This is a genomic window from Spirillospora sp. NPDC029432 (genome assembly GCF_040703975.1).
Taxonomy (GTDB): Bacteria; Actinomycetota; Actinomycetes; order Streptosporangiales; family Streptosporangiaceae; genus Spirillospora.
Genome location: NZ_JBEZWH010000006.1, coordinates 1 through 115,343, shown reverse-complemented (window position 1 = coordinate 115,343; position 115,343 = coordinate 1). Strand labels below are relative to the sequence as shown.

Below are 115,343 nucleotides of genomic sequence, written 5' to 3'. Positions count from 1 at the left end.
CCAGCTGCGCCCAGTCGGCCTGGGACAGCAGCACCAGCAGTCCCGCGAGGACGGCGCCGTGAACGCCGTACCGCACGGCGCGCCGGCCCGGCCGCAGGCGTACCCACACCCTGCGGGGGAGGGCCGGGGCGGTCACCGCGCCTTCCGGTACGGCCCGATCCACCGCTCATGGATGCGGGTGTAGGTCCCGTCGGCCCTCGCCTGGCGGACGGCCGAGTTCACGACGTCGATGAGCGCGCCGCTGCGCCCCTTGCGGAAGGCGAACCCGTAGGTCTCGCCGGTCCGCAGGTCGGCCAGCACGCGGAAACCGGAGTTCTTCGGGTCCTTGAGCCAGTCGGCCACCACCGGGCTGTCCATGATGATCGCGTCCACGTCGCCGATGCGCAGGCCGTTGAGCAGCGCGTCGGCCAGGTCGTAGGACTTGGGGTCGAAACCGCGCCCGGTCAGGTACTCCTCGCCGGTCGTGGAGGCCAGCGAGCCGAGGCGCAGCCCGGCCGCCTTGACCTGGTCGAGAGTGGTCGCCTTGACCGACGGCCCGGCCAGGAGCGTCTGGGTCGCCTCGAAGTACGGCTCGGAGAAGTCGATGTACTTCTTCCGCTCGGCGTTGATGGTCATGCCGCCGGCGCCGACGTCACAGCGGCCGGCGTTGAGCTCCGCGCCCGTCTTGATCGTCTCGAACGGGGTGTCGATCACCTGGACCGCCACACCGAGCCGCTTCGCGGCGAGTTCGAGGATCGCGACGTCGAACCCGACCACCTTGCCGCCCTCCATGTACTCGAAGGGCTTGTAGGGGAGCTGCGCGCAAACGGTCAGCCGGCCCTGCCGCACGATGGGGACGCTGCCGTCCGCCGATCTCGCGCCGCCCGAATTCGCGCCGCACGCGCTCACTGATCCGACCAGTGTTCCGATGATGAGAAGCAGGACTAACCGATACACCGATGACACATCCTTGTCTTCCTGTCATGACTGGCGGCGGTGCCCTAGGAGCATGTAGACATCAACATGGTTATGAAACAGTCCCATCTAGTCAAAGGCGGGCGACACTTCTTGAACGCCGCGAGGGGCCGTTCGCCGACGCGGGACCGCAGGTCCGCGTGGGCGCCGAATACCGTGCTCGCGTTGCTTTTCCTCAATACGCTGGGGAGCTTCTTCGTTCTGCTGAGGCTGTCCACCGAGGTGAGCGAGGCGACCGGGTCGGGCCTGCTGGCGGGCGCGGTCCTGAGCGCCCCCTGGCTGCCCGCGCTCCTCCTGGCGCGGCTCCTCAACCGGGCCTTGGGCGAGCGCGATCCGGCGCGCCTGGTACGGATCGCCGAGGCCACCAGCCTCGGCCTCACCGCGGTGCTCGCCGTGCTGCCGGTCTCGGGAACCGCGCTGGTCGTCGCGGCGGTGTCGGTGGTGTTCGTCCGCGGATTCTGCGAGGCGACGACCCGTTCGGCCACCTCCGTGCTGCTGCGCCAGGCCGTCGCCGAGCGGCGGCTGAACCGCGCGAACACCTTCGCCGAGATCGGCAAGCTCGCCGGCACGAGCACCGGGGCGGCCGTCGCCGGCCCGGCGAGCGCGGCGCTGAGCCTGCACGCCTTCTTCGCCCTCAACGGGCTCACGCTGGCGGCCTCGCTGCTGCTCGCCCTCCTGCTGCCGAAGGCGGGGGCCGGGCCGGGGGCTGACGCGCGGAACCCGGAACGGCGGCAGCGCATCCGGCTGGAGGACCCGGTCCTCCGGCGCCTGTTCACACTGTTCTTGCTGGTGGCTTTCTGGCAGGGTTTCCACACGGTGGCGGTGAACGTCGTCCCGCGCGACCTGCTCGGCGGCGGGACCTCGCTCGTCGGCGTCTTCGTCGCGCTGTCGGCCGTCGCCATCTTCGCCGGCTCCTTCGCGGCGCTGCCGGCCCAGCGGCTCGTCCGGCTGCCGGCCGAGGTCTGGGCGATCGCGCCGATGCTGCCCCTGACCGCCGCGATGGCGATCGGCCGCGTCGGCCCCACGCTGGCCGGATACGTCGTGTTCCTCGTCCTGTTCGAGGTGGCCTACGTGGTCTTCAACAACCGGCTGCTGGCGCGGGCCCGGCCGGAGGAGGTCCCGGTCGTGGTGACGCTGCGGGCCACGCTGCTGCCCGCGGGCGTCATCGCGTCGATCCTGCTCATCGGCCTGCTCTCCGACCTCGCGGGCCCGATCGCCGCCCTCCTGGCGGTCCTCGCGGTCACGGCGCTGGTGACGGCCGCCCCCTGGCTCCGCCGCCGTCGCGTCCGGTGACCGCGGCACCCTGACCCGGCCCGTCCCGGCCGTCGCGCATGGTGACGGCCGGGGCCGCTTTTAATGGTTGAACGCCTTTTCGGTCTGTTGACTCTGAACATCCCGGCTCTTACGATCTCGGATCGTCGGATATCGGCGCCGTGCGATTATCGTGCCGGAGGCCCTCTGAATCGATCGCTTTCCGTCCGTCCGCGAAAGATCGAGACTGGCATCGGCGGGCTGCGCCGATCTGTAGAAGTCGAGCATTTTCTCTGACCACCGATCCGCCCTGAGCGGATCGGTCCCGGTATGCCCAGGACGACCATTAGCCGGTGGAACCGGATCGTCGGTTCGCACCGGTGGCCGTCCTGCGCGACGACGAGAGGGAAAGGAGGTGCACGACATGACGGACCGCCAGTTCCTGGAGACTCGCGAGGACGAGGAGGTCACCAAGTGGTGACGTTCCGCTGACTCCCAACGGTGTCACCCGCGGCCGCAGGGCCGCGGGTGGCACCGCCCTGAAGAACCGGCCCTGAAGAACCCGCCTGACGAGCAGGCCCATCACGCGGAAGGGAAGACGGCACATGGAGCCAGCGAAGGACCTCCACGGCGGTGACATCGGCACCGTGACGGTCGACCGTGACGGCGCCGGCGACGAGGCGTACTGGCACGGCATCGAGCGGATCACGGCGGACCTCGACCGGTCCGCCGGCCTGGACCGGCTCTGCGACCTCTCGCACCGGCACCCGGAGTGGCCGGTACGCGCCGCGTGCGTGCGGATCCTCGGCGACCGGTTCGCCGACCGGCCGGCGGCGCAGGCCGCCATCGCGGCCGCCACGCACGACGAGGTTGACTCGGTCTCCTTCACCGCGATCCGGGTGTGCGGCGAGCGGCGCATCGCGCTCGCGGCGCGCGACCTGATCCGGATCTCCGGCTGGCCGAGCAACTTCACCCGGCCCGGTTACGCCCGCAAGCCGGTCGGCTGCGGGGCGGCCTTGACCAAGCGCGCCCTGGTCGCCATCTTCGGCAGCGAGGACCCCGACGAGCTGCGCGCCCTGGAGAACGAGCACTTCGGCCAGGTCATCCGCAACGCGACCGAGACCAGGCCGCGGGCCTGCGACGACGTCGTCCGCGTGCCGGCCGGGCCGTTCGTCGCGGGAGCGACGGCCGGCGAGATCGGCCCGTTCCAGATCAACGACACCGACAACCCGCTGCGCGCGGCCGACCTGCCCGCCTTCCTCATCGACCGCACGGCCGTGACGAACGAGCGCTACGCGCGGTTCCTGGACGACATCGGCGACAGCACCGCCTTCGACCATCCCGACCAGCCGGAACGTCCCGACCACAGGCCCGCCCACCGGCACGACCCGCGCTTCAACGAGCCCGGCATGCCGGTCGTCGGCATCGACTGGTACGACGCGTGGGCGTTCGCCGAATGGGCCGGCGGCCGCCTGCCCAGCGAGGACGAATGGGAGAAGGCCGCGCGCGGCACCGACGGGCGCGTCTTTCCCTGGGGGAACGACTGGGACGCCTCGCGTGCCAACTACGTCGAGCGCGCCTTCGAGAGTGAGGTCCACGACCTGGCGGACCTCGAACGCCTCCTCGTGACGGTCACGGCGACGGACGTGCCGAAGCGGCCGGTGATGCCGGCCGACAGCCTGCCCGAAGGGGGCAGCCCGTACGGCCTCCTGCACATGGCGGGCAACGTCTGGGAGATGACCCGCACCAACTTCTTCACCCGGGCGGACATGGACCCGTTCTTCAAGCACCGCCGTCCGGTCGAGTTCATGAACCGCAGGGAGGCGTTCTACGTGCTGCGCGGCGGCACCTGGACCTCCCCGCCGGTCTGCCTGACCACCTACTACCGCGGCAAGGACCTGCTGACCGACAAGCACAACGAGATCGGGTTCCGATGCGTCTACCCGGTGGAGAGCTGACGCCATGCGACTGACGACCTTCGGCCACGCCGCGGTGCTGGTGGAGACCGGATCCGAGCGGATCCTGGTCGATCCCTGGCTGACCCGAAGGCTCGACCGCTTCTGGGAGCGCCTGCCGGCCGTGCCGGACGGCCTGCTCGACGTCCTGGACGGCGGGGTCGACCACATCGTGTTCAGCCACCACCACTTCGACCATCACCACTTCCCGAGCCTCCGGATGCTGTCGGAGGACCCCGAGGTGGACTTCGACGAGCCGCCCGCGCGCGCCGCCGAGACCCACTGCGTCTGGCCCCGGCACCCGGGGCGGCCGCGGCCGAGCGTGTCCGGGCTCGGTCATCAGGCGATCGGCTGGACGCTGCGGCGGCTCGGCTTCACCCGCACGAGCGGCGTCCAGCCGGGCGACACCGTCCAGCTCGGCGACACCCTGCTGCGCACGTCCGTCTCCCGGGTGCCCTTCCCCGAGATGACCCTCCTCCTGGAGGGTCCCGACGCCACGGTGATGCTGTGCGGCGACGCGATGCTGCATCCGGACACCGAGGCGTGGTTCTCGGGCCCGGACGCCCCCGGCGTCGACGTCGCGCTCATCCCGGCGCACAGCATCGCGCCACCGGGGGTGCTCACCGAGCGCCGCCCGCTGGGCGGGATCGAGGACGTCCAGGCCCGGGCCCGCGCCAATTTCGACCGCTGGACCGCCACCGTGGACGCCCGGCTGACGATCCCGTCCTCGTTCGGGTGGCGGGTCCGTGCCGAGGACGGCGCGTTCTCCTGGTGCAACGACGCTCTGTTCCCGTTCACGCCCTGGCAGGCGCTGGAGCGGCTGGGGGAGACCGGGCGGGCCGGCGCGCTGTGGGGGCCCGGGCAGACGCTGGAGGTGGCGGGCGGGGAGGCCGAGCTGTCCGGGACCGACCACGACTTCGCCGCCCTGTACGAAGCGGTGACGCTCGACCCGGACGTGAAGATCCCGGCGTTCTCCCCGGAGCACGACCGCGTCGGCGCGCAGCGCGAGCCCACCGCCGAGCTGGTGGGGCGGCTCATGGATCACCTCGTGGGCACCGAGCTGTGGTACCGCGCCGTGGACAACGGCGACGGGCACGTCCTGACCGTCACCGAGGACACCGGCACCCCCCGGCACTTCGCGCTCGACTTCGCCGGCGGCCGCGTCCTGCCGTTCACGGGCGACACGGGCGGCTCGGGGGACATGGGTGACACCGACGACGGTGCGGGCTCCACCAGGATCGCCGGCTCCACGTTGCAGGCGCTCTTCGACGCCGAGCTGCTGTTCGGCAGCTCGTACGGGTTGTGGACGAGCGACGACACGGTGCTGTCGGCCGTCTTCCACGATCCGCGCTGGTACGTCCGGCACGTGAACGCCGAGCTGGCACGGGACGGCCGATGACGGCGGACGTGCGTCACCACGCGGGCCACACCGTCGTCACGATCGAGCACGAGAGCGCCCTGCTCGCCGGCAACCCCCTCGGCGACCCGCACCGCCGCGAGATCCTGGTGCTCGCTCCGCGGGAGCCGGCGGAGCGGCCCCTGCCCGCGGTGTACCTCCTCAGCGGGTTCGGCTCGCGCGGCCGCGGCCTGCTCGGTGACCACGTGCTCGGCGGCGGGCTCGCCGGCGTCATCGGCGGCCTGGCCGGCGCGGGACGGCTGCCGCCCGCCTACGTCGTCCTCCCGGACTGCACGACCCGCTTCGGCGGGTCGCAGTATCTCGACTCGCCGATGTGCGGGCCGTACCAGCGGTACCTGGTCGACGAGGTCGTGGCGGCGGTGGACGAGCGGTTCCCCACCGTGCGGGCGGCCGAAGGCCGCGCGGTGGCGGGCAAGTCGAGCGGCGGCTATGGAGCGATCATGGCCGCGGCGCTCCGCCCCGGGGTGTTCGGGCACGTGATCGCGCACACGCCGGACGCGGGCTTCGAGCACTGCTACCTGTCGCTCCTGCCCCGCGTCCTGGACACGCTGGCGGAGCGCGGCGGGATCGCCGCGCTGACCGGCCCCGGCTACGAGGGGCCGTTCGACGCCGCGTTCATGGTCGCGATGAGCCTGGTCGCCATGGGCGCCTGCTACGCCCCGGAAGGAACGCGCGACCCCGCCGCCGCGTTCGTCTGCGACCCGGACACGGGCCGGTTCCGCGACGAGGTCTGGAGGTCCTGGCTGTCGCACGACCCGGTGCGGGCCGCCGCCGAGCGGGCTCCCGCGCTGCGGGAACTCGGCTGCTTCTTCCTGGACGCGGGCAGCCGGGACGAGTACGGGATGCGCTGGGGAGTGCGGGCCCTCCACTCGGCGCTGACCGCCGCCGGCGTGCCGCACACGTTCGAGGAGCACGCGGGCGGCCATCACGGGATCGAGCACCGCTTCGCGCGATCCCTGTCCGTGCTCGGACGGCACTGGGGTGCGCCATGTGCGGGATAGCGGGCTTCGCCAGCCTCGACGGCCCCCGCGACCGGGACTGGCTCGCCGCGCTCGGCGCGCGGATGACCACCGCACTGCGGCACCGCGGGCCGGACGGCGACGGCGTCCACGTCTCGTCCGACGGCCGGGTCATGCTGGGCGCCACCCGGCTGGCCGTACGCGACCTCAGCGACGCCGGCGCCCAGCCGATGCACAGCCCGGACGGCCAGGTCACCCTCGTCTACAACGGGGAGTTCTACCGCGACCGGAACCCGTCGGGCGCCCCGCCGTGGCCGCTGCGCACCGCCTGCGACACCGAGGAGTTCCTGCGGATCGTGTACGAGCGGTCCGAGGCCGCCCTGCCGGGCCTCGACGGCATGTTCGCGGCGGCATGGCACGACCGGCGCGGCGGACGCCTCGTGCTGGCCCGCGACCACTTCGGCGTGAAGCCGCTGGTGTGGGCACGGGCCGCCGGCGGGCTCCTGTTCGCCTCGGAGACCGGCGCGCTGCTGGCCTCCGGCCTGCTGGACGCCGCGGTGGAGCCGCTCACGTTCCTGTACCGCGCGTACGTGCGGATGGACGCGGTGGACGAGGAGACGTGGATCGACGGCGTCCACGCGCTGGAGCCCGCCCACACCCTCGCCGTCGATCTGCGCGACGGCTCCGTCCGGCGGGAACGGTACTGGGCCCCGGTGGCCGCGGAGGAGCCGGTCGCCCCGGAAGCGCTGCGGACGGCCTTCCGCGACGCGGTGGCGATGCGCCGGCCGTCCGACGTCCCGATGGCGGCCGTGGTCAGCGGCGGGGTCGACTCGTCCGCGGTCTTCGGCGCCCTGCGCCGGCTCGACTGCGACGTGACGCCGTACGTCGTCCGCTACGAGGGCGCCGACCCGCACCAGAACGAGGACGTCCCCTACGCGGTGGAGGTGGCGCGCCGAGGCGGCCGGGAACCGGTCCTGTGCGACATCCGGGTCGACGACGTCGCCGCCCTCGCCGCGCGGATCGCGCCGCACCTGCAACGCCCGTTCCTGCACGGTGCCGAGCTCGCGCTGTTCCGGACGTACGAACGCATCGCCGCGGACGGGCGGACCGTGGTGTTCTCCGGGCACGGCTCCGACGAGCTGTGGGGCTACCAGGAAGGCCGCTACTTCCCGATCGCCGATCCCGCACGCCCGCTCGACACCCACGGCGCGCACTACCTGCGGACCCGCCTGTACCGGGACGAGCGGCCCGGCTGGCACCGCATGCTCGACGCGCTCGGCGCGCAGCTGGGCGTGCCGGAACCGGACATCACCGAGCTGGTGTGGGAGCGCACGCTCGCCCCGTACCGCGAACTGGAGACGCTCGACCCGCACAAGCGGGGCCGGCACCACCTGATGCGCCGCTTCCTCGTCTACGTCAACGAGATGGTCGACGCCTGCTCGTCGGCGTTCTCCCTGGAGGACCGGCCGGCCTTCCAGGACGTCACCCTCGCCGGGATCGCGTTCGGCATGCCGGAGCACCTGAAGAACCGCGAGGGGATCGGAACGGTCAAGCCCTTCCTCAAGCAGGCCGTGCGGGACCTGCTGCCGGAGAGCGTGCTGAACCGGCCGAAGAAGGGCTTCCCGTCGCCGGGCGACCCGGCGTTCCGCGACCGTCTCGCCGGCCTCGTCCGGGAGAGCGGGCTGCCCTACGATCTGCGGCTGGACGGAGCCCTTCTCGACGGGCTGGGCATCGGCGAGCTGATGTTCCTGTTCTCGGCCCGGACCTGGCTCGACGGGCTCCGCGTGAGGCCGGCCGATCCGGCCCCCATCCGAGTCACATCCCACTGAGTCACATCCCACTAAGGAGGTACAGGGCGCGTGTGGAAGCATCGGACCCTCGCCGACGCCGCGGAGCTCCCGGAGACGCCGCCGGCGGTGCCGCCCGAGCAGGCTCAGCCGTGGTGCAACTTCGTACTGTGGACCCCCGGGCGGGTGCCCGCCGGGTGCGAGCTGGAGACGGGCACCCTCCGCAAGGAGGCCCCGCCGGGCCGGGTCGAGGGGCACACCGCGGGCCGCACCCCGTGGAGCGACAACAACCCCGCCGCCTACCGCTTCGAGATCGCCGGATCCGGGCGCCGGCTGCGGGTCAAGCAGTTCCTGTACGACTGGGCCTTCCCCGCGCTCGACCACCCCTGCCTCTGGGAGAGCCGCACCCACGCGGCCCCGATCGACGACCGGCACGTCGTGTGGTTCGGCACGGACTACCTGAAGAACGCCGCCGCGTCGGCCCGGCTGGACCGCACGACGGTGGAGCTGTCGGTGCTGCGGGGAACGTTCTCCGAGGCCGAGATCCTCGACCTCTACAGGGCGATGCGCCCGGCCGAGCCGGCGGTCCTCGCCGACTTCGCCGCGACGCCGTTCGCCGCGCTGAGCTACTGGGCGCGCCGGCCGGAGGCCGCCGCCGTCAACGTCCCGGTGGGGCTGTGGACGTTCCGCCGCCGCCGGTCGCGCGAGTGCCGGTGGGAGAGCGGTGCGGCGGCGGAACGGCTCGTCGCGGGCCTGGGGCTGCCGCTCGCGCTGGGCGGGCTGGACCTGGACGGCGCGGCCCGGTTCACCGACGACCAGGGCCGCGAAGAGGTCGAGGCCGTCTATTCGGGCCGCCCGGAGCGGGGGCGCGAGCTGCGTCTGATCGCCCAGGAGAGCGGCCGGGGCAGCCTGCGGGTCCCCGCCGAACCCGAGGACCAGCCCGGTGAGCGCGACACCGTCCGCGTGGCCGGCGCCGAGGTGCAGCTCGGCTGGATCGACGAGCGGTACGGCCCCTTCCAGGCCGTCTACGCGCACGGCGGTGTCGAGGCGACCCTCCTCGCGAGTACCGCCGTCGGCATGGACCGCGCCTGGTTCCTCGAAGCGCTCGCCGAGGCGATGCCATGACCCCGCGTCCCGGCCTGCTGGACCGGCTCGGAGGCGTGGCCGTACGCGGCCGGATCGAACCGGGGCGGGGGCCGTCGCGGGTGCTGTACGACCCGTCGTACGGCACGCCGATCGCCGAGTTCGCCGAGGCGTCCGCCGAGGAGCTCGACGCGGCCGTCACCGAGGCCGCGCGGGCGTTCCCGGAATGGGCGGGACGCCATCCGCGCGACCGGCAGGACCTCCTGCTCGCGCTCGCGGACGCGGTCGACCGGGCCGCCGGCGAACTCGCGGAGCTGGAGGCGCTGGACGCGGGCAAGCCGCTCGCCCGGGCGCGGGGCGAGATGGCCTTCGCCGTCCGCACCCTGCGCTATTTCGCCGGGGCGCCGATGCGGCCCTCCGGTGCGGTCAACCCGTCGGACGCGGGGACGTTCGCCTACACCGACCGGATCCCGCTCGGGGTCTGCGCGGCGATCGCACCGTCCAACTACCCGCTGCTGCTGTCGGTCTGGAAGATCGCCGCGGCCCTGGCGTACGGCAACACCGCCGTGCTGAAACCGGCCGAGGAGACGCCGCTGACGGCGCTGCGGTTCGCCGAGCTGGCCCACGAGGCGGGCCTGCCGCCGGGCGTCCTGGCCGTCGTCACGGGCGGGCCGGAGACGGGCCGGCGGCTGTGCCGCCATCCCGGCGTCGCCGCGGTCTCGTTCACCGGATCGACGTCCGCGGGCCGCGACGTCGCGGCCCTGTGCGCCGAAGGGATCAAACCGGCGTCGCTGGAGCTCGGCGGGGTGAGCCCGTTCGTGGTGCTCGCCGACGCCGATCTGGACGCCGCCGCGGCGGCCCTGGTCGAGGGGTTCACCGGCAACACCGGCCAGATGTGCGTGGCCGCCGGACGGCTCATCGTCGAGAGCCCGGTGCGCGAGGAGTTCGCCCGGCAGGTGGCCCGCGCCGCGGCGGCCAGGCCGATCGGCCCGGCTCTCGATCCCGCCACCGAACTGGGACCGCTGGTCAGCCTGGAGGCGCGCGACCACTGGACGCGGCAGGTCGACCGGGCCCTGGCCGGCGGGGCGCGGGTCGTCGGACCGCGCGGCGCCGAGCCGTCCGGCGGCGGCTACTTCGTCGCTCCGGTCGTCCTGGACGGGGTGCGCCCGGACATGCCGGTCGCCCGCGAGGAGGTGTTCGGGCCGGTGCTCCCGGTCATCGACGCCCCTTCGGCGGACGAGGCGTTCCGGCTCGCCGCCGACACGCGGTTCGGGCTCGCCGCGTCCCTGTGGACCCGCGACCTGCGTCAGGCGCACCGCGCCGCCCGCACCCTCCGCGCCGGAATGGTGTGGGTCAACACCTTCGGCGACACCGAGGAGCACGTCAGCGTGGGCGGCATCGGCCTGTCCGGCTACGGCAGGGAGCTCGGCGCGCACGCCCAGGAGCAGTACACCGCCACCCGGGCGGTCTTCATGGCGCACGGCTAACACGGTGAGGAGGAGGTGGCGGCGTGGACGTCATCGACCTGCGCAGCGACACCAGGACGACGCCGGACCCCCGGATGCGCGCCGCGATGGCGGGGGCGGAGGTCGGTGACGACAGCTTCGGCGACGATCCGACCGTCGCGGCGCTGGAGGAGCGGGCGGCCGCCCTGCTGGGCACCGAGGCGGCGCTGTTCACCGGCGGAGGGACCATGAGCAACCTGCTCGCGGTCCTCGCCGGCGCCGGCGTCGGCGGCGGGACGGTCGTGGCCGGCGCCCAGTCGCACCTTCTCCATCACGAGAACGACGGAGCGCGGGTGCTGGCCCGCGTGCGGGTCCACGCCGTGCCGGACCCGGACGGCGAACTGGACGAGGACGCCGTCGCCGCCGCGCTGGGGGAGTCGTCCGGCGCGTCCCTGGTCTGGCTCGAGAACACCAGCAACCGGTACGGCGGGAGCGCCCTCGACGAGGCGTCCTTGAGGCGGCAGGCGGCGCCCGCCCGGCGGGCCGGTGCCGCCGTGCACCTCGACGGCGCGCGGCTGGCCAACGCCGCCGTCGCCCTCGGCCGCGAGCCCGCGCGGCTGGCCGCCGTCGCCGACACCGTGTCGTTCTCCCTCTGCAAGGGGCTGGGAGCGCCGGCCGGATCCCTGCTGTGCGGCCCGGCCGAGCTGATCCGGGAGGCGCGCTACTTCCGCCGGATGGTCGGCGGGACGCTGCATCAGGCCGGAGTGCTGGCGGCCGCCGGGCTCGTCGCGCTGGACCGCCTCCCCGACCTGGCCGACGACCACCGGCGGGCCGGTGTGCTGCGGGACGCGCTGGCGGGCGCCGCGTGCGTCGAGGCGCCGGTCATCCGCCGGCCGACGAACATGGCGCTGTTCCGCGTTCCGGGGATGCCCGCCGGGGAGGCGCTCGAACGGCTGGCCGGCGCCGGCGTCCTGGGACTGCCCATCACCGCCGACCTCGTCCGCCTGGTGGTGCACCGCGAGCACTCCGACGGCGATGTCCGCCGGGCCGCGGAGCGGATCGTCTCCGCCTTCTCCTGAGGAGGAACATGAATCCCATCGACGAGCTGCGGACCGCGGGGTACGCCGTCCTGGACGGGCTGGCGGGGGCGGCGGAACTGGACCGGCTCAAGGCGGTCGTCGCCCGGCTGGAGTCGGCGGCCGCCGCGATGACGCGATCCTCCGACGACTTCGTGCTGGAGGCCGAGGGGGTCGGCGGCTGGGTGGCCTGGCAGCAGGGCGCGACCGCGGTGCGCGGCGCGCTGCGCTCGGTCAGCCGGGTCCACGTCCACCGGCCCGAGCTGGTCCGGATCGCCGCGGACATGGGCCTGCCGGGCGAGCACGTGGAGCCCGTGGCGGGCACTCCGGTGGAGTTGATCAACACCTTCCTCTGGGCGAAACCGGCGCGGCTCGGCTCGGAGAAGCCGTGGCACCAGGACATGGCCTTCGCCCCCGAGGGCTTCACCGACCGGCACGCCAACGTCGTCACCGTGTGGGTGGCGATCGATCCCGCGACACGGGAGAACGGCTGCCTGGAGTTCTATCCCGGCTCGCACCTCGGCGGGCTCCTCCCGCACGTCGGCGACGAGGAGCGCACCGGCGGGCGGCCGCGGCTGGAACGGCCGGTCGAGCCGCACATCGACCGGGCCGCGCTCCCCGCCCGCTCCGCACCGGCGCGGGTGCCGCTGGACCCGGGCTCGGCGGTGATGTTCGACGGCCGGATCGTGCACCGGTCGGCCCCCAACCGCGCGCGGGAACCCCGGCGGGCCATCAGCTTCGTCTACGCCCTGCCACGCTGAGGAAGGTTGCCGGGGGCAAGGGCCGGCCGGTGGCCAGGGCTCAGGCGGTGACCAGCGTCTCCAGCGTGCGGACCACTTCGGCGGGCGTCGGGAGCGTGGCGATCTCCTTGGCGAGGGCCTGCGCGCGCCGCGTGTAGCGAGGGGTGGAGAGGATCTCCCGGCAGCCCGCGGCGATCTCCTCGGCCGGCTCCCGATCGGACGCGGACCCATCGCGCTCCTGCCGCGGCGGCACGGTGAGGGCGGCGCCGCAGTCGGCCAGGGACCGCGCGATGAGCCGGGTGTGGGTGTTCGGGGGAATGATCAGCTGCGGGACCCCGGCGGTCATGATGGTCATCGCGGTGGTCGCGCCGCCGTGATTCACCGCCAGGTCGCAGGTGGGCGCCACCACGTCCAGCGGGATCCAGCCGACGCGGACGTCGCCCAGCCCCGCGCCGAGCTCCTCGGCGGCCCCCTTCGGCGCCGTGATCAGCACCTCGGCTCCCGCCAGGGTCAGCCGATCCACCAGATACCGCATGGATTCGCCGGAGAGCATGCGGAAATGGGTCCCCGAGGTGATCAGCACGCGGGGGCGGTCCTTGGGCCGGGCGTACATCCAGGGCTCGAGCCGGCGCTGGGGATTCCTCGGGATGAAGCGCATCGGCCGCACCTCGGGGCCGCCCGGCGGCCGGAGGGACGGCGGGCAGACGTCGATGTACAGGTCGGGTTCCGGCAGCCCCTCCAGCCCCAGGCGGTCGAGCTCGGGCCGCAGCCCCTGCTCGGCGCCCGGGTCGATCTCCGCGGCCGGGATCTGGAAGTACTCGGCGTGCCGCACGAACGGGACCTTCAGGCGGGTGGCGAGGAGCCCCGCCGCGTAGCTCATCGAGCTGCCGACGATCAGATCGGGCCGCCAGTCCTCGGCCAGGTCCAGCAGCGCCTCCAGCGCGGCGGAGGCCATCCTGGCCAGCCCCCGGCCGGTGGTCAGCATCTCCTCCCGGGCGTCCATCGGGCCGCCCGGGGCGTCCTGCGCGTCTCCGGCCGTCATGAAGTGCCTGATCGTCTCGGGCATGATGGAGACCGCGGGTGCCCCGATGGCCTCCACCGCCTCGATCAGCGGCTCGTTGGTGGCCAGGAGGACCTCATGGCCCGCGTTCTGCGCCGCCGTCGTGAGCGGCGCGGTGGCATAGACGGTCACGTGGCTGCCGGTGGTGACGAACAAGACCTTCATGGCGATTCGCATGCTTCCGTTGAGAAGGGCGCCGGGTCCGGAGACGGGCCGGGTATCAAGACGGTGCGGATTCGGCCACTTCCATGATGTAGCGGCCGTATGGGGACTTCGCCTGGCGGCTGCCCAGGCGATAGAAGGCGTCCCGGTCGATGTATCCCAGGCGCCAGGAGATCTCTTCCAGGCAGGCGATCCGCACACCCTGCCTGTGCTGCAGGACCTGCACGTACTGCCCCGCCTCCATGAGGGCGTCGTGCGTCCCCGTGTCCAGCCAGACGAACCCGCGGCCCAGCGGGATCAACGTGGCCTCGCCCCGCTCCAGGTAGACGCGGTTGACGTCGGTGATCTCCAGTTCTCCGCGCTCGGAGGGCTGCAGCCGCCCGGCGATGTCCACCACCGCGTTGTCGTAGAGGTATAGCCCGGTGATCGCCAGATTGGTCCGCGGCCTGGCCGGCTTCTCCTCGATCGCTATGAGCTCGCCCCGCTCGTTCAGCTCGCCCACGCCGTAGCGCTCCGGGTCCCGCACGGGGTGGCCGAAGAGGACGCAGCCCTCGACGTTCCGCGCGGTCCGGTTGAGCAGCGTCCCGAACCCCGCCCCATGGAAGATGTTGTCGCCCAGCACCAGGGCGACGGAGTCGTCCCCGATGTGGTCGGCGGAGACCAGGAACGCGTCCGCGAGGCCCCTGGGCTTGTCCTGCTCCGCGTAACTCAGCGAGAGGCCGAGCCACGAGCCGTCGCCCAGCAGCCCGCGGAACGTCCTCAGGTCGTCCGGCGACGAGATGATCTCGATCTCGGTGATGCCCGCCAGCATCAGGACCGACAGCGGATAGTAGATCATCGGCTTGTCATAGACGGGCAGCAGCTGCTTCGAGATGCCGTTGGTGATGGGATGCAGCCGCGTGCCATGGCCGCCGGCGAGAATGATCCCCTTCACAGGCCCCACTTCCTTGCGGTGTGCGTTCTCCGAGCTCGCTCATCCCGGGCCGGCGCGACCCGGCCGCGTTCAACCGCGCGAAGTCACCGGTCGAACGGCCGGTTCGGACGGCGGTATCGGGCGGCATTCGACGGTGAAGCGGCCGGACGGCCCGGGGCCGGCCGTGGTGATCGTCAGGCCCGCCTTCGCCGCCAGGGCGCGGAACTCGTCGAGACCGCGCGGCTTGCCGCCGGTCAGCACCATCAGGAGCAGCCCGGCCCTGCGGGGCGCGGGCCCGTCGGAGACGCCACCGACCACGACGACGCGGCCGTCCGGCACGGCGGCCTCGGCGCACCGGCCGAGCAGTTCGGCCGCCTCCTCGTCCGGCCAGTCCAGGAGCAGGGACTTGAGCAGGTAGACGTCCGCTCCGGCCGGGAGCGGGTCGAAGAAGCTCTGCCCGCTGACCGCGGCGCGGTCGGCCACTCCCGCGGCCGCGAAGACCTCGCCGGACCGGGCGACCGTGCGCGGGAGGTCCACGAGGGTGCCGCGGACGCCCGGGTGCGCCCGCAGGATCTCGGCCAGCATCCCGCCCGTCCCGCCGCCGACGTCCACGACGTGGCGGACGTCCTCCCAGTCGTCGCCGATGAGGATCGCGGGGTCCGGGACGCCGCGGCCCTGGTCGCCCATCAGCGCGTCGTAACTGGCCGCGTGGTCGGGATCGGCGTCCAGGTCGGCCCAGAACGGGAGCCCGAAGACCTGCTGGTAGGTGGGGCGGCCGGTCCGGACGGCGGCGAGCAGGCCGCTCCAGGCGCCGGCGATCCTGCCGCCGTGGCCGTCGAGGTTCAGCGCGCGGGACAGGCCGGGGTCCAGGAAGCCGCGGGCCGCCTCGTTCAGCGTGAACTCGCCGTCGCCGGACTCCTCGAAAAGACCCTTGTTCACCAGGTGGCGCAGCACCCGGGCCAGCGACTCGCCGTCGCAGTCCGCCTTCCGGGCCAGCTCGTCGATCGTCGTGATCCCCGCCGCCATGTGCCCGGCGACGCCCAGGGTCGCCACCACATGGATGCTCCACGGCGTCGCCAGGTCGCTGAGCGCCTCGAGATCCACCTTGTCCGCCACGTGCCACCTCCAGGATCACGGGGCCTTCGGTGAGGCCCTTCGCATGGGTCGGTCCGAGGCTTCCGAAGTACCGATGTCCACCGCCGGCCGCCGATGTGGCGCCGCATCAGGATATTTATCCCGGCCCATTCCAGGCATCTTTCAAATTGCCTGCGCAACGGGCGGGTTCAAGTGCCGACCCGGAGCAGTTGAACGCGGCCGCCGGCGGACCGCGCACCGCAATCGGAAAGTTGTGCCGCGCTCGGCCGGATGCCACGCTTCATGCTGGCATCCCTGATTCAGGCATGGTCGATCCGGATTCCCCATGGCGAAAGAGGATTGAGATGGCGCACAACTTCCAGGCCAGCCGGCAATGGGAGCGGATCAACCGGTACTGGGTCACCGAAGAAGTGGCCGCCGACCTGACGAACTTCAAATCCGATCGCCGGAACCACAAGATCTCGCTGTGGGATCCGGGGGCCAACGGTGTCAGGTACCTGAAGACGCTGGGCTACACCATGGCGGCGGAACTCGGGCCGGCCGACTGGGCCAGGCTGCGGCGGACGGAGAACCGTGACGTGGGCGATCCCATCGCGGTGCGGTGGAACGGCGAGAGCATCTGCCTGGACTACCTGCAGGCCATCCTGGAGGTGGGGTTCATCGAGCAGGCCGTGGACCTGGAGGGCGCCCGCGTCCTGGAGATCGGGGCCGGGTACGGGCGCACCTGCCACACCCTGCTCTCCAATCACGACGTGGCCTCCTACTGCATCGTCGATCTGAAGACGACCATCCAGCTCAGCCAGAAGTATCTGCGGCACGTCCTGGATGAGGCGCGCTTCGCGAAGATCGATTTCGTGACCGTGGACGAGGTGGAGTCCGTGCTGGACTCCAGGCGCTTCGACCTCTGCGTCAACATCGATTCGTTCGCCGAAATGGCACCGGACACCGCACGCGGCTACCTCTCGCTGATCGATCGGCTGTGCGGCTCCTTCTACGTCAAGAATCCGGTCGGAAAATACTGGGACCGGAGCCTGGACGGGCATCTCGAAGGCGACGAGGCCCTGGAACCGGCGATGGAGACCGGCCTGCTCAGGCAGGTGCTGGACATCCACGACAGCGAGGCCGTGCGGGCGGCCGTTCCCGCCTTCCTCGCGGCCTACCGGCCCGGCGGCGATTGGAACCGCGTCGCCGACGGATGGGCGGCGCCGTGGAGCTTCTACTGGCAGGCCGTCTACAGGAACGCCGCGCGGTCCGAGCGGGGGCCAGCCGGGGGCGTCCGGTGACCGCGTCCGAACGCAGGCCGGTGGTGAGCGTGCTCGGCGCGTCCGGCTACCTCGGGTCCGTCCTCACGGCGCTCCTCGCGAAGGAGCCGGTCCGGCTGCGCGCCGTGGCCCGCCGGCCCAGCCCGGTCCCCGAACGGGCGGCGGCCGAAGTCGAGGTCCGCACCGCGGATCTCACCGACGCCGGGTGCCTCGCCGATGCCGTGGCGGACGCGGACGTCGTCTACCACCTGGGCAAGCACGACGGCGGATGGCGCGACGCCGAACGGAACCCGGACAGCGAGCGGATCAACGTCGGCGTGATGCGCGAGCTCGTGGAGATCCTCCGGCGGCGGCGCCCGGGGGGAGAACCGCCGCTGGTGGTGTTCGCCGCGACGACGTCCCAGGTCGGCCCGCCGCCGGAACACCCCATGGACGGCGGTGAGCCCGACCGTCCCGAGACCGCTTACGACCGGCAGAAGCTGGCCGCCGAGCGGATCCTGAAGGCCGCCACCGGCGAGGGCGTCCTGCGCGGTGTGAGCCTGCGGCTGCCGACGGTCTTCGGCCAGAGCCCGCTGTCCCGCGTGCCCGACCGGGGCGTGGTGTCCACGATGGTCCGCCGGGCGCTGGCCGCCGAGCCGCTGACCATGTGGCACGACGGCACGGTCAAACGCGACCTCGTCTACGTCGAGGACGTGGCCGAGGCGTTCGCGGCGGTGACGCGGCGGCCCGGCGCGCTCGCCGGCCGGCACTGGCTGGTGGGCACCGGCCGCCACGACACGCTGGACGAGGTCTTCCGGACGGTCGCGGAGTCGGTCGCCGCGCACAGCGGGAGGCCGGCGGTTCCGGTGGTCTCCGTGAAGCCGCCCGAGAACGCGCCCGCCATCGACTTCCTGAGCGTGACGATCGACCCCGCACCCTTCCGGCTCGCGTCGGGATGGCGCGCGCGGACGGAGCTTCGGGACGCCGTGGACCGCACCGTGGCCGCCCTCCTCGACGAGGAGGAGACCACAGGAAAGGAGCCCTGTGTACGGACGTGATGTCGCCGAGATTCACGACGACCTCAACAGCAGCCGGGGAAAGGACTACCGGCAGGAGGCCGAGTACCTCACCGAGGTGATCCGCCGCCGCCGTCCGGGGGCGCGTACCCTGCTCGACGTCGGGTGCGGGGCGGGCGGGCATCTCGTGCACTTCACCGAACTCTTCGACGAGGTCGAAGGGCTCGAACTGTCCCGGGACATGCTGGACAAGGCGGCGACGAAGCTGCCCGGCAGGCCCCTGCACCAGGGCGACATGCGGGACTTCGACCTCGGCCGCCGGTTCGACGCCGTCGTCTGCCTCTTCGGTTCGATCGGCCACACCATGGACGAGGACGAGCTGCGCGGAACGCTGGAATGCTTCGCGCGCCATCTCGCCGATGGGGGAGTCGTCGTGGTCGAGCCGTGGTGGTTCCTGGAGAAGTTCATCGACGGGTACGTCGGCGGCGACGTGGTCGAGTCCGGCGGGCGGACCATCGCGCGGATCTCGCACACGGTGCGCTCCGGGGACGTCTCGACCATGAACGTGCACTTCCTGGTCGCCGACGCGGAGACCGGGGTGCGGCACTTCGCGGAGACCTACCGGCACAAGCTGTTCGGCCGCGACCGGTACGAATCCGCCTTCGCCGCCGCGGGCTTCGACGCCGAGTACGTCGAGGACGTCCAGGGCGGCCGCGGGATCTTCGTCGGTGTCATGGGCAAGGAGCGATCGTGACCCTTCGGGTGTGGGACTACCTGGCCGAGTACGAGAAGGAGCAGGCGGACATCCTCGACGCGGTGGAGACGGTGTTCCGCTCCGGCCGGCTCGTGCTGGGGACGAGCGTGCGCGGTTTCGAGGAGGAGTTCGCCGCCTACCACGGTGTCGCGCACTGCGTCGGGGTGGACAACGGCACCAACGCGATCAAGCTCGGCCTGCAGGCCCTGGGCGTCCGCCCCGGCGACGAGGTGATCACCGTGTCGAACACGGCGGCGCCGACGGTCGTCGCGATCGACGCGGTGGGCGCCCGGCCCGTCTTCGTCGACGTGCGCGCGGAGGACTACCTCATCGACACCGCGCAGGTGGAGGCCGCCATCACCGAGCGGACGCGCTGCCTGCTGCCGGTTCACCTGTACGGGCAATGCGCGGACATGCGGCCACTGCGGGAACTCGCCGACAGGCATGGGCTGCTGGTCCTCGAGGACTGCGCCCAGGCGCACGGGGCGCGCCATCACGGCGGGCTCGCGGGCTCGATGGGCGACGCCGCGGCGTTCTCCTTCTACCCCACCAAGGTCCTGGGGGCCTACGGCGACGGCGGTGCCACCATCACGGCGGACGACGAGGTGGCGCGGAACCTGCGGCGGCTGCGGTACTACGGCATGGAGGACCGCTATTACGTGGTCGAGACGCCAGGCCACAACAGCCGCCTGGACGAGGTGCACGCCGAGATCCTGCGCCGCAAGCTGGGCCGGCTCGACGAGTACGTCGCCGCCCGGCGCGCCGTCGCGCAGCGGTACGCGGACGGGCTGGGGGACACCGATCTGGAGCTTCCGCGGATCGCCGAAGGCAACGACCACGTGTACTACGTGTACGTGGTGCGGCACCCCCGGCGCGACGACATCATCGAACGGCTGCGCGGCTACGACATCGAACTCAACATCAGCTACCCCTGGCCGGTGCACACCATGACGGGGTTCGCGCACCTCGGCTACCGGAAGGGCTCGCTTCCGGTCACCGAACGGCTGGCCGGGCAGATCTTCTCCCTGCCCATGTACCCCGCGCTCTCGATCGAGCTCCAGGAAAAGATGATCAGTGCACTCCGGGAAGTCCTCCACACGCTCTGAGTGCCCGAGCCCTAAAGGGAGATCAGGTGAAGGCGGAAAGGCTCGCGGTCGAGGGTGCGCTCGTGTTCACCCCCGAGGTGTTCCCCGACCAGCGCGGACTGTTCGTGTCCCCCTACCAGAAGCACGCTTTCGTCGAGGCGTACGGCGCCCCGTTCCCGCCGGTCGCGCAGACGAACCACAGCAGGTCCCGGCGCGGCGTGGTGCGGGGCGTCCACTACACGGTCACCCCTCCCGGCACGGCGAAGTACGTCTACTGCGCGGCCGGGGAGGCGATCGACATCGTCGTCGACATCCGGGTGGGCTCGCCGACCTTCGGGAAGTGGGACGCCGTCCTGGTGAACCCGCGGGACTTCCGCGCGGTCTACTTCCCGGTCGGGGTCGGCCACGCCTTCATCTCGCTCGCCGACGACACCGTCATGTCCTACATGCTCACCGAGCCCTACGCGGCCGAGTACGAGAAGGGGATATCCGCCTTCGATCCGGCGCTGGAACTGCCGATCCCCACCGACATCGAGCCGATCGTGTCCGAACGGGACAAGGTCGCCCCGCCGCTGGCCGAGGCGGCCGCGGCGGGCCTGCTGCCGGACTACGACCGGTGCCAGGCCGTCGAGAAGCGGCTGAGCGGGTCCCTCGACTGAGATCTGGAGCAGGACGTGCCGGCCCCGCCGCGGCGGCGGCCGGGCCTGCCGCGTGAACGGCCTCGTGCACCCGGACGCCCGGAACCGTCCGTGCCGCGGCCTCGTCACCTGCCTGCACGGTCTTTGTTGAAAGGACGCACACCGCATGCAACCCGTTGTCCGCATGGGAGTCCTGGGGTGCGCGAGCATCGCGCTCCGCCGGGTCCTGCCGGCGATGAAAGAGGCCGAGGGCGTCGAGCTGAGGGCCGTCGCGAGCCGCGACCCGGCCAAGGCGCGCAAGGTCGCCCAGCGATTCGGCTGCGCCACCGCCGACGGCTACGACGACCTGCTCGAACGGCCGGACATCGACGCGGTCTACCTTCCCCTGCCGACCGGCCTGCACGCGCACTGGGCGGGCCGCGCGCTCGCGGCGGGCAAGCACGTGCTCTCCGAAAAGCCCCTCACCTGCGACCACGCCACCGCCCTCGACCTCGTCGACCAGGCCAGGAAGGCCGGCCTGTGGCTGATGGAGAACTACATGTTCCTCCACCACCACCAGCACGGGGTCGTCCGCCGCCTCGTCAGGGACGGCCGGATCGGCGAGCCCCGCGTGTTCACCGCGAGCTTCGGCATCCCCGCGCTGGACCCGGACAACTGGCGGTACAACCCCGAACTGGGCGGCGGCGCCCTGCTGGACGTGGGCGTCTACCCGATCCGCGCCGCCTCCTACTTCCTCGGCGGCGAGCTGGACGTCATCGGCTCGGTGCTGCGCCTGCACCCGGTCCGGGGCGTCGAGGTGGCCGGCCACGCCCTTCTGTCCACCCCTGCGGGCGTCACCGCCGAGCTGTCCTTCGGCTTCGAGCACGCCTACCGGTCCTGCTACTCGCTGTGGGGCGACCACGCCCGGCTCACGCTGGACCGCGCGTTCACCCCGCCTCCCACCCGGCGGCCGCTCATCCGCATCGAGTCCCAGGACGGGACCGAGGACCTGACCCTGCCCGCGGACCACCAGTTCAAGAACATCGCCGAGGCCTTCGCCCGGTCCCTCCTGAAGGACGAGGACTACGCCGCCCACGCCGAAGCGATCACCGATCAGGCCCGGCTGGTGGACCAGGTGCGGGCGAACGCGGTGCGGATCACCGCCTGACTCCCGCGACTGACTCCCGTGACGAAGAGCCGCCTCGGGCGGGCGCCTTCCACGCCCGCCCGAGGCGGCCCGAGAGCCGGTCGCCCGGCTTATGCGGCGGCCAGCCTCTCCAGCTCGCGGACCACTTCGTCGGGCGTCGGGAGCGTGGCGATCTCCTCGGCGAGGGCCCGTGCCCGCTCGGCGTACCGGGGTGTGGAGAGGATCGCCCGGCAGCCCGCGGCGATCACCTCGGCCGGATCCTTGCCGGGCTCTTGCCCCTCGGTCAGCACCGTCAGCGCGGCGCCGTAGCCCGACACGGCCTCCGCGACGGTCCTCGCGTAGCCGTTCTCGGGAGTGATCAGCTGCGGCACTCCGGCGTTCATGAAGGTCATGGCGGTGGCCGCGCCCCCGTGGTGGACCGCCAGATCGCACGTGGGGGCCACCACGTCCAGCGGGAGCCAGCCGATGCGGACGTCGCCGAGCTCCGCGCCGAACTCCTCGGCGGCGCCCTCGGGCGCCGCGATCAGCACTTCGGCGTCCGCCCGGATGAGCTCGTCCAGCAGCGGCCGCATGGAATCGCCGGCGGTGCGGAGCATCGGGATGCGCGATCCCGAGGTGATCAGCACGCGGGGGCGCCCCTCGGGGCGGGTGTACATCCAGGGCTCCAGGCGCCGCTGGCGATTCCTCGGGATCCAGCGCATCGGCCGCGCACCGGGGGTGAGCGGCGGCCGCAGGCACGGCGGGCAGACGTCGACGAACAGATCGGCCCGCGGCGGCGCTTGCAGGCCCAGGCGCTCCAGCTCGGGCTGGAGCCCCTCCTCTGGTCTCAGCGGGACGATGTCCCAGTAGTGGCGCACGTAGAGGGCCTTGCGGTGGGCGGCGAGCAGCCCGGGGACGTGGGACAGGCCGCCGACGACCAGATCGGGCGGCCAGTCCCCGGCCAGATCCAGCAGCGCGGCCAGCCGGGCGGACGGCATCCCCGGATGGGGCGTGGCGACCGCGGGGAGCCCGATGGCCTCCACGGCCTCCAGCAGCGGCTCGTCGACGGTCAGGAGGATCTCGTGACCCGCGTTCCGCGCGGCCGTCGCGAGAGGGGACATGGCGAAGACGGTCGCGGCGCTGCCACCGACGGTGAACAGGAATCTCATGGCGATCGGTGTGCTTCCCGTGAGGAGTGGAGACCTGTCGCTTTCCTGGATCTTCGATAATGCGGCGGGCGGCGTTCGATCGCGAGGCCGCCGTCCGAACGGCCCGCTCGCCGGCCCTAGCGGGTCGCGTTCGCCCGGCCGGCGGGCGCGGGCGCATGGCCCGCCTGGCGGCGGGACCGGTCGGTCACCTCCGCGCCCATGGCGACCACGTCCCGCACGACCTCGCAGACCCGGCGGACGTCCGCCTCGGAGACCGCGGGGCCGGTCGGCAGATTGAGCACCTGCTCCGACAGGCGCTCGGTGCGCGGCAGCGTGACGGGACGCTCGGTGCGGTACGGCTCGACCTGGTGGCAGGCGGGCGAGAAATAGCGCTGGGTGACGACGTTCTCCGCCTTCAGCACCCGCATCAGCAGGTCGCGGTGGATACCGGTGCCGGCCTCGTCGATCCTGACGACCACGTACTGGCAGTTGGGGTCCTCGTCGTCGTCGAAGGGAACGACGGAGACGCCGTCCACCCCGTGCAGCTCGGACCGGTAGCGGGCATGGTTGGCGCGGTTGTGCACCACGGTCCGGCCGAACGCCTCGAGCGAGGTCAGCCCCATCGCCGCGGCGGCCTCGCTCATCTTGGCGTTGGTGCCGAGGCGCACGCTGTGGCCGTCGGCTCCGAAACCGAAGGAGCGCATCGACCGCAGCTGCTGCGCGAGCCCGTCGTCGTCGGTGACGACGGCGCCGCCCTCGAAGCTGTTGACCACCTTCGTCGCGTGGAAGCTGAACACCTCGGCGGCCCCGAAACGGCCGATCCGCCGGCCGCGGTAGCTGCACCCCAGCGCGTGCGCCGCGTCGAAGAGCATGTGCAGGCCGTGCCGGGCCGCCACCTTCTCCAGCTCGTCGATGGGACTGGGCCGTCCCCAGAGGTGGACGCCGACCACCGCGGACGTGCGCGAGGTGATCGCGGCCTCCGCCTCCAGGGGGTCGAGGCATCCGGTCACCGGATCGATGTCGCAGAACACCGGTGTGAGCCCCAGCATGCGGGCGGCGTGCGCGGTGGCCACGTACGTCATCGCGGGCATGATGACCTCGCCGGTCAGATCCTTGGCCAGGTACAGCAACTGCAGAGCCGTGGTCGCGTTGCACGTCGCCACGCAGTTGCGCACACCGGCCACCTCCGCCACGCGCTCCTCGAACTCCCCGACCAGCGGGCCGCCGTTGGTGAGCCATTTGTCGTCCAGCGCCCGGTTGAGCCGTTCGAGGAAACGCGACCGGTCGCCAATGCTCGGCCGTCCTACGAAGAGCGGCCGCAGGAAGGCCGCGGGTCCGCCGAAAAGGGCGAGGTCATCGACTTTCCGCTTCACTCCCGGACCTCCAGGTGAACGTCGTGGGCGCCGTGGACCGGTTCCCACGGGTTCCCTCGGCACAGGACTGTCGCGCGCATTACTCGCACCGCGGTTGAGGGCGGCTGGTGCGGCGGTCTCGGCGGCGTCGCGGCGGAGCCGCGTTCACTGTCCGGCGTTCACCGGCGACTCGTCTTCCAGCGCTTTTCCAGCGGGCCTCCACCGAGGATCTGCCGTGCGCCACGACGCTGAGGCACGAAGATCTCCCTAGTCGGAAACGGGACATGATGAAGGCACTTGCGCCCGCCGGTGGCAGCGGCGGCCGGCCATGAGGATTCTCGTCACCGGCGGTGCCGGATTCGTCGGCTCGCATTACGTGCGCAGCGTCTTGGACGGCTGCTACCCGGGTCACGAGGACACCACGATCACCGTCCTCGACAAGCTCACCTACGCGGGAAGCGTGGCGAACCTCCCGATCGGGGACCGGCGCCTGACCTTCGTCAAGGGCGACATCGGCGACGGCGACCTGCTGTTCGACCTGCTGCCCGGGCACGACGCCGTCGTCCACTTCGCGGCCGAGAGCCATGTGGACCGGTCGCTGCTCAACGCCTCCCCGTTCACCATCACCAACGTGCTCGGCACCCACACGCTCCTGGAGTGCTGCCTGCGGCGAGGCATCGACCGGATCGTGCAGATCTCGACGGACGAGGTCTACGGCTCCATCGCCGCGGGTTCGTGGACGGAGGACCACCCGCTGCTCCCGAACTCCCCCTACGCCGCGTCGAAGGCGTCGGCCGACCTGCTCGCCCGCGCGTACCACCGCTCGCACGGGCTGCCGGTGGTGATCACCCGCTGCTCGAACAACTACGGGCCCTACCAGCACATCGAGAAGGTGATCCCGCGCTTCGTCACCAGCCTGCTGAACGGCCGGCAGGTCCCGCTCTACGGCGACGGCCGCAACGTCCGCGAATGGCTGCACGTGGCCGACCACTGCCGAGGGGTGCACCTGGCCCTGGAGAAGGGGCGCGAGGGCGAGATCTACCACTTCGGCGGTGGCGTCGAGATGACCAACCGGGACCTCACCGCCCTGCTGCTGGAACGATGCGGCGCCGATTGGGGGTCGGTGCGCTTCGTCACCGACCGGAAGGGGCACGACCGCCGCTACTCCCTCGACTACGGCAAGGCCGCCCGTGAGCTCGGCTACTCACCGCGGGTGCCGTTCGAGCAGGGCCTCGCCGGCGTCGTCTCCTGGTACGACCGCAACCGCGACTGGTGGGCCGAGGATTTCGCGCGGTACGGCGCGGAATCCGACCAGGCGCCCGTCCCGGATCCCGTGACCAGATGAGGGAGTGCATCTTCATGTCGGCCTTGAACGCGGGACCGGTCCGGGAGCCGTCGTACGGCTTCCGCCTGGTCTTGAGCGGGTCTCCAGAGCGTGGTCGCAGGCTGGGGCGGAGTACGTGGGAAGAGCGTGCCGTGAACAGGGGAGTGGCGTGGTGACGGGCCGCGAGGTGGTGGTGACGGGGCTGGGCGTGGTCGCGCCGGGCGGCGTGGGGGTGAAGGCGTTCTGGGAGCTGATCTCCTCGGGGCGGACGGCGACCCGGGCGATCACGGCGTTCGACGCCTCGGGGTTCCGGTCCCGGATCGCGGCCGAGGTCGATTTCGATCCGTTCGCGGCGGGGCTGTCGCACCGGGAGGTGCGCCGGCTGGACCGCGCCGCGCAGTTCGCGCTGACCGCCACCCGCGAGGCGCTCACCGACGCCGGCCTGGACGGCGTCCTGGGCGCAGGGCCGGACGGCGGGGACGGAGTCGACGCCGGGCGGGTGGGGGTCAGCCTGGGGACGGCGGTGGGCGCGACCTGTTCGCTGGAGGCGGAGTATCTGGTGCTCAGTGACACCGGCCGCCGCTGGGAGCTGGACCACCACTACGCCGGGCCGCATCTGTTCGACCAGTTCATGCCGGGGTCGATGGCGGCCGAGGTGGCGTGGGAGGCCAACGCCCAGGGCCCGGTCACGGTGGTCTCGGCCGGATGCACCTCGGGCCTGGACGCGGTCGGGCACGCCGCCGAGGTGATCGCCGAGGGCGCCGCGGACGTGATGCTGACCGGCGGCACCGACGCCCCGATCTCCCCGATCACCGTGGCGTGCTTCGACGCGATCAAGGCGACCTCGTCCAGCAACCACGACCCCGCCGGGGCGCTGCGCCCCTTCGACCGCACCCGCAACGGGTTCGTCCTGGGCGAGGGCGCCGCCATCCTCGTCCTGGAATCTCTGGAGCACGCTCGCGCCCGGGGGGCGCCGATCTACGCCCGCATCGCCGGGTACGGCTCCCGCAGCAACGCCTATCACATGACCGGCCTCAAGCCCGACGGCGCCGACATGGCCGCCGCCATCACCGCCGCCCTGGCCGACGCAGGCCTCCCCGCCCACGCCGTCGACTACGTCAACGCCCACGGCACGGCCACCAAGCAGAACGACCGGCACGAGACCGCCGCCCTCAAGCGCGCGCTCGGCGCGCACGCCCACCGGGCCCCCGTCAGCTCCATCAAATCCATGATCGGCCATTCCCTCGGCGCCATCGGCGCCATCGAGACCGCCGCCTGTGCCCTGGCACTGCACCACGGCCTCGTCCCGCCCACGGCCAACCTCCACGAACCCGACCCGGAGCTCGACCTCGACTACGTCCCGCACCAGCCGCGCCACCGCGACCTCGGCACCATCCTCAACATCGGCAGCGGCTTCGGCGGCTTCCAGACCGCGCTCGTCCTCACCCACCCCGGCGCCGCCGCATGACCACGACAGCGATCACCGGGATCGGCGTGGCGACGCCGAACGGCCTCGGGACGGACGAGTTCTGGGCGGCGACGCTGCGCGGCGAATCGGGCATCGGCACCGTCCGGCGCTTCGACGTCAGCGGCTACCCGTCCCGGCTCGGCGGCGAGGTCGACGGGTTCGAACCCGCCGATCACCTGCCCGGCCGGCTCATCCCGCAGACCGACCGGATGACCCAGCTCGCCCTCGCGGCGTCCGACTGGGCGCTCGCCGACGCCCGCCTGGAACCCGGCACCTATGACCCCTCCGAGATGGGGGTCGCGACGGCCGGCGCGTTCGGCGGCTTCGAGTACGGCCAGCGGGAGCTCGACAAGCTCTGGACCGAGGGCCCCGAGCACGTCAGCGTGTACATGTCGTTCGCCTGGTTCTACGCCGTCAACACCGGGCAGATCTCGATCCGGCAGTCCATGCGCGGCCCGGCCGGCGTCGTCGTCGGCGACCAGGCGGGCGGCCTCGACGCGGTGGCCCAGGCGCGGCGCAACATCCGCAAGGGCACCCGGCTCGTGCTGTCCGGGGGCGTCGACAGCTCCTTCTGCCCCTACGGCTGGGTCTCGCGAATGAGCGCCGGAACGCTGAGCACCGGCGACGACCCGCGCACCGCGTACCTTCCCTTCGACGTGCGCGCACGAGGACACGTCCCCGGTGAGGGAGGCGCCATCCTCGTGGTCGAGGACGCCGCGGCCGCCCGAGCCCGCGGCGCGCGCCTCTACGGTGAGATCGCCGGGTACGCGGCGACGTTCGACGCCGCCTCCAGGCACGGCGGCGCCCCGGGCCTCCGCCGCGCCGTCGAGACCGCGCTCGCGGACGCCCGGGTGGCCGCCGCGGACGTCGGCGTCGTCTTCGCCGACGGGTCCGGTACGCCGGACGACGACCGGGTCGAGGCCGAGACCATCGCGGACGTCTTCGGCCGGGGCGCGGTGCCCGTCACGGTCCCCAAGACCATGACCGGACGGATGAGCTCCGGCGGCGCGCCGGCGGATCTGGCCTGCGCCCTGCTGGCGATGCGCGACGGGCTCGTCCCGCCGACCATCAACGTGCGGACGGTCGCGGCCGGTCCCCGGATCGATCTGGTCATCGGCGAGCCGCGGCCATGGCGGCCGGGCCCGGCGCTGGTGATCGCCCGCGGCCGGTACGGGTTCAACTCCGCGATGGTGCTCCGGCCCGTCCCTGCGGAGACGGCGAAGACAGAACGCGACCACTAGGGACCACTAGGAGAAAGGGGCAGTCGTGCAGCTGATCACGTTGCGGGAGCTTGAGGAGATCATGCGCGCGTGCGCCGGGGAGGACGAGTCCGCCCAGCCGCTCGAGCAGGCTCCGGACCGTCCCTTCGACGAGCTCGGATACGACTCGCTCGCGCTGCTGGAGACGCAGAGCAGGATCAGCCGGGACTACGGCGTCGAGATCCCCGAAGAGGACCTCGGCGACGCGCAGACCCCGCGGGAACTGGTCGACCTCGTCAACAGGCGGCTGCAGGCGGCCTGACGGGACACCGCCCGGCGGCACCTGCAACACCCGAAACACTCGGAACATCCGGAGAAGGCCGCGACCATGTACAGGCCCGACATGTCGACCGCCGCACGGCCCGACCGTCCGTGCGAACCGCCGCCCGCCCTGCTGATGCCGGGCCAAGGCGCCCAGTACCCGGGGATGGGCACCGGCCTGTACCGGGACCTGCCCGCGTTCGCGGCGGCGATCGACGACGTGTTCCGGTTCATGGGCGCGGCCGGGGACGAGCTGCGATCCGAATGGCTCGCGCCCCGTCCCCGGCTCCCCATCGATCACGTCCGCCGCTCCCAGCCGCTGCTGTTCGCGATCGACTACGCGCTCGGCAGGCTGCTGACCGACCTGGGGCTGCGGCCGGTGGCCCTGCTCGGGCACAGCATCGGCGAGATGGCCGCCGCCACGCTGTCCGGGATCTTCGACCTCGAGAGCGCCGTCCGGATCGTGCACGACCGGATCGGCCGGCTGGCCGGGGCGCCCGCGGGCGGCATGGCCGCCGTCGCCGCCTCCCGGACGGAGATCGCCCCGTACCTGCGGCCGGGGGTGGACGTCGGGGCGGTCAACGCGCCCCGGCAGACGGTGATCGCGGGCGCGGCCGAGCCGCTGCGCACCACCCTGGACGCGCTGCGGGAGGGCGGCTTCACCTGGGCTCCGGTGCAGTCGCTCACGCCCTTCCACAGCGCCGTCCTGCAGCCCCTGGTCGACGCCTCCCGCCCCCTGCTGGACGGCATGCCCGCGCGGGCGCCGAAGATCGCCATGGTGTCGGGGTACACGGCGGGCCGCCTCACCGACGCCGAGGCGGTGGATCCGGAGTACTGGGCCCGGCATCCGGTGGCTCCGGTGCTGTTCTGGCCGGCCCTGCAAGCGCTGGTGGCGGACGGCCCGCGGCTGCTGATCGAATGCGGCCCCGGACAGGGCCTGACGACCCTGGCCCGGCGCCTCCCGGAGGTCCGCTCCGGCCGCTGCGAGGTCCTGTCGCTGACCGGTCCACCGGCGGCGGGGCCCGACGGGGAGGCCGAGCGATTCGCCGCCGCGGCCGCACGGCTGGGGCTGGCCCTTCCGTGAACGACCGGCCCCGGCGGCCGTTCGAGCAGCCTTAACTCGAGTAGAGGCACCGCTTTCCGAAGCGGTAAACAAGCGCCAGAACTCCTGTGTTCGGCTCCAGTAAGAGAATTTTCCGGCCGTTCTCATCTCGTTCAATCATCGCCGCGCGATGGCCGGAGTCGGCCGTTCGGCATCCCTTCTCGGCAGTGTTGGACGCTGTCGGTGCGCCCTATGCTGACCGAGGTTTTGACCACTACGAGGAGTCGAGAAAAGATGCCAACGCCCAACGGCTGCCGTCTCCCCACCCGGGTCCGCAAGGGTCATAGACAGGCAATTCCTCCCGCCGTGAAGGAGCAGATCAAGGAACTGCATTATTCGCGCGACAACTGGCACGGGTTCTTCTACCTGGCGGTGGACTGGCTCGTCATCGCGGCGATGGCGGCCGTGACGGTATGGTCCGGCTTCAACGTCGTGGTCTACGTGATGGCCGCCGTCGTCATCGCCTCCCGGCAGCGGGCGCTGCGCAGCCTCCTGCACGAGGCCAGTCACTACAAGCTGATGCGGAACCGCGGGCTGAACCTGTGGGCAGGCCGCCTCTTCATCGCCTTCCCGCTGCTGGAGGGCGTCTCCGGTTACCTCTGCGCGCACTGCGAGCACCACAGGCACCTGTGGGACGAGCGCCTGGACCCGAAACGGCGGCACTACTCGGCCATCGGCATCATCAGACCGCGGAATCCCGGCCGGTTCACCCGCAAGCACCTGCTGCGATCGCTGCTGCTGACGCACATGCCCTACAACGTGCTGTCCGCGCTGACGGGCCGGGACGAGGACCGCAAGGAGACGTTCTGGCGGGTGCTGTTCTTGGCGGGCGCCGGAGCGGTCACCGTCGCGACCGGCCTCGTCACCGAGGTGGTCCTGCTGTGGCTGGTGCCCTACCTCACCGTGTACCAGGTGCTGCGGTACTGGAGCGACATCGCCGACCACGCCGGGCTGGAGAGCGACGACCCCTGGCAGGCCACCCGCAGCTGGACGGCCTCCTGGCCGGTGCGGCAGCTGCTGGCGCCCCACAACGCCAACTGGCACCTCGCGCATCACCTCTACCCGATCGTCCCGCAGCACGCGCTGCCCCGGCTGCACCGCATCCTCGGCGGCGTCCCCGAATACCGCGGCGCCCACCAGTGCCAGGGGTTCTTCCTGCCGTCCCGTCCCGGCCGGCCCTCGGTGATCCAGGACGTCCTGCGGCCCGAGGAGAACACCGCCTACCAGAGCGGCGTGCTGCGGAACCGCGGCCGTGGCGCCGTCCTGCGCTCCCTGTTCGCCGGCGGCCGCCCGAAGGTCCCCGACTGCGCGCGCGACTGCCCGCTGGGCACGGTCGCGTCCGGCCACCGTGGCTGAGCGGCCGCTCGTCTCCCTCCTGGCCGGGGGCTGCGCGGCGGCCGGTTCGAGCATCGCCGTCGGGTCGTCGGTCGCGGCGAGCAGCCGGCTGACCGAATACCCCATCGCTTTCGGGCAGGCACTGCGGTACGCGCTGGCGGCCCTGCTGCTGTTGGCGCTGGTCCGCTTCAGGCCGTCCTGGCCGCGACTGCGGCCGGCGCAGTGGCTGCGGCTCGCCGCCCTCGCCGCCGTCGGGCTGGCCGGGTTCAACTTCTTCCTGATCGCGGCGCTCCGCGGGGGTGACGCGGGCACGGTCGGCGCCATCGTCGGGGCCGTGCCCGTGGTGCTCGCCCTCGCCGGCCCGCTGTCGTCGCGGCGGGCCCCGTCCCCGGGCATCGTGGCCGCCGCGGCCGTCGTCGTCGCGGGCGCGGCGATCGTGCACGGCGTCGGCGGATCGATGCCGGCGTCGACCCTGCTCTGGGCGATCCTGGCGATGCTGTGCGAGTGCGGCTTCTCGCTGCTGGCCGTACCGCTGCTGGACGATCTGGAACCGGCGGCGCTGTCGATGTGGGTGTCGGCCGTCGCCGCGGTCGTGCTCTTCGTTCACGGCCTCGCGTTCGGCGGCCCGCCGCCCCTGCCGACCGGTGCCGAGACCGCCGCCATCGGGTATCTGGCGCTCGTGCCCACCGCCGGGGCGTTCGTGCTGTGGTACTCGAGCCTCTCGAAGATCCCGGTGGAGACCGCGGGGCTGTTCGCGGGGCTCATCCCGATCGCCGCGATGCTGACCTCCGTCGCCGTCGGCGCCACGACGGTGACCTTCGTCCGGGCGGGCGGCGCGCTGCTGATCGGCGGGGGAGTGGTCCTGGGCGTGCTCGCCTCCCGGCGCGCCACCGTCCCCCGGGATCCACCGGAGCGGCACACCGCCCCGGTGCCGGAGGCACCGTGACGGGTCCACCCGTGCTCGACCGGACCTATTGGAACGGATGCCACGCTGCGAGAGCACCGTAGCCGCAAAGGAGCAGGCAGGATGTCCGATACCTGTTGGGGGCGGTCATGACCGCCGACCTTGCCCCGCTCGTCCAGGGCCGTCCGCCGCTGGCCAAGGGCGACGGCGACTGGCTCGAACGCGTCGAACTGATCACGCCCGCCATGTGCGGGCACAACTCGCTGTTCATCGGCCAGCTCGGGGACTGGACCTGGGACGCGGTGGGCGCCTCGTGCCGGATCGACCCGTACAGCGCGGTGGACCCGGACGGCAACCCCGTCTACCTGTCCTTCGCCTACTTCCGCGTCAAGGCCGGCAGCGGGCTGTCCGTGGAGCAGCTGACGTTCGGCGACAGGCTGCGGGTCCGCTCAAAGGTCCTGTCCTGCGGCGGCGACTCGGTGCTGACCCTGCACCAGGTGAGCCGGGACGACGGAGCCTCCGCGCGTGGCCCGGTCCCCAGCGTGGACGGCTTCTTCCGCGATGCCACCCCCGGGTGCATCCAGGTGGAGACCTTCAACCGCTGGGTCCAGCGCTCGGTCCACGACACCAACCACGGGCTGCGGCGGGCGACGCCCGTGGGATTCCAGGCCGGGCACCTGGAAATGGTCCCCGACGAGCACACCCCCCGTCGCACCTGGGCGGAGGCCCGGAAGGCGGCCGGTTTCGGGACGGCCGGCGATCCGGAGCCGGAGGCGCGGCTCGCCTTGACCTACCAGGTGAGCGCCAGCCGCGATCTGAACGGTGTCGGGCTGCTGTACTTCGCGTCCTACTTCTCGATCGTCGACTGGGCCGTCCTGGGCATGTGGCGCCACCTGGGCCGTCCGGCCGGCAGTTACCTGCGCCGCCGCGTGCTGGACCGGCAGCTGGGCTTCATCGCGAACGCCAACGCCGACGACACCCTCGATGTCGAGGTGACGTCCCATCGCGACGCCGCCGGCCTTGACGTGGTGGACGTGACCCTGCGGCAACAGGACGGCGGCCTGCTCGCGGTGGCGCGCCAGCGCATCCAGCACGACCCGGACGGCGCGTGACCGGACGACGGCCGTCCCGTCAGGCGGCCCGCAACCGCGTGTTCACGAAGTCGACCAGCCCCTGCGGGGTGTTGATCCGGCCGAAGTCGTCCTCGGAGATCTCCACCCCGTAGTCGCGCTTGATCCTGGTGTGCGTCTCGAGCAAGGCCAGCGAGTCGTAGCCGAGTTCGTCGAACGGCCGTTCCGGAGCCCGCTCGAACGAGAGCCACTCTCCCTCCCAGACGTACTGGCGCATCAGATCCTCGAGTTCCCGCAGTGTGATCGGCTGCACGACGGCCCCTTCTTCCGGCTGCTCGTTGTCCTGATGTGGTGCCGGAGGCGTGTCCTCGGCATGCTCCGCACAAGAACTCCGCCCCAGCCTGCGGCCACACCCTGGAGCCCCACTCGAAACCGAACGGACCGCCCAGCCGCCCTCCCGGTGCCGGATCGTGTAGGGCACGTACCATGGCGTCGTTGCCGGGACCTACGTGAGGCGAGGCGCTGGTGGTGGCCGTTCCGTGGCAGTGGCTCCGTACGAGACTCCGGCCGGGCGACGCCCGCCGCCAGGTCGACGGCCTGGCCGCCGAGCACGTCGAACGCGACGACTCCTCGGCCGCGCTGGCCCTCCTCCGCGACCACGGGATCGCCGAGGCGGCCGCGGCCGCGCAGGTGGCCGACCTGCTCCTCGCCCGGGACCGGGTGGACGACGCGATCGCCGTCCTCCGCGACTGCGCCGAAAAAGCGGACTCGCCCGCGGAACGGACCCTGGCGGCCCGCTCGCTGGCACACCTGCTGGCCGAGCACGGCAGGACCGGCGAGCTGCGGGAACGGGCCGGCGCCGGTGATCCGGACGCGGCCGAGCGCCTGGTCCTGTGGCTGCTCGAACGGGACCGCCGCACCGACCTGCACGCCTACGTGTCGTCCGGCGGCGTCTACGTGTCGGACGCGATCGTCCTCGCCCTGCGCCGCAAGGGCTACCGGAAGCTGGCCGACCTCGCCGTCCGAAAACACCCGGACCAGATCAGCTACGCCTCCGCCGAACCACTGGTCGCGGAGATGGAACGCCAGCGCCGCTACGGAGAGGCGATCCCTCTGCTTCGCGCCTTCGCCGGACGGAACCCCGGCGCGGCGCACCGGCTCGTGGACCTCTGCCGCAAACAGGGCGACGCCGCCGGGGCCGCCGAGGCGTACCGCCTGCAGTCCGGGACCCTGAGCGACTACGACGCGCGCCCCCTGATCGGCCTGTTCCTGGAGAACGGCCGGATGGACGACGCCATGCGCGTTCTCCGGGACCACCCCAACGCGGCCGACTTGTTCACCACGTCCTGCCTGGTCGAGCTGATGGTCGTCCAGGACGGCGCGCTGGACGACGCCCTGTCCATCCTGCGCCGCCGTCCCGAACGGTGGGCGGCGGAGCACCTCGCCGACCTCGAGTCCCGGCCGGACCGCATCGAGATCGTCCGCGCGTCCCCCGACGAGGCCGCCGCCATGGTCGACCGGACCATCGACGCCGGCGGCATCGACAGGGCGCTCGCCCTCCTCCGCGTCCGCGCCGCCGGAGGAGACCCCCGGGCGGCCGAACGGCTGGCGGCACTCCAGCGGGACCGCGCGGACGATCCGAAGCTGCGCTCGATCGACCTGCTGATGAGCACGCTGTACGACCTACGCGTAGGCCGTGACCTCGGCCCCGTGCCGTACTCCATCCAGGAATGGGAACGAGGCCGCGTCCCCGACCCCGAGGGAGACACCGACGCCCGGCTGGCCGCGGCCCTCCGCGACGCCGGCGCCGTACCGAGGATCCCCGGCGGTGAACTGCCGAAGCCCGCGTTCATCAGCGCGTCCCGGGACCGCCTTTACACCGAGCCGCACCGCCGGATCGACGACGATCTGTCGTACGAGGTGCGGGAAACCCCCGGGTACCACTGGGACGTCCGCGACGAGTACGGCATGGGCGCGTACTTCGACGCGTCCGTGAACAGCGGCGGCGAAGTCGAATTCTCCTTCCTCGACGACCGGTACCCGGCGACGCCCGACGGCTGGCGAGCCCTGATGACCGCAGTGAACGACTTCGGCGGCCGCCGCAGGCACATCCACCTCTTCGTCAACTCGTACACCGACTAGTCGCCCATGGGACTGCGTGTTCCCAACCCGTCTGCGCAGGCCAGTCGCGCATCGGAGGCGGGAGGACGACGCCGCCATTCGATCCGGCGCCACAAATGACAGCCGGCCGAACGCTTCCCAACGCGGCCGCGTCCGGCCCGTCAGGGTTCTCCCTGCGCGAGCGGGGCGTCCGATCGAGCGGCTGCGGTCGGCAGGCCGGTTCTCCAGGTTCTTCCGGCGCGGGCACGCGGGGAGGACGCGCCGCCCGAGACCGCCGCCGGTCCGATTGATCGGCGTTCTTGATCAATCAAGCGCGCATACGGATCGCCGAACAGCGCCCGGCCGGGCCCGTCCGGTGCAAGATCTCAGAACGGAAGCGGCGGGTCCTGCCCGCCGCTCATCCGGTTCTGCTTCAGAGGAGATGAGAAGTGCTCACCGAACGCGATGGGCAAGGCAACCGCCCGCGCCGCCGCCTCGGCCGCGCCGCCGCCGGGGCGGCCGCGGTCGCGGCCTCCACGGGCGCGCTGACCTTCGTCGCGCCCGCGACCGCGCACGCCGATTCGATCCACTGGTTCAACAACCAGGCGACCGGCCGCTGCTTCAACTGGCCCAACTCCAACTGCGCCTACCCGGAGAACAACAAGATCAACGTCCATCCGTGGCGGGACGGCACCTACGAGCTGAAGTGGGTGCGCGGCAGCAACTGCTTCGACGACAGCGACGCCTACGGCCTCCGCCTGTTCCCGTGCAACTCCAGCAAGTTCCAGAGCTGGTACCTCCACCGCTGGAACGACGGCACGACGCAGATCAAGAACCAGGCCACGGGCCGGTGCGTGGACGACAGCTTCGCCTACGGCCTGCGCACGTACACCTGCAACTCGACGGAGTTCCAGAGCTGGCACGGCTGGTGATCGCGGCGGCGTGACGAGCGCCCGGCCAGGGGAGCCGGGCACCGCCGCCGAACAGCCGTCTACGGGGGCGGCTCCCGGGCCTCACAGCGGCTCGGGAGCCCGTCGGCGCGGGGCAGGACCGACCGGGGCACTTCCGCTACCGTTGGACATTTCTGGATCTTGGAGATGTCCCGATGACCCCTACGGCGCGCCCGGTGAAGCCGGGATGAACGAGCGGTGGAACACGCCCGAGGCCGTGCGCCAGAACGCCCCCAGCGCGTACCAGCTCCACCTTTTCCTGACGCTGGCCGACGAGCTGCACTTCCGGCGGTCGGCGCAGCGCGTCTTCATGTCCCAGGGGGCGTTCTCCCAGCAGATCAACGCGCTCGAGCGCCGCCTCGGCCTGCGCCTGGTCGACCGCACCACCCGGCGCGTGACGCTCACCCCCGCAGGGATGGCGCTGATCCCGTACGCGCGCGCGGTCGTCGCCTCGACCGACCGCTTCCTCCAGGCCGCCCGGCGGCACCGCGACACCGCCTCCAGGCGGATGGTGATCAGCGCGTTCGAGTCCATCACCGCGATACCGCCCGTAGCGTCCATGATCAAGGAGCTGGGCGACCGGATCGACGGCCTGGACATCCAGATCGTCCGCTCCGGGTTCGCCGGGGGCGTGCACGCGCTGTTCAACGAGGAGGTCGACGCGGCGTTCGTCGCCCTGCCCGTCCCCGAGGGGATCCAGACGATGCCGCTCGCGAGCGGCGAGCGCTGTGCGGTCATGGCCGGCACGGAGCCGCTGGCGGACAGGGACGTCCTCTCGCTGTCCGACCTCTCCGACCGGCCCGTCATCGGGTTCTCGCCGGACGTCCCCAAGGTGTTCCAGGACTACTGGTCGGCCGACCCGCGTCCGGACGGCGCCCCCGTCCGCTACACGTCCCACGGCGTCACGGACTACGAGTCGGCGCTGGCCGCCATCGCGCTGGGCGCGGGCATCCAGCTCGTCCCGACCGTCGCTCGCGAGCTGTACCCGCGCCCGCACGTCTCCTACGTGCCGGTGGACGCCCTCCCACCGTGGACGATCGCGCTCGCGTGGCTCCCCAAGAACCGCGACAGCGAGCCGCTCGCGACCCTCCGCGCCATCGCCCACGCCGCGATCCAGCTCACCCCGTCGGCCCCCTGACGCCGCGGGGGCTCAGGGGCGCGGGCTGCGCTTCCGACTCCTTGGCGAGACGCTTGATGCCGTCATGCGCCGATGACGGCAAGAAGATCGTGGACCGCGAACGCCACAGCATCACCGGCACCCTCGGGCCGCTGCCCGACCGTCCCGGAGACCACGCCGTCGGCGGCACTACCCGGTGGGTGCGAGGTAGCGCTGCAGGCTCGCCGGGTCGCCGGGGACGCCCCATGCTCGGAGCATGGTCTCGATCACTGCGTCGTTCCAGGCGTCCGGAGGCAGGTCGGCGAGCGCCCGGACGGCCTGGCGTTGCCGGTCATCGAGGTCCTCGAAGGGCTCGAGTTCCTCGCCCGACCTGCGTTCCTCCTCGTCATAGGGGGTCCGGATGCCGGTCAGGAACGGAGCCGACGTGTAGATCAGGGAGTCGCCCAGGTCGAGGAGGCCGAAAGCGAATGTCAGCGCCGCCCCGACCATCAGCCGCGTCTGCGTCATCGGGCCGTGGCGCAGCCGGTCCACGGCCCGGTCGAAGACGGCCGGATCGGCTTCGGCGCGCAGCAGGAATCGCGTGGCCGCCTCGGGCGAGCCCGAGGTGACGAGGGCACGGTAGGAGTCCTCGGTGTGGCCCAGGTTCGCCCAGACGGAGGAGACGGTGAGCTGCCCGATCACGGTCTCGTCCACCTCTCCCAGCCCCACGAGCGCGGTGGCCGCCGCGAGCCGGTGCACGCGACGGTCATCGGACAGGAACGCGCGGATGCGCGGTATCGCCGGCCGGTGCCCTAGCGCGCCGAGCGCGGTGATCACGTTGCTGAGCGTGTACGGGTCGGTCTCGGTCTCCAGGCGCGCGCTCAGAGCCGGGATCGAGGCGGCAGCCTCCTCCGGGAACAGGCCCAGCAGCGCGGCGGTCCAGGTGCGCAGGCCGCTGTCGGGAGACTCCAGCAGCGGCCGCAGCGCCGGGACGCCCGCCAGAACGGCGTCGTAGACGGCCAGCTCGGTCTCCAGGTTGCGCAGTTCGACCTCCGGATCCCGGTCCTTGCGCAGCCAGGTGCGGCGTTCGCGCTGGAAGTCGTTCGGCGCCTCCTGCACCCAGGCGTCGAGCCGGCGTTCCCAATCCTCGGGCGACATCGCGCGCCGTTCCCGCAGGTCGGTGCGCCAGGCGGCGATGTCGACACCGTGCGGCAGCATGTGGTCCGGGTAGCCGACGGACAGCATCGTGAGCAGAACGACGATCTCCTTGCGGTCGGGCGTGGCCGGATCCACCGCCAAGGCGACCAGGAAGGGCACCGCCGCGGCGCTGGCCGGATAGCGGGTTCCCTGGTGCCAGATGCAGTTCCACAGGTGGTCGTCGCGAGCCTCCCTGCGTTCGTCGGATGAGGGGGAGCGCAGTGCCCGCAGCGCGGCGGGGATCCCCTCCGCGGAGCCGTAGGCGTGACGGAGGCCCGCCCAGTCGATGTCGTCGAGTCCTTCAACAGGATCCATAAAGCCCGATTCTGTCGGGTAGCAGCGCCACCGTGGGCACCAGACTGAGAACCGCGCTCTGCGCGTTTATCCGTACCCAGCTCTGCCAAGAGACGAGTACGCCGGCACGTGGTGGGCGACGTGCTGGGCTGTAGGGGCCGAGGCTGGCGCATGCCGACGATGAAGGTCCGCCGAGTGCTCCGTGTCGTGACTGGCGTCGCAGCGGTACGCCCACCGAGCGCATGAACCCTGCTCTGGGAGCGAAGTGTGGCGGATGATTCGTGCGACTACGATCGATCGGACCGAGTCCCACGTTCTGGCCCTACACGGTTCATGGCACAGGCACCGACGGCGGCAAGTTCACCGAGGCGCTCAGCTCGGTCGAGGGGATCGTGGAAGTGTTCTGGAAGGTCCTCGCTGCGACCGCCCGCTAACAGCGGGGCAACCACTACTACAACCATCCACCCGTCCCTGAAGGACAGCTGCGACCGAATGAGCCTGATCATCGATTTCGAGCGCGACCCTCAAGGGCACCTGCTGCCCAACGGGGCACCCGTCGACCTGGCCACGACCAGCCCGGGCAATCTGCACGACTCGCTGTTCCGCGGCAGGCTCATCCTCCGTTCGGGCGATGTGGACCTCAGCACCGACGGCAGAAATTTCCTCGCCATGCTCAACGTCGTGACGTATTTCCCGCGCGCCTTCACGGACGCCGTCGTGTCGGGCCGCGGCAGCGTTCCGTTCTTCGACCAGGACGACGTCGTGAGGATCACTGTCGATGGCGACGCCGTCCAGTTGTCCCGCCTGTACAGCGACAGGGTCATCGACACCGGCAGGTCCGAGTTCTTCGCCGCGCTGATGGGCTTCCTCAACAGCAGCCTGACCCGGCTCACCGACTATCCGGAGCTGCTGAACAACTCGTATTTCCTCGACCTCCTCTTCGGAGAGCCGGCCTCCGGATTCACCAGAAGCGTCATACGGCGCGCATGAGCCCAGTTTCAGACGCTGCTGCCCCGATACACGACCAGCAGGCAGCCCCATCAGGGCACCCTCGGCCTTCGCCCTGGGCGTGAGCTGCCTGGGCTTCGGTGACGGTGGCCAAGCCAGGTACCGCACCGCCCCGGCCCGATGCCCTGTGCCGACCTCGGTACGGTCTTCCGCGGCAGCTCGGCCAGCAGGAGCCCACGGCACCGCCGCCGTGGGCCCACCCGCCAGAACCCGCAGGCCACACGGCCCATCAGATCCTCGAACATCATCTGCCACCGGCCAAGGCCTATTCGGCAGCGAAGAGGAGCGCGACACCGCCCAGCAGTTCAACCCAGAAGTAGAACCAGGACGGGTAGAACGCAGACGGTCTTTCGACCGCACGGGCCACCAGACGACCGAACGCCATTCCCAACAGCGCGACCGCAACGGCGGTAACGACCCCGTGCCCGATCTGCTCGACGTCGGCCGCCGCCAGCACCAGCAGGATCGCGATGGCCACGCCGAAACCGCCGTACACGGCGCGGATCTCAGTGCGGCCCTCAGGAGTGTCGGCGACCATCCGGAACGGCTTGATGAGCGCGGCGGGCATCAGCAGGCCGTAGACGCCCATACCCAGGAAGAAGACCGCCGCGGCGGAGATGATGATGACGGACATGGTGGGAGATGATTGCCCCGATGACCCCGCCGCCGCTTTCAGAAACGTGCTGCGGCCGAACGTCGCTGTGGCTGTGGCCCGGTCACGCGCTCTACAACGGACCCGCGCTGGACCTGGACATGCACTCGGGGGCCGTGGCCTGCCTGGCCGTCGGTCTGGACGACCCGTTCACCATCGACATCCCCCACCGTCCGACCCGCACGGCCCGAAGCGCCCTGATCGCGCCTCGGACCAGACACCGGCTCGTCGCACAAGGGCGCATGGTCTTCTGCTACTTCGATCCCTCATCCCCGCGCCGCGGAACCTGCGCCGACCAGATGACCGCCGGAGACGCCGTGCTCGGCCTCAATCACGCTGACGAGCGGCGCCTTCTCCACTTCCGGCCGACACAGAACTGGCTGGACTTGGCCGCCCCACCAGGCCCCATCCGCACCGATCCCCGCATCGATCAGGCCATCGCCACACTCCGGGCGCAGGTGCACCGGATGGTCTCCGCAGAGGAACTGGCGCGCGGTTGCGGCCTGTCCGTGTCCCGCTTCCTGCACCTGTTCGCAGCCCACACCGGCACCAGTTTCCGCCGCTACCGCCTGTGGACCCGAATGCTGCGCGCCGCCCAACTCGTCGCCGAGAACGAAGACCTCACCACCGCCGCCACTGAGGCGGGATTCGCGACCCCCTCACACTTCAGCGACGCCTTCCACCGCATGTTCGGCCTCCAGCCCAGCCGCCTGCTCGCCACCGGCGCCACGATCGTCGTCATCAAGCCCGCGCCCGCACCTGCCACACCAGCGGCAACCTGCACGAAAGAACTAAAGATCCGAAGTGGGAGGCCCCTCCTGTAGCGGGTTCCACTGATGTGTTGACCGGGTTCTGACGCTCTCTTACACTCTCGCCACCGCAGCTCGTCAAGTGCCTCATATTCGCGGGAGCACCAAATGACCGAGCCGAAGAAACGTTCCGAAACACTGAACGGCGTACCGGGCCAGGCCGAGCCCGTACCGCCCCCGGTCGTGGGTGGCGGACCGCCGGCGGGCGGCGGTCCTCCCGCGAGCGGTACGCAGCTGGAAGTCAGCCCGGATCGGCTTCGCCGGCTGGCGGGGCCGGCACAGGAGTTGGCGATCGACGTCCGCGTCGGTGCCGCCAAGGTGAGGCCCGACACCACGGCCGCCGTGGCGGCGCTGCGTGACGGGTGGGCCACCTCCGCGGCACTCGGCCGGCTGGTGAACGACTGGTCGGGCAAGCTGGACGATCTGGCCGGCCGGATCGGCGGCGTCGGCCAGAAGATCGGCCACGCCGCGGCGACGTACCGTGAGGCGGAGGACTACAGTCGCCGGGTCATCGAGGGGAACAGGACGACGATCCGGAGACCCTGACCATGGTGTCCTTCGAGCAACTGCGCGACGTCAGGCTGGGACCGGTCGGTGAGGCGGCCGACGCGTGGCTGCAACTCGCGCGGCGGCTGGAAGCCGTCCGCGACGGCGTCAGGGCCAGGCTGCTCGGGCAGCTGATCGAATGGCGCGGACCGGCCGCGAGCGCCGCGTACGCTGACGTCGCGGTGCTCCACGCCAAGGTGAACGCGGCGTCGATCCACGCGAAGGCGGTGCATCAACGGCTGGGGTACGCGGCCCGGCAGTTCACCAAGGCGCAGCGGCAGCTGCGGGACGCGATCGAGGATGCCCGCGCAGCCCGGCTCGTGGTCGGGCGGGGAGGGGCGCTCGAGTACTCGAAGGCCCTCGTCGAAGCCGACCCGTCCCCGCTGGCGCTGCTGGCCGTCAAGCAGCGTCATATGGACCCGATCGCCGCTCGTTTCCGGACGGCCCTTCAGATCGCGAACGAGGCCGACCGCCAGGTGAGCTCACTCCTGGGCGCACTCGGCGCCGAAGCGATCGAGGATCCCCACCAGTGGCTGCGGCATCCCAACGACGTCCCCGGCCGCCGCCCGTTGTCGGAGATCCTCGCGCGCTACCAGATCAACGATGACCCGAACGGCATGACCAGGTATCCCGACGGACTGCCGGGCCTCCTGTACGACGCCCTCGGCAAGCGCCGCGAGAACCTCACCGACGGGGAGCGCGACATCATCGACGCCCATCCGGCCGAGGCACTGAAGGCCGGAAAGATCAAAGACTTCGTCTGGGCGGAGTCCGAACGGCGCTACGAGGGCCGGGGCGTCTTCGAGGGACACGGCGACGCCTTCCGCCATGCCTACTGGAACGCCGTCATGCACATCGAGATGGGGGAGACCTGGAGCAAGGACTTCACCACCGCGCACGAACGTCAGCCCGGCAACCGGGACGTGCGAGAGGCGATGGACCTCCACAACAACGAGGTCGGCCGGCAGATTGCGCGCGAGCACCCGCACGCGTCCCGCGAGGAACTGGCCGGCCATGTCGAGCAGGCGGTACGGGACGGCCGCCTGGTGGTGATCGACCGCGACGTGCAGTTGCGCTGGAGCGACACCGTCCCTCCCGGGCAGACCGCCCCGGAGCAGGCGGTGTCGGATCCGCGGCGGGCCGCGACGCGGCCCGGGCACGATCCGCGTGATCTGCCGCCGGGGTGATGCGGATGGTACGCGGGATCGTCGCGATGTCAGCCGCGGTGTTCATACTGGTGGCGGCGTGCGGTGGTGGCGGGCTCTTCCATTCGGCCGACGACCGGGCCCTAGAGAAGGCGCTGGTCCGAGCCGGAGGGGAGGGACGCGCGTTGCGGCTGCGCGAGGTCGCCCGGTTCTCGTGGGACGAGGTCTACATCCTGCGGGGCGGGCTCCGGGGGAGCCGGATCAGGGAGATCACCGGGCAGGCGGTCGTGCCTGACGACGAGTGGTATCACAACGAGGACGGGGCGTTGCTGGTGTTCGTCGACGGAGGGAAGGCCGTACGCGCGATGCAGGCGGCGCCGAACCGGCTCGTCGCCGCGGGACCGTCCGAGAACGGCGGCGGGCGAACGCGCTGGGACCGCGACGTCGTCATCGAACCGAACGGCACCATTCGCGACGGCTGAACCCGCAGCAGAAGGACTCACCGCGGAGCCACCAGGCGTACACGTGCGCGGGGAGCAGATCCAGGCCGGATCGGCCTGGCCGACCGTAGGGATCTGGCGCAGGCGGATCGTGATCGCCGAGCTGCTCCAGGCCGTCAGCTCGCTGCGCGCAATCGCCAAGGGGTTTGGCCGTGCTCTCTCCACCATCGCCGCGAGGTGCGCCGCAACCGCGACCCGCGCACCGGCGATCACCGGTCCTTCCACGCCCAGCGGCGCACGGCCGTGGGGCGGGCACGTTCCAAGCAGGGCGAGATCCGATGCGATCCGGAGCTGACGGAATTCATCCAGGACCACCCGGACCGGCGTTGGAGTCCGGAGCGGGGGTGCTTTACGCGGGTGGACGAATTGGTACGGCCTCGCGAGGTACGCCGGGGAACGGGCCGGCGGTGCGCTGGTCAACCGGTACCGGACTGGGCTCGTAGAGCTCATAGCCGTTCCGGAGGAGTATGGGGATCGCCTCTTCCGGGGAGGACGCTCCGGGCCACCAGCTGACCTGCTGCCACGCATTGAACTTCCAGGTGGTGAGACCCTTGCTGAAGTAACTGGTGCCGTAGCGGCGCAGCAGAGTGCGGTCTCGGAGCAGGACCAGCTCCCCGCTGACGAATCCTCGCTCATCCATTTCGAAGACGAATCTCCAATGCCCGACGACATCCTCTGCTCGCGGTACGTCGACTCCTGGGTCGTCGTCGGCCACGTCAGTCCTCCTGTCGCCGGTCTGTCCTCTGTTTCCCATGATCTCCAAGAGCCTGGGAAGCTGCCCAACCTCCCGCGCGGCACAACGCATGCCGCGCGCCAGCCCCTCCAGCGCCGTCTGGCGCTCGTCCCCGGCCGCCAGATGCTCCTTGACGACCGCGAGCATCCCCGGCAGATGCGCCTCGACCTCGGCGGACGCGAGCGTTCGCAGCCACAGCGACCGCGCGGTGTCGAGGCGCACCTGCGCCGTCGTTATACGGGACGCGACGCGGCCCAGCGGTGGGTGTGGAAGCCGATGACGCCGCGAGCCCTGTCCAGTTCGGCGCGCGCAGGCCGGCGGCGTACTTCCTCACCGGCGTCCCGGCCCTCTAGGGGTGTTTGGGATGTGGTCACAGTGCTTGCTGCATGGAGGTGAACTGGAGGAGCCGGTGGCCTGTCAGGCGGCCGTCCCTCCAGCGTTGCGGATCAGCCGCTGGAGCACTTTCAGCGTGGTGACGTAGTCCTTGTCGTCGATGCCTTCGTGGAGGGCGGCACGGACCGCGGGGGCGTTGCGCGCGAGGTCGACGCGGGCCTGTTCGCCCTCCTCGGTGAGCCACAGCCGGTGGTCGGCGTCCCGGGTCAGCCAGCCGCGCTCCAGGAGGACCTCGGCCTCTGCCGCGAGATCGTCCCCGGGGCGGATGTAGGAGGCCATAGCCTCGCGCAGTTCGGGCAGGGTCATCCCCTCGCCGTCGGGGGAGATGTCGTTCGCCGACAGGTTGCGCAGCAGCCAGAACTGGGGCTGGGTGTAGCCCTTTTCGGCTTGCTGGGCCCGGGTGTACGCGATGAGTGCCTCGTAGGCGACACCGGTCCAGTACGCGGCGGGCTGCTTGACAAGTTCGGCGTCGGAGATTTGCTGAGTCGTCATGGGATGTCCCCTCAGGGCGTTTCGGTGTGGAGCCTGCACGTTGTGCAGGTCATACAGGGAACGTACGAGCTCAAGTGCAGTTGAGGGCAAGTAGATGATCTTTCGAAGGTCGTCGGTGCGAAGGCAAGGAGTCCAGTCCCAGGCTCCGAGCGGATACATGTTCATTCGACGGGGTCTGGTGGCGGGCCCGGACGGGTTCGCCCTGGCGGGACGTACCAGACAGATATGGGCCGTGGGAGACCGGCTACACGCGCTTCCGGCGATGGCAGACCGACGGGACCTGGGTGAACGTTGTCAAGAAGTTCCAGGTCAAAGTGGATGCCGTCTGCCACATCGAGTGGGAGGTGTCAGCGGACTCGACCGTCTGCCGGGCCTACCAGCACGCTGCCGGCGCCCGGAAAAGAGGGCTCCCGCAACGGGCCGGATGCGTCCCGACGGGCTGGCGGTTGAGCCGAACGACCACGCCCCTCGGCCGCTCGCGCGGCGGCCTGACCACCGGGATTCGCCTTGCGGTCGACGCCTACCTTCCACGTTCTGGGCGCCGTCATTACCGCCGGACAGCATGGTGACGCACCGGTGTTCACCGAGGTCATGGACCGCATCCGCATACCTCGCATCGGCGGCGGCCGTCCCCGCATCCGACGCACCCATGTCCTCGCCGACCGCGCAGACTCCTCCCGCGCGTTTCGTCCTACCTGCGCGAACGACAGATCCCGCACACCATTCCAGAGGAGCACGACCAGGCAGGACACCGCCTGCGGCGTGGCACGGCCGGCGGTCGCCCGCGCGGGTTCACCGCGAATGTACAAGCGCAGACACAAAGTCGAGTGCCGATTCGGCCTGCTGAAACAAGCTCGCTGTTTGCTGCTATAAAGCCACCGTCCAACTTGCCTTAATACGGAAGTCGCCGTGACCACATTTCAACACGTCCTAGAGGCGACACATGATGCCGCAGCGTATGACGGCGACTCCGCGAAGAAGTCCTCGCCCCCGACCGACCGACCCTTTCTCCTGTCCGGGCTCTCCACCTACCCTGCGTGGCCCGGTATGAGAAACCTCTGATCCGTAAGGCCGACATCACGGACTGCGGCATCCGTCGCAGATATCCGGATTATCCGAAGATCTGCCGCCTTTTCCTTGCGGTTTCCCGTGTGTGTACCCGGGACGACAAGGGGTAAGGGCGCCATCGAGTTTCAGCTCCAAGCCACAGTTGGACGGATTCATGTTCCGGCCTGCCCTCGAAATCCGGACGGGGCGCCACGTTCCAGTGCCAACGTTCCACGGTTCTGAGGGGAGGCCGGGGAGTCGGGCCGCCTGGTGGCCGGCCGCCTCTGAACGATGATGGGAACACCATGGACCGCCGCCCCGGCACGGGACGAACAGGTCGCGAAATCCGCGCTGTCCAACGTCCTCAGCGTCTACGGGAAGGACCGGCGATCCCGCATCTCCGACCCGGCGGACCCGCGCCGGGTCTTGTCCTGGCCCGTCCGCGAGACCCGGGACGACAAGGGCAACGGTGTCGCCTATGAGTACAAGCAGGAAGACGGCGCCGGGGTAAGACGCGACCACGACCCTCCGCGCAACCGCCGGGGCCTCGACGACCCGAGCCGGACGACCAACCGCTACACCCAACACCTTCGCTACGGCAATTGCGTGCCGCTGCTCGATGACGATGGCGGTCGGCCGGCGGTGCTCGCCGACGACGGGCCCGAGGGCGCCGTCCAGATGTCCGTCCAGGAGGTGTCCGAGCCGTCCTTCGACCAGATGTATGACCCGAACGACCAGCTCGGCCGGTACTCGGTATGCAACTGGGAGCTGTTCTTCCACACACCCGGTGACGATCGCGGCCCACCCGAGCAAGGCCGCGCCGCTGGCCGCGATGGAGAAGCGCGACGGCGAGGAACTCGCGCGGCGGCGGCGAAGGCACGAGATCGGCATGGCCCGGCTCGCCCGCGACGTGCGTTGCCTCGCCTGGAAGGCGGCCGAGGCGAACACCGCGGCCCTGCCGCGCGCGCGTGCGGCCACGTTCGCCCCGCTGCCGCCACTTCCAGTTCCTGCTCGGCCGTCCCGAGTCGTCCGAGGCCGACCGGCTGTGCGACGTCGGGACGACCCGGGCGCAGGTGACCGAGGCGAGCTTCCCCGAAGTGCACAAGAAGGTGGCGAGCAGTACGCGATCACCGTTCCGCAGGAGGGCCGGTCGGCGCGTACACCCCGACCTCTACCTCATTGTCCGTTACACGATCCGCTGACGCGCGACCCAAGGAGCGCTGGACCCATGATGAGCACGATTCCCCGCACAGGGAGGCCCTGATGGCGCCCGCCGTGTGGAGCCCGTTCGGGGGCCCGAGTGACGTCCCCGTGCGTTCGATCGCCGGAGTCTCGATCGGCCCGAACATGCTGCACGTCGTCGACGAGCAGGGAACGGTCTGGAGCTGCGAGGTATGGGGGGACCCGCCGGACGGCTTCTTCAACCCCGCTGAGTACTGGACCTCCCAGGGCACGCCCGCCGCCGGCGTCACGGCCGCCGCGGACGTCGGCGTGCTCGACGCGGAAGGCAGCGAGCCGCGGCCCACCTGGGTGTTCGTGATCGGTAGCGACAGGCGCCTGTGGGCGAGGACGGCCGAGGACGTGGGGGGCGCGGCCCACTGGACCTGGGTCGACCATGGAGCCCCGGACGGCAACCCGATCAAGACCGGCGTCGCCCCGATCGCGGTGGACGCCTTCGGAGGCTCGCCGGCCGTGCACGTGCTGGCCGACGACGGGCGCCTCTGGATGCGCTCCATGTCCGGGGACGGCTGGCGCTGGCGTGACCGCGGCGTACCGGAGGGCTGGCCGATCTCCGCGATCGTGGGTGCGGCCGCCCTCCCGACCGATGCGGAACCGCTGCCGATCGCCGCCGTCGCCACCGGCGACGGGCATCTGTGGATCAGCACGCCGGACGGCGATTCCTTCAACTGGAGCGATCTGGGCACACCCGCCCCGGAAGAGAAGGTCGTGGCCGGGATCGGCATCGAGGTCGTGACCGAGCCGACCGCTTCGAGGGCCCTGAACATCGTCGTTCTCGGCTCACCCGGCGGGCAGGTGTGGACGTGCCGCTGGGAGCCCGGGAAACCTCCGTCCTGGAAGGCGCACGGGCGGCCCGCCGACGCGCGGATCCGCAGCGCCGTCGGGACCGCGTCCGATCCGGCGGACGAGGCCGGCTGCCTCATCTCGGTCATCGGAAACGACCATCAGGTCTGGGTGATCGCTTCGGCGTCCCCGGGCGCGGCCTGGTCACGCTGGGACCCGCCGTCCGACGCCACCACGGTCGCCGCGGGCCGGGCCGTCATGCTGGGCCGGCCGTGCGCGGTGGTGCTGGACGCCGCCCGGCGCGTCCACATCGTGACCCCGGCGACGGGGTTCGCGGACGAGGAGGCCCGCTGACGGTGTCCGTCCGGCGGACAGGCTACGGAAGTCCGGCCGAGTTCACCTGGGCGCGGGCGACGGCGCCGCCGCAGTCATCGCCATCGGCACGAGCGGCGGCCAAGTCCACCGGCGCAGGCGCACCGGGACGGGGTGGCCGTTAGAAGCATGTCGGGCCTCGCCCGGCGCTGCGAGCGTGCTCGACACGGCCCTGCTCACGGCGAGCGCAGGCAAGCTCACACCGGTTCTCGTCGGAGACGACCTGCGGGTCTGGCTGCACCGTCCGGCAACGACGCCCACGCCATGGACCGGCCTGGCCGGACCCACCCCGGACCCGCCCCGGATGCGAACCGGCTGCACCTCCTGGACCCCAGCCCACATCGCCGCGAGCACCACCCGCCCACGGCACGGAGTTCAGGCACACCCTCGTGGTCAACAGCGTCACCGGACGGCCGTGGGTATGCCAGGGAATCGAGCCCGCCGCCACCTGACTCCGCACCGCCTCGGACGCCGACCGCGTCGCCCTGGAATTCGCGACAACACCCGCGTCCGTCGCGGCCGGTGCGGCCCGAAGAGCCGGGGAACGAAGGCTCGCCGGACATCGTCAACGTCTTCTGAGGGCGGTTAGTGTTCCCATGGGCCGGGGCGGGCGGTGGAAGCACATGTGGATTGGCTGCGGAGCATGAGACGCCGGAGCGCTGACGCAGAGCTGCGACGCAAGCAGAAGGCGGTGGAGAGACTGCGGGCGCGCGCCGCGTCCGCGCCCGCCCGCCACCGCCCCAAGCTCTCCGCCGCGTTGAACGATCTCGCCCTCGTCCTCACGGCGCAGGGCCGGTCGTCCGAGGCGCTGCCGATCGCTCATGAGGCGCTCGCGATCGAGCGGGAACTGGCGCAGGCCAAGCCCGCCCGGCACCTCCCCGATCTGGCGACCTTGCTGTACAACCTCGGCATCACGCTGATGCATCTGGAGCGCCCGTCCGAGGCGCTGGCCGCCCATCAGGAAGGGTTGGCGATCTGGCGGGAGCTGCCCGAGACCGCCACTGCTCGCCACCGTTCCGAGCTCTCGGACTCGCTGAACGCTCTCGCCAACACCCTGAGGAAGCTGGACCGATCGGTTGAGGCACTGACGCACCGGGAGGAAGCGGTGGCGATCAGGCGGGAACTGGCACGATCGGACCCCGCCCTCTACCGCGCCACCCTGGCGAACGGTTTGTACGACCTCGGCATCACGTACGCCGAACTGGGGCGGCCTGCGGACGCGTTGCCGGTCGAGAGGGAGGCGGAGGCGATCTGGCGAGATCTATTCGAATCCGGCGTGGATCACTCCATCCCCGGGCTCGCCGTCACATGTGCCACGCTCGGCGCCAGGTTCACGGAGCTGGGACGGGCGGCTGAAGGCCTTCCCTTCGCGCAGGACGCGGTGGAGATCTACCGGGGGATGTTCCAGGCGAACCCGGCCTACGGCCCGCATCTGGCCGATTCGCTGTCCGTCCTCGGCGACGCGCTCGAAGGCCTGGGACGCCATGAGGAGGCGCGAACCGCACGAGACGAGGCGAGCCGGTACCCCCAGAACCTCTGAGACGGGTGCCGAGCCAGTGATCCCTCCCCGGGAAGCCACTCCACCCAGGCTTGGATCTCGGCCCGATGGCGGGTGCGTACGGCCGCAAGTAGGCAGCCTCCGGTAACCCGGCCGTGACCAGGAGAACTGGCCGGTGCTCAAGCCGGTCGCCCTGAGTCTCCTTTCGACAGGCCGATCACCGCCGCCCGCCGCGCCCGCCGACCGTATCGACGAGGGGGCCCAAGATCGGTATATTTCGCGTCTTCGCGGAAGATGATCACAGGGGGCAGGGTGTCGTACAAGCGGCCGAGTCGGCGGGAATTCGGCAGGCTGGTGGGGTTGGCGGCGCTGGGGACGGCGTCACCGGGGCTGCTGTCAGGGTGTGCGCCCGCCACGGGTACGGCGGTCAGGGCGGGTGCCGCCGCGCGTACCTGGAAGGTCACCGGTACGGCGGGCAGCGGGCTGGGCGGCTTCGACTCGGCGGTCAAGAAGCTCATGCAGGCCCGCGACATTCCCGGCGGCTCCCTGGCCGTGACCTATAAGGGCAAACTCGTGCTGGCGCGCGGCTACAGCTGGAGCGACGACGCGTCCCTCAGCGTCCAGCCAACATCGCTGTTCCGACTCGCCAGCCTCAGCAAGGCCATCACCGCGACGGCGGTGACGCGGCTCGTTCAGGACGGCAAGCTCAGCCTGTCCGCCCCGGTCACCGACCTGCTCGAGCTGACTCCGCCGGACGGCAAGAGCGCCGACCCCCGCCTGTCGCAGGTCACCGTGCGCCGCCTCTTGCAGCATCTGGGCGGCTGGGACCGCGACGTCTCCGGCGACTTCACCCACCGCGACCGGGACGTCGCCGCGAGCCTGGGCGTCTCGCTGCCGATCAGCCGGGCGGACATGATGCGGTACGGGACGGGCCTGAAACTCGACCACGACCCCGGCACCACCTACGCCTACAGCAACTACGGCTACCTCCTGCTCGGCGAGATCATCGCCAAGGTCTCGGGCACCACCTACGCCGACTACGTGCAGCGCAACGTCTTCGCTCCCGTCGGGATCACGCGCGCCAGGCCCGGAAGGTCGCTGCGCGCCGATGCCGCCGCGGGCGAGGTGCCGTACTTCTCCCAGTACACCGGCAAGTCCGTCTTCGACGCCGCCGGCACTACCGTTCCCGGCCCGTACGGGACGTTCAACGTGGAGAACCGCACCGCGATGGGCGGCTGGCTCGCCTCGGCCGTCGACTACGCCCGCTACAGCACCATCCTGGACGGGACGACCAGCGTGCTGAGCAAGGCATCGGTGGAGAAGGTGTTCGCCAAGCCCGAGACCGGCCTGAACTCCGGCGGTTCCTACTACGGCTTCGGCTGGTTCGTCCGGGACGTCACCGGCGGCCGCAACACCTGGCACGACGGCTCACTGACCGGCAGCAGCACCATCGTGACCCGCCGCTACGACGGCGTGAGCTGGACCCTGCTGTTCGACCAGCGCGACGACCCCTCCGGCCTGACCTACAACTACAGCGACTTCAGCGCACCCCTCCACGATGTCGCCAACGCCATCACCACCTGGCCCACCACCGACCTGTTCGGCAAATACCTTTGATGGCTGCCTGGTCGGCGCGTCTGCTTCAGTCCCCGAAGCGGGCTACGGGCCGACCGGTGACCTGGTTGTTCTTGAGGCGTTCGAGTCCCTCGCCGATCTCGGTGAACCCGATTTTCGGTGTAGGCGGGCACGATCTCCCTGGCGAGGAGAAGGCCGAGGACCTCCTCGATGTCTTCCACTATGCCGCCGAGGGAACCGGTGATGGACTTTCCGAGGATGCTCGGACCGGCCACCGTGGAGGTCGGTGCGCCGAGACCGACGTTGACGACCTTCCCGCCGAACCGCCGTACCGCGTTGAGCGCCTTCCGGGTCGTGTCGATGAGCCAGCGGAACACCGCCGGGCCGAGTTCCTAGATGGGGGTCGTCGGGCCCATGACGCCGGCGTTGTTGCAGATCACGTCGGCCCGGCCGAATCGGTCGATGGTCGCCTGGGCGAGTGCCTCGACGGCGTTGGGGGACGCGGACGTCGGTGGTGACCGCGAGCGTCTCGACCACATGGTCGGCGGCCACCCGGCTCACACTGGCGGTCACCTCCTCGGTGCGCAGGGGTGAGGACCCGCTTCGGGTGACGGACCGCGGGCCGCCGCAGGCGAGCCGGCGGGTGATCCGGGTGAGGGGGCGCCCGACCGACCCAGCGGCGCGGGATGACCGCGAACCGCGCCGCTCAGGCGGCCTGCGCACGATGTGCGGCGTGATGCGCAGGAGCGTGTTCGGCCAGTCGAGCGGCCCTCCGGCGAAGCCGCCGTCCCAGAAGAGGTACCGCACCGCTGTGCGAGGGCGGGTAGCGGCGCGTTCGCAGACCCCGCGTGGAGGGCGGCCTGGACGCGGTCGGGCACGGACGTCCACCGGAGGTCGTGGTGCTCGCCGTGGTGCTCGCCGGCGCGTTCCCGCTCGGTCACCCGGGCCTGATGGCCAGTACGGCGTCGGCGACCGCTCGGAGGGTGGCGACGGGGTCGTCGCCGAGCGGGTAGACGCCGACCTGGTCCGCGCCGGCGTCGAGGTGTGCGATCAGGCCGCGTGCGAGGCCGGGCGGGTCGCCGTAGGCGAGCAGCGCGTCGATGACGCGGTCGCTACCGGTGCCGGAGAGGTCCTCGTCGGTGAAGCCCAGCCGCCGGAGGTTGTTCGCGTAGTTGGTGACCTGCAACGCCTGCCCGGGCGGTGCGGCCCGGGCGACGGCGCGGGCCCGCTCGGCGTCGGGCTCCGGCAGCGCGAAGTGGCCGGGGAGCAGCAGCCTGTCCGCGCCGAGGAGCTCCCTCGCCCGCCGGGTGTGCTCGGGCGTGACCATGCCAGGGATGGCACCCGCGGTGCGTTCGCGGGCCAACCGCAGCATTCTCGGACCGAGGGCGGCCAGCACCACCCGCTCGGCCGGAACACCTGCCAGCGTCAGCCGGTGCACGTAGGACGCCAAGGTGTCGTACGGCGACGCCCACTCGGCGTGCACCTCGCGGTGCCCGATCCCGACGCCGAGGATGAACCGGCCGGGATGCCTGGCGACGATCCGGTGGTAGGAGGCGGCGACGGTCTCGGCGTCGGCGGTCCACACGTTGACCACGCTCGTGCCGACCACCATCCGGGTCGTGGCGTCGAGCAGCTTCTCCGCGAAGGCGAGGTCGGCCGGTGGCGATGCGTCCAGCCACAGCGTGCCGTAGCCGGCCCGCTCCACCTCCACCGCGCTCTCCGGGCTCACTTCGTGCTCGCGCAGATGGGCGCCGAGCAGGCCCAAATCGATGTCCATGATCCGATCCCAGCACCACGCCCCATCGGCGACCAGAACCGGTTCCGACGCGCTCGATAACCTGGCGGCATCGTCGCAGAACAGAGGGGGGCTCGGTGGAACTGCGCGCACTGCACTACTTCGTCGTGGTCGCCGACGAGCTGCACTTCGGGCGGGCCGCCGAGCGGCTGCACATCGCCCAGCCCGCGGTGAGCAGGCGGATCGCCCAACTGGAACGGGAGCTGGGAGTCAGGCTGCTGGACCGTTCACCGCGCCGGGTCCGGCTCACCGCCGCGGGGCACCGGGTGCTCGCCGCGGCGCGTGATGCCCTCGCGGCCGCGGACCGGGTCCGGGCCGCCGCCGGTGAGCCGGCGGGCACCATGCGCATCGGTACGGCCGCCGGGTTCAGCGCTCGCCTGGAGCGCGGGATTGACGCGCTGCGCGAGCACCCCTCGGCGCGCGGTGTCGACGTCGCGCTGGTCGACCTTCCGCTGGCGGCCCGCCTGGACGAGGTACGACGAGGCGAGATCGATCTGGCACTGGCTCGGGGGGTGCGTTCGGCGCCCGGGCTGAGGGTGCTGCCGACGTGGACGGAGCAGCTGTTCGCGGTCGTGTCCGCGCGGCACCCGGCCGCCGGTCACGCGACGATCGACCCGGCCGATCTCGCCGTCGGCGACCTGCGGATCCCGTCACGGGAGCACGCCCTGTTCCTGCCGGAGGCCTTGACGGCCGCGATGCGGAAGGCCGGGGTCGAAGCCCGGGCCGGCCGCCTTGCCGGGACGGTCCAGGACACGCTCGTCGAGGTCGGTGCCAATCCACGCAGCTGGACCGTGCTGCCAGGCGACCAGGTCGCGGAGATCCGCTCCGCCCGGGTGCGGGCGATCCCGTTCGCACCGCAGACCACGATCACCGGCAGCGTCGTCGTACCGGTCGACCTCCCGCACACCTGCGCCGGCGCCCACCAGGCGGCCTTCGGAGACTGACCCGTCCACAGCATGAGCAGGTGCGGCTTGACGCCGCGCAGGAACGGGTCGGTGGCCTTGTTGAACAGCTGGATCGGCGTGATCGACGGTCGGAACGCCTCGTGGCCGAGGAAAAGGCTCGGAGCCATGACTACTTCGTCCAGGGCGGGCCGAGCTCGGCGGCGAAGCCGATGGAGTCAGGGGCATGCAGGGCTGTAGCCAGATGATCAGACACCACGCACCGCAGCCCAGTACGCCACCAGACCCCGCGCTCAACACCGCTGGACCGTCCAGCAGGGGCGTCAACCAAGGCCGCACAAGCGGGGCGCCACAGCGAGTGGACGCGACGCTCTCCAAAGAGAGATGCGAACCGGCAACGCCAGGACGACGCCTGCCAAGTAGCGCTGAAAACCCTCAGCCGTTATCACCAAAGGTCACAGGCCCGGTTGTTACGTCGGGCTTGCTGGTGGGTGGGTTGCGGCGAGGTGGTCGTGGAGTTCGGCGTGGCGGAACTGGTAGTAGGGGCCGACCGTGCGGAGCAGGCCGAGGCGGTGGCAGTCGTCCAGGAAGGGCATCAGCCGGCGTGGCAGGTGACCGGCTCGTGCCAGCTTCCAGGTGGTGAGCTGGTAGGCCCACCAAGCCCGGTGGTTTCCGAATGCGAGCCCGAACGGGAGCCCGAATCCGGACCCGATCCCGAGCATGAGCACGTCGTCGGGGGCGAACTTGGGCCCGAAAAAGTGCCAGGTCGTAAGCGTATACGTGAGCGCGATGGCGACGATGATGGTGCTGAATCGGAGCAGGTTCAGTCTTCTGTCGGTGCGCCAGCTGCTCATCGGTGTTGTGGCGTGCTGGGTCGGTGCTGGTGTCGCCGCCCAAGCCATGATCCCCAGTGCAAGCGTGAGGGGGAACCCGAACAAGAGCGCGAACACGAGCCCTACTCGGAGCCCGGTCGCGAACGCGTTGGCAAGCACGGCTGCCAGGAGCCCGAGCCAATCCGAGAGCCCGGACGCGTACTGGTACGCGAGCTCGGCCGCGAAGCCGGCCGCGAGCCCGAACGCGAATGCCACCGCGGTCCCGACCGGGAGCCTGACCGCGAGGTGGCGGGCGAGGGCGGCCGAGCGTCGGCGGATGCGCAGGTCGGCGTATCCGGGTGAGTCTTGCCCCCATGACGGTGCCGTGAGCCCGACCACGAGGCCGAGCGGGAACCCGAACGAGAGCCCGAGGACCCCGGCGATGAGTGCGTACTCAAGCCCGTACTCAAGCCCGATCGGAAGCCCGAACACGAGCCCGCCCACGAGTCCGGGGACAAGGGTGATGACGAGGGCGAAGACGAGTCGGGTGGTGGGGGTGAAGGCGTTGGTGGTGGCGGCCAGTCGCCACCAGACGAGGTCGCGGGTGCCCTGGCCGCCGTGGGCGGGTTGGGTGGTGAGGTGGTGGGCCAGGTATCCCAGCCAGTGGCGGACCTGGGCGGGGTCGTGGCGGCGGCGGGGGCGGAACGGTTCGGCGGGGGTGTCGGCAGGGGGACGGGTGGTGATCACGGTGGGGATGAGCTGGTCGAGCAGGTGGGCCTGGAGCGCGGCGGGGGTGGGGAAGCGGTCCGGGTCGGTCAGTGGGGTGGGGTCGGTGCCGGGGGCGGTGTAGACGGTGCGGACCAGCCACAGTCCCAGCGGGGTGGAGGTGAGGTCGGCCAGTGCCGTCGCCGGCCGGTGCGCCGGGCCGGGCGGGGTCTGGTCGGCGGGGGGTGTGGCGCGCAGCGCGGTGAGGGTCTGCTGCCAGGCCGGTCCGGGGGAGGGCGGCAGGCAGCGGGTGAGGTGGTCGGCGGCGGCCTCGGGCGTGAGCGGGCGCGGTTCGAGCACGGCGGCGGAGGTGATGACGTCCCCGGCGGTGCTGATGGCGGTGGTGAACTCGGTGGTGCGGCTGGTGAGGATGAGCTGGTCGTCGCCGCCCAGGGAGCGGTTCAGTGCGGTGATGACGGCGGTCTGGGCGGGTGGGGGCAGCTCGTCCAGGCCGTCCAGGACCGGCAGGATGTGCCCGCGCCCGGCCAGGGCCGCTGCCACCTGGGCGCCCAGCTCGGGTGCGCGTAGCGCCGGATAGTCGCCGGTGAGCCGGGCGGCGATCCAGTCTTGCAGGCGGGGGTGGCGGTGGGTGTCCCAGCCGGCCACCGGCAGCAGTACCGGGACCGGTTCGTCGGCGGTGCGGGTGGCCAGCAGGTGCAGCAGCAGTTGGAGCGCCAGCGTGGTCTTGCCGGTGCCCGGTCCGCCCAGGATCACCAGCCGGCGCCGCCGGGTGCGGCGGAACCGGTCGGCCAGCGAGTCGATGTCGGCGCTGGAGGCCGCCCACCACAACCGCACCGGCCCGCCCCCAGGCCCGCCGGGCGGTGCGGCGGACGGGTCGATGTTGATGGCGTGGTCCATCAACTCGGCCGCGTCCGGGGTCCGCCACCGGACCGGGATCGGGTCCGGGTCGTCCAGCGACCGCAGCCGCGCCTCCTGCTTCCACTGCTGGTCCACCAGCTCGGCCAGCACCTGCTTGGCCTGCGCCACGGTGTCCGCCGCCGGTGCGGTGGCGCCGACCCGGCGGGAGCGCTGCCGGGCCCACCGCGCTGTGCCGACCAGGGCCACCGCGGCGGCCAGGAGCGCCCCGGTCAGCTGCGCGCGGTTCGCCGCGTCCTCCAGCCCGGCCTTTCCCTTGCCGATCACCGGGTCGACGGTCACCCAGGCCAGCACCAGCACCCCGGCCACCGCCGCCACTACCGCCAGCCACGGCCGCCATCCTTTGCCCCTGCCCACGATGCCATCCTGACGCCGATGCGCCGCACACCGCTGACAAAGGTCCAGACCTTCCAACAAAGATCCAGACCCCTCCATACCTGCCCGCCCGAATACAACCGGCGGTCGGCCCGAAACGGGAAGGGCGTGGAGGCGCGGCCACCGGTCGCCAGCGCTCAGGCGGCCGACATATAGGGATGCCGGTCAGGCGAGGGCAGGATGCGGCGGCCACCATGACGGCGGGCTAACGGGATCGCGCCGCCTCGGTATGAATAGCCCCTCAACCCACTCCGAATGCGATCAACTACGGCATCGCTCGATACGTGGAGATGAAACGGCGTGTCACAAGATCTGCGACAGAGCCGCTCAACGTCCACAGCTGTCGTTCCGACATGGGATCGGATCTGCTGCCCGTCTTCTTCTCTGCGGGGCCGTTGACGTGAACCTGGGCTAGGAGGTGACCGATTCGCCGGGTTGTCTGTCGTTGCTCTGGTTCGGACGGGCAGGTCGGGCGACGGTCAGGTCGCATCGCCCGTCGGTGCAAGAGCGCCGCAACCGACCCATGGAGATGGTCTGCACCAGCCCGATCGTCCAGCAGGTGGGACACCCGCGTAGCGTCAGCAGGCCGATCGGTACGAGCAGGAGGCTGCCGAGCCCCACCACCGGCAGCAGCGCGAACGAACCGATCAAGGCCCCGAACCCCACCGCGCCGCGTAGCAGATGCCGAGGCAGCGAGGTGCTCGCAAAGCTCGACTTGTCAGTCATCGCCGCCTCCTGGGGACGAGTGGGTTGGGCCCTGCAGCGTGTGGTGAACCGCCGCACGAGCGCGATGCAGCCGCGACTTCATCGCTGCGACGCTGAGGCCGAGCGCGTCGGCGACCATCCGCCCGCTGTAGCCCTGGACGTCTCGCATGATCAGCACGTGGCGCTGGTCGGCCGGCAGAGCGGCGATCGCCGCGGCCACCCGGCCGGCCTCCAAGCGTTGCAGAACCTCGTCCTCGGCCGAGACCGTGCTGAAGTCCGGAATCGGTTCGTGGTGCCGCGTTCTCAGCTTCGCCCGCCGCAAGCACTCGTTGCGGACGATGCGGAACATCCACGACGCCAGCGCACCAGAGGCCCGCAGTGTCCCGATCTTGCGATACAGAATGATCAACGCCTCCTGCGCGGCGTCCTCGGCGTCTTCGGGCGACGCGCACAGCGAGCGGGCGAATCTGCGCACGTGCGGATGCGAGCCGGACACCAACGCGGCGATCGACTCCAGGTCACCGCCCTGCGCGGCTGCGATGAGCCGTTCACCGGGCCAGGTTCCCTCAGCCACGCGAGCGGCCCCGCCGACGTAGCACGGTGAAACTGCACGCGCAGACGAGCACGGCCACGCCGATCAGAGCGGCACCAACGATCATGACAACCTCCCGGTCCTGTCCCGACGCTGTTGTCGGCACACCTAAGAGAGGAGCGAACTCGTTCAAAGGATTCACCCGCCTCCAAGACCGATGAGCTGTGTACGTTGAGCAGTTGCTCCGGCCGTGGCAGCGCGACCCCGTTCACCAGTATGTGCGGCTCTGCAAGAACGACGCGGTGGCTCCGCTCCCGCTCGGCCGATCCCACGGCCTCGGACGGCTACCCGATGGATCACGAGTCATCCCGACGCCCTGCGGTCCGACGACGCAGCGGCGCCCACAAGGAGATCTCGTAAGCCTTGTCTGGAGGCGGACGCCGCCACCTGGCCCGTCCGCGCCTTCGCCACCATGACGCGCGACCTGCGCAGGAACTGCCTCTGTGCCTGGTTCGACGCCGTCCGCCGCAGCGACGTGCCCACCTGGTGTCCAGTACGCCGATGGCCTGTCGCCGACCGAGATGCGGTGACCGCCGGGGCTGTCAGTGCCCTGTCCCGCGGGGGAGGCCGAGGGCCAGAACACAAGAGTCGAGCGGATTAAGAGGGACGGCTACGGGGCGCGCCAACTTCGATCTTCTCCGAAACGGATCCTGGTTCGAGACCGAGGTCCACCATCACAAGATCAGCGACAGAGCCGATGGACGTGCAGAGCCGCCGTTGGAGCGATTGGACGTCGGCTCGCTGCAACCAAGTCCGGTGGGGCGGGGTTTCCAGGTCGTTGCCGGTGAGAGGAGCGGGTGGCGACCATGGGATCTTCGGCGGAAGACCGACAGGCGTCAGGCGATGCGTGGGCGGTCATGGAGAAGTTCTATGCGGCAGAGGCGGCGTACGTGGCCGCAGGCGGGCATGGCAAGGCGAGCTACGAGCAGGCGGCCGCGTGTCTGGATCCGGAAGTGGTGCTGCATCAGGCTCCGGGCCTGCCGTTCACAGGAAGCGGGACGTGGCGGGGACGCGACGGCATGGAGCGGTTCCTGGCCCTGTTCAGTGAGGTCTGGGAATCGATGGAGTTTCTGGAACAGCAGCACTGGGGCGATGCGGACACCGTGGTGGTGCGCAATCGGGTCCGGTTCCGTGCCCGGGCCACTGGCCGCGAGGTGGAGACGTTGATCTTGCAGCTGATCAGCGTTCGGGATGGGCGCATGCTCGAATGCCGTCCCTTCTATTGGGATCCGGCTGCCATAGCCGAAGCCTGTGGCTCGGCGGGTCCGCAATGGGAGAGCGAGGATCCGGCGGTGTGATCAGCCGGCCGCGGCGATCTCGGAGTTGACGGCGGCGGGGCGGTAGCCGGGGCCGTTGATGGCGCTCACTTCGCAGTGGCGCAGCGAGGCGCCACCAGCGGGCCGTCCCCTGCGGGTACTGCGCACAGTGGGCCTGTTCAACCCGGTTTCCCGAGTGAACTCCGAGAGCGTCATACCCCATCCCCGCAAGGCCCGGAACCGGCGTAGCTCAAGCCGGCGCTCGGCCTCAACCACCGTGACCGTCCCCAATACAAGTGATCGACCCCGCTCGGAAGGCTTCGGCGTTGGCTCCTTGGTTGATTCCCTCAACGACTTTCAAGGTCGGAAAAGGGCCTCGGATCTAAGCTCCGAAGCAGAGCCCGCCGCGATCATGCCAAGCCGGTTCCTCTGGTGCTGCCCCGGTGTCGTTCCGTCCACGTCCAGCCCCATTCCTGTACCGGGCGTGTTGCTGAGTGCCGTCTGTAGCGATGCCGCTGAGCCAACGTGAGCAGGCCCTCACCTCCGCCGAGAGGAGGACTACGAGGAATGGAAGATCGAAGCCATCTCGTACAGAGCAGTAGATCCGCACCCGGCTGCAGCTCATCCAGGGTGCTCGCAGGACCAAGCAGTAACAGACCGGCTGCCCCGGCGTACCGCCAGGGCGGTCAACCGCCCATCACGCGGCCAAGGCGACGAACAGCAGGAGGCTGGCGGAACAGGCTCGCGCCTGGTGAGACCCCGCCAGCCTCCATCGCAGATTGACAACCTCAGTGAGGAGTCAACGCGCCATGGTACGCGTGGTTCACAGCCTCCAGGAAGGCCCGTTTCCGATCGGATCGCCGTCGGCGCCGGTCGGCGCGTACTCCGCCAGCTCGGGGCGCGCTCTTGCGCACCTCGTAAATGACCCAGCCGCGCACGCACTTGCCGGGCCGTACAGACTTGCCGAACCCCTCGCCGGGGAACAGCGGCACCGAGAACCAATCGTCCGACCAGGCGCTGACCGGCTCGGCGATGGTCGAGTCTGCGTAGGTCAATGACCACGGCTCCCAGGACACGCCCACCGGTCCCGGACCCGCCTCGATGCAGACGCGCACATCGAGACCGGCGAACACGTACCCGGAGCGGTCCGGCGGGAACCGGCTCGGCAACGGCTGCCGGTACGCGAATGCGGTCGCCGTGACCGGGAACGGATCATTGGACAGGGTGAATGGCTGCTTCAGCCGGAGCGGGCCAGGCGGGCTCGTCGGCGTGCTGGGCGCGGTGGCCGCCGAAGTGGCCGTCGCTGGCGGTGTCGCGGTTGGCCGCGCGCCCCCGGAGGAGCAGGCGCCCGGCAACAACGCTGGCGCCGCGCCGAGCAACACGGCACACCACCGCCAGGCCCAGCGGATGGTCATCGGGGTCACGCTGGCAGCGTGCCGTAGACGCCCTGCTCACAACGGCTGGTAGCCGGTAGCGGCCAACAGGGCAGCCACCCGTGCCGTCAAGCGGTCGCTGTGCCGCGATCACCGGTGCGTGCATTTCGCTGTCGCGCACCGCGCAATGGAGTGATGACGGGATCTCGTAAGCTGCGCGCCTGGCCAGGCGCTTACCGCCCCATCTGGGTCATCGCTGAATACGCCGGGCGCTCGGCTGAGACGTTCCGCACCTGGCCCAAGGACGGCGACCTGCCATCCCTGACCGACGAGCAGACCGGCGAACTCCTCATCGATGTCGTCGCCGCCTTCAAGCTCCATGAGGCGCGCCCGATGCGGCGCCGCCGCGCCGGAAAATGGCTCCGGCGCTTGACAAGATCAGCTCTCTTAACCACTCCGTGCGTGGGCACCCCCTTGCCCGAAAACGATTCGACCGCCGCGCCGGGTCTTCGCATGTCAGGGACCAGCAACGTCCCCGTCCTGCAGCCGGCGTCGCAGCGACACCGCGACGATCAACAGCCCGATACCCGCGAACCCGGCCACGCGCCCCAAGAACCTCGGCTGGGCCCGTGCAGACTCGCATGCCTCTTCGAATCTCTGTGCGGTGGCAGCGATGATCCCGGAGATGTCGTTCCCGACAGAGATGAATTTCGCAGTGGTTCTCGGGCGCAGCGCGGACCCGCAATCCACCTGCATCCCCAGTCCCGCAGATGCGTTCACCGGGTAGAGCCCGATCAGCAACGCCACCAGCAACGCCACTCCGCCGGCCAGCACGATCCATCGTCTGTTCACCCGCAGCATCTAAGCCTGGCACGCTCCCCGCGCAGGTAGCGGCGGCCGGATCAGGCCACTGGAACGGCTCGAGCTGGCCCCGACCGCGTACGAAGCATCCGCTCGAAAGGCCTGCGAAGCCATGACCAGTCCCGCAGGGGCTGCGATCGGCTGTGCTCGTCGCTGCGGGATATGGAGCGGCCAGAGTGGCCTTTGCTTCGGTCGTGCGGGACTTGCGCTCGCACAGGGCGTGCGCGGGTGAGGCCTGCGTGATCGGGGCGGTTCCAGTCAGTGGACGAGCGGCTTCCGCCGGGGTGCGCGGGTCCGGACGATGACAAGCGAAGCGTGGTGGGGACGGATCTGGAGGGCCTATGACGCCTGGTGGGATGGACGAGGTGCGAACGCCTCCGGTACGAGGCTCGCGGTGTTCGCGGACGGCTCCGGAAACCCGAACGTACTGAGCGGCTTCTGCCGTACATGAGCGATTTCCTGGTTCGAGATGGCGGGCCGGTTCGAGTTCGAGCTCGACACAGGACGGCCGATCCACCGCTGGGAGCGTGCGGCCGGGATCAACCTCGTGCGGTCGTGAGGCCGGGCCGACGCCGCGCGGCCGTGGCCCCGAGGCGATTCGTTGCGGGGCGGACACGACCGCGATGCGGCCTTTCGTCGAGCGCGAAACAGGTGAGCCGTGCGCCGGCCGATCGAGGAGGAAACAGTGCAGTTGCCAGCGGATTTCCGGGTCCTGGAGGGATCGCCGGTCCGTATCGCTCTGCCCTACGTCGAGCCGGACTGGAGCTGATCAGATGGGAATCGAGCTGATCCTGGACATGGCCGGAGACGCTCACGGAGAGCGGATCGCGCTGGGCGGGCGCGATGGCGGGCTCTCGTTCGCCGGTCTCTGCCGCGTGGCCGACGGCGGTGCGGCCGTGCTCGGAGCGGCGGGGGCGGGCAGCGTCGTCCACATCGGGCTGAACGGGCCGGTCCTGCCGTCGCTGGTGTTCGCCGCGGCGAAGGCGGGGCTACCGCTGACGCCGATCAACTACCGGCTCTCCGCTCAGCGGATCGCCTCGCTCGTCGGCGAGTTGGACCGCCCGTACGTCGTGGCGGACCGCGCGTTCGCCGGCCAGGTGTCCGCGCACGCGCGGTCCGAGGACTGGATCGGGTCGGCTTCGGCCGCCGAGCCCGCGCCGGCGCCTGGGGCGGCCGATGACGACCCGGCCGTGGTGCTGTTCACCAGCGGTACGACCGCAAGGCCGAAAGGGGTGGTCCTGCGGCACGCGCACCTGCTGAGCTACGTGCTGGAGACCGTGGAGTTCGGTGCCGCGGACGAGGACGACGCCGTCCTGGTGAGCGTGCCGCCGTACCACATCGCGGGCGTCGGTTCCGTGCTGAGCAACCTCTACGCGGGCCGTCGCATGGCCTACCTGCCCGACTTCACCCCGCGCGGCTGGCTCGACCTCGTGCGGGACGACGCGGTGACGCACGCGATGGTGGTGCCGACGATGCTCGCCAGGATCGTGGACGAGCTGGCCGGCGCCGAGGCGGACGTGCCGTCGCTCCGTTCGATCGCGTACGGCGGTGCGCGGATGCCGCCGACGGTGCTCCGGGCCGCCCTGGCCGCGTTCCCCCGCACCGACTTCGTCAACGCCTACGGCCTCACCGAGACCAGTTCGACCATCGCGGTGCTGGGGCCCGAGGACCACCGGGCGGCCCTGGCCGGAGACCCGGTCGCGGTCGAACGGCTCGGCTCGGTCGGCCGGATGGTGCCCGGGGTCGAGTGCGCGGTCCGCGACGGTGACGGCAGGCGGCTGGCGCCCGGCGAGGTCGGCGAGATCTGGGTGCGGGGCGCGCAGGTCTCGGGGGAGTACCGGGGGACGGGCAGCGTCCTCGACGCGGACGGCTGGTTCCCCACCCGCGACCGGGGGCGCCTCGATGGCGACGGCTACCTGTTCGTCCACGGCCGCGCGGACGACACGATCATCCGGGGCGGCGAGAACATCGCTCCGGCGGAGATCGAGGACGTCCTGGCCGAGCATCCGGCCGTGCACCAGGTCGCGGTGCTCGGGATGCCCGACGACGAATGGGGCGAGCGGATCGTCGCCGTCGTCGTGCCGGTGGCCGGCGCCGCACCGGAGCCGGACGACGTCCGCGCGTTCGTGCGCGCCCGCCTGAGGTCGTCACGCACCCCCGACGACGTCGTCTTCCAGGCCGACCTTCCCTACACGCCCACCGGAAAGCTGCTGCGCCGCGAGCTGGCGCGCCGGCTCACCTGAAAGAGAGGCACGAAGATGGCTGACCATCATGCCGCGGAGCTGCTCGGGCTGACCGGCGCGGTCGCGCTGGTGACCGGTGGCGGCGGCGGTATCCCCAAGGCGACGGCGATCGCGCTGGCCAAGGCGGGGGCGGACGTCGCCGTCGTGGACATCGCCGAGGAGTACGCCGCGCGGACCGTCAAGGAGGTCGAGGCGCTCGGGCGCCGGGCGATCGCGCTGGGCGCCGACGTCCGCGTCCCCGAGCAGGTACGCGCGATGGTGGAGGAGACCCGGACCGGGCTCGGCCCGATCACGGTGGCCGTCAACGGCGTCGGCAGCCTCGGCGCGACCACCCCGAAGTCGTTCCTCGACTACGACCTCGCCGAGTGGAACGGCCCCATCGAGCTGAACCTCACCTCCGCGATGCTGTGCATGCAGGCCGAGGCCCTGGCGATGATCCGCGACGGGGTACCGGGAAGGATCGTCAACTTCGGCTCCACCAGCGGGGTGACCGCGGCGCCGTCGGTCTCGCACTACGGCGCCGCGAACGCGGGCGTGCTCCACCTGACCCGCTCGGTGGCACTCGAACTGGCGCCGTACGGCATCCGGGTGAACTGCGTCGTGCCCGGAACGCACGACATCGACCGCGCCGGGCGCGAGACCCCCACCTCCCGCCGTCCCGGGCAGGCCGAGTTCATGCGGAAGGCGGCCGAGGCCACGCCGCAGGGGCGGCTCGGGGGCGCCGAGGAGACCGCGGGCGTCGCGGTGTTCCTCGCCTCCGACCTCTCCTCGTACATGACGGGGCACTCGGTGGTCTCCGACGGAGGGATCACGCACACCACGCGGCGGCCGGCCGTGGGAGCGCTCAAGCCCGCGGCCCTGAGCGACATCGGGAGCCCCTCATGAGCGGCGCGGCCGATCTGGAGATCATCGACTGCCACAACCACATCCTGCGGACCGCCGACCACAGCTGCGACCTCTACAGCAATCTCCTGCGGTTCAGCGCGGCGATGGGGCTGCCCGACAAGCCCGGCTTCTTCGGAACCCCGGACGAGGCCGAGCGCGTCAGGGCCGCGACCGGCATCTCGCACATGAACATCCTGATGTTCACCTGGTCCGGGGTGTACTGGCGGCAGGGCCGCAGCATCCTGCCCGACGACCCGGCCGACCGGGCCCGCGAAGAGGAGGGACTGCGGCGCCGCATCGTCCGGCGCGTCCAGGACAACAACACCTGGGCGCTCGACCAGACCGCCCGCGATCCGCAGCTGAGCTGCTTCGTCGGCGTGGACCCCGTGCTCATGGACGAGGACACGCTGCTGGCCGAGGTGGAGAACGGGATCCGCAGGGGCGCCCTCGGCGTCAAGCACGTGCCGATGAACCACGGCACCGAGGGCGACGACCCGAGGATGTGGCCGGTCTTCGACTACTGCGCCTCCGCCGGAGTGCCGATCCTGACCCAGGCGGCCGGGTTCATGCCCGGCCGTCCCCGCCACTACGCCAAGGCCCTCGGCGACTTCCCGGAGCTCAAGCTGATCTTCGCCCACCTGGGCCACGACCGCACGTTCGGCCAGGGCGCCGACGCCGAGGTGGTCGAGCTGGCGAACACGTTCCCCGGCGTCCACACCGATGTCTCGCTCCGGCTCATCGAGGTGGCCGAAGGCCACGTGAGCCCTGAGGACATGGCCGCGCATCTGCGCGCGATCGGCACCGACCGGATCCTGTTCGGCAGCAACTGGGTGATCAGCGAGTACCTCTGGTTCCGCGCCCGACCCGGCGTGATCCCGGAGACCAGCCACGAGCGGCTGGACGCCGAACTGGAGGTACTGCGGACGCTGCCGCTCACCGACGACGAGCGGGCGGACCTGGCCGCGCGGAACTTCCGCCGCATCACCGGGCTGGGCACGTGACCCGGGAGCGGCCGCACGTCGCGGTCGTCACGGGCGCCAGCCGCGGCATCGGCCGCGCCATCGCGCGCAGGCTCGCCGCCGACGGCATCGCGGTCGCGGCGGTCTCGCGAACGCTGCGGCCCGGCGACGGCGCCCTGACCGGATCGCTCGACGAGACGGTCGCGCGGATCACGGCCGACGGAGGCCGCGCGATGGCCATCGCCTTCGACCTCGGCGCGCCCGCGGCCGACCGGAGCCACATCCTCGACCTCGCCCGGGAGCGCTTCGGTGCCCCCGTGGACATCGTGGTGAACAACGCCGCCGCGGCACGGCACTTCGACCTGCGGTTCCCCGACATGACGAGGGCGGCGTTCCGCGAGGCGGTCGAGACGAACGTGTGGGCCGCCTGGGAACTCGCCGCCGCCGCCGTACCGGGCATGCGGGAACGGGGAGCCGGCTGGATCCTGAACATCTCCTCATCCCAGGCGGGCCCGCGCAAGGGACCGCCGTTCAAGGACAACCCGACCAACGGCGCCACGCTCTACGGCGGTACCAAGGCCTTCATCGACCGGATGACCACCGGCGCGGCCATGGAGCTCTACGACGACCACATCGCCGTGAACGCGCTCGCGCCCGAGTACCAGATCGCCACCGACAACGCGCTCTCGGTCGCCGGTGTCCGGCGCGACAACTCCGAACCCGAGGAGACCCTCGCCGAGGCCGCGCTCGCGTTGTGCACCGGCGATCCGGAGAAGCTCACCGGACGCGTCGCCTACAACCTCTCGCTGCTCGTCGAGCTCGGCCGCCCCGTGCGCACCCTCGACGGCCGCGCGCTCGTCCCCGGCTGGCAACCGGGCGACATCGCCCCTGACCGGCTCCGAACCCCCTACCTCACCCCCTACCTCACAGCGTGAACGGGAGGCCGAGACCATGCCCCTCAAACCGTGGATGAAGCTCATGTCGGTCGACGATCATCTGATCGAGCACCCCAGCGTGTGGACCGACCGGCTGCCCCGCAAATACCTGGAGCGCGGGCCCCGGATCCTCGACGAGCCCTCGTCGACCGGCGGCCCGCCGATCCAGGTGTGGCACTACGAGGGCAAGCGGTTCCCCTCCATCGGCCTCAACGCCGTCGCGGGCAAGCGGCCGGAGGAGTACGGCGTCGAACCCGTCCGCTACGCCGACATGATCCCGGGCTGCTACGACCCCGCGGCCCGCATCGTCGACATGGACCTCGACGGCGTGTACGGGGCGGCCAACTTCCCCTCGTTCCCCCGGTTCGCCGGCGCGCTCTTCACCGCCGAGAGCGAGGACCACGACCTCGCCCTCGCCTGCGTCAAGGCGTACAACGACTTCGTCATCGACGAGTGGTGCGCGGTGGCGCCGCACCGGTTCATCCCGCTGATCATCCTGCCGCTGTGGGACCCGGGGCTGTGCGTGGAGGAGATCCACCGCTGCGCGGCCAAGGGCGCCAAGGGCATCACCTTCCCCGAGAACACCGTCCCGCTGGGGCTCCCCTCGATCTACACCGACCACTGGGACCGGGTCTTCTCGGTCGCGGAGGAGACGAACATGCCGCTGTGCATGCACTTCGGCTCCTCCGGCTCGCCGCCCGCCACCGCGCCCGAGGCGCCGTACGCGGTGACGATCTCCCTGTACGGCACCAACTCGATGTCGGCGACCGCGCACCTGCTGTTCTCGCCGGTGTTCCACCGCCATCCCCGGCTGAAGGTGGCGCTGTCGGAGGGCGGCGTCGGCTGGGTCCCGTACCTGCTGGAGCGCATCGACGGCACCTGGGACCGGCACCGCTGGTACCAGAACGTGGTCAAGGACGTTCGTCCCTCGGACCTGTTCCGCAAGCACATCTACGGCTGCTTCATCGACGACGTCGCGGGCCTGAAGAACCGGCACGACATCGGTATCGGCAACATGACCTGGGAGTGCGACTACCCGCACTCGGACTCCTACTGGCCGCACAGCCGCAGATACGCCGAGAAGGTGTTCGCCGACATCCCCGATGACGAGGTGCACCGGATCGTCGAGCTGAACACGCGCGAGCTGTTCGACTTCCACGAGAGTGGGAAGGCCGGCTGACCGCATGAACGAGAGACGGGCCGGGGCCTCCGACTGGACCGAGCAGGACCTCCTCACCCGCGAGCTCGCGCTCGAACGGCTGGCCGAGGCCGAGGCGGAGACGGTGACCGCGCTGGAGGAACTGCGCGCAAGCCCGGCGGCCGACCCGGGCGCCGTTGAGCTGCTCGAACGGCGCCTGAGCGCTCTGGAGGCGAGCCGAGCGCGCCTGGCCACCTGAGCCGCCGTACCGAAGCGATCCCCGACGAGCTCCGTGAACGGCGTCTCCGCGCGGAGCGTCACCGTGCCGAGCCCGGACACCGCGAGCGGCGGCCGCCCGATGAGGGCGCGGCCTCCGTCCAGTCGGGTGAAGGGGTTCTCCTCGGGAGCGCTATCGCCGACGATTTGACGGACATATTCGAAGGCGAGTTCGGCGGTGTCGCCCTTATCGGCCTTCTCGTTCTATTGCGTGCTCACGGCCGTCCTCTTTGGATTGAAGCGTAGAGCGGTCGCCGTCAGAGTCGCGCGTTCCACTGAGCAGAATGCCGACTTCCTAGGGTGGTGGCCGCCGCCTAGATTCACCTCAAAGCGCGGCCGTCGCATGACGATTATCGGCACGATCGCTGTCATGACCGCGCTTCTTCGGTGCAGACAAGGGGCGGCGCATGAACTCCACTTCCGGCGGGTCCGGCTTTCTTGCCGGAATGCGGGTGCTCGAAGTCTCCACGACCATTGCCGGCGCTTATGCGGGCAAACTCTTCGCTGACGTGGGCGCCGAAGTCCTGCTGTACGAGCCCGAAGGCGGGCACCCGTTGCGGGAACGCGCCCGGCGCGGCGCGGACGCTCCCCTCTTCGCGTTCCTCGCCGCCGGGAAGTCATCGAGCGGGCGTGACTGGACCGAGCTCGCCCGGGACGCGGACCTGGTGATCGTCGAGGCCGGCGACGCGCCCGATGGCGCCCTGCTGGATCGGCTCGCCGAACGGGCGGTCGTCGTGGCGATCACGCCGTGGGGGCTGACCGGCCCGTGGGCGGGGAGCGGGCGGCCGTGGACGGAGTTCACGGTGCAGGCCGAGTCCGGATCGCTGAGCCACCGCGGCGAACCGGCGGGCCACCCGCTGGCCCTGGGCGGCGGCGAGGAGCTGTGGGTGGCGGGCTCGTTCGCCGCGACCGCCGGGCTCGCCGCCCTCGCCGGCGGCTCCGGTGAGATCGCCGACGTGTCCCTGCTCGAAGTGACGACCTACGCCGCGACGATGTTCGCCGATGTCGCGGCGACGCTCCGGGGCGACTCGCGCGACCCGGTGGTGCAGCGGCGCAGGCTCGTCCCGTCGGTCGAGCCCGCCGCGGACGGCTGGGTCGGGTTCAACCTCGCGTCGGCCCAGAACTTCGAGGACTTCGTCGTCCTGATCGAGCGCCCCGACTGGCTGGACGACGAGGAGATGAAGACGTTCGAGGGCCGCTACCGGCGCGCCGAGGAGTTCTCCGCGGCCGTGCGCGCCTGGAGCCGGACCCGCACCGTCGCCGAGATCGTTCAGGCCGCCCGCGACTTCCGCATCCCCTGCGCGCCGGTGCACAGCGCCGCGACGATCGTCGAGGACGAGCACGTCGTCGCGCGCGGCTTCTATGTCGACGACGCGTCCGGGCGCTTCCGGCACCCCGCCGTGCCCTTCCTGTTCGACGGCGTGCGCCCGGCGTCGGCCCGCCCGGCACCCGAACCCCGCGGTACGGCGGGCTTCGCGGCGCCGAGCAGCGGCGGCGCGGGCGACAGCACGGGCGGTGGTACGGGCGCCGGGGACCTGCCGCTGGCCGGGCTGCGTGTGGTCGACTTCGGCAACTGGTGGGTCGGGTCGCTCGCCGGCACGATGCTCGGCTCGCTCGGCGCCGACGTGATCAAGGTCGAGGCCACCCGCAGGGTCGACGGGGCGCGCATGCTCGGCGGCACCCTCACCCGCGATCCGCGGTGGTGGGAGTACAGCTGGGTCTATCTCGGCGCCAACCACAACAAGCGGGCCGTGACGCTGGACCTCACCGACCCCGAGGGGCGGGAGCTCGTCGAGCGCCTGATCGCCGACGCCGACGTGCTGCTGGAGAACTACGCCCCCAGGGTGCTGGACAACGCGGGCCTCGGTTGGGACCGGGTCCGCGAGATCAACCCGCGGGCGGTGATGCTGCGGATGCCCGCGTTCGGGCTGACCGGTCCGCGCAAGGACATGGTCGGGTTCGCGCAGACGGTCGAGCAGTACTCGGGGATGTGCTGGCGCACGGGGTATCCGGACGGCCCGCCGGTGAATCCGAGCGGTCCCGCCGACCCCATGGGCGGCTCCAACGCGATGTTCGCTCTGCTCACCGCCCTCCGGCACCGCGAGCGCACCGGTACGGGTCTGCTCGTGGAGGCGCCGCTGGTGGAGGCGGCGCTGACGATGACCGCCGAACAGGTCGTGGAGTGGACCGCCTGCGGCACGCTGCTCGAACGCGACGGCAACCATGCGCGCGGGCACGCTCCGCAAGGCGTCTACGCCGGTGCCGGAACGGAGCAGTGGCTCGCGGTCTCCGTGGTGACCGATGAGCAGTGGCGCGCGCTGGCCGCCTTCACCGGCATCGAGAGCTGGACGGACGCGGCGCTGGCGAGCCCGGCGGGGCGGTGGGCGCAGCGGTACCGCCTCGACGAGGACCTGCGCGCCTGGGCGGCGGGACGGGACGTGGCTGCGACGGCGGAGGCCCTGCTCGCGGCGGGCGTCCCGGCGGCGCACGTCGTCGACCAGCGGTTCGTGCACGAGCACCCCCAGGTCGCCGCCCGCGGCTACTTCGAAGACGTCGACCACCCCGTCCACGGGCGCGTTCCGATCCCCGTTCTGCCGTTCCGGCTCGGCCGGATCGGTTCCTGGTCCCGGCTCGCGCCGCCGACCGTGGGCCAGCACAACGGCGAGGTACTGGAGAAGGAACTCGGCCTGTCCCGGCAGCGGATCGACGAACTCGCCGAACGGAACGCCGTCGGCGACAGGCCCGCCGGGCTGTGACCCCACCCAACCCGAGGAGAGCCCCATGGCAGACGACATTCCGGCGAGCAGGCTGGCCGGCGGATTCAGCTGGACCGAGTGCCCCCGCTGGCATGACGGCCGCTTCTACTTCTCGGACATGTACAACGCGCGCGTCCTGACCCTTGACGACGCCGGCAAGGCCGAGACGTACCTGGACCTGTCCGGCCGGGACGCCGTCGACGGGCAGCGGATCGTCCTGGTGGGCACCGGGTTCCTGCCGGACGGGCGGATGCTGGTCAACTCGATGTTCGAACGGCTGGTGCTGGTCCACGACGGGACGAGTGCCCGCGTCCACGCCGACCTGAGAGAGCTCGCGGCCGGCCCGATCAACGACATGGTCGTGGACGCGGACGGCCGCGCGTACGTGACCCAGCTCGGCTTCGACCTCTACGCGGGGGAGGAGCCGAAGGAGTCGCCGCTGATCGTCGTCGAGCCGGACGGCACCGCGCGGATCGCCGCGGAGGCGGGCCCGCTGATGTGCGGCAACGGCATCGCGATCTCCGCCGACGGCCGGACGCTGGTGACCGCGGAGGTCTTCGCCGACCGGATCACCGCGTTCGACATCGCCGCGGACGGCACCCTCGGCGGGCGCCGCGTCTTCGCGGAGATCCCGCCGATCCCGGACGGGCTGTGCCTGGACGGCGAGGGCGCGGTCTGGGTCGCCTTCCCCGCCGGCGGCGAGGTGCTCCGCGTACGCGAGGGCGGCGAGGTCCTGGCCAAGGTGACCGCGCCGCAGGCCGAGGCCGGCAGCACCACCGCGTGCGGGCTCGGCGGGGACGACCGCCGCACGCTCTACGTCTGCTGCGGCTTCGAGGTCATGGACTTCGACAAGTCGAGCAAGGAAGGCCAGGGCTCCATCTGGACGGCGCGCGTCCCGGTGTCCGGCGGCGCCGCCCGTCCCTGAACGACCAGACGAGGAGGAGATCCCATGACCCGCTTGGACTTCACCGACCGCGTGGTGATCGTTACCGGAGCCGGCCGCGGCCTCGGCCGGGCGTACGCGGAACTGCTCGCCGCCCGCGGAGCGGCCGTGGTGGTCAACGACCTCGGCGGCGCGGTCGACGGCACGCCCCGGGACGAGGACCCGGCCGCCGAAGCGGTCGCGGCGATCACCGGGGCCGGGGGGCGGGCCGTCGCCTCGACCGCGTCGGTGGCCACGGAGGAGGGCGCGGAGGCCATCGTCGCCACGGCGATTTCGGCTTTCGGCCGCCTCGACGCGGTGGTCAACAACGCCGGCATCTACTCCGTCCGGCCGTGGCTGGAGTTGCCCGCGTCGAAGTACCAGGACTTCCTGGACGTCCACTATCTCGGCAGCGTCCGCGTCAGCCGCGCGGCGTGGCCCCACCTGGTCGCCTCCGGGCAGGGCCGCATCGTCAACACGGTCTCCGCCGCCATGCTCGGTGTCCCGGACATGGTGCACTACGGCTCGGCCAAGGGCGCGGTGTACGGGCTCACCCGCAACCTCGCGGTGGCCGGGCACGCGCACGGGATCAGGGTCAACGCCATCGCGCCCGGCGCGGGCACCCGCATGATGGACGAGGCCAAGGACGCGCTGCCGCCCGGCACCGCCGAGTTCATGAAGGAGCACATGCCGCCGTCGATGGTGGCCCCCGTCGCCGCCTATCTGGCCCATGACGACTGCGCCGTAACCGGCGAGGTCTTCAATGTCGCGGGCGGTGCCGTGTCCAGGCTCGTGGTCGGCAGCACCGCCGGGATCTCCGACCCGGGTCTGACGCCGGAGACCGTGGCCGAGCGGCTCGGCGAGATCCTCGCCGTGGACCGGGTCGAACCCGCCGAGCTGATGCTGCCGACACCGGCGGCCGGCGCGTGAACACCGGAGCCGACTGGACGATCGAGGTCGACCGGTCCGTCTGCATCGGCAACAAGATGTGCGTCTCCGTGGCGCCGGACGCGTTCGAGATGGCCGAGGGCAAGGCGCGGGCGCGCACCGAAAACGTCAGCCCGTCGGAGAGCGTGGCCGACGCCTACGAGTCGTGCCCGGTGTCCGTCATCGTCGTGCGCGACGCGACGGGCGAAGAGATCGAACCCGGAAACTGAAGCCCGAAGGACAGCCATGACCGAGATCGCCGCCCAGTACCCCTTCGCGCCGACGGCCCCTGCACAGGCCGCGGAGAACTACCGCCACGTCATCGCCGACCGGCCGATGACCAAGGTGGACTTCCCGTTCGGCGGAGAGGGCTGGGTCATCCACCGCCACCAGGCGGCCCGGCAGATGCTGGAGAGCTCCAAGTTCGTCCGGGGCCCGTTCGCGCGCGGCGAGCGGGACGTCCCGTTCTTCGTCCCGTTCCCCGACTTCCTTAAGGGCACCCTGCAGTTCGCCGACCCGCCGGACCACACGCGGCTTCGCAGGCTCGTCGCCAAGGCGTTCACCGCCCGCCGGGTCGCCCTGCTGCGCGAGGGTACGCAGCGCATCGCCGACGAGCTGCTCGACGGCATGGCCGAGCACGGCTCGCCGGCCGACCTGGTCGGGCACTTCTCGCTCCCGCTGCCGATCCGGGTGCTGAGCGAGCTGCTCGGCGTGCCCGCCGAGGACCGGGACAGGTTCATCGAGTGGAGCAAGTCCACGCTGGCCACGTCGGGGATGACCCAGGAAGCGATCATCGAGTCGGGCGCCCGGCTCCACGTGTACATGTCCGAGCTGATCGCGGAGCGCCGCGCCGAGCAGCGCGACGACCTGCTCAGCGCCCTCGCGACCGCCCGCGACAAGGACGAATCGCTGACCGACGAGGAGATCCTGCCCATCGCGATGCTGCTGATCATCGGCGGCTTCGACAACACGGCCAACTTCATCAACCTCGGCGTCCTGGCCCTGCTCCGCAACCCGGACCAGAAGGAGGCCCTCCTGGCCGACATCGATGCGGTGGCCCCGACGGCGGTGGAGGAGGTCCTCCGGCACGGCCACTTCGCCGTCGGTGAGAAGGCGGGGGGACTGGGCTCGCTCGTCCCGTACGTGGCCACCGAGGACGTGGAGATCGACGGCACCCTGATCAGGGAGGGCGAATGCGTGGCGCTGGACCCGTCCAGCGTCAACCACGACCCGGCGGTCTTCGAGGACCCGGCGAGCTTCGACGTCGCCCGGGAGCGCAACCCGCACCTGACCCTCAACCACGGTGTCCACCATTGTCTCGGCGCCCCGCTCGCGCGGATGGAGATGCAGGTCGCGCTCGGCTCCCTGTTCCGCCGCTTTCCGACGCTGAAGGCGGCCGGCGAGCCGGAGTACGCGTCCGAGTTCCTCACCGCCGGAATCAACGCCTTCCCGGTCTCCTGGTGAGCCGATGCACTTTCTGGATATCTGATGCCGAAGATCACCACGCTGGACGAGTTCGAGGCCGCCTACAAGGAACGGCTCGGAGAACCGATGCCGCCCCGTCCCTGGCGTACGGTCACCGAGGAATGGCTGTCCCGCTACGCCGACGGGGCCGGCGACTACAACCCGCTCTACCGCGACCGTGCGTACGCCGAAGCCGGGCCCAACCACGATCTCGTCGCGCCGCCGGGGTTCCTCTTCTCCGTCAACTTCGGAGCGAACGCCTCCATCTGGGGACACATCCCCGAGGCCGACGTGTCGATGCGGGATCTCACGATCCTCTACCTGGGCGCCACTGCGGAATGGCACCGGCCGATCTGGCTCGGTGACCGCCTGCGGAGCATCGAGACGCCGTCCGGCATCCGGCGGACCAGGACCCGCCAGACGGGCGAGGCCTTGATCTGCACGGGAACCACCGACTACTGGAACTCGCGCGGCGAACTGGTGGCGACGCTGACCAACGAGATGCTCCGCTTCCCCAACCAGGGCACCGGCGTCGAGTCGTCACTGGCCGAGGACGGCTCGGCGCCGAGGATCGCGCCGGACCCGCTGGTGTGGGAACGCGTCCGCCGCGGAGCCGAGCCCCGCTACTGGGAGTCCGTCGCCGGCGGCGAGCCGATCCCCGAACTGCCCAAGGGCACCTACACCACGACCGAGCTCTACCTGTTCGCGCACGGCGCGCTCAGCACCCGGCGTTCCCGGAAGGTCGACGAGGGCACCATCGACATGGGCGCCGGCGGCCGCGCCGACCCCGAGTACGCGCGCGCCGCAAGGGCGCAGGCCGCCTCGTTCGACTACGGGCCCCAGCGGATCTGCTGGCTCCTCCAGGCGGTGACCGACTGGATGGGCGATCATGGCACGCCGGTGCGGGCGAAGGCCCGGCTCCGGCGCCCCAACCTGGTGGGCGACACCAACACCGTCCGGGGCGCCGTACTGCGCACGTACCGCGAGGGAACAGAGGGAACGCTGGCCGACGTGTCGGTGGAGAACGTCAACCATGCCGGTGCCGTCACGGCCGATGCCGTCGTGACCGTCCGGCTCCCGGGCCAGGGCACCATCACGGCCGATCACCCGCTGTTCGCGCCACCCTCCGAGACCGAGCCCGGCGTCTACAACTGACCGAGGAACCCTTCATGCAACTACGACCAGGTCTGAAGCTGAACAGCGCCGTGTCGGAGGCCCAGGTCGTCGTCGTCCGCGCACCGGCCGGTGACGTCGACCTCCGCTGCGGAGGAGAACCCATGACCGCCGCCGGCGCGTCCGGTCCGCCGCGCGAGACCGCCGGCGGTGAACCGCTGCTGATCGGCAAACGCTACGCCGACGACACCGGAACCCTCGAACTGCTCTGCACGAAGGCGGGCGCCGGCGGCCTCAGCGTCGGGGACCGGCCGCTGGCCGTCAAGGCGGCCAAAGCGCTCCCCGCATCCGACTGACCCGCACCTGGAGGACGACCCTTGAACAAGCTGTGCCGAGAGCTGGGCATCGAGTACCCCATCTTCGCCTTCAGCCATTGCCGGGACGTCGTCGCCGCCGTGTCCCGCGCCGGCGGTATGGGCGTGCTCGGCATCGTGGCGATGTCGCCGGAAGAGATCGACATGGAACTCCGCTGGCTGGAGGCCAACTCCGGTGGACGGCCGTACGGCGTCGACATCGTGGCGCCGGTGCGCACGGCCGACCGCGACGCCGGCCTGAAGGACGCCGAGGGCATGCGCGACCGGCTGGAGGCGATGATCTCCAAGGAGCACCGGGACTACGCCGAGGACCTGATGCGGCGGTACGAGGTCCCGCCGCTGCCGGAGTCGAACGGTCACCAGGACTGGACGACCGCGGGATTCACTGCGGCCGGCGGCGAGGAGCAGATCGATGTCGTGCTGAACCACGACCACGGGTTGCTGGTGAGCGCGCTCGGGCCGCCGCCCGCCTGGCTCGTCGACCGCGCCCACGAGCGCGGCACCAAGGTCGGGGCGCTCGTCGGCAAGCCCCACCAGGCGTCCCGCAACGTCGAGCTGGGCGTGGACGTCGTCATCTGCCAGTCGTACGAGGCGGCGGCGCACACCGGTGAGATCGGCGGGATGGTGCTGATCCCCGACGTCGTGGACGCGGCCGGCGACGTGCCGGTCCTCGCCGCGGGAGGCATCGGCTCCGGCCGGCAGATGGCGGCCGCCATGAGCCTGGGCGCGCAGGGCGTGTGGACGGGTTCGATCTGGCTGACGTGCCGCGAGGCGCCGGCCGAGCCGCACGAGGTCGAACGGCTGCTGGGCATGACGTCCACCGACACCGTCCGTTCGACCTCCCAGACGGGCAAGCCGAACCGGCAGATCCGGACGGCCTGGACCGAGGCGTGGGACGACCCCGCGAGCCCGGGCGCCCTGCCGATGCCGCTGCAGTACATGCTGTACGCCGAGTACACCGCGCGCGCCAAGCGGGCCGGCGTCCAGGAACTCGTGGGCGGGCCGATCGGCCAGGTCGTGAGCCGGATGACGCGGGTCCAGTCCGCCAGGGACATCGTGTTCGGCATGGTCGAGGAGTACCTGGAGACCCTCCAGAGGATGAGCGCACAACTCGACGCCCTCACCGAGGGGTGAAATCCGCCGCCACGGGATGGGCGGGCGCCCGCCTGCCTCTCGACGTCCTTGACGTCATTGGCGTCTCGCGGCGCACCGCCCGGAGAACGGACGGCTTCGCCGGGCGGCTAGGCTACGGCGCCTAGGCTCGATGCGTCGGCACATGCTCCCAGGGGAAGGAAGGTGGTCCTCGTGGCGGGCTCCGGGCGCCGGACGCTGACCGAGCGGCGTGCCGAGGAGCTCCGGTACTCGGTGGCGCTCATCGCGGTCGAGCTGTTCGCGCTGGACGGCGGGACCAGCACCACGGTCGAGGCCATCTGCGAGCGCGCCGGGATCTCCCAGCGGACCTTCTACCGCCATTTCGCGGTCAAGGAGGACGTGGTGGTGCCGCTGTTCGAGCGGTCCGCGGAGTCCATCCTGGAGGCGCTGGAGGACGCGTCGGCCGGTGGTGGGGTGGTCACCGTCCTGGCGGAGATCTTCTACCCCAGGACGATGTTCCGGGACGGTCCTCCCACGCTGTTCCAGCGCAGGTTCCTGTCGGTCATCCGGGACTCTCCCGAGTACCTGCTGCGCTGGCACGCGCTGGACGAGCCGTTGACCGGCCCCATCGCGGACTTCCTCGCGGCCCGGGGGCTGGCCGGCGACGCGCCGTTCGAACGGCGGCTGCGCGCCGGCCTGGTGGTGCACGCCGCGCGGCTGACCTACTACCACTGGATCCGCGCCGACGCGCCGCAAGAGCTGGATGAGCTGCACGAACTGCTCGAACAGGCGATGGCCTCGCTGGTGAGGTCCTGGATGCCGGAGCCCGCGGGTCAGGGGTGACGGGGACGGGGCGGCTGAGCCGGAGGCCCCCCGAGCGGTGCCGCCGGGCGCTGGTCCGGGCGCGGGCGTGATGGCTGCCGCATCCTGGGCCGGGAGGGCTCCGTCGCGGCGCTCCAGATGTCGGCGGCGGCCACGAGCAGCTGGGCGAGCACGTGGTTCGGCTGCATCGTCGACGCCGGTCCCGTGATCGTCAGTGCCGCCGGCGCCTGGGCCGCGGGTCCGATCGCCGCGGCGACCGACACGACACCGACCGTCAGGCCCTGCATGTCGACCGCGGCTCCGTGGTCGCGGACCTTTCGCAGCTCGTGCTCGAGCTGGGCGCTCGTCCGCACACTGTAGGGCGTGCGAGCACCCGACAGCTCCGGCCCGGGCCGTGCCGCCGGGTCCAGCCGGGCGAGCAGAGCCCGCCCCGGCGCCGCGTGGCAGGCGGGCTGGCGATCCCCGACATGCCAGCCCTCCCCGCCGTCCGGCCAGTCTCCGATGCGCTCGATGTGCAGGACGTCCGCGCCGCGCAGCACGCTGAGGTAGACCGAGAGCCCGGTCCGCAGATGCAGGTCCCGCATGATCGGGGCGGCCGCCCGATGGAACCTGTTGTCCCGGACGACGAGGGCACCGAACTCGAACATCCGCAGGCCCAGGGCGTACTCGAAACCGTGCCGCTCGATCCAGCCGAGGTCGACGAGGTGCTGCAGGATCCGGTGCACCGAGGACCGCGGAAGGTTCGCCTTGCGTGCCAGCTGCGCGAGGGTCAGCCGCCCGTGCCCGTCGAAGGCGTCGAGGAGTGACGACACGCGGTCGAGCATGGTCACCGGGCTCTGTTCTGCGGATGCCGTGGTCATGACGCCTCCAGGGCTGCATGAGGGTGGGGCCCCGACGATCGGAATGACATATTGCGCCAAGTTGGCAGATTCTGTCATTGTGACCGTAGTCACTGGCGGCGCGTCTGTAAAGATGCGGGGCGACAACGGCTGAGAACAGGCGAAGCGCCGGCGGCGGACGATCATGGCTCGCCGGCTGAGAGGACAGAGGGATGAAGCGTTTCGCGGACCGGCGGGCCCTGGTGACCGGCGGAGCCTCGGGCATCGGGCAGGCGGTCGTCCTGCGGCTGCTGGACGAAGGCGCCCGCGTCGTGGCGGCCGACATCGCCGAAGAAGGCTTGAGGGACACCCGGGCCCGCGCCGATGACGCGGGAACGGCCGCGCGTCTGACCACCACCGTGTTCGACATCGCCGACGAGAAGTCGGTGAACGCGGAGACCGCCACCGCTCTCGCCGAGCTGGGCGGCCTGGACGTGCTGGTCAACGCCGCGGGAATGCTGCGCGGCGCGCACACCCACGAGTGCTCGCTCGAACTGTGGAACCGCGTGATCGGCGTGAACCTGACCGGCACGTTCCTGGTCACCCGTGCCTGCCTGCCGTCTCTCCTGGAGACGGGCAAGGGCGTCGTCGTGAACTTCAGTTCGACCTCGGCCCAGTTCGCCCATCCGTTCATGGCCGCCTACTCCGCGAGCAAGGGCGGCGTCCAGTCGTTCACGCACTGCCTCGCCCAGGAGTACTCCAAGCAGGGGCTGCGCGCCGTGTCCGTCGTGCCGGGCGGGGTCAGCAGCGGCATCACCGACAACATCGCCGACCTCGTGCCCGCGGACGTCGACTGGAGCCTGTTCGGCAAGCTGACGCCCGCCATCGGCGAGGGCTTCGGCAAGCCTGAGCACATCGCGGGCGTCGTGGCGATGCTGGCCTCCGACGACGGGGCGTTCGTCACCGGAACCGAGATCCGGGTCGACGGCGGAGCCCACCACTGATCCGAGACGCTCCCTGAACGTCGGGACGCGCCAATTCGCCTCCCAGTGATTGGAACGGCCTGTGGGAACGGTGGCGCCGCGGAGGTTAGCGTCCAGACGGTCGTCCGGGAAGCCCCACGGCAGACGACCGGCCGGGCGGTGATCGAATGCCGCGTTCGCACCGTTCTGGCCACGGCGCGGGGACCGGCCGTGTCCGGTCGCGAACGCGGGTGCGGCATGGCGGGCCGGACCGATCCGGGCGCCCTGACGGCGCTCGACGAAACGAGGAGGAACCTTGCCCCGGGTCATCTACGCACGCAGCGTCCACGACGAGGCCGAGATCAACGCATGCCTGGAGGTCCTGCGCGGCGGCCCGTACGGGCTGAAGATCGGCAAGAACGTGGCCGAGATGGAGCGGCGGGTCGCCGACCTGTACGGCAAGCGGCTCGGGCTGATGTGCAACTCCGGCTCCTCGGCCCTCTACCTGGCCCTGGAACTGCTCGACCTCCCCAAGGGGGCCGAGGTCATCACCTCGCCGCTGACCTTCTCCACCGATGTGGCGCCGATCGTGCGGGGCGGCTGGGTCCCGGTGTTCGCCGACGTCGAGCCGGACACCTACAACGTCGACGTGTCGAAGATCGAGGAGCTGGTCACCGACCGGACCCGCGCCCTGCTCATCCCGAACCTCGCCGGCAACGCACCGGACTGGGACGCGATCCGGGAGATCGCCGACCGGCACGGCCTGAAGGTCATCGAGGACTCCTGCGACTGCATCGGCACGACCTTGCGCGGCACCCCCACCGGAAGCCGGACCGACATCACCGTGACCAGCTTCGCGATGGCGCACATCATCACCTGCGCCGGCAACGGCGGCATGGTGTGCCTCGACGACGAGGAGCTGCGCGACAAGGGCCTGATGCTGCGCCGCTGGGGGAGGAGGTCGGAGCCGCATCTGTTCGGTTCGGGCGGTACGGGCCGGGTGTTCCGGGAGGACCTGGACGGCGTCGCGTACGACAACGACTTCATCTTCGACGTGCTGCCGTGGAACTTCGAACCCTCCGAGCTCGGCGCTGCCTTCGGCCTGGAGCAGCTGAAGAAGCTGGACAGGAACTACCGGCGCCGCGCCGAGATCCTGGAGGCGTTCAACGGGGCGTTCGGGGCGTACCCGGCCCTGTTCCGCCTGCCGCGCCGGCTCCCGGAGTTCCGCACCGCCTGGCTGTGCTACCCGGTCACGGTCCGCGCGGACGCCGGTGTCGGGCGCTCCGAACTCCAGGAGTTCCTGGAGGCGGCGGGCATCGACACCCGGACGGTCTGGAGCGGGAACGTCACCCGCCATCCCATGATGCGCGGCGTCGAGTTCCGCGTTCCGGAGGGCGGCCTTCCTTACGCCGACGAGGTGTTCGAGCGCGGGATGTCACTCGGCATGAGCCACGGCATGAGCGACGAGGAACTCGACCACGTCGTCGCCACCGTCCACGAGTTCGGCAAGCGCCACACGCGGCCGGGAAACGGCGGCTGATCGGCGGCTTCGTGCTACCCGTCGTGCCGCGACCGTGTCGATTCGCGGGGTACGACCTCCGCCTCCACGGCAAGCTGCGCGGGGGAGGAGGCCGAGCCCTCCGCCTCTTGGAGGGCGAGTTCGGCGAGGTACCTGCCGAGGTCGGCGGTGTCCACGCGCACGCTCGACAGGGAGGGGACGAACATCCCCGCCAGTGGGCTGTCGTCGTGCCCGATCACCGCGAGGTCACCGGGCACCGACAGGCCGGCGCGGACGGCGGCGCCCGTGACCACCGCGGCGATGTCGTCGTTGTAGGCGACGACTCCGGACACCCCCGCTTCGTGCCAGTGGCGGACGGCCGCGGCGGCCGACCCGTCGTCGCGGCCGATCCGGCGGACGTCCAGCTCGGGAAGCCCCAGCTCTCCGGCACAGGCCTGCGCCGCGCCGAACCGCTCCTGGACCAGTGAGCCGAGGCGCGCGTCGTCCGATGCGCCGAACGCGAGCCGGCGGTGTCCCCGTTCGTGGAGATGCTCCACCTGCAACGCCGACCCGGCTCCGGCCACCGGCGGGCGCCAGAACGGAGAGCCCTGGCCGGCGGCCGGGATGACCTTCGTGACCCCGCAGGCCCGCATCGACGCGAGGTCCTCGGCGCCGAAGGAGGTGAAGCCGACCACCACGTCCGGGCTCAGCGACTCCCATAGGGGGCGAGCCCGCCCGCCGGCGTGCGGGGTGTAGGTGACGAGGGAGTAGCCGCGCCGGTCGAGAGCCAGCGAGGCCTCGTCGAGGCAGCGGCGCATGCTGTACTCGATGGGCCAGTCCGGCAGGACGAGGAGGATGAGCCTGCTCCTGCCGCTCGCCAGCGCCTGAGCCGCGGTGTGCGGGCGATAGCCCAGCCGTACCGCCGCTTCCAGGACGCGCCGGCGGGTGCCCTCGGAGATGGTCTGCCCGGGGGTGTCGTTCAGGACGAATCCGACCGTCGCCCGGGAGACCCCCGCCGCGCCCGCGACGTCCGCCGCCGTGACCCGCTGCTGCCTGGTCGCCTTCGTCACCGAGTGAGCCCCGCCGTTTCCAGATGGTGCTTGCGCGCGCTAGTCGCCTAAAGCTAGCATCGCACCCGGTTTACTAGCGCGCGCTAGCGCGGGTGTCGGACCCGCGACCTGGCCGACACGAGGATCCGTGAGCGGTCGCCCCACCCCAGGAGCGCACATGTACCCCACCCCTCGAAGACGGCTCGGCGCCGGAGCCCTGGCGCTGGTGATCGCCGCCGCGCTGGTACCGGCGTCCGGAACCGCCGCTGCCGTACCGGCCTCGCCGTTCGGAGCCGCGTTCGCGCAGCGGTTCGCCGCGCCCCCCGCCGACGCCAAGCCCAAGATCCGGTACTGGTGGGCCTGCGGCGACATCACCCCCGCCGCGATCGACGCGGAGGTGAGGCAGATCGCCGACCGCGGGTTCGGGGCCGCCGAAATCCAGTGCATGCTGAGCACGAAGCCCAAGGAGGAGGGCTGGGGGAGCCCCGCTCTCAGCGACCGGTTCGAGCGGGCCATCGAGGCGGGCCGCAGGTACGGGGTGCGCATCGACCTCACGGTCGGCCCGTCCTGGCCCCTGGTCGTTCCGGGAGTGACGCCCGACAGCCCGGAGGCGGCCCAGGAGATCGCCTACGGGCGTGCGGTCGTCGAGGGCGGCACCACCTTCGCCGGACCGGTGCCGGCCGCGCCCGAGCCCAAGGCCGGAGTCTCCGAGCAGACCCTTGTCGCGCTGCAGGCCGTGCGATGCGCGGGCAGCTGCACCGCGGCCAAGCCGGTGAAACTGGACAAGAGTTCGCTGACCGACCTCACCGGAAGCGTGCGCGAGGGAACCGTTTCCTGGAAGGCCCCGGCCGGAGGGCAATGGCTGCTGCTGGCCTACTGGCAGCGCGGAACCGGTCAGGCGTCGGTCGCCGGGCAGGCGGTCTCGGGCGAGGCCGCCCACGTCGTCGACCACTTCGGTGCCGCGGGCGCCCGGGCGGCGACCGGCTACTGGGACTCCCGCGTCCTGACTCCCGACATGCGGCGCCTCCTCAAGCGGAACGGCGGAGACCTGTTCGAGGACTCCCTGGAGCTGGACTCGGCCCAGCACTGGACCGCGAAACTGCCCGAACGGTTCGAGAAGCTGCGCGGGTACTCGCTCCGGGACAACCTGCCGGTCCTGTTCATCGACAAGATCCACCGGCAGTACACGCAGGCGACCCCGGACGACACGCCCGACTTCGAGTTCACCGACGGCGGCGGCGCCCGCGTCCGCGACGACTACTACCGGACCCTGACCGACCTCTACATCGGCGAGCACGTCGAGCCGCTGAAGAAGTGGGCCCATGCGCGCGGGCTGCGCTTCCGCGCCCAGCCGTACGGCACGACCATCGACACGCCCACCATCGGGTCCGCGCTGGACGTCAACGAGACCGAATCGCTCGGACTCCGGCCCGGCTACACCGACGAGCCCTTCCGCTGGATCTCCGGCGGCGCGGTCCACCTGGCCGGCCAGAAGACCTACTCGCTGGAATGCTGCGCCACCCTCGGCGACGCGTACGCGCAGACCTGGCCGCAGATGCTCGAGCACTTCAACACCGCGTTCGCGCACGGCGTCAACCAGGTCGTCTACCACGGCTTCGCCACCGAACGCGCTCTCGGAACCCCCTGGCCCGGCTTCTCCCCGTTCACGTTCCAGGGCGGGAACGGCTTCTCCGAGGCGTGGGGCCCCCGCCAGCCGACGTGGGACGACACCTCCAAGATCACCGGTTGGACGTCCCGGATGCAGTACGTCCTGCGGCAGGGGCGCCCGGCGGTGGACCTGGCCGTCTACCGGGACGGCCACGGGACCGCCGTCCGGGAGCCGGACGGCGCCGCCGGGTTCACCTACGACTTCGCCGGTCCCGGGCAACTGGAGGGGACGCGTGTACGGAACCGCCGCCTGGCACCCGACGGCCCCGCCTACCGGGCACTGATCGTCGACCGCCAGGAGACCATGCCGGTGGCGACCGCCCGCACCCTCCTGGCGCACGCCCGCGGTGGCCTGCCGCTCGTGGTCGTCGGGGATCCGCCCGGCCGCACTCCGGGGGCCCGCGACGCCGCCCGGCAGGACGCCGAACTGGCGGGGCTCGTCAGGCGGCTGCTGGCGCAGCCCTCGGTCCGCCACGTCACCGCACAGGACCGGCTTCCCGCGGCCCTCAAGGAACTCGGCGTGCGAGCCTCGGCCGAGGCCGGGAGTCCGGGACTGATGACCGTTCGCCGAGACCTTTCGGCGGGCCGGTTGTACTACCTGCACAACCCGACGTCCGCCACGATCACTGCCGACGTCTCCCTGGAGGGCACCGGCACCCCCTACACCCTGGACGCCTGGACCGGAAAGATCACTCCGGCCGGCCGCTACCGGAGTGACCGGACGCGCACCACGCTGCCGATCGTCCTCGCTCCCGGCGGCAGCACGGTGATCGCGCTCGGCGGCGGCGAAGCACCGCACGCGACCGGCACCAGCGGCGGCGAGATCCTCGTGGGGGACGACGGCCCGTTCCTCCGGGCGGCCAAGGGCGGCGCCTACACCGTGACCCGGGACGACGGCGCGGACGTGCGGCTCACCGTGCCCGCCGTCGCGGACCCGCAGCGGTTGGACGGCTGGAGGCTGTCGGTGGAGGACTGGCACCGGGGCGCGGACGGCGGGCGCGCGATCACTCACCACGAGATCGATCTGAAGGGACTGAAGCCCTGGTCCGAGATCCCGGCCCTGCGGGACGTCTCCGGCGTCGGCACCTACCGGACGACCGTCCGGCTCGACCGGGCGGACGGCGCGTATCTCGACCTCGGCCAGGTGACCGACACCTTCGAGGTGACCGTCAACGGCCGTACCCTGCCGCCTCCCGACCAGGTGGGCCGGCGGATCGATCTCGGCGGGCACCTCAGGCCCGGCACGAACACCATCACCGTCCGGGTGGCGACCACGCTGCGCAACCGGCTCCGGGTGACCGACGGCTTCCCCGGCCAGGCCGCCTGGCCCCGCCAGGAGTACGGCCTCATCGGCCCGGTGCGCCTGACCCCGTACCGCCAGGTCCCGGTCCGGCGGTGACCGCCCGAGGCGGAGAGCCCCGCAATTCCCATCGAGCGCGGAAGGCGACGCCGCTCGCGATGTCAGGCGTCCGGCCCGAACCGTCCTCGGAGAGTGCGATGCCCGATCCTGCCCCGCCCTCCCCGCCCTCCCCGCCTACCGCCGCTCCCGGCCCCGCCTCCACCTCTCGGCCGGGCCGGGTGGGGGGCGGGTTCATCACCGTCTACGTCGTGGCCTACCTGAGCCTGCACGTGGCCGTCATGACGCCGCTGCTGGCGTCCCTGGCCATCCGCCTCGAGCAGGTGGATCCGGCGGGCAAGGAGTCGGCTCTGGGGCTGGTGGTCGGCGCCGGCACGCTCGTCGGCATCATCGTCGGCCCCGTCATCGGCATGCTCAGCGACGGCACCTCGTCCCGGCTGGGCCGGCGCCGTCCCTGGATGCTGGCCGGGATGCCGGTGCTGGCGGCAGGGGCGGTGCTCGCGGCGGTCATCGAGTCGGTACCCGGCGTCCTGCTCGGATATCTGGTTATGCAGCTGGGCGTGAGCGCCATCATGTCGCCGCTGCTGGCCGTCATGCCGGATCGGTTCCCGGAGGAGCAGCGCGGCAAGGTCGGCGGGCTGCTGGGGTTCAGCGCGCAGATCGCCGGCGTCGCGGGATTCCAGTTCGCCGGTGCGCTCAGCGGCTCCGCGCTGCTGCTGTTCCTGGTGCCGGCCCTGGTGGCCTGTGCGGGGGTGCTGCTGCTGGTCTTCATGCTGCCCGACCGTCCGGCGCCCGTGTCCGGGCGCCGGAGGCTCGACCTCAGGAGTCTCGGCCGCGACCTGGCCTTCGACCCGCGCCGCCACCCCGACTTCGGCTGGGCGTGGGCGGGACGCTTCCTGATCCAGTTCAGCCTGATGTTCCTCACGACGTACCAGCTGTACTTCCTGACCGACCACCTGGGGTACGAGCTGTCCGAGGTCACGGACCTGCTGGTGATCACCGGCGGGGTCGGCCTGGTCGTGACCTCCGTGGGCGCCGTCGTCAGCGGCTACCTGTCCGACCGTCTCAAGCGCCGCAAGGTCTTCATCTACGTGGCGGCCGTCTGCTTCGTCGTCGGGTTCGTCTCCGTGGCCTCGGCCTCCTCGTTCACCGGCGTGCTGATCGGGTCGCTGTGCATCCTGTTCGGCGCCGGGGTCTTCGGCGCGGTGGATCTGGCTGTGGTGACCGACGTGCTGCCGAACCGGGAGACCGAGGCGGCCAAGTTCATGAGCGTCTTCGGTGTCGCCAGCGCACTGCCGCAGTCGGCCGCGCCGTTGGCGGCGCCCTTCATCCTGGGCGTGGGGGGCGGGGGCAACTACCCCCTGCTCTTCCTCGTGGCGGCCGGCGCCGCGGTCCTCGGCGGGCTCAGCGTCCGCCCCATCAGGGGTATCCGATAACGAGACCTGCCACGTGGAGTTTCGCGATGTCCATTCCCTTCCCTTCGACCGTTCCGAGGATCGTCCAGTGACGACGTACATCAGTGCCCTCCGTTTCGAGCATCTGCGCGAGCCGCTCGGCATCGGGACCGCGCGCCCTCGCCTGTCATGGATCGTCGAAAGCGAGCATGCGGGATGGACGCAGGACGCGTACGAGATCGAGACGCGCGGTGTTCGGGTACGGGCCGACTCCCGCGAATCGGTGCTGGTGAACTGGCCCTTCACGCCGCTGGTCTCGCGAGAGCGGGCATCGGCGCGCGTCCGGGTCCACGGGCCGGACGGCTGGTCTCCCTGGAGCGAGGAGGCGTCCGTCGAGGCGGGGCTGCTGGAACCGGCGGACTGGACGGCCCGCTTCGTCACCCCTGGCGAGGGCTCGCTGGTCCGCAGGGAATTCCAGGTGCGTGCCGGGGTGCGCGCGGCCCGGCTGTACGCGACCGCGCTCGGCGTCTACGAGGCGGAACTGAACGGCCGGGCCGTCGGCGACCACGTGCTGGCTCCCGGCTGGACCGCCTACGAGCGCCGCCTGCGCTACCAGACGTTCGACGTCACCGATCTGCTGCGCGAAGGGGCCAACTGCCTCGGGGCGATGCTCGGCGACGGCTGGTACCGCGGCCGGCTCGGCTTCGAGGGCAAGCGTGCCTTGTACGGTGACCGGCTCGCCTGGCTGGCCCAGCTGGAGATCGCCTACGACGACGGCACCGTGGACCGCCTGGGCACGGACGGGTCCTGGCGCGCCGCCTCCGGCCCGCTGGTCTCCTCCGACCTGTACGACGGGGAGTCCTACGACGCCCGGCTGGAGCGCCCCGGCTGGTCACTGCCGGGCCACCAGGCCACCGGATGGCATCCCGTGGAGATCGTGGAGCGCGACCTGGCCACCCTGGTCGCGCCCGAAGGGCCGCCGGTCCGCCGTACCGAGATCCTGGAACCGGTGGAGCGGACGACCACGCCGAGCGGCGCCACGCTCGTGGACTTCGGCCAGAACCTGGTCGGACGCCTGAGGATCACGGCCCGCGGCGAAGCCGGCGAGCAGGTCGTCCTGCGGCATGCCGAGGTGCTCCAGGACGGGGAGATCTGCGTGGCCCCGCTGCGCACCGCCAAGGCCACCGACGTCTACACGCTGCGCGGAGCCGGCGCCGAGACCTGGGAGCCGCGCTTCACCTTCCACGGCTTCCGCTACGCCGAGATCAGCGGGCCGGTTCAGGAGGTGTCCGCCGTGGTCTGCCACTCCGACCTGGAGCGCACCGGCTGGTTCGGCTGCTCCGATCCGCTCGTGGAACGCCTGCACGAGAACGTCGTGTGGGGGATGCGCGGCAACTTCCTGGACGTGCCGACCGACTGCCCCCAGCGCGACGAGCGCCTCGGCTGGACGGGCGACCTCCAGGTGTTCGCCCCGACCGCCACGTACCTGTACGACACCGCCGGCTTCCTGGCCTCCTGGCTCGCCGACCTGGCCGCCGAACAGGGGGAGGACGGCCGGGTGCCGAGCGTCGTCCCCGACGTCATGGAGGCCGGCGTCACCGCGGCGGCGTGGGGGGACGCCGCCGTCATCGTCCCCTGGACGCTCTACCGGCGCTTCGGCGACACGGGGATCCTGCAGCGGCAGTTCGCGAGCATGCGCGCCTGGGTCGACCACGTCGCCGGGCTCGCCGGGCCCGACCGGCTGTGGAACAGCGGGTTCCAGTTCGGCGACTGGCTCGACCCGGCGGCCCCGGCCAACCGGCCCGAGCAGGCCAGTACCTACCCGGAGATCGTCGCCACCGCCTACTTCGCCCGGTCAGCCGACCTGCTGGCCCGGGCCGCCGCCGTGCTGGGCCGGGAGGAGGACGCCGCCCGTTACGGAGACCTGGCGGCCGAGGTGCGCGGGGCCTTCCAGGACGAGTACACCACCGCCTCCGGGCGGCTGCTCAGCGATTCCCCGACCGCCTACGCCCTCGCCCTGCGCTTCGCCCTGCTCCCCGGCCGCGCCCAGCGCGAGCGCGCGGCCGCCCGACTCGTCGAGCTGGTCCGCGCGAACGGCTACAAGATCTCCACCGGTTTCGTCGGCACCCCGCTGATCTGCGACGCCCTGGCGGAGGAAGGGCACCTGGCGGCCGCCTACCGGCTGCTGGCGCAGCGCGAGTGCCCGTCCTGGCTCTATCCGGTGACCATGGGCGCCACCACGATCTGGGAACGATGGGACAGCCTGCTGCCCGACGGGACGGTCAACCCCAGCGGCATGACCTCGTTCAACCACTACGCGCTCGGCGCGGTGGCCGACTGGCTGCACCGCACCGTCGCCGGCCTGGCCCCCGCCGAGCCGGGGTACCGCGCCATCGCCATCGCCCCCCGCCCCGGCGGCGGACTGACCCGCGCCTCGGCGAGGCTGCGCACCCCCTACGGCCTGGCCGCCTCATCCTGGTCGGTCGAGGACGGCCGGCTCACGGTGGAGGCGACCGTCCCGGCGAACACCACCGCCCGCGTCAGCCTGCCCGGTGAGGAGGAGCACACGGTCGGGTCCGGCACGCACGCATGGACCGTCCCTTACACCGATGACGGTGCCGGGGCCGCGCCGCTCACGCTGGACAGCCCGCTGGCCGAGGTCGCCGACCGGCCCGGCGCCGAACGGGTGCTCGTCGAGGCCATCGTCCGCCACATGCCGGAACTCGCCGAGCACGTGGAGACCGGGCTGGGCGCCTCCGCGCAGAACATGACCGTCCGCGAGGCCATCGCGCTCATCCCGGGCGGCGACCATCTGGGCGCCGAGATCGAGAGCGGCTTCGCCCGGCTCGGGTGAGCCAGGCCGTTCCCCGCACGCGAACCGAAAGGAACCCGGCAGTGTCGCAGACCGACCCCGCCCGCCTCCCGCTCGAACAGAAGGCGTCCCTGCTGTCCGGCCGTGACTTCTGGAGCACCGAGCCGGTCGAGGAGGCGGGCATCCCCTCGATCGTGCTCACCGACGGCCCGCACGGCATCCGCCGCCAGCGCGGTGACGCCGACCACCTGGGCATCCACGCCGGCGAACCGGCGACCTGCTTCCCGCCCGCCGTCGCGGTCGGCTCCAGCTGGGATCCCGAGGTGGCCGCCCGTGTCGGCGCCGCCGTGGGCCGCGAAGCGCGGGCGCTGGGCGTCGGCGTGGTCCTCGGACCGGGCGTGAACATCAAGCGCTCACCGCTGTGCGGACGCAACTTCGAGTACTACTCCGAGGACCCGCTGCTGACCGGGGTCCTCGCGGCCGCGCACGTGGAGGCGCTGCAAGCCGAAGGGCCCGGCGCGTCGGTCAAGCACTTCGCGGCCAACAACCAGGAGACCGACCGGATGCGCGTCAGCGCCGACGTCGACGAGCGCACCCTGCGCGAGATCTACCTCCCCGCCTTCGAACGCGTCGTCACCCAGGCGCTCCCGGCGACCGTGATGTCCTCCTACAACGCGATCAACGGCGTTCCGGCGTCGCAGAACCGGTGGCTGCTCACCGAGGTGCTGCGCGAGCAGTGGGGCTTCGAAGGAGCGGTGGTGTCGGACTGGGGCGGCGTCTACGATCGCGTCGCCGCGCTGGCGGCCGGTCTGGACCTGCAGATGCCCGGCACCGGGGGCGCCGACGACGCCGCGATCGTGCGCGCCGTTCGCGCCGGGGAACTGGACGAGGCCCTCGTCGACGCCGGCGCCCGCCGCGTGGCCGAGCTCGCACGGCGGCCCGTCCCCGCGGCCGGCGGATTCGATGCCGGCGCCCACCACGCACTGGCGAGAGAGCTGGCCACCGCCTGCCCGGTGCTGTTGAAGAACGACGACGCCACCCTCCCCATCACCGGGCGGACCCGCCGGATCGCCGTCCTCGGCGCGTTCGCCACCGCGCCGCACTACCAGGGCGGCGGCAGCTCCCACATCACCCCGACCCGCCTGGACACCGCGCTGGAAGAGATCCGGTCCCTGGCCGCCGGGCGGGGCCAGGAGGTCACCCACGCGCAGGGTTTCGCCATCGACGGCTCGTCCGACGCGACCGTCCTGCGCGAGGAGGCCGCGCGGGTCGCCGCCGACTCCGACATCGCCCTGATCTTCGCGGGCCTGGGGGACGAGAGCGAGGGCCACGACCGGGAGCACCTCGACCTGCCCGCCGAGCAGGTGGAGCTCATCCGCGCGGTCGCCGCGGCGGCGCCGCGGACCGCGGTGATCCTCTCCAACGGCGGCGTGGTGTCACTGGAAGCCTTCCATGACGACGCGGACGCGATCCTGGAGGGCTGGCTGCTCGGCCAGGCCGGCGCCGGCGCGGTCGCCGACCTGCTGTTCGGCGTCGCCGTCCCTTCCGGCCGCCTGGCCGAGACGATCCCCTTGCGCCTCCAGGACACCCCGAGCCACCTCAACTTCCCTGGAGAACAGGGGCACGTCCGCTACGGCGAGGGCGTCATGGTCGGCTACCGCTATTACGAGACCGCCGAACGGGCGGTGCGCTACCCCTTCGGGCACGGGCTGAGCTACACCACGTTCACGACCGATCGCCTGAACGCCGCCGTCACCGGTGACGACACCGCCACGGTGTCGGTCACCGTGACCAACACGGGCGAGCGGCCCGGCGGCCACGTCGTGCAGGTCTACGTCGCCACGGCCGCGGGCCCGGTACGGCGCCCGGCGCGCGAGCTGCGCGCGTTCACCAAGGTCTTCCTGGAGCCAGGGGAGACCGCGACCGTCGAACTCGAACTCGGCCGCCGGGCCTTCGCCTACTACGACGTCGAGGACGGCTGGTGGAGGGTCGCGCCGGGCTCGTACACGATCCAGGTCTGCGAGAACGCGGCCCATGTCCTGGCCGAGCACACCGTCACCCTCACCGGTGACGTCACCGTCAGGGCCCTGTCCCTGGACAGCACGGTCGCCGACTGGTTCGCCCACCCGGTCGTCGCGCCCGTGCTCAGGCGGGCTCTCACCGAGGGCATGACCGACGAGCAGGTCCGGGCGTCCGAGGAGAACGCCGGCATGCTCGACATGGTCGCCTCACTGCCGATGCGCCAGTTCCTGGGATTCGTCGGTATCCAAGCCGAGGCCCTCGAGCGGATGATCGAGCTGAGCCGACCCATTCCGGACTGACCTGCCGCAGGACACAAGCCGACCGCGGCGAGACGGCGGACAACCCACCCGTCCGCTGAACCTGCCGCGATTCGCGAGGGCAGGCGAGCTACGCACAGTCGCGCATCAGCGGGTGGACTCGCGCCACCGGAGCCGCCACGGTATCCCAGCGATCCATCACCGCGGCGAACTCCTCGGCGTCAGCGTCGCATCACGGCGCACTGACGAGAACGGCGCCGAGATACTCCTCCAGCCGACCGCCCGTGCTCACCTGGCTGGCGGCCGACGACACACCCTTATCGCACCACGTCGTAGACGAGCTTCGCGACGCCGTTGGAGTAGGTGGCGGAGTCCCGGAGCCTGAGGTTCGTCTCGTCCTGATCCTCGCGGCTGAAGATGCTCTTGCCGGCTCCCAGCAGCACGGGGAACACGAGCAGGTTGTACCGGTCGATCAAGTCCGCGTCGGCCAGGCGCCGGGCCAGTTCCGCGCTGCCGTGGATGAAGATCGGCCCGCCCTCTTCCTCCTTGAGCGCCGCGACGTCCTCGGCCGAGCGCAGGATCGTGATCGGACCCCAGTCGTCGATCAGGTCATCGTCCTTGAGCGTGGTGGACACGACGTACTTGGGAAGGTCCTTGTAGGCCGCGTGGTCTTCGGATCCGGGCCAGATCGGCGCGAAGACCTCGTAGCTGCGGCGCCCGAACATCAGGGCCGTGGTCTCGGCCAGTTCCTCCGCCTTGAGCGAGTACGCCTCCGGCACGAACTCGGTCCGCATCACCCAGCCGCCGCTGCGGTGACCCTCGACCTCCCCTCCCGGCGAGTCCACCACGCCGTCGAGTGACATGAATCCGGTGTAGACCAGCTCTCGGGTCATCGTTCTTCCTTTCGGGTGATCCATCCGTTGCCCGGGCGAGGTAGGACCGGCTTCTGCCGATCCCGTCCGCCGCGGCGGGCTGCGTTGGGACCAACTGTGGCGGCAGGCGCTTACCGTTTACTTACGACGCCCGGGCCGGACACTGTAACCGTCGCCGAGCCTCGCCAACGGGTGGCTCATCATGGGGATGCGGGAGGCGCCTTCGACCTCGACGACGCGGGACTAGGCGCGCTGGCAGAAGAAGCGCTCCAGAGCGGGTGGGATGGCCCTGTCACCGGCGGCGGCCAGGCCAGTCCGCGAACCGCGCGTGGTGTCGGCGAGATCGTTAGCGGCCTGGCATGCGGCATCCAGTTGGAGCAGCAGCGCCTGGGGCTGTCGGCCGAAGGCTGCCTCGGCCATCGGGAGTCGCCGCAGCTGCTTCTGGCGGAAGATCACCTGGAGTTCGCTCGTGCGGGCCTGGATATTGAGCTTGCGGCCACTGCGGGCGAGGGTGGCTCGCAATTGTGCCTCGGTGAGCCTGGAAACTGCGGCCGGCGTCGAAGCGGTTCGCAGGACGCCCCGCGCCTCGCTGGAGGTCAAGCCAGCTTTCTCGGTCTGGAAAGGCGGTGAGGGTGGAGGGGAAGTATTCGCGCAGCAGCGAGCGGAGTTGGTTGGCCACCTGCTGACGGTTCCATACGGCGTCCTGCTGAACGCGGGCCAGGACCGCGATGGACTGAACGAGTTCGGAGTCCTCTGGCAGCGGCCGGTGGTGGATTGATTTTCCGATTCATCAGCAAAATGCTGCGGTAATGCATACCTCGTATGGTCAAGTATGTATTTGGCTCGCTCGCAGCTTTTCGGGTGTTGGGAAGGTGCTTTTTCTTGGTTGGCGCCGGTCGCTCTTTTGCTGTCGAAAACGAGCCCGAGTCCGCTGACCAGCGGAATTGCTTCCACCGGTTGAGCGGCGACCGGGCTGTCATCTTGAGTGGGTCGGCGGGCGGGACAACAGGTTGACGGCCTGTTTGAACGCGCGGTCGACCCGGGCGGTCTCGCCGGTCACCGCCAGGTCCAGATGCAGGCCGCGGATCAGTGCCAGCACCAGCGTCGCGGTGGTCTCGGCCTGCTCGCGGTCCCAGCCGGCGTCGATGAGGGCCTGCTCGATCGGCGCCAGCCAGTCACCGACCACCGAGGTGATGAACCAGGCGTACCGGCCACGGTCGCGCAGAGCGAGCCCGTACAGCTCGAACAGCAGCCCGAACTGCCGCGCCTGATGCGGGTCGAGCCACCGCCGCCACAGCACGCGCAGAGTCTCCTCGGGGTCGCGGCCGACCAGCTCCGGATCCTCGCGCAACCCGACCAGCAGCTCGTCATGGATACCACGGGCGATCTGCTCGACCAGGGCGTCCTTGGAGCCGAACTGCCGGATCAGCGTCGTGATCGTCACTCCTATCGCCGCCGCCATCGGACGCAGCGTCAGATCGGCGACCCCGTGGTTCAGGACGTAGTCCGTCGCCGCACCCAACAGCTCCTGCCTGCGGTGCGCCCAGCGGGAGGTGCGCCCGTCAACGGGCCGGTCCTGCGTCGTCACGGCACAACCCTACTTTATTGTACGAATCGTCTGATTCGGATACTTTCGGCGGATGACCGACAGCGGGCACGTCATCCTCATTCACGGCACCTGGGGCAGGGGCGACCACTGGACGCAGGCGCGCGCCGAGTTCGAGAAGCGCGGCTTCACCGTCCACACCCCCACCTTGCGTCACCACGAACTGCCCCTCGATGAAGGCGCCGGCCTGATCGCGACGGTGAGCCTGCGCGACTACACCGACGACCTCGTCGCGCTCGCCCGGTCCCTCGACAGCCCGCCCCTGCTCGTCGGCTTGTCGATGGGAGGCCTGCTCGCCCAGCTCGTCGCGGCGCGGACACCGCACCGCGGCGTGGTGGCCGCCTGCCCGGCGCCCGCGGCGGGCATCTTCGGCCAGTACCCCTCGATGGTCCGGCTGTTCGCCAGGCACTTCCTGCGCCCCAGGCCCTGGGCCAGGCCCCTCTACCCCACCTGGCAGGCGTGGTCATGGGGCATCGCCAACACCCAGCCCCCCGAACTGGCCCGCGAGCTGTTCCAGGACCTGGTGTGCGAGTCCGGCCGCGCCTACTGCGAGATGGCCTTCCCCTGGCTCGACCGCCACCGCTCCGCCAAGGTCGACTACAACAAGATCACCGGCCCCGTCCTGGTCATCGGCGCGGAACGCGACCGCGTCGTCGTCCCCGCCATCAGCCGCGCCACCGCCAAGCGCTACCCCACCGCCACCTACGTCGAGATTCCCCGGTCCGACCACCTCGTGCTGTTCGGTGACACCCTCACCGTCACCATGGGACACATCGACCGATGGCGCGAGACCCACGGCATCTGACCACGCACCCGTGACGCTGCCGGGAATCGACCTCGCCGGGCCGGCGAGCGGCCGGCTGGCCCGGTGGCGCGGCTCAAACCCTGGCTGCCCGCTCGGCGGTGCTCGGCAGGCCCAGGCCCACCACTGTTCATGGACGGGGGAGAACGCCCGCCGCCTTGGCCTGTTCCAGCGCAGTCGCGCCCGGCGGCGCACCGGGCTTGCGAACCAGCACCTTCAGGTAGTGGTCCGGTTCCAGGCAGCGAGCGCCCTTGGCCGGCAGCCGCTCATGCCGGGCGACCTCGGTGCGGCCGTCATGGACGATCAGCTCTGAGGCGTGCGGCATCGCCCGAACCTTGCGGCCGATCAGCCGGGCCAACACCGAGTAGGGGTTGGTGCGCACCGTGATCCGACTGTAGCGATCGACGCGACACGACAGCAGCAGCCCTGTCTCGAACGGCTCCTCCGGCAGCGCCTTGAGCGCGGCTGCTCGATCGGGTGCCGGAGCGTCGGACATCTTGTCCGCCTTGCGCGGGGTCAAGCCGCGCCATCTGCTGCCCTGGTCGGAGCTGACAGAACGTGACGGACGACAAGCCGCCGGGACGGGGGCGCCGTTGGTGGCGTTGCGCCTGTCGCGACAACGGGGTGCGACGGCGTTGCTCGTGGTGGCCGGGCGCCATTGCGTCGAGGCCGAGTTGCCGGGAATGCTTCCCAAGAGTTGTTTGGGCCCTTATGATCCGATCACTCATCGCCGTGCGTGGCCGATAGAAAGGGTTGTGAGGGTATGAGCGACCAGGAGATACCAGGCCCGCAGCAGGCGGGTCCAGCAGAGGGAGGCGGGAGCCGCCTCGCCAGGAACAAGCTCGGGGTCGCGGGCATCGTCTTCTTCGTCGTCGCCGCGGCCGCACCCCTGGTGGGCATGACCGGCGCCGTCCCCATCGCCATCGTCGCCGGCAACGGCGCCGGGGCGCCCGGCGCCTACCTCGCCGTCGGGCTGGTCCTGCTGGTCTTCAGTGTCGGCTATTCCGCGATGAGCCACCGGGTGACCAACACCGGGGCGTTCTTCGCCTACGTCGGGCGGGGGCTCGGCATCGCGCCGGGTGTGGGATCGGCATTCGTCTCCCTGCTCGCCTACCTGGCGATCCAGCTCGCCGTCTACGGCTTCTTCGGCGCCACCATGGCCGGGCACATGAACGCCGAACTCGGCATCGACCTGGCCTGGTGGGCCTGGTCGCTCATCGCGTGGGCGCTGGTGACGGGCCTGTCGGCGCTCAGCGTCGACATCGGGGCCAAGGTGCTCGGCCTGCTCATGCTCCTCGAGGTGCTGGCGCTGGCAGTCGTGGCCGTCGCGGTGCTGCTCCGGGGCGGCGGCCCGGACGGCCTGTCGCTGGGCTCGTCGTTCTCGCCGGGCAGCGTCTTCGCGGGAGGCTTCGCGGGCTCGGCGGGCATCGCGCTGACCTTCGCCTTCGCGTCCTACATCGGGTTCGAGGCGACCGCCATCTACGGCGAGGAGACCAAGGATCCCAAGCGCAGCGTCCCCCGCGCGACCTACATCGCCGTCGCGCTGATCGCGCTGCTGTTCGCCTTCACCGCCTGGGCCGTCGTCAGCGGGCTGGGCAGCGGCAACGTGGCCGAGCGGGCCGCCGAGCTGTCCACCGTGGAAGGGACGCCGCTGGCCAACCCCGCCGCGGTGCTGTTCTTCGTCGCCGAGGAGTACGTCGGCGCCTGGCTGGCCACGGTGATGAGCTGGCTGGTGCTCTCCAGCCTCTTCGCGGGTCTGCTCGCCTTCCAGAACAGCGCGGCCCGCTACTTCTTCTCGATGTCGCGCGCCGGGGTGCTGCCCGCCATCCTCGGCCGGGTCAACGGACGCGGCGCGCCGGCGTACGGCACCGTCGCCGTCTCGGTGATCTCGCTGCTGGTCATCGTGCTGTTCCGGATCACCGACCGCGACCCGGTGGTGCACCTGTTCACCTGGTCCAGCGCCGTGGCCGTGCTGGCCATCGTGCTGGTCGAGGTGCTGGTCTCCGCCGCCGTGATCATGTACTTCCGGCGGCGGGGAGAGGCGGGCGGCTCGTGGAGCACCCTGATCGCGCCCGCCGTCTCCATCGTCGGCCTGGTGCTCGGGATCTACCTGCTCGTCTCCCGCTTCGGCCTGCTCGCCGGGACGGCGGCGGAGGGCGTCGACCCCGCGACCCAGGCGTGGGGCCTGTCGGCGCTGGGCTGGTTCCTGGTGGCGCTGCCCTTCATCGTCTTGGCGGTGGGGACGGTCATCGGCGCCGCTCGCCGTGCCAAGGAGGACTCGCGGGCGATGGCCGACCTGGTGAGCTGACGGCCGTTCCGGCTTGGGCCGGCCGGGTCAGCCACGGGGGCGGCGCCCTGAACGGCGGGGCGGCGGCGGGGACTCCGCGCGCAGCGCGGCCCGCCGCTCCTCACCCCCTTCTTCCAGGTGCTCGATGACGGTCCGGAGCGACTCGGTCAGCGCCTGGTTCTGCGAGCGCGAAAGCCGCTCGACCACGAACGCCTCCTCGGCATTGAACGCCGGGAACAGTTCCCTCATCAGCTCGTGGCCCTTGTCGGTGAGCCGCAGCAGGACGCGGCGCCCGTCGGTGGCGTGCGAGGCGCGCTCGAGGAGGCCGCGTCCCTCCAGGGTCCGGGCCACGCCGGTGAGCGTGCCCTTGGAGATGCCCGCCTCCTCGGCGACGTGCCGGGTCTCCATCTCCTCCCAGATCCACACCACCCACAGCACGACGAACGCCGTCCAGGTCAGGTCGGCGCCGCGCAGCACCGAAGCCTCGAAGTGCTGCCGGATCGCGGCGGCCGCGCGGTAGATGTTGGAAACCGCCATCATCGCGTCGTGGCGCACCGGGGCGCCGCTGAGCTGCCGCTCTATTGCCAGCTCGGTCTCTCGCAGAGTGTGATGGCCGGTCACGTTTCTTCCTCCCGATGACCGGCGCAGACCTCTTCCGGCCGGCTGCATGCGAATCTACCCCCGGTGCGACTCTGTTCGGCCCCATACGAAAATCTCCGGCGGATCTTGACAGTTCATTTGATCCCGAACATTCTGAGGTGGCGTGGCCGGTGGTGCCGAAGTGTCCCGCGTGGCCCCCTCCCGACGTTCCCTCGCAAGGAGCCGCAGATGCCGAGCAACCCGCTGAGCCGCCGCCGGATGCTGCAGGTCGCCGCGGCGGGCGCGGCCGGCGCCGCCGCCCTGCGACCCGGCGCGGCCGAGGCCGGGACGGGACGCGGCGGAGCGGCCGACCTGGTGCTGCACGGCGGCGTGATCGTCACCATGTCGCGCGCACGTCCCGTCGCCCAGGCCATCGCGATCAAGAACGGTGCCGTCATCAAGGTCGGCGACGACGCGTCCGTCCGGCGCCTCATCGGGCGCGGTACGGAGGCCGTCGATCTGCGCGGGCGGACCGTCCTGCCGGGGATCAACGACGGGCACCTGCACGGCGTGCGCACCGGGCTCGCGCTGCCGCCGTACAACATCGACGTCGGCGAGTCGGCGGCCACGTCCATCGCCGCGGCGGCGCAGCGGGTCGCGGAGGCGATCACGCAGGTGGCTCCCGGCGCGTGGATCCGCGGCAAGGGCTGGAACGACTCGGTCTTCGCCGAGGGACGGCCGCCGACCCGGCAGGACCTGGACCCCGTCTCGCCCGGCAACCCCGTCGCCCTGCTGGACTGGTCCAACCACCGGCTGTGGGTGAACAGCCGGGCCCTGGAACAGGCCGGGATCACCCGGAACACGCCCGACCCCGTCGGCGGCACCATCGTCCGGGACGGGTCGGGAGAGCCCACCGGGCTGCTTCTCGAGACCGCGATGGCCCTGGTCAACGCGCACATACCGGCCTTCACCGAGCAGGAGCAGGCCGACGCTCTCGAGAAGAACATCACGCTCCTGCTCGGCCACGGCATCACCAGCTACACCGAGCCCGGCATCGGCGCCGTCGCCCAGAAGATCTACGCGGAAAAGGCCCGTGCGGGGGCCCTCAGGGTCAGGGTGACCGCGCTGCTCAACAGGGCCGACGACGGCTACCCGGTGTCGGTCGACCAGACACGGGAGATCCTGGAGGCTTACCGTCCCCTGACCGATGTGGAGACGCGCTGGTTCTCCATCGCCGGGGTGAAGCTGCGGGCCGACGGCGTCCCGATCGCCAGCCGGACGGCGTGGATGCACGAGCCCTACGTCGGTGGCGGACGGGGAAGCCTGCTGATGGAGGGCGCGACCGACCAGGAGAAGGTCGCCGAGCTCACGGAGATGGTCGCCCTCGTGCACCGGGCGGGCCTGCAGATCGGTACCCACAGCACGGGGGACGCGGCCATCGACGCGGTGACCGCGGCGTACGGGAAGGCGATCCGCTCCCGGCGCCGCGGAGACCCGCGCCACTACGTCATCCACGGCGACTTCGCGCTGCCCGGAGCGCTTCGTTCCCTCGCCGGGCACGGCTGCGGGGTGAACTTCAACCCGAACATCAAGCACCTGATCGCCGATTCGCAACCCGAGGTCGTGGGCGCCGACCGGGCGGCGTACCAGACGCCCTACCGCTCGGCGTTGCGCGCCGGAGTGAAGGTCACCAGCGCCTCGGACTCGCCTAACGTGGCTCCCGACTGGCGGCAGGGACTGGAGACCGCGCTGCTCCGCGAAGGGACCTCCGGCGCGGTCTCGGGCCCGGACGAGCGGATCGGCCTGCACGAGGCCCTCCGCACCTACACCACGTCCGCCGCCTGGCAGGACCACGCCGAGAGCTGGAAGGGCGAGCTGTCCCCGGGAATGGCGGCCGACCTGTGCGTCCTGGACGGGCGCCTGGTCGACGAGCGCGGCCGGTCGGCGGGCGACCCGCACGAGATCTCCGGCATCCCCGTGGCGCTGACCGTGGTGGACGGCCGGGTCGCCTACGACGCCTCCGACAGCGCCGCCCGCGCGGCCGTCTCCGCCGCGCGCGGCGTGACCTGGGCGACGAAGCCCAACCCCGCCCACATGTGCGGCTCCTGCTGACGATCGGAAGGCACCGATGGACACTCCGCGTTTCGTGCTCGTGCTGAGCGAGAACTGGACGATGACCAGCGGCCGGCACCTGCCCGTGCTGGTCCGCTGGGCACGGGAGGCCGAGGACGCCGGGTTCGACGCCGTCATGGTCAGCGAGCACATCGTCCTCGGCCCGGACGCGGGCGCCGACGGTGTCATGGGCAATCCGCGGGAGTACGCGCTGCCCGGTAACCAGGATCCGCGTACGCCGTGGCCGTCCTCGCTGATGCTCCTGGCGGCGATCGCATCGGTCACCTCCCGGCTGAGGCTGGCCGCGGCCGCGGTGATCGCCCCGCTGCGGCACCCGCTCGCGCTCGCCCGCGACCTCGGCACCCTCGACCTGCTCTCGGAGGGACGCCTCATCGTCCAGCCCACGGTGAGCTGGAGCCGGGACGAGTACGCCGCCCTGGGCGTGCCCTTCGAGCACCGGGGCGCCCTGCTGGACGAGCACCTGGAGATCTGGAGCCGGCTCTGGCAGGGCTCCCCGGTCTCCTACCAGGGGAGGCACTACGCCTTCGAGGACGTGTACCTCGAACCACGCGCCCACCGGCCCGACGGTCCCCGCATGTGGTTCGGCGGACAGACGCTGCACGACCGGATGCTGGACCGCCTGGTGCGCTACGGCCACGGGTTCCACCCCTTGGGCAGGCCCGCACCCGAGGAACTCGCCCGGCTGCGGTCGGCCATGGGCGGCGCGGGCCGCGACGTGACCGGACTGGAAATGATCGGCGGAACCCGTCCCACCTTCCCCGACGACCGCTCCTGCGCGCCGCTGGATGCCGCGCTGGAAAGCATCCCGGCGCAGCTCGCCGAAGGATTCACCACGTTCTGCATCAAGCCTTCGCAGTTCATCGACGACCCGGACGGCGTCGGAGCCTTCTGCCGCGAGGTCATCAGGCGTACCGGCGCCCTGCTCGGCTCCTGAGAGCCGGGCCCGAAAAAGGAGCGGGGGAGGAGCGTCAATCATGCGAGCACTCGTCATCCAGCATGATCACGAGACGGAGCCGGGACATGTCGGGGCCCGGCTGACCGAGCGCGGGTACGATCTCGCCGCCGTGACGGTCGTGCCCGAGTCCAGGTACCACGCGCCGGACGTGCGGTTCGACTTCCCCGATGCCGCCAGGCGGGCCGGCCTGCTGGTGGACGGCTTCCTCGACCACCTGGCGTGCTCGGGGCTCTCCAGCACCGAGCCACGAGCCGCCGGCTAGTCGCCGTCTCCTTCGGCTCTGCGCAGCCGCAGCAGGGAGCGCAGCTCCTCCAGGGCGGCGTCGGTGACCTCGGGCTCGTCGAAGACGAGCTGGTGCAGGACGAGACCTTCCAGCGCGGCGAAGACCAGCCGGGCCAGGGGGCGGTCCGCGCCGTCCGAGCTGATGCGGGCCAGCTCGCGTTCCGTGGCCTCGAAGTACTCGTCGTACAGCTCGCGGATCTGCGGCAGGAGCTCCGGGCGGCGGCGTGATTCCAGCAGCAGCTCGTACTGGAACGCCTGGATGTCGGGGTCGGCGGTGACCATCGCCGACAGCCCGGCGGAGAAGTCCGCCGGGTCGCCGGTCCCAGGCTCGACCGCGCTGGTGCGCAGGCTGGTGCGGATGGAATGGGCCAGCGCCGCGGCGACCAGCGCGTCGCGCGAGCCGAAATGATGGACGACCAGCCCGTGGGCGGCCCCGGCCTCCGCCGCGACCGCCCGGTAGGTGAGCTTGCGCAGGCCGCCCCGGGCGACGACCCGCACGGCCGCGTTGAGCAGCGCCTCGCGGCCTTCCCCGTAGTTCATGCGCTTGCGGGGCGGGCGGGCCTGAGGGATCTCGGCGGAGTCGGCCATGACCACGCAACCTATCTGCCCGTCCGCGGGCGGTGGCACCGCGTCAGCGCTTGGGCGGGCGGATGCCGCGGAACTCCCAGTCGCCGCCGAGCGCGGTGGAGACGACCTCTTCGGACTCGGTGGGCTGGGCACCAACGTCGGCGCGGATGGGCGTCGGCCCGGTGACGATGTGGTTGGTCAGGCGTCCCAGGCCCTCGACCTCCACTTCGACGACGTCACCAGGCCGCACGGGACGGGAGTTGGCCGGGGTGCCGGACAGCAGGACGTCGCCCGGGTGGAGCGTGATGGTGCGGGCGATGTCGGCGACGAGGTAATGCATGTCCCACTTCATCTCGTCGGTCGAGCCGTCCTGCACCACCTCGCCGTTGACGTACGTCCGCAGGCGCTTGCCGTGGAAGTCCCAGTCGGTGACCAGCCCAGGGCCCAGCGGGCAGAGGGTGTCGGAGCCCTTCACACGGAGCATGGAGCCGGCGTCGGTGTCGCGGAAGTCGTGGAGGCCGTAGTCGTTGGCCACGGTGTAGCCCGCGATGTACGTCCCCGCCTCGTCCGGGGAGATGTTCCGGGCGGTCCTGCCGATGACGATGCCGACCTCGCCCTCGTAGTTGAGCCACTTGCAGCCCTCGGGGCGGACGACGGCGCCCTTGTGGGAGTTGAGAGACGAGATGGGCTTGTGGAAGTAGGTGGGCGCGGGGGGAAGCTTGGCGTGGAACTCCTCGACGCGGCTGCGGTGGTTGAGGTGGACGGCGATGACCTTCGTCGGCCGGACCGGGGGCAGGTGCCGCGCGTCGTCGGCCTTGACGCGCCGTCCGTCACCGGCGACGAGTTCATCGCCGTCCCGGACGACCTGTACGGTGGCGCCGTCCAGGAGGATGCGGCGGTATTCGGGCATGTCAGGCCTCCTGTGGCCGGCTGGGCGGAGATGCGGGCGGTGAATCGGGCGCGGATGCGGCAGGGGTCGTGCCGGTCCAGCCGCGGGCCGGGCGGTCGAACCAGACGTGGGCCTGGCCGGTGCCGACGGAGTTCTCGTACTCGCCGTACTGGCGGCCCGTTGCGGTGCAGGCGTCCTCGCCGAGGGCGCCGGCCATCATCAGGTAGTGGAAGAACTTCGCCTCGGGCTTGTGCTTCCAGAACTCGTCCATCGTCTGGAGCACCCTGTCGTGACGGCCTTCCTTGAGCCAGGCGATGCGCCGCAGGTCGGCCTCGCGCGCCTCGGGGGTGAAGATGTGGGCGGGGTCGCTGGCCTCGTGGTCGCGCAGCTCGCGCAGCGGCCAGAAGGTGTGGGACAGGGCGCCGGACGCGATGAGCAGAACCCTTCGCCCGGGTGTCGCCGCGATGCCGTCGGCCAGGGCCCGGCCGAGGCGGAGATGATCCTCCATGTCGCCGGTCTGGCAGACGCCGATGCTCACCCAGCGCTTGTCCGGCAGGCCTTCACCGAGGTACTTCCACAGGTTGAGGGTGGCGTAGTAGATCGGCAGGTACTCGTCATCGATCGCGGTGATCCAGGTGCCGTGCGCGTCGGCGAACGAGGCGATGTTGTGGGCGAGCTCGGGGTCGCCGGGGAAGTCGTACGGCATCCTGCACATGCCCCGCGGCAGTTCCTCGGACGTGAACAGGCCCGCCCGCCGCCGCTGGGCCGTCACGACGAACTCGACGGTGGTGGCCCAGTGCGAGTCCAGCACGACGACGGTGTCATAGCCGTCGCGCTCGAAGACGTCCTCGCGCAGCTGCCGGAGCCCGGTGACGAGAGTGATCTCCTTGCCCTCGTTGAGCTCCCGCCGCTCGTCCTCGGGCAGGACGATGGTGGGGACGTGGGCGAGCAGACCCGCCCCGACGATCTCACCCATGGGACTGCCCGCTCCGCGGCGCGGTCACGGTGTTCTTCAGGTCGCAGTAGAAGTCGAAGCTCCAGTCGCCGCCCTCGCGCCCGACACCGGATTCGCGGGAGCCTCCGAAGGGCGCGCGGAGGTCGCGGACGAAGAAGCAGTTGACCCAGACCGTGCCCGCCACGAGCCGCGCGGTGACGCGCCCGGCGCGCTCGGGGTCCCCGGTGGCGACGGTGGCGGCGAGGCCGAAGCGCGTGTCGTTGGCCAGGGCGACGGCCTCCTCCTCGGTCGCGAACGTCTGCAGGGTCAGGACGGGGCCGAAGACCTCCTCCTGGACGATCTCGCTGTCCTGGGCCGCGCCGGTGAGGAGGGTGGGGCGGTAGTACAGGCCGCCCAGGTCGGTGTTTGGCCCCCCGCCGATGACGGCGCGCGCACCGGCGGCGAGGGCGCGCCGCACGAAGCCGTCGATCTTCTCCATCTGGCGGGAGTGGACGTTGGGCCCGATGTCGGTGGCCTCGTCCCGGGGGTCGCCCTGCCGGAGCGCGGCGGCCTTGTCGACGAAGCGGCGCGTGAACTCGTCGGCGACCGTTTCCTCGATGAGGATCCGGGTGGCGGCGAGGCAGACCTGCCCGGCGTTGTCGTACTGCTCCACCGCGAGGTCGACGGCGAGGTCGAGGTCGGCGTCCGCGAAGACCAGCAGCGGCGACTTGCCGCCGAGTTCGAGGCTGAGCGGGGTGAGGTTGGCCGCCGCCGACGCGGCGATGCGCCGGGCCGTCGGCACCGATCCGGTGAAGCTGATCCGGCGTACGTCCGGGTTCGAGGTGAGGGCGTCACCGATCTCGGTGCCGAGCCCCTGCACCACGTTGAGCACCCCGGCCGGGAGGCCGGCCTCGGCGGTGATGCCGGCCAGCAGTGAGGCGGTCAGCGGGGACCACTCGGCGGGTTTGAGGACGACCGTGTTCCCGGCGGCCAGGGCGGGGGCGACCTTCCACGTGGCCAGCATCAGCGGGGCGTTCCACGGGGTGATGAGCAGGCTGGGGCCCGCCGGGTCCCAGCTGACGTGGTTGGTGTGACCACGGGTCTCGAAATCCTCGTGGCCGAGGTCCAGCAGCCGGTCCGCGAAGAACCGGAAATTGTGCGCGACGCGGGGCATCACACCACGGCGGTGCGAGCGGAGGAGGGCGCCGTTGTCGTGGGTCTCGACGATCGCGAGGTCTTCGAGGCGCTTCTCCACGCCGTCGGCGATGGCGCGGAGCAGGCGGGCACGTTCGGGACGCGGTGTCGCGGCCCAGCCCGGGAAGGCGGTCTTCGCGGCGGCCACGGCGGCGGCCGCCTCGTCCGCGGTGCCCCGGGAGATCTGCCCGAGGACGCTCCCGTCGATGGGGGAGACGTCGCTGAACGTCTCGGCGGACGCCACGCGCCGCCCGCCGATCCAGTGCCGGGTGTCGACGGCGACCCCGGCCACGGTGGTGATGTGCTCGGTCATGTCCGGCTTCCCAATCTCGTCGACAGCGTCGGGGTCACTGGTCGTTCCGGGTGCGCGACTCCAGCAGGCGGCCGCCGTCCCAGACGACCCCGACCTGGCGGTAGTAGGCGGCGATCGGCTCGCGGACCTCCAGGCGGGACAGCTCCTCGGTGGGGGCCTCGAACAGTTCCAGTTCCGCGTCCCCGGTCCACGGCCGCCCGCCCTCGAAGGACGCGGCGCCCGATTCGATCAGCTCGTCCAGGGCGAGCCCGCCGCCCTTCTCGATGGCGGGCAGCCAGCGGTGGTGCGCCATGGGGTGGCCGTTGACGAAGCCGTTGGTCTCCGCGGGCTCGCGCAAGGTGATCACCGCCTGGGCCAGGCGCCGGTCGGCGGCGGCGAGGGTCGCTCCGAAGCGTGCCCCCGCCTCGATCCTGGGGGCGGGGCCGAACGGGTGCGGCCGGGTCTGGTGGATCGAGCCGAGCTTCTTCGGGTACCCCTGGTGCAGCCCGCGGGCGATCGCGAAGTCCTTGTCGACCCAGATGTAGACGCACCGCGAGTAGGTACGTCCCTCGTAGGTGCAGCGGACGACCACGAACGCCTCCTTGTACTGGGCGCGCACGGGGTCCAGCAGCTCCTCCTTACCGGCCGCGCAGGACTGCCAGTCGGCCCAGATCAGCGCGACGGCTCCCGGGTCCTCGTCTGCGAGCTCCAGAGGCTCGGGCAGCAGTTCGCGCACCCGGGCGGGGTCGGTGCGGTACTCGACGGTGAGGAGATCCCCGGAGTAGAGCCAGGGCGGGGAGGGGATCAGCGACGATGCGCCGCTGGCCGTCTTGGGGACGAAGAAGCCTTGGAGGCCGGTCATGACGTTCATCCTTACGCCGCGAGGGTGGGTTGCTTGAGCAACTGGGCGCGGTAGCGGGCGGCCGCGGCGGTGGCCTTGGGGCCGCCGAGGGCGACCACTCCGGCCAGCCGGCCGCCGTGGTGGTGGCCGACGAGGACGTCGCCGCCGGGGTCGCCGTCCAGGACCCGCACGTCGTCCTTGCCGAGGAACGGGGCGCCGAAGGACTGCAGCCGGAAGTCGTGCTGGTCGCTCCAGAAGCTCGGCAGCGGCGCGAAGGCGCCCGGGTCGCTCCCGGTGCCCATGAGATGGGAGACGAGCACCTTCGCGGCGTGCTTGGCGGTGTCGGTGGGGATGGACCAGTGCTCGACCCGGCGTGGTACCCCGTCGTAGCGGGCGTTGGGGAAGCGGGCGACGTCGCCGACCGCGACGACATGCGGGAGGCCGCCGGCGCGGAGCCGTTCGTCGGTGCGCACGCCGTCGGTCAGGTCGAGCCCGTTGCCCTCCAGCCATTCGGTGTTGGCGACCGACCCGACCGACTCCACGACCACGTCGGCCTGGACGACGCGTCCATCGTCCAGGGCGACCCCTGTGACGCGGTCGGTGCCCTCGAAACCGGTGACACCGGTGCCCAGGGCGAACCGCACCCCGCGCTCCTGGTGCCGCCTGAGCAGTGCGCGGCCCAGGAGTTCGCCGAGCGGCGCCACCATGGGCAGGGGAAGCGGATCGACGACGGTCACCTCGGTGACACCGAGCCCGATGGCCGTGGCGGCGACCTCACAGCCGATGAAACCGGCACCGGCCACGACGACGCGGGCACCGGGCCGGGCCAGCGCCTCGCGCAGGTCCCGGGCGTCGGCGATGGTGCGGACGGTGTGCCGGCCGGCGAGCGGTCCCGCGCAGCGCAGCCGCCGCGGCCGCATGCCGGTGGCCACGACCAGCCCGTCGAAGGCCATCTCCTCGCCGCCGTCCAGGACGATGACCCGGTCGGCCAGGCGAGCGGAGGTGACGCGGGTGCCGAGCCGCCACCGCACATCGGCGATGCCGGCCTTCGGTCTGAAGGCCAGGGAGTCGAACGGTGCCTTGCCCGCCAGCACCTCTTTGGACAGCGGAGGCCGGTTGTAGGGCATGTGCGGCTCGTCCCCGATGACGGTGATCGATCCGGTCCACCCGGCGGCGCGCAGCTGCTCGGCCGCGCGCAGCCCTCCCAGGGACGCGCCGGCGACGACGATGTGTCCGGGCACGGTGGTCAGCCCTCGATCTGGATGGCCTGGAGCGGGCAGACGTCCGCGGCCTCCTCTACTTCCTGGCGCAGGGCGTCATCGGGGTCGGGAACGTAGACCAGCCGCCCGCCGTCGTCCATCCGGAAGACGTCGGGCGCCGCGAACACGCACTGCCCGTGGTCCTGGCACTTGTTCATGTCGACGACGACCTTCATGGCCGGTCCTCCCAGAGGTGTCGGGGCGGAGATGGCGGGGCGGCGTGGCTCGCCGGTCGCCACGGCTCCGGCCGGTTCGGCCAGGGAGCCGCGCGACGGCTAATCGTTTGGCCTCAAACAAGATATCGGGGTGCCGTCATGCGGGTCAAGACTTGTCCGGCTGGACAATTTCGCTCCGACCCCTTGCGGCGGGACGTGCGGGGTTCATACCGTTTGACGCCAAATGACAGTAGGGTCTCCGCCGGCCCCGCTGCCGACCCCCCACTCGCCACCTCGCATCCGCCCAAGGAGAAAACGGTGAGCGCTTCCGTGTCCCCCCAACTCCGACAGCATCTGGATCTGCTCGCCGCCGAGGGCATCGATGTGGTCCGCGTGACCTACCCCGATCTCATCGGCACGGACCGTGCCCGCGACGTCCTGCTGGAGCACATGCCGTCGGCCTGCGAGCACGGGCTCGCCTTCTGCCGCGCCGTCTACCACACCAGCCCGCAGGGCGACGTGGTGGCGGTCCCCGGCGGCCTGGACGCGGGACTGCCCGACATCTGCGTACGCCCCGACCTCGACACCCTGGTCACGCTCCCGTGGGAGCCCGGCGTCGCGTCCTGCCTGGGGGAGGTCACCGACCCTGCGACCGGCGCGACCGCCCCCGAATCGCCCCGTGACCTGCTGCGCGCAGTCCTCGCCCGGTGCGCGGAGCATGGCCTGCGCCCCGTGGTGGGACCGGAACTGGAGTACTTCCTGTGCGAGGCGGACCCGGCGTCGGCCACCGGCTGGCGCAGGTACACCGACGCCCCCGGCAGCGTCTACACCGCCGGCCTGCGCGCGGACCCCGACAACCACCTGCTGCGCACGCTGCGCGCGCTCCGCGATCTCGGCATCGGAGCCAGCACCGGCAACCACGAGTTCGACAGCGCCCAGTTCGAGATCAACCTCGTCCACTCCGGCGCCCTGGACGCCGCCGACCGCGCCTTCCGGTTCAAGACCGCCGTCAAGGAACTGGCACGCAAGGAGGGCAGGCTGGCCACCTTCATGGCCAAGCCGTTCAACGACGGCGGCGGTTCCGGCTTCCACCTGCACTTGTCCGGGGAGGACGACGCGGGCGGCAACGCCTTCGACGACGCATCGGAACCGTACGGCCTGTCCGGCACCGCGCGGCACGCGGTGGCAGGCATCCTCGCGCATGCCCCCGCCCTGGCCGCGCTGCTCAACCCGACCGTCAACTCCTACAAGCGCTTCGGTCCCGACACCCTCGCGCCCTGGCTGATCGACTGGGGCCTGGACAACCGCAGCGCCATGCTCCGCGTCCCGCCCGAGCGCGGATCGGCGGCACGCCTCGAACTGCGCCTGGGGGACGCCAGCGCCAACCCGTACCTGGCGATCGCCGGAACCGCCGCCGCGGCGCTGCTGGGCGTCCTGGCCGGGGAGGAGCCACCGGCACCGCTGGAGGGCTACGGCTACGACCCCGCCAGGTCGGCCGTGCTCCCCATGAGCCTCCCCGCCGCGCTGGACGCCCTGGAGGCGGACACGGCGCTCACCGACGTCCTCGGCAAGGACTTCACCACATCATTCCTCACCTACAAGCGCGACGAGGTCGAGCGCTTCCAGCGGTTCGTCACCGACTGGGAGTTCACCGAGTACGCCTACCACCTGTGACGCCGAGGAGCCTGTCATGAGCACCCACCCGCCCGCCGCGAAGGCGGCGGTGAACGAGCCCCTCCCGCTGGAGGACATCGACCTCGCCGACCTCGACAACTTCACCGACGGTGTCACGCCGTGGCGCATGCTCCACACGCTCCGCCACCAGGACCCGGTCCACTGGCAGCCCGAGGAGGCCCCCAACTCCGGCTTCTGGGCGGTGACCCGGCACGCCGACATCGTCCGTGTCGACCGCGACGCCGAGACCTTCACCTCCACCAAGTTCGTCAACCTCGAAGAGGTCGACGACGACCAGATCGCCAAGCGCGCCTCCATCCTGGAACTCGACGGCGTCCGGCACCGCGCACTGCGCAGCCTGATCCAGCGGCAGTTCGGCGCGTCCGTGATCAACGGGTACACCGACTTCCTGCGCGGTCTCACCGTGCGGACCCTCGACGCCGCCCTCGCCAAGGGCGCCTTCGACTTCGTCGCCGACGTCTCCGCGGACTTCCCCATCAACGTCCTCGCGCGCCTCCTGGACGTGCCGCCGGACGACAACCAGAAGCTCATCGACTGGGGCAACCGCATCATCGGCCACACCGACCCCGACTACGCCGACGTCCTGCTGAACAGCGAGGAGAGCGAGAAGTACCGCGACCTGCCCTTCCGCTCGCCCGCGTCCCTCGAAGTGTTCGAGTACGGCCGCGAGCTCGCCCGGCAGCGGCGCGGCGGCGACGGCACCGACCTGATCTCCAGGCTCGTCAACACGACGCCGCGCGACGGGATCCCGCTGTCCCCGCGGGACTTCGACAACTACTTCCTGCTGCTGGTCGTGGCCGGCAACGAGACCACCCGGCACACCATCTCGCATTCCATGCTGGCCCTGATCGAGCACCCCGACCAGCTCGCGCGGCTCCAGGAGGATCCCTCCCTCATCCCGGCCGCGGTCGAGGAGTTCCTGCGCTGGGCCACCCCGGTCTACCACTTCCGCCGCACCGCGACCCGCGACGTCGAGCTCGGCGGCAAGGAGGTCAAGGAGGGCGACAAGGTCGTCATGTGGTTCGCCTCGGGCAACCGGGACGAGGAGGTCTTCGGCAACCCGTACGACTTCGACGTCACCCGCAAGAACAACGACCACGTCACCTTCGGGAAGGGCAGCCCGCACCTCTGCCTGGGCAACCTGCTCGCCCGCACCGAGATCCGGATCATGTTCGAGGAGCTGATCCCGCGCCTGGCCGGCATCAGGCTGGCCGGCGAGGTGCCCCGGGTCCGCTCCAACTTCGTCAACGGCATCAAGAAACTCCCGGTCGAAGTCACCCTCGCCTGAGGGCCAGCCTGCGGTGCCGACGGCCACCTTCGCGGTGGTCTCCGTCGGCGTGCGCTCCTTCGTCAGCCGGCGCGCCGGGGCCGGTGAACGGCCCCGGAAAGGGTTCGGATCGGCCCTTGGCAGGCTTCATTTGATCCCGTACGATCTTGCCAGCTTATCGTGCGGGCCCAAACGAATTGGGTCGTCCGGCATTGGAGCCGCCCATGGCACCCCACGGCGTCATCGCCCTCCCCTCCACTCGCAACCCGTGAGCCGCCGTCCGCCGCGCCGGCGCGGCTCACGGCCGGCGGACGTTCCCGTAGGCCGATTCCCCGTCGGTGTATCGAGTTCGAAAGGACGTCCATGTCTGACAAGCACATGACAACCCGCCGCTCCGTGATCAAGGGCGGTGGTGCCGCGCTGGCCGCGCTCGGGGTGTCGTCGCTGGGCCTGCCGCACGCGCAGGCCCTGGCCAAGCCGGGCCCGGCGGACCTCGTCCTCTACAACGGCAAGGTGCTCACCCTCGACCGCCACTTCCGCGTGGCGGAGGCGGTCGCGATCAAGAACGGCGTCATCGTGCACGTCGGGACGTCCGCGTCGGTGAAGCATCTCGTCGGTGCGGGCACCGACGTGGTCGACCTCAAGGGCCGTACCGCGATGCCGGGCGTCAACGACTCCCACCTGCACGCGGTGAGCTGGGGACTGAGCAGGCCGCCGTTCAGCCTCGACGTGGGCTACCCAACCGTCGACTCGATCGCCGACATCGCCGCGTCCGTCGCCCAGGCGGTCGAGGCCGCCGGGCCCGGTACATGGATCCGCGGCCGCGGCTGGGACCCGCAGTACCTCGGTGAGGGCCGTAAGCCGACCAGGCAGGACCTGGACGCGGTCTCCCCGAACAACCCCGTCTACCTGACCGAATGGTCCGGCCATGCCGCATGGGTCAACTCCGAGGCCCTGCGCATCGCCGGTGTCACCAGGGACACGGTGCCGCCGGCGGGCGGCCAGATCGTCAAAGATGCCGACGGGGAGCCGACCGGCCTCCTCCTGGAGACCGCCGCGGGCCTGGTCGGCGGAAAGGTGCCGCCGCACACCCTTGAGGAGCAGGCCGCAGCCGCGGAGCTTGCCGCGCGAATGATGCCGGCCGAGGGCATCACCAGCTACACCGACCCGGGTTCGTCACCCGCGCTCATCACCGCGGTCGCCGGCCTGGTGGACGCGGGGAGGATTCCGGTGCGCGTCAGCATGATGCTGAGCGGCTCCTCGCCGGAGAGCCTGCGAGCGAACCTGGAGGCATTCGAGCGGCCCGACGTCGACCCCCGCCGCTTCACGGCGAACCAGGTCAAGATCTTCGCCGACGGCATCCCGACCATCAACAAGACCGCGTGGCTGTTCGAGGAGTACGTGGGGGGCGGGCACGGCGGCCTGACCCTGCCGGGAAGCACCCCGCAGGAGCAGGTCGCGACGCTCGAAGAACTGGTCCGGATGGCGCACACGGCCGGATTCCAGATCGGGACGCACGCGACCGGCGACCGGACGATCGACGCGGTCATCACGGCGTACGAGCGCCAGCACCGCACCAACCCGCAGGCCGTCAACCCGCGGCACTACATCATCCACGGCGACCTGGCCCGGCCCTCGGACCTGGCCCGGATGGCCAGGGCGAGCATCGGCGGGAACTTCAACCCGAACATCAAGTGGGTGCTGGCCGACGCCCAGATCGAATCGATCGGGATGGAACGGGCCGCTTACGAGTGGCCGTACGCCACGGCGCTCAGGTCGGGGGTGAGAGTGGCCAGCGCCTCGGACGCCCCGGTCGTCTACCCGGACTTCCGGCAGGGCCTGGAGACGATGGTCCGCCGCGAAGGGCGGTTGTCGGGCCGCGTCTACGGCCCGGGAGAGCGCATCAGCCTGGACAAGGCGATCGCCACCTACACGCGTACCGGCGCCTGGCAGGACCACGCGGAGTCCTGGAAGGGGCAGCTCGCCAAGGGCTACGCCGGCGACATCGTCGTCCTCGACGGCGATGTGCACGCCGCCGACACCGCCGAGATCTCGGACATGTCGGTCGCGATGACCGTCGTCGGCGGCACGGTGGCCTACGACGAGGGCTCCAGCGACGTCAAGAGGGCGGCGGCCGCGGCCCGCGGCGCCAGCTGGGTCAAGCGCCACGCCCCGATGAACGAGTGCGGCCACGGCACGAGTCACAAGCACTGAGACACGTCCTCGCTGAGCGGCGGAACGAGGCGTGGCCGGACGGGGTCCTGTCCGGCCACACCTCGCAAGACCGCCCGGATCAGGCGCCCGGCGCCAATGGCGGTGAACGGCGGGACGAGGGGTTCTGACGATCGGCCAACGGATGGACTGTAAGGAGCATGAGGAGTGTGACGCCGGCACGACGAAACGGTCAAGGTCCAGTTGAGAGCGCTGCGCATCCTCCGCGAGGCCCGGGACCCGTACGGTGAGTGCACCGCACTGCTCCACGCATTCGCCCGGTACCTCATGGGTGACTTCGACGCAGACCACCCGGCCGCGACGGTGGACGTTCAGGCCGCCGTGACCGTGTTCCTGAAGGAGCTCGAGAGCCGCGAACTGGAACTGCTCTTGGAGTCACTGCAGGAGGCCATGAGTGCCCGGTGGGAGTCCATGACACCTCCTACCTTTGACGAACACCAGGTTCCGACGCGTCCAAGCAGAGGGCGCAGGGGTGTTCCGCCGAGTCGCGTGTCTGCGGATGCCGGGGGCGCCTTCAGGTCCGTGTCTTGGCTCTGGGGCTGGATCCGGGCGAGGAGTTCCTGCTTCTTGGCTTCGAACTCTTCGGTGGTGACGATGCCGGCGTCGCGGAGTCGGCCGAGTTGTTTGAGAAGTTCCATGGCGCGTTCTGGTGTCAGGGGCTCGTCGGCAGACTGAGGGCTACCGTCGCCGTCGCTTGCGGGTGCGGGAGGCGCCTGCGTCGCAGCGGCGAGGGCCGGGGTCGGTGGCAGGACGGTCCCCGGGATGGCTTGTGGCATGGGTCCGGGCGTCTCGTACCAGTGCACGTTGAGGTTCTGCTGTTCGGCGAGCTGCCGCTGGTGCGGCGTGAGCGTTCGGGGCTGGTGCCCGTCATCGCCGTTAGGTGTGGTTCCAGTTGAGGGAGCCCGTGAGCTGGGAGGTCGTTGGCTGGGTTGCGCTCTTTTCAAAACCCCATGGCATGGAGGTCGCGCATGTCGTCGGCTGTGAGTTCTCCCTCCTCCAGGCCCGCATAGCGGCGACATCCCGAACGGGTGCGGGGCAGGTTGCGGCCGTCGAGGATGGCGACGAAGTCCCACCAGCGCCAGGCGCTGTGGTCCAACTCGGCCAGGACGCGTACGGCCCGTTGCTGCGCCGGGAGCAGGTCCTCGAACGGTGGCAAGGGCCGCAGCACCCGGTTCCCGAACGTCAGGCGCAGCGCGGCCAGTGCGATCGGGTAGGCATGGGTTCCTGAGCTTCGCGACAGACCGTCCAGGACGGCATCGACCGCCGCCGCAGGCACTGCGCCGTCCAGGCCCAACAGCACCAACGACGCGTACCCGCGCAGGTTCCCGTCCATGAAGCAGACCAGAGGGTCATTGGTCTGGGGCAGGTGGGTGCCCGCGAACGCCAGCAGCGTCGTCACCTCAGGGGTGAGCGCTCCCAGGTTCGCCAGCGCGATGGCGGCGGCGCAGCGGGTCAAGGGCTCGGAGCCGCGGAGGAACTGCTGCAGCCGTGGGACCAGGGCGCGGGACGGCAGCAGCCCGGCCGAGATGATCGCGTTCACCGCGACACCCGGGACGTCCTCGGTGTCCAGCAGCATGGCCAGGAGCGGGCCCGACTCCGCGGCCTGTTCGGGGAACCAGCCCAGCGCGTACGCGGCTGCTGCCCGAAGCGCCGGGTCGCCGTCCCCGAGCAGGTCCCGGATCACCCCGATCCCGGCGCCGACGGCGTCGTAGGCGGCCAGACCGGCCCCGACGCGCAGACGCTCGGCCGCGACGCTGAAGATCTCCCACTGCGACGCGCGCCAGCGACGTTCGTCCTGGTCGGCGGCCATGGTGATCCAGTGCTCGAAGTGGCGGCGCTGCTCGTGCTCGGTGATCCCGGCCTGCATCCGTGCGATCTCGGCCCGCCAGTGCGCGATGTCCAGGCCGCCGGGCAGTGACTCTTCCTCGTCGCCGATCGCGAGGATGACCAGCAGGTGGATGATCCGGTCCCGTTGCGGGGTGGTGGGATCGGCGGCCAGCGCCAGCAGGAATGGCACCGTGGACGCGGCCGCGACATACCGTTCGCCCTGGTGGAAAAGGATGTCGCAGAGCTTCTGCAGAGCCTGCCCGCGCGCAGCCGAAGCGTCCGAGCGCAGCGCCCGCAGCCACTCGGGGATCTGCTCGGCGGGGCTGTGGGCCGGCAGGTTCGCCCAGTCGACGGCGTCCGCCCCCGCCAGAGGATCTTCGTTGATCACGGGCCCTGAGTATCGCATGCAGGGCGACTCACATCGCACCACGTGATCGAGAGGCCATTCAAAGGAGCGGCACCCATCGCTGTTTGCCGAGTCGGCCGATCAACTGGATCTGCGGGTGAACGGCAGCGTCTGCCCGGGACCTGCGGCGGCTTATGCGGAGCAGGGGCCTGGATCGCCGCGCAGGGTGTGCAGGACGGCGTCCTCCTCGGCGGCGTCACGCAGCAGGAGAGGGCCCTGGGTGAGTGGATGCAGGGTGGCGCGGGCGGCGGCATGTGGCTCTGGCCACAGCGCGGCGTCAACGCGTCGGTGAACCAGCCCCCCGGGGCTGGTTCGTGGTGGTGTCGGTGTTGTGAGTGCCGGGGGTCAGGCTGCGGGTGGGGTGATGTGCCCGGTCGATCCGGCATGACCGGTCGGTGATTACGCCCAGGCGGGATCACGGCCGGTCAGGCCGAGGATGCGGTCCAGGGCGGGTGCGTCGGCCGGCACCGCGACCTGCGGTCCGTACATGCCCATCTCCCGCCCCTGCTCCACGCTGGCTAACACCGTGTCGTGCAGATGTGCCAGCAGGTCGGCGGGCAATTGCAGGCGCTGCCCGGTGGCGACTGCCAGGTCCCAGGCGTGCATCGCCAGCTCGCCGGTGATCATGTCGCCCAGGACGGGCGCGGGCAGCGTGTGCGGTGTGCCCATGCTCGTCTCGCCCTCCCAGGCGCTCGGCGGCGCCCACGACGAGGTGATGTCGTCCAGCAGCACGAGCAGGCGGCCGCGCCAGTCGCCGGCCGCCAGGTCGACACCGGACTCGGCGGCCGCCGGCTGCGGAACGGACTCCTTGCGGCCGCCGCCGGCG

General features: G+C 71.3%; 101 protein-coding genes and 2 pseudogenes (1 of these 103 running past the window's edge). 67 read left to right on the top strand and 36 right to left on the bottom strand.

Annotated elements, in window-relative coordinates; genetic code table 11:
• Together AB0881_RS06785 and AB0881_RS06780 are read right to left on the bottom strand one after the other, a co-directional pair.
• Positions 1-136 carry the 5' end (the start) of an amino acid ABC transporter permease gene (locus tag AB0881_RS06785; protein WP_366614847.1) on the bottom strand. It extends 686 nt beyond the left edge of the window, so 136 of the gene's 822 nt are visible here — the first part of the coding sequence; it begins with the start codon at positions 134-136; the stop codon falls past the left edge of the window.
• Complete coding sequence (locus AB0881_RS06780; RefSeq protein ID WP_366614845.1) at positions 133-828, bottom strand: ABC transporter substrate-binding protein; 696 nt, start codon at positions 826-828, stop codon at positions 133-135. Before AB0881_RS06780 ends, AB0881_RS06785 begins: the two co-directional genes overlap by 4 nt.
• A gap of 291 nt (positions 829-1,119) precedes the next feature.
• On the opposite strand from AB0881_RS06780, the gene AB0881_RS06775 reads away from it, so the two are divergent.
• The 9 genes from AB0881_RS06775 (at position 1,120) to AB0881_RS06735 (ending at position 12,688) form a co-directional block, all read left to right on the top strand.
• A complete protein-coding gene (locus tag AB0881_RS06775; protein WP_366614844.1) occupies positions 1,120-2,247 on the top strand; it encodes an MFS transporter in 1,128 nt (375 codons plus the stop codon).
• Positions 2,248-2,810: 563 nt separating this feature from the next.
• On the top strand, positions 2,811-4,163 hold the full coding sequence (locus AB0881_RS06770) for an SUMF1/EgtB/PvdO family nonheme iron enzyme (protein WP_366614842.1): 1,353 nt from the start codon (positions 2,811-2,813) through the stop codon (positions 4,161-4,163).
• A gap of 4 nt (positions 4,164-4,167) precedes the next feature.
• The gene (locus tag AB0881_RS06765) at positions 4,168-5,559 is read left to right on the top strand and encodes an MBL fold metallo-hydrolase (RefSeq protein ID WP_366614840.1); all 1,392 of its coding nucleotides are present in this window, start codon (positions 4,168-4,170) and stop codon (positions 5,557-5,559) included.
• Positions 5,556-6,578, top strand: a complete 1,023-nt coding sequence (locus tag AB0881_RS06760; protein ID WP_366614838.1) for an alpha/beta hydrolase-fold protein — start codon at positions 5,556-5,558, stop codon at positions 6,576-6,578. Before AB0881_RS06765 ends, AB0881_RS06760 begins: the two co-directional genes overlap by 4 nt.
• Positions 6,566-8,365 (top strand): asparagine synthase (glutamine-hydrolyzing), encoded by a 1,800-nt coding sequence (gene asnB, locus AB0881_RS06755; RefSeq protein WP_366614837.1) that lies wholly within the window; start codon positions 6,566-6,568, stop codon positions 8,363-8,365. Before AB0881_RS06760 ends, asnB begins: the two co-directional genes overlap by 13 nt.
• Before the next feature lie 30 nt (positions 8,366-8,395).
• Positions 8,396-9,448, top strand: a complete 1,053-nt coding sequence (locus AB0881_RS06750; protein WP_366614835.1) for a hypothetical protein — start codon at positions 8,396-8,398, stop codon at positions 9,446-9,448.
• The gene (locus tag AB0881_RS06745; protein ID WP_366614833.1) at positions 9,445-10,893 is read left to right on the top strand and encodes an aldehyde dehydrogenase family protein; all 1,449 of its coding nucleotides are present in this window, start codon (positions 9,445-9,447) and stop codon (positions 10,891-10,893) included. Before AB0881_RS06750 ends, AB0881_RS06745 begins: the two co-directional genes overlap by 4 nt.
• A gap of 23 nt (positions 10,894-10,916) precedes the next feature.
• Positions 10,917-11,930, top strand: coding sequence for a GntG family PLP-dependent aldolase (locus AB0881_RS06740; RefSeq protein WP_366614831.1), 1,014 nt, complete (start codon positions 10,917-10,919; stop codon positions 11,928-11,930).
• Positions 11,931-11,938: 8 nt separating this feature from the next.
• Positions 11,939-12,688 carry a phytanoyl-CoA dioxygenase family protein gene (locus AB0881_RS06735; protein WP_366614830.1) on the top strand — a complete coding sequence of 250 codons (750 nt, stop codon included), beginning with the start codon at positions 11,939-11,941 and terminating at the stop codon, positions 12,686-12,688.
• A gap of 40 nt (positions 12,689-12,728) precedes the next feature.
• On the opposite strand, the gene AB0881_RS06730 is transcribed toward AB0881_RS06735, so the two are convergent.
• From AB0881_RS06730 to AB0881_RS06720, 3 genes are all read right to left on the bottom strand, one after another.
• Positions 12,729-13,892, bottom strand: a complete 1,164-nt coding sequence (locus tag AB0881_RS06730; RefSeq protein ID WP_366614829.1) for a nucleotide disphospho-sugar-binding domain-containing protein — start codon at positions 13,890-13,892, stop codon at positions 12,729-12,731.
• A 55-nt stretch (positions 13,893-13,947) separates the two neighbouring features.
• Positions 13,948-14,823 (bottom strand): glucose-1-phosphate thymidylyltransferase RfbA, encoded by an 876-nt coding sequence (gene rfbA, locus AB0881_RS06725; RefSeq protein ID WP_366614827.1) that lies wholly within the window; start codon positions 14,821-14,823, stop codon positions 13,948-13,950.
• 69 nt (positions 14,824-14,892) lie between these two features.
• Positions 14,893-15,918, bottom strand: coding sequence for a methyltransferase (locus AB0881_RS06720; protein WP_366614825.1), 1,026 nt, complete (start codon positions 15,916-15,918; stop codon positions 14,893-14,895).
• Between the two features lie 323 nt (positions 15,919-16,241).
• Between AB0881_RS06720 and AB0881_RS06715 the strand changes: the two genes are divergently transcribed.
• The 6 genes from AB0881_RS06715 to AB0881_RS06690 all read left to right on the top strand — a co-directional run bounded on the left by AB0881_RS06715 (position 16,242) and on the right by AB0881_RS06690 (position 21,778).
• Entirely contained in the window at positions 16,242-17,180 is a 939-nt protein-coding gene (locus AB0881_RS06715) for a putative sugar O-methyltransferase (RefSeq protein WP_366614823.1), read from the top strand.
• Positions 17,177-18,196 (top strand): NAD-dependent epimerase/dehydratase, encoded by a 1,020-nt coding sequence (locus AB0881_RS06710; RefSeq protein ID WP_366614821.1) that lies wholly within the window; start codon positions 17,177-17,179, stop codon positions 18,194-18,196. The genes AB0881_RS06715 and AB0881_RS06710 overlap by 4 nt, the downstream gene beginning before the upstream one ends.
• The gene (locus tag AB0881_RS06705; RefSeq protein WP_366614820.1) at positions 18,183-18,908 is read left to right on the top strand and encodes a methyltransferase domain-containing protein; all 726 of its coding nucleotides are present in this window, start codon (positions 18,183-18,185) and stop codon (positions 18,906-18,908) included. The genes AB0881_RS06710 and AB0881_RS06705 overlap by 14 nt, the downstream gene beginning before the upstream one ends.
• On the top strand, positions 18,905-20,014 hold the full coding sequence (locus AB0881_RS06700) for a DegT/DnrJ/EryC1/StrS family aminotransferase (protein ID WP_366614819.1): 1,110 nt from the start codon (positions 18,905-18,907) through the stop codon (positions 20,012-20,014). The genes AB0881_RS06705 and AB0881_RS06700 overlap by 4 nt, the downstream gene beginning before the upstream one ends.
• A 26-nt stretch (positions 20,015-20,040) precedes the next feature.
• A complete protein-coding gene (locus tag AB0881_RS06695; RefSeq protein WP_366614817.1) occupies positions 20,041-20,652 on the top strand; it encodes a dTDP-4-dehydrorhamnose 3,5-epimerase family protein in 612 nt (203 codons plus the stop codon).
• Between the two features lie 145 nt (positions 20,653-20,797).
• Positions 20,798-21,778 carry a Gfo/Idh/MocA family oxidoreductase gene (locus AB0881_RS06690; protein WP_366614816.1) on the top strand — a complete coding sequence of 327 codons (981 nt, stop codon included), beginning with the start codon at positions 20,798-20,800 and terminating at the stop codon, positions 21,776-21,778.
• Positions 21,779-21,867: 89 nt separating this feature from the next.
• Here AB0881_RS06690 and AB0881_RS06685 read toward each other — a convergent pair whose 3' ends face one another.
• Together AB0881_RS06685 and AB0881_RS06680 are read right to left on the bottom strand one after the other, a co-directional pair.
• Entirely contained in the window at positions 21,868-22,905 is a 1,038-nt protein-coding gene (locus AB0881_RS06685; protein ID WP_366614815.1) for a nucleotide disphospho-sugar-binding domain-containing protein, read from the bottom strand.
• Between the two features lie 116 nt (positions 22,906-23,021).
• The gene (locus tag AB0881_RS06680; protein ID WP_366614814.1) at positions 23,022-24,257 is read right to left on the bottom strand and encodes a dTDP-4-dehydro-6-deoxyglucose aminotransferase; all 1,236 of its coding nucleotides are present in this window, start codon (positions 24,255-24,257) and stop codon (positions 23,022-23,024) included.
• A 307-nt stretch (positions 24,258-24,564) separates the two neighbouring features.
• Here AB0881_RS06680 and rfbB point away from each other — a divergent pair, with 307 nt between their 5' ends.
• From rfbB to AB0881_RS06640, 8 genes are all read left to right on the top strand, one after another.
• A complete protein-coding gene (rfbB, locus tag AB0881_RS06675; RefSeq protein WP_366614813.1) occupies positions 24,565-25,581 on the top strand; it encodes a dTDP-glucose 4,6-dehydratase in 1,017 nt (338 codons plus the stop codon).
• A gap of 148 nt (positions 25,582-25,729) precedes the next feature.
• Positions 25,730-27,028 carry a beta-ketoacyl-[acyl-carrier-protein] synthase family protein gene (locus tag AB0881_RS06670; RefSeq protein ID WP_366614811.1) on the top strand — a complete coding sequence of 433 codons (1,299 nt, stop codon included), beginning with the start codon at positions 25,730-25,732 and terminating at the stop codon, positions 27,026-27,028.
• Complete coding sequence (locus tag AB0881_RS06665) at positions 27,025-28,269, top strand: ketosynthase chain-length factor (protein ID WP_366614809.1); 1,245 nt, start codon at positions 27,025-27,027, stop codon at positions 28,267-28,269. The genes AB0881_RS06670 and AB0881_RS06665 overlap by 4 nt, the downstream gene beginning before the upstream one ends.
• 25 nt (positions 28,270-28,294) lie before the next feature.
• On the top strand, positions 28,295-28,549 hold the full coding sequence (locus tag AB0881_RS06660) for an acyl carrier protein (protein ID WP_366614808.1): 255 nt from the start codon (positions 28,295-28,297) through the stop codon (positions 28,547-28,549).
• A gap of 66 nt (positions 28,550-28,615) precedes the next feature.
• The gene (locus AB0881_RS06655) at positions 28,616-29,632 is read left to right on the top strand and encodes an acyltransferase domain-containing protein (RefSeq protein WP_366614807.1); all 1,017 of its coding nucleotides are present in this window, start codon (positions 28,616-28,618) and stop codon (positions 29,630-29,632) included.
• Between the two features lie 324 nt (positions 29,633-29,956).
• Positions 29,957-31,006 carry a fatty acid desaturase family protein gene (locus tag AB0881_RS06650; protein ID WP_366614806.1) on the top strand — a complete coding sequence of 350 codons (1,050 nt, stop codon included), beginning with the start codon at positions 29,957-29,959 and terminating at the stop codon, positions 31,004-31,006.
• Complete coding sequence (locus tag AB0881_RS06645; RefSeq protein WP_366614804.1) at positions 30,999-31,931, top strand: DMT family transporter; 933 nt, start codon at positions 30,999-31,001, stop codon at positions 31,929-31,931. Before AB0881_RS06650 ends, AB0881_RS06645 begins: the two co-directional genes overlap by 8 nt.
• A gap of 107 nt (positions 31,932-32,038) precedes the next feature.
• Positions 32,039-33,001 (top strand): LnmK family bifunctional acyltransferase/decarboxylase, encoded by a 963-nt coding sequence (locus tag AB0881_RS06640; RefSeq protein ID WP_366614802.1) that lies wholly within the window; start codon positions 32,039-32,041, stop codon positions 32,999-33,001.
• Between the two features lie 19 nt (positions 33,002-33,020).
• On the opposite strand, the gene AB0881_RS06635 is transcribed toward AB0881_RS06640, so the two are convergent.
• Positions 33,021-33,272: an acyl carrier protein gene (locus AB0881_RS06635; RefSeq protein WP_366614800.1), complete on the bottom strand. Its 252-nt coding sequence runs from the start codon at positions 33,270-33,272 to the stop codon at positions 33,021-33,023.
• A gap of 212 nt (positions 33,273-33,484) precedes the next feature.
• Between AB0881_RS06635 and AB0881_RS06630 the strand changes: the two genes are divergently transcribed.
• From AB0881_RS06630 to AB0881_RS06620, 3 genes are all read left to right on the top strand, one after another.
• Positions 33,485-35,101 (top strand): hypothetical protein, encoded by a 1,617-nt coding sequence (locus AB0881_RS06630; protein ID WP_366614799.1) that lies wholly within the window; start codon positions 33,485-33,487, stop codon positions 35,099-35,101.
• A gap of 407 nt (positions 35,102-35,508) precedes the next feature.
• Positions 35,509-35,991, top strand: a complete 483-nt coding sequence (locus AB0881_RS06625; protein WP_366614798.1) for a hypothetical protein — start codon at positions 35,509-35,511, stop codon at positions 35,989-35,991.
• Positions 35,992-36,196: 205 nt separating this feature from the next.
• Positions 36,197-37,147: a LysR family transcriptional regulator gene (locus AB0881_RS06620; protein ID WP_366614796.1), complete on the top strand. Its 951-nt coding sequence runs from the start codon at positions 36,197-36,199 to the stop codon at positions 37,145-37,147.
• 168 nt (positions 37,148-37,315) lie between these two features.
• Here the strand turns inward: AB0881_RS06620 and AB0881_RS06615 are convergent, their stop codons facing one another.
• A complete protein-coding gene (locus AB0881_RS06615; protein WP_366614794.1) occupies positions 37,316-38,617 on the bottom strand; it encodes a HEAT repeat domain-containing protein in 1,302 nt (433 codons plus the stop codon).
• 471 nt (positions 38,618-39,088) lie between these two features.
• Here AB0881_RS06615 and AB0881_RS06610 point away from each other — a divergent pair, with 471 nt between their 5' ends.
• Entirely contained in the window at positions 39,089-39,586 is a 498-nt protein-coding gene (locus AB0881_RS06610) for a hypothetical protein (protein WP_366614792.1), read from the top strand.
• A gap of 283 nt (positions 39,587-39,869) precedes the next feature.
• Here AB0881_RS06610 and AB0881_RS06605 read toward each other — a convergent pair whose 3' ends face one another.
• Positions 39,870-40,238: a DUF4345 family protein gene (locus AB0881_RS06605; protein WP_366614791.1), complete on the bottom strand. Its 369-nt coding sequence runs from the start codon at positions 40,236-40,238 to the stop codon at positions 39,870-39,872.
• Between the two features lie 20 nt (positions 40,239-40,258).
• Here AB0881_RS06605 and AB0881_RS06600 point away from each other — a divergent pair, with 20 nt between their 5' ends.
• From AB0881_RS06600 to AB0881_RS06585, 4 genes are all read left to right on the top strand, one after another.
• Positions 40,259-41,080 carry an AraC family transcriptional regulator gene (locus tag AB0881_RS06600; RefSeq protein WP_366614790.1) on the top strand — a complete coding sequence of 274 codons (822 nt, stop codon included), beginning with the start codon at positions 40,259-40,261 and terminating at the stop codon, positions 41,078-41,080.
• 93 nt (positions 41,081-41,173) lie between these two features.
• Positions 41,174-41,611: a hypothetical protein gene (locus AB0881_RS06595; protein WP_366614789.1), complete on the top strand. Its 438-nt coding sequence runs from the start codon at positions 41,174-41,176 to the stop codon at positions 41,609-41,611.
• A 5-nt stretch (positions 41,612-41,616) separates the two neighbouring features.
• On the top strand, positions 41,617-42,798 hold the full coding sequence (locus tag AB0881_RS06590; RefSeq protein ID WP_366614787.1) for a hypothetical protein: 1,182 nt from the start codon (positions 41,617-41,619) through the stop codon (positions 42,796-42,798).
• Between the two features lie 26 nt (positions 42,799-42,824).
• Positions 42,825-43,238 carry a hypothetical protein gene (locus AB0881_RS06585; RefSeq protein ID WP_366614785.1) on the top strand — a complete coding sequence of 138 codons (414 nt, stop codon included), beginning with the start codon at positions 42,825-42,827 and terminating at the stop codon, positions 43,236-43,238.
• A gap of 367 nt (positions 43,239-43,605) precedes the next feature.
• Here AB0881_RS06585 and AB0881_RS06580 read toward each other — a convergent pair whose 3' ends face one another.
• Both AB0881_RS06580 and AB0881_RS06575 read right to left on the bottom strand, forming a co-directional pair.
• Positions 43,606-44,211: a hypothetical protein gene (locus tag AB0881_RS06580; RefSeq protein WP_366614784.1), complete on the bottom strand. Its 606-nt coding sequence runs from the start codon at positions 44,209-44,211 to the stop codon at positions 43,606-43,608.
• A gap of 195 nt (positions 44,212-44,406) precedes the next feature.
• Positions 44,407-44,874, bottom strand: a complete 468-nt coding sequence (locus tag AB0881_RS06575; protein WP_366614782.1) for a MarR family winged helix-turn-helix transcriptional regulator — start codon at positions 44,872-44,874, stop codon at positions 44,407-44,409.
• A gap of 149 nt (positions 44,875-45,023) precedes the next feature.
• Between AB0881_RS06575 and AB0881_RS06570 the strand changes: the two are divergent.
• The 5 genes and pseudogenes from AB0881_RS06570 to AB0881_RS06550 form a co-directional block, all read left to right on the top strand.
• A pseudogene (locus AB0881_RS06570) lies at positions 45,024-45,443 on the top strand (transposase); the annotation flags it as partial.
• A 769-nt stretch (positions 45,444-46,212) separates the two neighbouring features.
• A complete protein-coding gene (locus tag AB0881_RS06565; RefSeq protein ID WP_366614781.1) occupies positions 46,213-46,998 on the top strand; it encodes a SpvB/TcaC N-terminal domain-containing protein in 786 nt (261 codons plus the stop codon).
• 186 nt (positions 46,999-47,184) lie between these two features.
• Positions 47,185-48,297: a hypothetical protein gene (locus AB0881_RS06560; RefSeq protein ID WP_366614779.1), complete on the top strand. Its 1,113-nt coding sequence runs from the start codon at positions 47,185-47,187 to the stop codon at positions 48,295-48,297.
• A gap of 709 nt (positions 48,298-49,006) precedes the next feature.
• Positions 49,007-49,855, top strand: coding sequence for a tetratricopeptide repeat protein (locus AB0881_RS06555; RefSeq protein ID WP_366614778.1), 849 nt, complete (start codon positions 49,007-49,009; stop codon positions 49,853-49,855).
• A gap of 318 nt (positions 49,856-50,173) precedes the next feature.
• Complete coding sequence (locus tag AB0881_RS06550; RefSeq protein ID WP_366614777.1) at positions 50,174-51,430, top strand: serine hydrolase domain-containing protein; 1,257 nt, start codon at positions 50,174-50,176, stop codon at positions 51,428-51,430.
• A gap of 895 nt (positions 51,431-52,325) precedes the next feature.
• Here AB0881_RS06550 and AB0881_RS06545 read toward each other — a convergent pair.
• A complete protein-coding gene (locus AB0881_RS06545; protein WP_366614776.1) occupies positions 52,326-53,165 on the bottom strand; it encodes a TIGR03620 family F420-dependent LLM class oxidoreductase in 840 nt (279 codons plus the stop codon).
• Between the two features lie 95 nt (positions 53,166-53,260).
• Between AB0881_RS06545 and AB0881_RS06540 the strand changes: the two genes are divergently transcribed.
• Entirely contained in the window at positions 53,261-54,127 is an 867-nt protein-coding gene (locus AB0881_RS06540; protein ID WP_366614774.1) for a LysR family transcriptional regulator, read from the top strand.
• Between the two features lie 428 nt (positions 54,128-54,555).
• On the opposite strand, the gene AB0881_RS06535 is transcribed toward AB0881_RS06540, so the two are convergent.
• The 3 genes from AB0881_RS06535 to AB0881_RS06525 all read right to left on the bottom strand — a co-directional run bounded on the left by AB0881_RS06535 (position 54,556) and on the right by AB0881_RS06525 (position 58,192).
• Positions 54,556-56,895 carry an NACHT domain-containing protein gene (locus AB0881_RS06535; RefSeq protein WP_366614772.1) on the bottom strand — a complete coding sequence of 780 codons (2,340 nt, stop codon included), beginning with the start codon at positions 56,893-56,895 and terminating at the stop codon, positions 54,556-54,558.
• 429 nt (positions 56,896-57,324) lie between these two features.
• A complete protein-coding gene (locus AB0881_RS06530; protein ID WP_366614771.1) occupies positions 57,325-57,639 on the bottom strand; it encodes a hypothetical protein in 315 nt (104 codons plus the stop codon).
• Positions 57,632-58,192: an RNA polymerase sigma factor gene (locus AB0881_RS06525; protein WP_366614770.1), complete on the bottom strand. Its 561-nt coding sequence runs from the start codon at positions 58,190-58,192 to the stop codon at positions 57,632-57,634. Before AB0881_RS06525 ends, AB0881_RS06530 begins: the two co-directional genes overlap by 8 nt.
• An 824-nt stretch (positions 58,193-59,016) precedes the next feature.
• Here AB0881_RS06525 and AB0881_RS06520 point away from each other — a divergent pair.
• Positions 59,017-59,508, top strand: a complete 492-nt coding sequence (locus AB0881_RS06520; protein WP_366615028.1) for a nuclear transport factor 2 family protein — start codon at positions 59,017-59,019, stop codon at positions 59,506-59,508.
• Here AB0881_RS06520 and AB0881_RS06515 read toward each other — a convergent pair whose 3' ends face one another.
• The 3 genes from AB0881_RS06515 to AB0881_RS06505 form a co-directional block, all read right to left on the bottom strand.
• Positions 59,509-59,649 (bottom strand): hypothetical protein, encoded by a 141-nt coding sequence (locus tag AB0881_RS06515; RefSeq protein ID WP_366614769.1) that lies wholly within the window; start codon positions 59,647-59,649, stop codon positions 59,509-59,511.
• 605 nt (positions 59,650-60,254) lie between these two features.
• Complete coding sequence (locus tag AB0881_RS06510) at positions 60,255-60,890, bottom strand: hypothetical protein (RefSeq protein ID WP_366614768.1); 636 nt, start codon at positions 60,888-60,890, stop codon at positions 60,255-60,257.
• A gap of 465 nt (positions 60,891-61,355) precedes the next feature.
• On the bottom strand, positions 61,356-61,700 hold the full coding sequence (locus tag AB0881_RS06505) for a hypothetical protein (RefSeq protein ID WP_366614766.1): 345 nt from the start codon (positions 61,698-61,700) through the stop codon (positions 61,356-61,358).
• 773 nt (positions 61,701-62,473) lie between these two features.
• On the opposite strand from AB0881_RS06505, the gene AB0881_RS06500 reads away from it, so the two are divergent.
• The 15 genes from AB0881_RS06500 to AB0881_RS06430 all read left to right on the top strand — a co-directional run bounded on the left by AB0881_RS06500 (position 62,474) and on the right by AB0881_RS06430 (position 77,627).
• Positions 62,474-63,943 (top strand): fatty acid--CoA ligase family protein, encoded by a 1,470-nt coding sequence (locus AB0881_RS06500; protein WP_366614765.1) that lies wholly within the window; start codon positions 62,474-62,476, stop codon positions 63,941-63,943.
• Positions 63,944-63,958: 15 nt separating this feature from the next.
• Positions 63,959-64,828, top strand: coding sequence for an SDR family NAD(P)-dependent oxidoreductase (locus AB0881_RS06495; protein ID WP_366614763.1), 870 nt, complete (start codon positions 63,959-63,961; stop codon positions 64,826-64,828).
• On the top strand, positions 64,825-65,829 hold the full coding sequence (locus AB0881_RS06490; RefSeq protein WP_366614761.1) for an amidohydrolase family protein: 1,005 nt from the start codon (positions 64,825-64,827) through the stop codon (positions 65,827-65,829). The genes AB0881_RS06495 and AB0881_RS06490 overlap by 4 nt, the downstream gene beginning before the upstream one ends.
• Positions 65,826-66,722, top strand: coding sequence for an SDR family NAD(P)-dependent oxidoreductase (locus AB0881_RS06485; RefSeq protein WP_366614759.1), 897 nt, complete (start codon positions 65,826-65,828; stop codon positions 66,720-66,722). Before AB0881_RS06490 ends, AB0881_RS06485 begins: the two co-directional genes overlap by 4 nt.
• A 16-nt stretch (positions 66,723-66,738) precedes the next feature.
• Entirely contained in the window at positions 66,739-67,902 is a 1,164-nt protein-coding gene (locus AB0881_RS06480; RefSeq protein ID WP_366614757.1) for an amidohydrolase family protein, read from the top strand.
• A gap of 4 nt (positions 67,903-67,906) precedes the next feature.
• Positions 67,907-68,119: a hypothetical protein gene (locus tag AB0881_RS06475; protein WP_366614755.1), complete on the top strand. Its 213-nt coding sequence runs from the start codon at positions 67,907-67,909 to the stop codon at positions 68,117-68,119.
• 424 nt (positions 68,120-68,543) lie between these two features.
• Entirely contained in the window at positions 68,544-70,892 is a 2,349-nt protein-coding gene (locus AB0881_RS06470) for a CoA transferase (RefSeq protein ID WP_366614752.1), read from the top strand.
• A 25-nt stretch (positions 70,893-70,917) separates the two neighbouring features.
• Positions 70,918-71,817: an SMP-30/gluconolactonase/LRE family protein gene (locus AB0881_RS06465; protein WP_366614750.1), complete on the top strand. Its 900-nt coding sequence runs from the start codon at positions 70,918-70,920 to the stop codon at positions 71,815-71,817.
• A gap of 24 nt (positions 71,818-71,841) precedes the next feature.
• Positions 71,842-72,744, top strand: a complete 903-nt coding sequence (locus AB0881_RS06460; RefSeq protein WP_366614749.1) for an SDR family NAD(P)-dependent oxidoreductase — start codon at positions 71,842-71,844, stop codon at positions 72,742-72,744.
• Positions 72,741-72,971, top strand: coding sequence for a ferredoxin (locus tag AB0881_RS06455; RefSeq protein ID WP_366614748.1), 231 nt, complete (start codon positions 72,741-72,743; stop codon positions 72,969-72,971). The genes AB0881_RS06460 and AB0881_RS06455 overlap by 4 nt, the downstream gene beginning before the upstream one ends.
• A gap of 16 nt (positions 72,972-72,987) precedes the next feature.
• Entirely contained in the window at positions 72,988-74,205 is a 1,218-nt protein-coding gene (locus AB0881_RS06450) for a cytochrome P450 (RefSeq protein WP_366614746.1), read from the top strand.
• Between the two features lie 24 nt (positions 74,206-74,229).
• Positions 74,230-75,360 (top strand): MaoC family dehydratase N-terminal domain-containing protein, encoded by a 1,131-nt coding sequence (locus AB0881_RS06445; RefSeq protein WP_366614744.1) that lies wholly within the window; start codon positions 74,230-74,232, stop codon positions 75,358-75,360.
• Positions 75,361-75,374: 14 nt separating this feature from the next.
• Positions 75,375-75,674 (top strand): hypothetical protein, encoded by a 300-nt coding sequence (locus AB0881_RS06440; RefSeq protein WP_366614743.1) that lies wholly within the window; start codon positions 75,375-75,377, stop codon positions 75,672-75,674.
• 21 nt (positions 75,675-75,695) lie between these two features.
• Complete coding sequence (locus tag AB0881_RS06435) at positions 75,696-76,826, top strand: nitronate monooxygenase family protein (protein WP_366614741.1); 1,131 nt, start codon at positions 75,696-75,698, stop codon at positions 76,824-76,826.
• 171 nt (positions 76,827-76,997) lie between these two features.
• Positions 76,998-77,627, top strand: coding sequence for a TetR/AcrR family transcriptional regulator (locus tag AB0881_RS06430; protein WP_366614740.1), 630 nt, complete (start codon positions 76,998-77,000; stop codon positions 77,625-77,627).
• Here the strand turns inward: AB0881_RS06430 and AB0881_RS06425 are convergent.
• The gene (locus tag AB0881_RS06425; RefSeq protein WP_366614739.1) at positions 77,618-78,466 is read right to left on the bottom strand and encodes an IclR family transcriptional regulator; all 849 of its coding nucleotides are present in this window, start codon (positions 78,464-78,466) and stop codon (positions 77,618-77,620) included. The two genes, AB0881_RS06430 and AB0881_RS06425, sit on opposite strands and share 10 nt — an antisense overlap.
• A gap of 191 nt (positions 78,467-78,657) precedes the next feature.
• Between AB0881_RS06425 and AB0881_RS06420 the strand changes: the two genes are divergently transcribed.
• Together AB0881_RS06420 and AB0881_RS06415 are read left to right on the top strand one after the other, a co-directional pair.
• Complete coding sequence (locus AB0881_RS06420; RefSeq protein WP_366614738.1) at positions 78,658-79,428, top strand: SDR family oxidoreductase; 771 nt, start codon at positions 78,658-78,660, stop codon at positions 79,426-79,428.
• A gap of 274 nt (positions 79,429-79,702) precedes the next feature.
• Positions 79,703-80,926, top strand: a complete 1,224-nt coding sequence (locus AB0881_RS06415; protein ID WP_366614736.1) for a DegT/DnrJ/EryC1/StrS family aminotransferase — start codon at positions 79,703-79,705, stop codon at positions 80,924-80,926.
• 14 nt (positions 80,927-80,940) lie between these two features.
• On the opposite strand, the gene AB0881_RS06410 is transcribed toward AB0881_RS06415, so the two are convergent.
• Positions 80,941-81,954 (bottom strand): LacI family DNA-binding transcriptional regulator, encoded by a 1,014-nt coding sequence (locus AB0881_RS06410; protein ID WP_366614734.1) that lies wholly within the window; start codon positions 81,952-81,954, stop codon positions 80,941-80,943.
• A 157-nt stretch (positions 81,955-82,111) separates the two neighbouring features.
• Between AB0881_RS06410 and AB0881_RS06405 the strand changes: the two genes are divergently transcribed.
• The 4 genes from AB0881_RS06405 (at position 82,112) to AB0881_RS06390 (ending at position 91,485) form a co-directional block, all read left to right on the top strand.
• Positions 82,112-85,000, top strand: coding sequence for a glycosyl hydrolase (locus tag AB0881_RS06405; RefSeq protein ID WP_366614733.1), 2,889 nt, complete (start codon positions 82,112-82,114; stop codon positions 84,998-85,000).
• 209 nt (positions 85,001-85,209) lie between these two features.
• Positions 85,210-86,394, top strand: coding sequence for an MFS transporter (locus tag AB0881_RS06400; RefSeq protein WP_366614732.1), 1,185 nt, complete (start codon positions 85,210-85,212; stop codon positions 86,392-86,394).
• A 67-nt stretch (positions 86,395-86,461) separates the two neighbouring features.
• On the top strand, positions 86,462-89,206 hold the full coding sequence (locus AB0881_RS06395) for a glycoside hydrolase family 78 protein (RefSeq protein WP_366614730.1): 2,745 nt from the start codon (positions 86,462-86,464) through the stop codon (positions 89,204-89,206).
• 41 nt (positions 89,207-89,247) lie between these two features.
• Positions 89,248-91,485, top strand: a complete 2,238-nt coding sequence (locus tag AB0881_RS06390) for a glycoside hydrolase family 3 C-terminal domain-containing protein (protein ID WP_366614729.1) — start codon at positions 89,248-89,250, stop codon at positions 91,483-91,485.
• A gap of 275 nt (positions 91,486-91,760) precedes the next feature.
• Here the strand turns inward: AB0881_RS06390 and AB0881_RS06385 are convergent, their stop codons facing one another.
• From AB0881_RS06385 to AB0881_RS06375, 3 genes and pseudogenes are all read right to left on the bottom strand, one after another.
• The gene (locus tag AB0881_RS06385; protein ID WP_366614728.1) at positions 91,761-92,336 is read right to left on the bottom strand and encodes a dihydrofolate reductase family protein; all 576 of its coding nucleotides are present in this window, start codon (positions 92,334-92,336) and stop codon (positions 91,761-91,763) included.
• Between the two features lie 315 nt (positions 92,337-92,651).
• A pseudogene (locus AB0881_RS06380) lies at positions 92,652-93,090 on the bottom strand (IS110 family transposase); the annotation flags it as partial.
• Between the two features lie 201 nt (positions 93,091-93,291).
• Entirely contained in the window at positions 93,292-93,903 is a 612-nt protein-coding gene (locus AB0881_RS06375) for a TetR/AcrR family transcriptional regulator (protein WP_366614726.1), read from the bottom strand.
• Positions 93,904-93,955: 52 nt separating this feature from the next.
• On the opposite strand from AB0881_RS06375, the gene AB0881_RS06370 reads away from it, so the two are divergent.
• Positions 93,956-94,726, top strand: coding sequence for an alpha/beta hydrolase (locus tag AB0881_RS06370; protein ID WP_366614724.1), 771 nt, complete (start codon positions 93,956-93,958; stop codon positions 94,724-94,726).
• Between the two features lie 127 nt (positions 94,727-94,853).
• On the opposite strand, the gene AB0881_RS06365 is transcribed toward AB0881_RS06370, so the two are convergent.
• Complete coding sequence (locus AB0881_RS06365) at positions 94,854-95,243, bottom strand: hypothetical protein (protein ID WP_366614723.1); 390 nt, start codon at positions 95,241-95,243, stop codon at positions 94,854-94,856.
• Positions 95,244-95,486: 243 nt separating this feature from the next.
• Between AB0881_RS06365 and AB0881_RS06360 the strand changes: the two genes are divergently transcribed.
• Complete coding sequence (locus AB0881_RS06360; protein WP_366614721.1) at positions 95,487-97,031, top strand: APC family permease; 1,545 nt, start codon at positions 95,487-95,489, stop codon at positions 97,029-97,031.
• A 27-nt stretch (positions 97,032-97,058) separates the two neighbouring features.
• Here AB0881_RS06360 and AB0881_RS06355 read toward each other — a convergent pair whose 3' ends face one another.
• Positions 97,059-97,631 (bottom strand): MarR family transcriptional regulator, encoded by a 573-nt coding sequence (locus tag AB0881_RS06355; protein WP_366614720.1) that lies wholly within the window; start codon positions 97,629-97,631, stop codon positions 97,059-97,061.
• Between the two features lie 207 nt (positions 97,632-97,838).
• Between AB0881_RS06355 and AB0881_RS06350 the strand changes: the two genes are divergently transcribed.
• From AB0881_RS06350 to AB0881_RS06340, 3 genes are read left to right on the top strand one after another with little or no spacing between them, the layout of a single operon-like run.
• On the top strand, positions 97,839-99,701 hold the full coding sequence (locus AB0881_RS06350) for an amidohydrolase (RefSeq protein ID WP_366614718.1): 1,863 nt from the start codon (positions 97,839-97,841) through the stop codon (positions 99,699-99,701).
• 16 nt (positions 99,702-99,717) lie between these two features.
• Positions 99,718-100,656 (top strand): TIGR03619 family F420-dependent LLM class oxidoreductase, encoded by a 939-nt coding sequence (locus AB0881_RS06345; protein ID WP_366614717.1) that lies wholly within the window; start codon positions 99,718-99,720, stop codon positions 100,654-100,656.
• Positions 100,657-100,696: 40 nt separating this feature from the next.
• Positions 100,697-100,939 (top strand): hypothetical protein, encoded by a 243-nt coding sequence (locus AB0881_RS06340; protein WP_366614715.1) that lies wholly within the window; start codon positions 100,697-100,699, stop codon positions 100,937-100,939.
• Here AB0881_RS06340 and AB0881_RS06335 read toward each other — a convergent pair.
• Genes AB0881_RS06335 through AB0881_RS06305 form a run of 7 tightly spaced genes read right to left on the bottom strand, consistent with a single transcriptional unit; the run spans position 100,936 to position 107,111 of the window.
• Positions 100,936-101,547: a TetR family transcriptional regulator gene (locus tag AB0881_RS06335; RefSeq protein ID WP_366614714.1), complete on the bottom strand. Its 612-nt coding sequence runs from the start codon at positions 101,545-101,547 to the stop codon at positions 100,936-100,938. The genes AB0881_RS06340 and AB0881_RS06335 overlap by 4 nt on opposite strands.
• A 43-nt stretch (positions 101,548-101,590) precedes the next feature.
• On the bottom strand, positions 101,591-102,436 hold the full coding sequence (locus AB0881_RS06330) for a fumarylacetoacetate hydrolase family protein (protein ID WP_366614713.1): 846 nt from the start codon (positions 102,434-102,436) through the stop codon (positions 101,591-101,593).
• A gap of 1 nt (position 102,437) precedes the next feature.
• Complete coding sequence (locus tag AB0881_RS06325; protein WP_366614711.1) at positions 102,438-103,391, bottom strand: 3,4-dihydroxyphenylacetate 2,3-dioxygenase; 954 nt, start codon at positions 103,389-103,391, stop codon at positions 102,438-102,440.
• Positions 103,384-104,856, bottom strand: coding sequence for an aldehyde dehydrogenase (locus AB0881_RS06320; protein WP_366614709.1), 1,473 nt, complete (start codon positions 104,854-104,856; stop codon positions 103,384-103,386). The genes AB0881_RS06325 and AB0881_RS06320 overlap by 8 nt, the downstream gene beginning before the upstream one ends.
• A gap of 34 nt (positions 104,857-104,890) precedes the next feature.
• Positions 104,891-105,697 (bottom strand): acetoacetate decarboxylase family protein, encoded by an 807-nt coding sequence (locus AB0881_RS06315; RefSeq protein WP_366614708.1) that lies wholly within the window; start codon positions 105,695-105,697, stop codon positions 104,891-104,893.
• 11 nt (positions 105,698-105,708) lie between these two features.
• Complete coding sequence (locus AB0881_RS06310) at positions 105,709-106,917, bottom strand: FAD/NAD(P)-binding oxidoreductase (protein ID WP_366614707.1); 1,209 nt, start codon at positions 106,915-106,917, stop codon at positions 105,709-105,711.
• Between the two features lie 5 nt (positions 106,918-106,922).
• Positions 106,923-107,111: a ferredoxin gene (locus tag AB0881_RS06305; RefSeq protein ID WP_366614706.1), complete on the bottom strand. Its 189-nt coding sequence runs from the start codon at positions 107,109-107,111 to the stop codon at positions 106,923-106,925.
• Positions 107,112-107,408: 297 nt separating this feature from the next.
• Between AB0881_RS06305 and AB0881_RS06300 the strand changes: the two genes are divergently transcribed.
• The 3 genes from AB0881_RS06300 to AB0881_RS06290 all read left to right on the top strand — a co-directional run bounded on the left by AB0881_RS06300 (position 107,409) and on the right by AB0881_RS06290 (position 112,266).
• Complete coding sequence (locus AB0881_RS06300) at positions 107,409-108,764, top strand: glutamine synthetase family protein (RefSeq protein WP_366614704.1); 1,356 nt, start codon at positions 107,409-107,411, stop codon at positions 108,762-108,764.
• A 16-nt stretch (positions 108,765-108,780) separates the two neighbouring features.
• The gene (locus AB0881_RS06295; protein ID WP_366614702.1) at positions 108,781-110,073 is read left to right on the top strand and encodes a cytochrome P450; all 1,293 of its coding nucleotides are present in this window, start codon (positions 108,781-108,783) and stop codon (positions 110,071-110,073) included.
• 342 nt (positions 110,074-110,415) lie between these two features.
• On the top strand, positions 110,416-112,266 hold the full coding sequence (locus tag AB0881_RS06290; RefSeq protein WP_366614701.1) for an amidohydrolase: 1,851 nt from the start codon (positions 110,416-110,418) through the stop codon (positions 112,264-112,266).
• Positions 112,267-112,595: 329 nt separating this feature from the next.
• On the opposite strand, the gene AB0881_RS06285 is transcribed toward AB0881_RS06290, so the two are convergent.
• The 3 genes from AB0881_RS06285 to AB0881_RS06275 all read right to left on the bottom strand — a co-directional run.
• On the bottom strand, positions 112,596-112,922 hold the full coding sequence (locus AB0881_RS06285; RefSeq protein WP_366614700.1) for an SHOCT domain-containing protein: 327 nt from the start codon (positions 112,920-112,922) through the stop codon (positions 112,596-112,598).
• Between the two features lie 302 nt (positions 112,923-113,224).
• The gene (locus AB0881_RS06280) at positions 113,225-114,499 is read right to left on the bottom strand and encodes a HEAT repeat domain-containing protein (protein WP_366614698.1); all 1,275 of its coding nucleotides are present in this window, start codon (positions 114,497-114,499) and stop codon (positions 113,225-113,227) included.
• Positions 114,500-114,916: 417 nt separating this feature from the next.
• The coding region (locus AB0881_RS06275; RefSeq protein ID WP_366614697.1) for a TIGR03086 family metal-binding protein at positions 114,917-115,343 on the bottom strand (427 nt) is incomplete at its 5' end.

Excerpts from the sequence above, each read along its gene's own strand:
- AB0881_RS06770 (WP_366614842.1), top strand. The coding sequence starts at position 2,811 with ATGGAGCCAGCGAAGGACCTCCACGGCGGTGACATCGGCACCGTGACG.
- AB0881_RS06765 (WP_366614840.1), top strand. The coding sequence starts at position 4,168 with ATGCGACTGACGACCTTCGGCCACGCCGCGGTGCTGGTGGAGACCGGA.
- AB0881_RS06760 (WP_366614838.1), top strand. The coding sequence starts at position 5,556 with ATGACGGCGGACGTGCGTCACCACGCGGGCCACACCGTCGTCACGATC.
- asnB (WP_366614837.1), top strand. The coding sequence starts at position 6,566 with ATGTGCGGGATAGCGGGCTTCGCCAGCCTCGACGGCCCCCGCGACCGG.
- AB0881_RS06745 (WP_366614833.1), top strand. The coding sequence starts at position 9,445 with ATGACCCCGCGTCCCGGCCTGCTGGACCGGCTCGGAGGCGTGGCCGTA.
- AB0881_RS06735 (WP_366614830.1), top strand. The coding sequence starts at position 11,939 with ATGAATCCCATCGACGAGCTGCGGACCGCGGGGTACGCCGTCCTGGAC.
- AB0881_RS06730 (WP_366614829.1), bottom strand. The coding sequence starts at position 13,892 with ATGAAGGTCTTGTTCGTCACCACCGGCAGCCACGTGACCGTCTATGCC.
- AB0881_RS06715 (WP_366614823.1), top strand. The coding sequence starts at position 16,242 with ATGGCGCACAACTTCCAGGCCAGCCGGCAATGGGAGCGGATCAACCGG.
- AB0881_RS06690 (WP_366614816.1), top strand. The coding sequence starts at position 20,798 with ATGCAACCCGTTGTCCGCATGGGAGTCCTGGGGTGCGCGAGCATCGCG.
- AB0881_RS06685 (WP_366614815.1), bottom strand. The coding sequence starts at position 22,905 with ATGAGATTCCTGTTCACCGTCGGTGGCAGCGCCGCGACCGTCTTCGCC.
- rfbB (WP_366614813.1), top strand. The coding sequence starts at position 24,565 with ATGAGGATTCTCGTCACCGGCGGTGCCGGATTCGTCGGCTCGCATTAC.
- AB0881_RS06665 (WP_366614809.1), top strand. The coding sequence starts at position 27,025 with ATGACCACGACAGCGATCACCGGGATCGGCGTGGCGACGCCGAACGGC.
- AB0881_RS06655 (WP_366614807.1), top strand. The coding sequence starts at position 28,616 with ATGTACAGGCCCGACATGTCGACCGCCGCACGGCCCGACCGTCCGTGC.
- AB0881_RS06640 (WP_366614802.1), top strand. The coding sequence starts at position 32,039 with ATGACCGCCGACCTTGCCCCGCTCGTCCAGGGCCGTCCGCCGCTGGCC.
- AB0881_RS06620 (WP_366614796.1), top strand. The coding sequence starts at position 36,197 with ATGAACGAGCGGTGGAACACGCCCGAGGCCGTGCGCCAGAACGCCCCC.
- AB0881_RS06615 (WP_366614794.1), bottom strand. The coding sequence starts at position 38,617 with ATGGATCCTGTTGAAGGACTCGACGACATCGACTGGGCGGGCCTCCGT.
- AB0881_RS06610 (WP_366614792.1), top strand. The coding sequence starts at position 39,089 with ATGAGCCTGATCATCGATTTCGAGCGCGACCCTCAAGGGCACCTGCTG.
- AB0881_RS06605 (WP_366614791.1), bottom strand. The coding sequence starts at position 40,238 with ATGTCCGTCATCATCATCTCCGCCGCGGCGGTCTTCTTCCTGGGTATG.
- AB0881_RS06600 (WP_366614790.1), top strand. The coding sequence starts at position 40,259 with ATGACCCCGCCGCCGCTTTCAGAAACGTGCTGCGGCCGAACGTCGCTG.
- AB0881_RS06595 (WP_366614789.1), top strand. The coding sequence starts at position 41,174 with ATGACCGAGCCGAAGAAACGTTCCGAAACACTGAACGGCGTACCGGGC.
- AB0881_RS06585 (WP_366614785.1), top strand. The coding sequence starts at position 42,825 with ATGTCAGCCGCGGTGTTCATACTGGTGGCGGCGTGCGGTGGTGGCGGG.
- AB0881_RS06575 (WP_366614782.1), bottom strand. The coding sequence starts at position 44,874 with ATGACGACTCAGCAAATCTCCGACGCCGAACTTGTCAAGCAGCCCGCC.
- AB0881_RS06565 (WP_366614781.1), top strand. The coding sequence starts at position 46,213 with ATGATGGGAACACCATGGACCGCCGCCCCGGCACGGGACGAACAGGTC.
- AB0881_RS06560 (WP_366614779.1), top strand. The coding sequence starts at position 47,185 with ATGGCGCCCGCCGTGTGGAGCCCGTTCGGGGGCCCGAGTGACGTCCCC.
- AB0881_RS06545 (WP_366614776.1), bottom strand. The coding sequence starts at position 53,165 with ATGGACATCGATTTGGGCCTGCTCGGCGCCCATCTGCGCGAGCACGAA.
- AB0881_RS06530 (WP_366614771.1), bottom strand. The coding sequence starts at position 57,639 with ATGACTGACAAGTCGAGCTTTGCGAGCACCTCGCTGCCTCGGCATCTG.
- AB0881_RS06520 (WP_366615028.1), top strand. The coding sequence starts at position 59,017 with ATGGGATCTTCGGCGGAAGACCGACAGGCGTCAGGCGATGCGTGGGCG.
- AB0881_RS06505 (WP_366614766.1), bottom strand. The coding sequence starts at position 61,700 with ATGCTGCGGGTGAACAGACGATGGATCGTGCTGGCCGGCGGAGTGGCG.
- AB0881_RS06500 (WP_366614765.1), top strand. The coding sequence starts at position 62,474 with ATGGGAATCGAGCTGATCCTGGACATGGCCGGAGACGCTCACGGAGAG.
- AB0881_RS06495 (WP_366614763.1), top strand. The coding sequence starts at position 63,959 with ATGGCTGACCATCATGCCGCGGAGCTGCTCGGGCTGACCGGCGCGGTC.
- AB0881_RS06490 (WP_366614761.1), top strand. The coding sequence starts at position 64,825 with ATGAGCGGCGCGGCCGATCTGGAGATCATCGACTGCCACAACCACATC.
- AB0881_RS06480 (WP_366614757.1), top strand. The coding sequence starts at position 66,739 with ATGCCCCTCAAACCGTGGATGAAGCTCATGTCGGTCGACGATCATCTG.
- AB0881_RS06475 (WP_366614755.1), top strand. The coding sequence starts at position 67,907 with ATGAACGAGAGACGGGCCGGGGCCTCCGACTGGACCGAGCAGGACCTC.
- AB0881_RS06470 (WP_366614752.1), top strand. The coding sequence starts at position 68,544 with ATGAACTCCACTTCCGGCGGGTCCGGCTTTCTTGCCGGAATGCGGGTG.
- AB0881_RS06465 (WP_366614750.1), top strand. The coding sequence starts at position 70,918 with ATGGCAGACGACATTCCGGCGAGCAGGCTGGCCGGCGGATTCAGCTGG.
- AB0881_RS06460 (WP_366614749.1), top strand. The coding sequence starts at position 71,842 with ATGACCCGCTTGGACTTCACCGACCGCGTGGTGATCGTTACCGGAGCC.
- AB0881_RS06450 (WP_366614746.1), top strand. The coding sequence starts at position 72,988 with ATGACCGAGATCGCCGCCCAGTACCCCTTCGCGCCGACGGCCCCTGCA.
- AB0881_RS06445 (WP_366614744.1), top strand. The coding sequence starts at position 74,230 with ATGCCGAAGATCACCACGCTGGACGAGTTCGAGGCCGCCTACAAGGAA.
- AB0881_RS06440 (WP_366614743.1), top strand. The coding sequence starts at position 75,375 with ATGCAACTACGACCAGGTCTGAAGCTGAACAGCGCCGTGTCGGAGGCC.
- AB0881_RS06425 (WP_366614739.1), bottom strand. The coding sequence starts at position 78,466 with ATGACCACGGCATCCGCAGAACAGAGCCCGGTGACCATGCTCGACCGC.
- AB0881_RS06420 (WP_366614738.1), top strand. The coding sequence starts at position 78,658 with ATGAAGCGTTTCGCGGACCGGCGGGCCCTGGTGACCGGCGGAGCCTCG.
- AB0881_RS06405 (WP_366614733.1), top strand. The coding sequence starts at position 82,112 with ATGTACCCCACCCCTCGAAGACGGCTCGGCGCCGGAGCCCTGGCGCTG.
- AB0881_RS06385 (WP_366614728.1), bottom strand. The coding sequence starts at position 92,336 with ATGACCCGAGAGCTGGTCTACACCGGATTCATGTCACTCGACGGCGTG.
- AB0881_RS06370 (WP_366614724.1), top strand. The coding sequence starts at position 93,956 with ATGACCGACAGCGGGCACGTCATCCTCATTCACGGCACCTGGGGCAGG.
- AB0881_RS06360 (WP_366614721.1), top strand. The coding sequence starts at position 95,487 with ATGAGCGACCAGGAGATACCAGGCCCGCAGCAGGCGGGTCCAGCAGAG.
- AB0881_RS06350 (WP_366614718.1), top strand. The coding sequence starts at position 97,839 with ATGCCGAGCAACCCGCTGAGCCGCCGCCGGATGCTGCAGGTCGCCGCG.
- AB0881_RS06345 (WP_366614717.1), top strand. The coding sequence starts at position 99,718 with ATGGACACTCCGCGTTTCGTGCTCGTGCTGAGCGAGAACTGGACGATG.
- AB0881_RS06340 (WP_366614715.1), top strand. The coding sequence starts at position 100,697 with ATGCGAGCACTCGTCATCCAGCATGATCACGAGACGGAGCCGGGACAT.
- AB0881_RS06335 (WP_366614714.1), bottom strand. The coding sequence starts at position 101,547 with ATGGCCGACTCCGCCGAGATCCCTCAGGCCCGCCCGCCCCGCAAGCGC.
- AB0881_RS06330 (WP_366614713.1), bottom strand. The coding sequence starts at position 102,436 with ATGCCCGAATACCGCCGCATCCTCCTGGACGGCGCCACCGTACAGGTC.
- AB0881_RS06325 (WP_366614711.1), bottom strand. The coding sequence starts at position 103,391 with ATGGGTGAGATCGTCGGGGCGGGTCTGCTCGCCCACGTCCCCACCATC.
- AB0881_RS06320 (WP_366614709.1), bottom strand. The coding sequence starts at position 104,856 with ATGACCGAGCACATCACCACCGTGGCCGGGGTCGCCGTCGACACCCGG.
- AB0881_RS06315 (WP_366614708.1), bottom strand. The coding sequence starts at position 105,697 with ATGACCGGCCTCCAAGGCTTCTTCGTCCCCAAGACGGCCAGCGGCGCA.
- AB0881_RS06305 (WP_366614706.1), bottom strand. The coding sequence starts at position 107,111 with ATGAAGGTCGTCGTCGACATGAACAAGTGCCAGGACCACGGGCAGTGC.
- AB0881_RS06295 (WP_366614702.1), top strand. The coding sequence starts at position 108,781 with ATGAGCACCCACCCGCCCGCCGCGAAGGCGGCGGTGAACGAGCCCCTC.
- AB0881_RS06290 (WP_366614701.1), top strand. The coding sequence starts at position 110,416 with ATGTCTGACAAGCACATGACAACCCGCCGCTCCGTGATCAAGGGCGGT.
- AB0881_RS06285 (WP_366614700.1), bottom strand. The coding sequence starts at position 112,922 with ATGGAACTTCTCAAACAACTCGGCCGACTCCGCGACGCCGGCATCGTC.